This is a genomic window from Streptomyces sp. ACA25, from assembly GCF_028200735.1.
Classification (GTDB): Bacteria; Actinomycetota; Actinomycetes; order Streptomycetales; family Streptomycetaceae; genus Streptomyces.
On the sequence record NZ_JAQKPV010000010.1, the window covers coordinates 57672 to 169337 of the forward strand.

Genomic DNA, 111666 nt, shown 5'->3' on the forward strand with positions numbered 1-111666 from the left:
ACCCGGAAGGTGCTGGACGCCGCCCAGGACCTTCCGGGCCACATCTTCAACCTCGGCCACGGAGTGCTGCCGGACACTGATGCCGAAGCGCTCACCCGGCTCGTGGCCTACGTGCACGAACAGACGGCGCGCTGACGGGCTTCCCGCGCTGACGGGCCACGGGGAGTCCGGCGCCGGCCGGTACCGGAGAGCTTCCGGACACCGGCCGGCCTGCCTCAGGACCCGGTGGCGGATGCCCCGCCTGGCTGCGGTCCCGGTGCGGGCGGGCCCGGGGGAGCGGGCGGCGGGACCGGCCCGGCCGGAGGCTCGTCCGGGGCGGGACGGCGCCAGCGCGGCGGAAGCACCCGCGCGGGGAGCTGTCTGCGCAGCGCCGGGACGGCCACCACCACCAGCAGGAGGGTGAGGACGAACGGCAGCACCGCGCCGGTCACGGCCGCGACCCACAGCAGGCTCGCGAGGAATGCCTGCCACCCGCCGACGACCGCGCCACTCACGGACGGTCCCCCGGAGGACCCCTCTTCCTCTTCGTCTTCTTCCTCCTCCGGCCGGTGTTCCTCCACCAGCTCCAGTGTGACCGTCGCCATCCCGGTCCGCTCCCGCAGCGAGGCCTGCCGGGCCTTCAGGGACTCCAGCGCGGCCTGCCGCTTGCTGAGCTCCTCCTCCAGCGCGACGACGTCGTCCAGGGACCGGGCTTCCTCCATCAGCTCCCGCACCCGCGCGACGCTCTCCTCCTGTGTGGCGATCCGGCTCTCCACGTCGACCACCTGGTCGGTGACGTCCTCCGTGGAGATTTCCCGCCGGTGCAGCTCACCCAGTGCGGAGAGCTGTGCGAGCAGCCCCGCGTACTGCTGCGGAGGTACCCGGAGCGTCACCCGGGAGCGCTCGTAGCCTTCGCTGTGCTGCTCGGTGAGCTCCGCGCTGACGTACCCGCCGGCTTCTTCGGTCAGCGCCACCGCTTTCGCGTACTGCCCCGGCACGTCCGCGGTGACCACGGTGACCCGGGCGTTCCTGACCACGTGCTGCGGCCCGGCCTCCGCGGCCCGTTGGCCGGTGTCCGCGTCCTCCTCGGATTCCTGTTCCGGTGCCGCGTCCGGTGCCCGCTCCTGCTCCGGCGCGGCCTCCTGGTGCTCGGCAGGTCCCGCCGCGTCCGGGCGCGCACTCTCCCCCTCACCTGCGCTGCAGGCGGTCAGGGCCAGCAGCAGGGCCAGCAGCAGGGCCAGCGGCATCACCGCCGGTCCGTTCCTCGGGCCGGGCCGGGCGGGCTTCGCGTTCCGCATTCCGTGTCCCCCTCAACTCTGTCGTACACGTTGTCCGTTGGACGCACGAGCCGGTGCCGCGGATCGCCGGTCCGGGTTCCGATGCGGTTACGGCCCGGACGCGAAGCGGTGTCCGGGCGGCTCCCGCATCTGGGAGAGTGGGGACATGCATGCGATCGTCATCGGCGGCGGTATCTCCGGACTGGCCGCCGCGCACCGGCTGCTCGCCTCCGGGTTGCGCGTGACCGTTCTGGAAGCCTCGGACCGCTTCGGGGGAAAACTGCTCTCCGGGCAGATCGCGGGGGCACGCGTCGACCTGGGGGCCGAGACCATACTGGCCCGCCGGCCGGAAGGCGTCGGGCTGGCCAGGGAGGTCGGTCTGGAGGAGGCGCTGCGCCCCCCGGTCATGGCGAGCGCCGCGATCTGGACCCGTGAAGCCCTGCGGCCGATGCCGCGGGACCACGTCATGGGCGTACCCGCTTCGCCCGCCGCGCTGACCGGAGTGCTCTCCGACGCGGGCCTCGCCAGGATCGCCCGGGATGCCGAGCTGCCCCGCACGGAGCTGGGTGAGGACGCCGCCATCGGCCGGTACGTCGCCGAGCGGATGGGACCCGAGGTGGTCGACCGGCTGGTGGAGCCGCTGCTCGGCGGCGTCTACGCGGGGGACGCCTACCGGATCTCCATGCGGGCCGCGGTTCCCCAGCTCTGGGAAGCGGCACGCACCGAGCGGTCGCTGCTGGCCGCGGTGCGCGGCGTGCAGGACCGCGCGGCCCCCCGGGACCCGGGGGAGCCGGTGTTCCTGGGCCTCGACGGCGGGATCGGAGTCCTGCCGGAGGCAGTCGCCGACGCCTGCCGGAAGGCCGGTGCCACGCTGGAGACCTCGGTCGCGGTGACCGGGCTGCGCCGGGCCCCCGACGGCTGGCAGGTGACCACGGACGACGGCCGGACCCTGACCGCCCCGGCCCTGGTGCTGGCTCTGCCCGCCGGCCCCGCCGCCCGTCTGCTGACGGAGGAGGCCCCCGGGGCGGCCCGCGAGCTGGCGGCGGTCGAGTACGCCTCGATGGCCCTGATCACGCTGGCGTTCCGGCGGGCGGACCTGGGGGTGCTGCCCCGCGGCAGCGGCTTTCTGGTGCCGTCGGTGGACGGCCGGCAGATCAAGGCGGCCACCTTCATCAGCAACAAGTGGGACTGGGCCGCCGGGCAGGACCCGGAGCTGTTCCTGCTGCGCACCTCGATCGGCCGGCACGGCCGGCCGGAGCTCCTGGACCGGGAGGACAACGCGCTGGTGGAAGCGGCCCTGGGTGACCTGGGGGAGGCCATCGGGCTGTCGGCCCGGCCTGTCGACTCCGTGGTCACCCGCTGGCCGGACGGCCTTCCGCAGTACGCCGTGGGCCACTCCGCCCTGGTTGACCGGGCACGTGCGGAGGTCGCCGCGCTGCCGGGGCTGCGGTTGTGCGGTGCGGCCTACGAGGGGGTGGGGATTCCGGCCTGCGTGGCGAGCGCCGACCGGGCGGTCCGTGAACTGCTGGCCACCCTGCCGTCCGGCACCGGCGGCGGCGCGGGAGAATGACCCCATGAGTGCTGCACCCGAGAAGGCCCCGAACGCGGGGAAGAAGGCCAAGGACCTCAACGAGGTCATCCGTTACACCTTGTGGTCGGTGTTCCGGCTGCGTGACGTGCTGCCGGAGGACCGGACCGGCTACGCGGACGAGGTCGTGGAGCTGTTCGAGCAGCTCGCGGCCAAGGATGTGGTGGTCCGCGGCACGTACGACGTGTCCGGGCTGCGGGCGGACGCGGACGTCATGATCTGGTGGCACGCCGAGACCGCCGACGAACTGCAGGAGGCGTACAACCGCTTCCGCCGGACGCGGCTGGGCCGGGCGCTGGAGCCGGTCTGGTCCAACATGGCGCTGCACCGCCCGGCCGAGTTCAACAAGGCGCATGTCCCCGCCTTCCTGGCAGGGGAGACGCCGAAGGACTGGATCAGCGTCTACCCCTTCGTGCGGTCCTACGACTGGTACCTGCTGCCCGACGAGGACCGCCGCCGGATGCTCGCCGACCACGGGAAGATGGCCCGTGGTTATCCCGATGTGCGGGCCAACACCGTCGCCTCCTTCTCGCTCGGCGACTACGAGTGGATCCTCGCCTTCGAGGCCGACGAGCTGTGGCGGATCGTCGACCTCATGCGCCATCTGCGCGGTTCCGAGGCCCGGCTGCACGTCCGTGAGGAGGTGCCCTTCTACACCGGGCGCCGCAAGGAGGTCCCCGACCTGGTGGCCGGCCTGGCCTGACTGCGCTAGTGCGGCCGGTCCGCGGCGATGAGGTCGGAGACCCGCACGAACTCGTAGCCGCGGGCGCGCAGGCCGGGGATGATGCGGCGCATCGCCTCGGCCGTGGCGGGGGCCGCGCTGCGGGTGCAGTGCAGGACGACCACCGAGCCCGGCCGCACCTCGTCGAGCACGTGATCGGCGATGCCGCCGGGGTCGGTGGCGAACGCGTCCCCGCCGGACACGTCCCACTGCACGGCGGTGACCCCGGTCGGTGCCAGGGCGTGCAGGGCCGCGTCGTCGTAGCAGCCGCCGGGGAAGCGGAAGTAGGGCGCCATCTGCGGCACCCCGGCGGCGAGGATCTCCGTCGCCGCCCGTTCGGCGTCGCTGCGGAACTCCCCGGGAGTCAGCCGGGGGAGTCCGTAGCAGCCCGCGGTGTAGGCGTAGTGCGAGAAGGTGTGGTTCGCCACTTCGAAGAGCGGGTCGCGGCCGATTGTCGCCGCCTGGTCCGGGTAGGTCCGGGCCCACATGCCCGTCATGAAGATTGTCGAGGCGACCTTTTCCTGCCGGAGCAGCTCGATGAGCTCCGGGTTGTCGAAGCGCTCACCGGCGGCGGCCCGGGGTCCCTGGTCGCGCGTCATGTCCGCGTCGAAGGTCAGGGCGACCCGCTTCACGTCGTCCCCCGGGTCCCGTGACCCGTGGGAGAAGACCGGGATCCGGCCCCGGGCGTCCAGCGGGAGGGCCGGGGGACCGGCGGCAGCGGTGGGAGGCGGCTCCGGGGAGGCCGGCCGGCCGGCGGTGGGCCGGTCGGCGGCGGGTTCGTTCCTCGTCCCCGCGCAGCCGCTCAGCACCGCGAGGACCAGCAGGAAGGGCAACGCGGCACAGCGCGCAAAGATGATCATTTCAGCAGACTAATGAGGGCCGGGTGGGCCCGCCGCCGGGAGTGCTCCGCCCGGCCCACCGCGACCCCGCAGGCCGTCCCCGGCCCTCCCTCTCAGGCCGCGTGCACCTTCGCGTCGCGGGCCAGCGCGGTCAGCCGGGAGATGGCGCGGAAGTACTTCTTCCGGTAGCCGCCGGCCAGCATCTCCTCGCCGAAGAGCCGGTCGAACGGCACTCCGGAGGCGAGCACCGGCACCTCCCGGTCGTACAGCCGGTCGGCCAGCACCACGAGCCGCAGCGCGGTCGACTGGTCAGGGACCGGGCTCACCCCGGTCAGGCAGACCGTCTCGATCCCCTCGCACATCGAGCCGTAGCGGCTCGGATGAATCCTCGACAGATGCTCCAGCAGGTCACCGAACCCGTCGAGCGAGGCGCCCGGGGTGGCGTGGGCGCTCCGGACCACCTCCGCGTCAGTGCGCGGCTCCGGGGCCGCGGGGAGCCCTCGGTGCCGGTAGTCCTCCCCGTCGATGCGCAGCGGCCGGAAGTGCGCCGACAGCCCCTGGATCTCCCGGAGGAAGTCGGCCGAGGCGAAACGCCCCTCACCGAGCCTGCCCGGCAGCGTGTTGGACGTGGCGGCCAGCGCCACCCCCTCGTCCACCAGCCTGCCGAGCAGGGTGGACACCAGCACCGTGTCGCCCGGATCGTCCAGTTCGAACTCGTCGATGCACAGCAGGCGATGGCCGGACAGCGTGCGCACCGTCTGCTGGAAACCGAGCGCGCCCACCAGATGGGTCAGCTCCACGAACGTGCCGAAGGCCTTCAGCTCCGGAGCGGCCGGAGCCGCGTGCCACACGGAGGCCAGCAGGTGCGTCTTGCCCACCCCGTAGCCGCCGTCCAGGTAGACCCCGCGCGGAGCGTCCACGGCACCCTTCCCGGCCTTCCGCGCCCGGCGCCCGAAGAAACCCCGCTTCTCCTCCGGGGCATGGCCCAGCCCGGCGGCGAACTCGCTCAGGACCGACACGGCCTCCTGCTGGCTGGGCTGCCGCGGGTCGGGCACGTAGGTGTCGAACCGCACGGCGTCGAAGCGCGGAGGCGGAACCAGCGCGGCCACCAGGTGCTCGGCCGGAACCCGCGGCGCGCGGTCGCACAGGGTCAGGGGCGTCCCGCCACCGGTGGAGGCCCCGGCGGGCCGGGCGGTCTGGGGTATCGGGCTGCGGGGCCCGGAAGCGGCGGAGGACACGGAGTACCACTTTACGGGGCCCGCCGAGCCGACGGCACCCTGTGCCACACTGCGCCCCATGCGACGCGTGTTCCCCGCCTCCGCGGATCCGGCCGAGACCACCGACCGTCCGTGGGAGCTCCTGGAGCTCGCGGACGCCTACGCGTACCCCGAGCAGCCCGGGAAGGGCTGGCTGCGGGCCAACATGGTCAGCTCTCTGGACGGTGCCGCCCTGCACGAGGGCCGTTCCCAGCCGTTGTCCGGCCCGGCCGACATGCGGATCTTCGGGGTGCTGCGCGCCCTTTGTGACGTGATCGTGGTCGGAGCCGGGACCGCCCGGGAGGAGGGCTACCGGCCGGCCAGGGCCCGGGCCGAGTTCGCCGCCCGGCGGGCCGCCGCGGGCCGGCTCCCGGCCCCTGCCATCGCGGTGGTCAGCGCGAGCCTGGACCTGGATTTCTCCCTGCCGCTGTTCACCGCGGCCTCGACCCCCACCCTGGTCGTCACCGGTGCCTCCGCTCCGGGCGACCGGCTGGCGGCCGCCCGTGAGGCGGGCGCCGAGGTCGTGCTCGCCGGGGACGGCACCGGCGCCGATCCGGCCCGGATCAAGCCCGAGTTGTCCCGGCGCGGGTACACCCGGCAGCTCACCGAGGGCGGTCCGCGGCTGCTCGGACAGCTCACGGCCGCCGGGGCGCTGGACGAGCTGTGTCTGTCGCTCTCTCCCCGGCTCACGGCCGGTACGGCCGCCCGGGTCACGGAGGGTCCGGAGCTCACGGTGCCGCAGGAGCTGGAACTCGTGTCCGTCCTGGAGGAAGCGGGGTTCCTGTTCACCCGCTACCGCAGAGCCGCCCCGGGCACTCCGCTCCACGGAGACTCCGCCTAATCAGACGTTCCGTCCTATTCTGGGACGGGCAGGCTGAGAGGGGCCGCCGTTCCGCACGGCCGTGGGGAGGGCGGGTCGCTGCCGGGCCCGTCCGGGCCCGGCCCGGTGGAAGGTGCGTGCTGTGATCACGACGGTCCTCATGATCGAGAAGCCCCTGGTGCCCACGGATGTCGACATGGTCACTTCTCTGCACGAGGACGAGCCACTGTCCTACGTGGTGCTCATGCAGCCACGCGGTGAGCAGGACCGGCTGCTGCGGGCGCTGGACGACATGGCCCTGGGGGAGTTCGGCGACGCCGTCCGGGAGGCCGACGAACCCGAGGGCCAGGACGTCCTCGGGCCCGCCGAACGCGGACTGGAGCACTCCCTGCGGGCGCTCCGGGACGCCGGGGCGGAAGCCGTCGGCCAGCTCGTGGAGGAGCGTCCGCTGGACCTGCTGTCCTCCGTGGTCGAGCAGACGCATGCCGACGAGGTGATCGTGCTGACCGCCCCGCACTACCTCGAAGAGCTCTTCCACCGCGACTGGGCCTCCCGCGCGCGGCACACAGTAGGCGTCCCGGTACTCAAGCTGTTCGCTCACGCGGAGTAGCAGGCGGCGCAGCAGCAGGAGCGGCCCCGCGGTGGCGGCACGCACGGGCCGGGCCGTGGCCGCCGGACCCGGCTCGGGTGCGACAATCGACGGGCACGCCTCGACCTGGGAGAGACACGTATGGCAACGCCCCCGCCCGCGATGGAACGGCCGCACTTCATCGGCATCGGCGGTGCGGGAATGTCGGGTATCGCCAAGATCCTTGCCCGCCGGGGCGCCCGGGTGACAGGAAGTGACGCCCGCGAATCCGGCACCACCGCCGCCCTCCGCGCACTCGGAGTGACGGTGCACCTCGGGCACGCCGGCGATCAGCTGGCCGCGGACAGCGACTGCGTCGTGGTCTCCAGCGCCATCCGGGAGGACAACCCGGAGCTGGCCGCGGCCCGCACGCGCGGTGTCCCGGTGCTGCACCGCTCCGAAGCGCTCGCCGCGCTCATGCACGGGCTGCGCACCCTCGCGGTTGCCGGCACCCACGGCAAGACCACCACCACCTCGATGCTGACCGTCGGCCTGCGCGCGCTCGGCCTCGACCCCAGCTACTCCATCGGCGGAGACCTGGACATCCCCGGTTCCAATGCCGGGCACGGCACCGGAGAGCTGTTCGTCGCCGAGGCGGACGAGAGCGACCGCAGCTTCCACCGCTACGCGCCCGAGGTCGCAATCATCCTCAACGTGGAACTGGACCATCACGCCAACTACGCGTCGATCGAGGAGATCCACGAGTCCTTCGCGACCTTCGTCGGCCGGGTCCGGCCCGGCGGCACCCTGATCATCAACGCCGACCAAGGCGGTGCGCGTGAGCTGACCGCCCGTCTCGCTCCGCGCGCGGACCTGCGCGTGCTCACCTACGGCGACGCCCCCGACGCCGACGTCCGGGTGCTCAAGGTCATCCCCGCCGGGCTCACCAGCGAGGTCACCGTGCTGCTGGAGGGCCGTGAGCTCAGCTTCACGGTGGCGGTGCCCGGGCGGCACTACGCCCACAACGCGGTGGCCGCCCTGGCTGCCGGAGCGGCCGCCGGCGTACCCGCCGGGGAGCTGGCGCAGGCGCTCGGGACGTACACCGGGGTGGCACGGCGGCTGCAGGTGAAAGGGGAGGTGAATGGCGTGACAGTGATCGACTCCTACGCCCACCACCCCACCGAGATGACCGCCGACCTGGAGGCGGTCCGGGAGAGCACCGGAGCCGGCCGGATCCATGTGGTCTTCCAGCCGCATCTGTTCAGCCGCACGAAGGAGCTGAGTGCCGAGATGGGCGCGGCGCTGACGCTGGCGGACACCTCGCTCGTCCTGGACATCTATCCGGCCAGGGAGGACCCGCTGCCCGGAGTGACCAGCGCGCTGATCGTCGAGGCGGCCCGCGCACACGGAGCGGACGTGCGTCCCGGGCACGGTCCGGCCGCCGTCCCGGAGGCGGTCGCACGACTGGTGCGGCCGGGCGACCGGGTACTCACCATGGGCGCGGGCGACGTCACCGAGCTCGGCCCGAAGATTCTCGCCCACCTGTCGAACTGAGGAGCAGCATTCCATGGGGTACGAAGTGGAGAAGTCCGACGCGCAGTGGCGCGAAGAGCTCACGGACGAGGAGTACCGGGTGCTCCGGCAGGCCGGCACCGAGCAGGCCTTCACCGGCGAGTACACGGACACCAGGACCGTCGGCGTCTACACCTGCCGGGGCTGCGGCACCGAACTCTTCCGCTCCGGGACCAAGTTCGACAGCCACTGCGGCTGGCCGTCCTTCTACGACCCGGCGGACAGCGAGGCCGTCGAACTGCTCCCGGACCACTCGATTCCGGGCCGTCCGCGCACCGAGGTCCGGTGCTCCTCGTGCGGATCCCACCTGGGCCACGTCTTCTCGGGGGAGGGCTACGGCACCCCCACCGACCAGCGCTACTGCATCAACTCCATAGCGGTGCGGCTGGAGCCGGAGAAGGGGTGACCCCGGCAGTCGCGGGCGGAGACCGGCAGGAACACGTCACCAGTGGAGGACGCCGTGGGTGCGCGGATCCTGGTCGTACAGAACACCCCGGAAGGCGGTCCACAGCGCTTCGGGGAGTGGCTCACCGATGCGGGTGCCGCTCTCGAGGTGGTGCACGGCTACGCCGGGGCCGCCGTCCCCTCCCGCCCCCGGCATGACGCGGTGGTCGTCCTGGGTGGGGGGTTCATGCCCGACGACGAGGTCCGGGCACCCTGGCTGAAGCCCACCCGGGCCCTGGTCGGAGAGGCGGTCGGCCGCGGGATCCCGGTGTTCGGCATCTGCCTCGGCGGGCAACTGCTCGCCCAGGTCGCCGGGGGAACGGTGACGGCCGATGCCGGTGCCCCGGAGCTCGGCAGCGTTCCGCTGACCCTGCGTGCCGAGGCCGGCAACGACCCGCTGTTCCACGGGCTGCCGCGGAGTGTGCCCGCCGTCCAGCGGCACGTCGACGCGGTCACCGCCCTGCCGCCGGGGGCTCACTGGCTGGCCCGGAGCGCCCGCTGCCCGTATCAGGCATTCCGGGTCGGATCCCGGGCGTGGGGCGTCCAGTTCCACCCGGAGGTGCCCGCCGACCGGCTGCGGCACTGGGACGCCGAGTCGGTCCGCCGGCACGGCTTCGACCCTGAGGAGCTGCACCGCGGTGCGATGGCCGCGGAGCCGGCCGCCGTCCGGGCCTGGCGGACGGTCGCCCGCCGGTTCGCCCGCCTGGCGGACGGCGGCTGAGCACCGCACCGGCCCCCGTCCGGGCGGGCACAGCGGATCAGGACGCTGCCTCGGGCTTCTCGGGCTTCTCGGGCGTGTCCCGCGGGGCCTCCGGTGCTGTGCCCTTCTCCGGCGCCGTCGTTTCCGGCGCGGTGGCCTCCGGGGGCGGCTCCGGCTTCCGCATGTCCTCGGGCAGCACCGGCCGGCTGAGCTGCGGGTAGTCCTGGCGCAGGGCCCGCAGCAGGGAGTACAGCATCAGGTAGGCGATCACGAAGAACGGCAGCCCGAAGACGATGATCACCTGGCTCAGGGCGTTGAGACCGCCCACTCCGGTCGCGGCGAGGAGCGTTCCTGCCACGACGCCCTCCGTGATGGCCCAGAAGACCCGCTGCCGGGTGGGGGCCTCCCTCTCCTGCTGCCCGGAGCAGAGCATGTCGACGACCAGGGAAGCGGAGTCCGAGGAGGTGGTGAAGAAGATGACCACGATCAGTACCGCGACCGCGGAGACCAGCAGCGTCAGCGGAAAGTTCTCCAGCAGGGTGAACAGCGCGCCCGGGACGTCGTCCTCGACCACCACCGCCTCGACGAGCCCGCCGTCGCCCTCCCGTTCGATGCCGATGGCGGAGAGACCGAAAATGCTGAACCAGACGAGGGTGAAGGCGGTGGGAAGCGCCAGCACCCCGAGCACGAACTCCCGGATGGTGCGGCCCCGGGAGATGCGCGCGATAAAAATTCCCACGAACGGGGACCAGGTGATGGTCCAGGCCCAGTAGAAGACCGTCCAGTCGCCCTGCCAGCCGGTGCTGGCGAAGGTGTCGTTCCAGAACGCCAGCGGGATCAGGGACGACAGATACGTGCCGGTGCTCTCGACGATGCCGCGGGCGAGGAACACCGTAGATCCGGCGAAGAACACGAAGAGCATCAGGCCGACCGCCATCGAGATGTTGAGGCTCGACAGCCGCTTGATCCCCCGGTCCAGTCCCAGCACCACGGAGGTGGTGGCGATGACGGTGACCACGGCGATGATGGTGAGCTGCGCCGGGTTGCCCTCCGGGATACCGAAGAGCCGCGCGAGCCCGCTGTTGATCTGCAGAGTGCCCAGCCCGATCGACACGGCCACCCCGAACAGGGTGCCCATCACCGCGGTGATGTCGACGATCCGGCCCAGCCGGCCGTGGATGCGCTCACCCAGCAGCGGGTGCAGGACGGAGCTCACCCGGAACGGCAGTCCCCGCTGGTAGACGAAATACGCGAACGCCAGGGCCGGGAGACAGAAGATGGTCCAGGTGTGCAGCCCGAAGTGGTACATCGAGTAGGCCATGGCCATCTCGGCCGCCTCGACCGACTCCGGCTCCACTCCGGTCTGGGGCGGCGTCGCGTAATGGCTGATCGGCTCCGCCACCCCCCAGAACATCAGGATGGTGCCGATCCCCGCCGCGAACAGCATGGCGAACCAGGTCCGGTTGCTGTGGTCCGGCCGGGCGTTCTGCCCGCCCAGCCGGATGTGCCCGTACCGGCTGAGCGCGATCCCGATCAGAAAGACCAGGAACGTGGTGACGCCCAGGATGTAGAACCACCCGAGGTTGCGCAGAATCCAGCCGGAGGCCGCGCCGAACCCCCGGTCCACCTGGTCAGTGAAGCTGATCGCCGCGACGACGAAGACCACGGTGAGGGCCGCGGACACGAAGAAGATGACCGGGTCCGTCCGGAGCCCCAGCTTGTCGTGCAGCTTGTTCAGCATCAGCCACCTCGCGGTAGTGCGGTCATCAGGGTGATGCGGAGTACCCCCTCCGGGCACGCACACGCGTGCCCGTGGCCCGCAGGGTCCGCGGTCACCGGCGCTCCTCCTCGTCGTTGCCCGGGGCCCCGCCGTTCCCGGTCCCGTCGGCCGCCCGCAGCAGGACCGCGGCAGACTCCGGCGCGAGGTGCAGCAGGCCGCTGCCGTCCGGAGGCGGACACCGGCTCCTGGCGGCCAGCAGCTCGAACCCACCCCGGCCCAGCGTTACTTCCGCACCGGATTCGGGGGACAGGTTCACCGCGACGGTGAGCGGGCCACTGTGCACGACCAGCCGGCGGGCCTCCTCGTCGCTGTCCACCGTCACGTCCGCGAACCGCAGTCCGCGGGGGAGGTGTTCCCGCCGGATCGCGAGGAGTTCGCGGTACCAGGTGAGCAGCCGGTGCTGCTCCGGCTGCTCGGGCCACCGCAGCACGGACCGGTCCCTGGTGGCCGGATCCTGGGGGTCGGGAAGCTCTGCCGCGTCCCAGCCGTGCGCGGTGAACTCCTCGAGCCGGCCGGCCCGCACGGCCTCGGCCAGTGCGGGGTCCTGGTGATCGGTGAAGTACTGCCACGGTGTGGTGGCACCCCATTCCTCACCCATGAAGAGCATCGGGGTGAAGGGCCCGCACAGCACGAGTGCGGCGGCGCAGGCCAGGGCCCCCTCGGTCAGCGGTACTGCCGGCCGGTCGCCCAGCGCGCGGTTGCCCACCTGGTCGTGGCTCTGCGCGTACCCCACGAACCGGTGCGCCAGGGTGGTGTCGCGGTCCACGGGACTGCCGTGGCCGCGTCCCCGGAACGAGGAGTAGCTGCCGTCGTGGAAGAACGCAGCGGTCAGGGTCTTCCCGAGCGCGGCCAGCGGAGCCTTGGCGAAGTCCGCGTAGTACCCATGGGATTCACCGGTGAGCGCGGTGTGCAGGGCGTGGTGGAAGTCATCGTTCCACTGGGCGTGCACCCCCAGCCCGTTGGCCTCCCGGCCGACGGTGGTGCGCGGGTCGTTGCGGTCGGACTCGGCGATGAGGAACAGCGGCCGGCGCAGTTCCTGTGCCAGCCGGTCCACCGCCTCCGACAGCTCGGTGAGGAAGTGCTGGGCCCGGGTGTCGGCGAGGGCGTGCACGGCGTCCAGCCGCAGCCCGTCCAGCCGGTAGTCCCGCAGGAAGGCGAGCGCGCTGCCGAGGAAGTACGCCCGTACCTCGTCGGAGCCGGGACCGTCGAGATTGACGGCGCTTCCCCAGGGGGTGTGATGCCGGTCGGTGAAGTACGGGCCGAACGCGGGGAGGGAGTTGCCCCAGGGCCCGAGGTGGTTGTGCACGACGTCGAGCACCACCCCCAGCCCCCGGGCGTGAGCCGCGTCGACGAACCGCTTCAGCCCGGCGGGTCCGCCGTACGGCTCGTGCACCGCCCAGGGTGCGATCCCGTCGTATCCCCAGCCGTGCGTGCCGGGGAACGGGCACACCGGCATCAACTGGACGTGACCGACCCCGAGCGCGGCGAGATGGCCGAGCCGGCCGGCCGCCGCGTCGAAGGTGCCCTCCCGGGTGAACGTGCCGATGTGCAGCTCGTACAGCACCGTGCCGGGGAGTCCCCGTCCCGGCCAGGGGTGCTGCCAGACGAACGCCGCGTGGTCCAGGACCGCGCTCGGCCCGCCCGGCCCGTCGGGGAGCCGCCGGCCGCGCGGATCGGGCAGGACCGGCCCGTCGTCCGCCGCGAAACCGTACCGGGTCCCGTCCTCCGCCTCCGCCTCGGCCCACCACCAGCCGTCGCCCGTGACGTCCGGGCGCATCGGCAGCCGTCGCCCTGCCAGCTGCAGCGTGACGGCCCCGGCTCGCGGCGCCCACACCTCGAAGAGCATGAGCACCATGCTCGGGCCGTGGCGCGCGCCGCGCCAGCAGGCGGAGTCCCGGCGCGCCGGAGCCAGGAAGGCGGCCCCCCGGACGGCGGCACCGGGCCGGCCCGGTGGACATGGCCACCGGTGTTCCCCGTCCCCTTCGGGCGCGCCTGGACAGCCCTGGGCGGGGACGGAAGAATGACCGGTCATGACGTCTTGCGAACCCAGCTTCCCGCCGCACAGGGTGTCCGACGCGGACCGGGAGCGCGCCCTGGACGTGCTGCGCGAGAGCGTTGCCCAGGGGAGGGTTTCCCAGGACACCTTCCTGCGCCGGATGGAGCTCGTCCTCGGTGCGCGGCGGCCCGAGGAACTGCGGGCGGTGCTGCACGACCTGCCGGGCCGGGAGCCGCGCCGGGGAGGCCTGGTCCGCGCGGCCGGGAGGGTGTCCGAGTACCGGCGCCGGCTGCGGGGCGCCTGGCAGGCGGGGCGGCTGCCGCAGCTGCTGCTGCCGGCGCCCGGGCCGTATCCGATGACCATAGGGCGGGCCCCGGGCTCGATTCTGCGGCTCAACGATGCCAGTGTCTCCCGGTGCCACGCACAGTTGCGCGGCACCGGGGACGGGTGGCGGCTCCGTGACCTCGGCTCGGCCAACGGGACCTGGGTCAACGGGCGGAGGGTGACCGGCTCGGTCCCTGTCCGGCCGGGTGACCAGGTGCGGTTCGGCGGTGTGGGGTTCCTGCTCACCGCGCCCGCGTCGTGACTGCCGCCAGGCCGGGCTCTGCTCGGCCTGGCCGGGAACGGGTCCGGCCTGCCGCCCTGCGGGGGCAGGAAAGTGGCGGCAGGCCGGAGTCCGGGATGACTGCTGATCAGCCGGCGACCGGTGTCGCCACCAGGCTGCGGGCGTTGTCCATCATCCGGGTGAGGAGGGGCTGGTCGGCGCACTCCTCGTGGACGGGGACATGGTGGTCGTGCCCGCTGGACGCGTGCACGGCCTGTCCCACCGGGGCGGCGGAGGCGCCCGCCACCGTTCCGTCACAGCTGACTGATCCGGAGCCGGTCGGTGCGTCGCCGCTGGCGATGTAGCCGAAGGTGGTGGAGCTGCCGGCCGCGAGCGAGCCGTTCCAGTCGGTGTTACGGACCGAGACGCGGTCGCCCGAGGACGTGTCCACCCCGTTCCACACCTGCTGCAGTGAGCCGCCGGCGGAAGTCGCCCAGGAGGCGCTCCAGCCGCGCAGCGCGCTGTCGCCGGTGTTGGTGACGGTGACCTCACCCTGGTAGCCGCCGGCCCAGGTGTTCACGACCGAGGTGGTCGCGGAGCACTCGCCGTTGCCCGGGTCGGTCGGGTCGGTCGGGTCCGTGGGGTCGGTCGGGTCGGGCGGGGGCTGGTTGGTGCCGCCCGGCACGGTGACCTCACCGTTGCCGCCGTCGAACACGACGTCGGAGCAGCTGTAGAAGGTCTCAGGGCTGTCGGAGCGGTCCCACACCATGTAGATGATGTGCTTGCCGCTCTTGTTGGAGGGCAGCGTGGCGGTCCAGAAGTACTCCGCCTCCACCGTGCCGACGCTGCCGGTCCACGGCGGGTCGACGACGCTGTGGAAGGGCTGGTCCTCGAGGTCGGACCAGCGCAGCGGCCGCGTCGGGTCGTAGCTGTCCTTGGTGACGTACAGGCGGAACTCACCCGGGTGGTGGGCCCACACGTTGTAGGTGAACCGCATCTGCGCGCCGGCCGTCAGGTGGGTGTAGGGCCAGTCGTCGCGCGCCTGGTCGAACCCGGAGAAGTCGTAGGCCCCGGAGCCGCCGCTGCACAGCTGCCCGTCAGGAATGAAGCCGGCCGTCCGGCCGGAGCCGTTGGACTGCAGCACCGCGAACCAGTTGTAGAAGCCGTTCGCTCCGCTCTGGTTGAGGGCCGCCCGGCACGCCGGGTTCGTCGGGTCCATCTGACCGCTCTGGGTCTGACTGTGCTTCCAGCACAGGAAGGTACGGCTGCCGGGGTCCATGGGGGCGCCGTGCGCCGCCGCGTTCCCTCCGGTCAGCATCACCATGCAGAGTGCGGGCAGAACCGCCAGCAGAGTCAGCAGAGCGGGCTTCTTCAAGCGCTTTCGAGGTATTGCACGATGTCTCATAGGACTCATCGCGTGGCGTCCCTTCGACGTGATGAGGTGGGGGGGGTGCATCAGTCACGTAGCAATGGGAGCGCTCCCATTGCCGCAACATAGCGCCGTCCGCCGAAGCTGTAAAGATGTGCGGCACCGTCAGATCTGGTTCTGACGGACCAGCAGGGCGACCGGGCCGTCCTCGAACACGCTTGCCAGCAGGGCGGCTCCGCACTGGGTACGGCCGGTCAGGAGATCCCGCCAGGTTCCTGCGGGAAGCCGCAGCCGGGCCCCCTCCCAGCCGCCACCGGCGGTCAGCCGTCCCGACAGGCGGGTGACCGCTGTGATCACCTCGTCCCCGCCGGTGCTGTCCCTTCCCGCCCTCTCCCCGCGCAGGAAGGCCAGGCAGTGTCCGGAGGTCCTGCCCTCCGCCCGCAGGGGCCGGTAGCCGCCGGCCGCGCCGAACGTCCGCGGCCGGGCGCGTCGCAGGCGCAGCGCGACCGCGGTGAGCCGCAGCTTCTCGGTGTGCAGGTCGTGCGGCGCCGCTCCGTCGTCCAGGGCGGTCAGGTCCGCTGTGCAGGGTGGTACCGGCAGCCGGTTGTCGGGATCCACCAGAGCTCGGTAACACCCCTCACTGCCCCGGTAGATGTCCGGCACCCCCGGCATGGTGAGGTGCAGCAGTGCCGCCGCGAGCACCTGCGCCCGCACCTGGGGTCGCAGTTCCTCGGCGAAACCGCTCAACAGTTCGGCCGGCGCCCCGCACGGCCCGCTCCGGACGAAGTTCTCGACGGCCGCTTCGTATGCGGTGTCCGGTTCGGTCCAGGAGGTGCGCAGTCCCGCCTCCCGGGCGGCCTTCCGGGCCGCGCCGAACAGCCGGTCCGGGTCGGGGACGCCCAGACCGAGAGCCGACTGCCAGACGTTCCATGCCAGATGGGGGTCCGGGGCAGGACTGCCGTACCGGGCGGTCTCCCGGGTCAGCCGGGGCAGCAGCCGGGTCCAGCCGGGCGCGTGCTCGGTCAGGGCGCGGAGTGTCGCCCGGACGTCCGCACTGCGCTTGGTGTCGTGGGTCGAGAGCACCGTTCCGGTGGCCGGCCAGTCCCGCTGGAGCCGGGCGCAGAAGGTGTGGAAGTCGTCGGGCCCGCACCCGGGCCGGCCGGGGTCGCTGCCCACCTCGCAGGCCGACAGCAGCGGCGTGTAGCGGTAGAAGGCGGCGTCCTCGACGGCCTTGGCCCGCAGGGCGGAGGCGACCTGGGCGAAGCGGACCCGGAAGGCGTCGTGGTCCGTGCCGGTGCCGAGCCTGCCCAGGGCCAGATCGCGCACGGTCCGCACGGCGGTCTCCCCCTCGGGGCCCGCGAGCGTGCGCCGGGCCTCCTCGGCGGCGCCGGTGAGCATCGCCTCGTCGGCGGGGGAGGGCGGAAGGCCCCCGGACGGGACGTACGGACGGTAGACCGGCATGCGCACCAGCAACTCCACAGCCGCGGCGCGCAGCGCCCAGGGTGCGTGGTCACGCAGCCGCAGGTCCGGGGCGGCGCGGCAGACCCGCTCCGCGGTGCGGGTGAGCCGGCCGAGTTCCGCGGCGAGTTCGTGGCCGAGGATCCGCCGGGCGGCCCGGTCGACGGTGGCCGCCCATTCCCCGCCCCGGTCCGGTTCGGCTCCGGTGAACGCCCGGTAGGCCTCGGTGAGCGCGGCGCAGCCCTCGGGGTCGGTCAGCACCGCGTCGATGTGCCGGAGCGCGTCGTAGCCGGTGGTGCCGGCCACCCGCCAGTCGGCGGGCAGCCGCTCGCCGGTGCCGAGGATCTTCTCCACCACGGTCCAGCTCGCCGGGACGCGGTCGTGCAGGCGCAGCAGGTAGCCGGCCGGGTCGGCGAGACCGTCCGGGTGGTCGATGCGCAGCCCTTGCACGGTGCCGTCCGCCACCAGTCGCAGCACGGTCCGGTGAGTTTCCTCGAACACCTCCGGGTCCTCGGCCCGCAGTCCGATCAGTTCGGAGATCGTGAAGAAGCGCCGGTAGTTGAGCTCGGTGCGGGCGAGCCGCCACCAGGCGAGCCGGTAGTGCTGGGCGTCGAGGAGCTCGGGCAGCGGCAGGTGTGCCGTCCCTTCGCGAACGGGAAAGCGATGGTTGCGGCAGCGCACCGTGCCGTCGTGCACGGTGATGCCGGAGAGCTCTTCCCCCAGCGGGCCGGCCAGCACCGGCAGCAGGATCCTGCCGTGGCCGGCCTGCCAGTCGATGTCGAACCACCGGGCGAAGCGCGACCGGGGTCCCCGGCGCAGCACATCCCACAGCGGCCCGTTGAGCTCGGCCGGTGTCGGCACCGCCATGTGGTTGGGCACGATGTCGAGCACCAGTCCCAGGCCGTGGCGGCGTGCGGTGTCCGCCAGCGCGCGCAGGCCGGCCGCACCGCCGAACTCCGCCCTAATCCGTGTGTGGCCGGTCACGTCGTAGCCGTGCTCCGAACCCGGCGCGGCGTCGAGTACCGGGGAGAGATGCAGATGCGAGATACCGAGTGAGGCCAGATACGGTACGAGCTTCTCGGCGGCTGCGAACCCGGAGCCGGGCGTGAGCTGCAGCCGGTAGGTGGCCGTGGGCACCGTGGCCGGCGCGGCGGGTGGCGGGAGAGGTGCGGACGTCATCTGACTCCTCGGTCCGGAGTTGCTTGCGGAGAAGCTCAGTTGAGTTCCCCGGTGAGCTGCGTCGGCCGCCCGGACCGCAGTAGGCTTCCTTGATCCATCAGCGGGGCGGAAGGCGGTGCAGGCGGTGAGCTCTTCGGGGCTGGAGCTCCCCTCGGGCAATGGGGGCGAGGCCGTCGAGGCGCCGCCCGGCACGGTGTCGGTGCCGCGCCCGGTGGAGATCGGCGCTGACCTGGCGTGGAGCACCCAGGACTGGGCCGAGGTCCGTACCCGGGTGGAGCGGGCGGGCCGGGCGTATGCCTGGCTGAACCTGGTCGAACAGCGGCTGCGGGCGGTGGTGGCCGCCGTGCTGCGGCCGGTGTACGAGCCGGTCCGGGGTGAGGACTGGGAGATAGCGGCGGCGGGGCCCACCGGTCAGGAGTGGGTGCAGCGTGCCGCGGCGCTGCGTGAGGTGAGCCGTCGCAAGGGGCACGTGCTCGATCCGGCGGACGACACGGTGCTCGCGTTTCTCACTCTCCCGCAGTTGCGGGAGCTGATGGTGCAGCACTGGCCGTGCTTCGCGCCCTACCTGGAGAACCGGCGGGAGCTGGAGCTCACGCTGGACGAGCTGGAGGTGGCGCGCAGCGCCGTCGGCCGGAACCGCGGGCTGAGCCGGGCGGTGCTGGACCAGGCGGAGCGCGGCTGCGCGCGGCTGCTGGGGCTGCTGGACTCCGGGGAGGGGGAGGCCGCGGACCGCCGGCTTCCCGCGGACGCCATCGAACGCCTGGTGGGTGACCGGTACACGGATGTGGCGGGGGTGCATCCGGACCGGGTCCGGCTGCAGCGGCAGCTGCCCGCGGAGGACCTCTTCGAAGGCGCCCGGCGGCTGGACGCGATGGGGACGGCTCTCGGGCTCATGGTGCAGAACTTCCCCGGCCGCCGGCTGGTGCGGCTGGCCGACGAGGGGTGCCGCCTGCGGCTGCTCTTCCTGAACCCGGCCTGCGGGGCGATGCGCCGGAGGGAACGCGAGCTGGGCCTCAAGCGCAGCGAACTCAGCCGTTCCGTGGAGACGAGCATTCTCCACGTGCGCCGGGTGCGCGGCCGGGTAAAGGACCCGGAGGCGTTCAATATCCACGTATTCGATGATATTCCACGATTCAGTGCTTATTTCGTGGATGCGGACAGTTCGGACGGGGTGGCGGTCGTGCAGTCCTACTTGAGCCGGAGCCGCGGCGCGGAGACTCCCGCTCTGGTTCTGCGCGCGGCGGGGCGTGAGGTGGTGCGCGGCGCGGAGTCCGGATACCGGGGCGAGGTGAGCCTTTTCCAGACCTACCGGGAGGAGTTCGAATGGGCCTGGGAGGGTTCACGGCCGGTGTCGTGACGGCGTCTCCCGGTATGACTGTTGGTTCGCTGTCAAGGTTCTGTGCGCGTGGGCTTGCGTTTTCACATGGACCCCTCATAGCGTCAACCCGGTCCAACCGCCGCTGGGAAGCAGACCATGCCTCAAGACATCCCCCCGCTGAGAGAAGTGCGCCAGATCACGCAGAAGAAGCGTGACGCGTGGTGGACCGTGCTGCTGGTGGACCCGGTGGCCACGCCGCTGGTCCGCTGGACCGCGCGGTGGACGCGGTTCACACCGAACCAGATCACCTGGCTCGCCCTGCTCTTCGGCCTCGGTGCCGCCGCGTGCTTCGCCTTCGGCAGCTGGCAGTGGCTCGTCGCCGGGGCGCTGCTCTACCACGTGAGCTTCATCCTGGACTGCATGGACGGGAAGCTGGCCCGGCTGACCGGAACCGGCTCGGTATTCGGTGCCTGGCTCGATTATGTCTTCGACCGAATCCGCGTGCTCTTCTGTGCCATAGCTCTTATGGGTGGCCAGTACACCCGAACGGGCGAGGTTGTTTATCTGTGGCTGGCACTTGCCGTGGTATTTCTGGACATGCTCCGCTATATCGATGCCCTGCAGATCTTCAAAGTCCGCCATGAGATGCGGAAACAGATCAAGGCTCGGGCGGAGTCGGCGCGGGCGGCGGACAACGACATAGAGCTCGCCTTCATGGAGGACCTGCTCCGGGAGAACCCGGAGGCCGACACCGAGAGTGACGAGGCGGAGCGCGCCCGGCTCACGGCTCTGACGCTGGCCCGGGCGGCGGGACGGACCGAGGGCGCTGCGGGGGAAGAGCCGGGCGGGAGGAACGTCCCGGCCCAGCGTGCCGCCAAGACCGGAACGGGGCCGCCGGCCGGCGTGGTCGACCTGCACCGGGAGTTCCGCAGCCGGTTCCCCTGGTACCTCCGGTTCCGCTCCCTGCTGCTGCGTCACCGGATGCGTACCCATCTGGTGAGCGGCATCGAGTTCCAGATGGCGGTGTTCATCATCGCTCCCGCCCTGGACGCGGTGGTGCCGGTCACGGTCGTCGCGGGAGCGCTGCTGCTCGCGTTCGAGCTCGCCATCATCTACAAGCTTCAGCTCTCGACCCGGGATTTCGCCCGGACCATGGAGTCGTTCGACGCACAGGAGCGCGAGCGGCGGAAGCACAGCCCGGTACAGGTCCCGGACCAGGGCACGGCAGGGCAGGTCCGGAGTCCTGAGCTGCAGCCCCTCGGCTCGGAGGAGCGGCCCCGGCCGCAGGCCGAGGCCGTCTGAGGCGCCCCCCGGGCCGCCCTCCGGCGCCGTGCCGCTACCGGCCGTTCCGCGCCGGGCGGATTCCGCGCCGGGCGGAAAGAGGCCCGCGCCGGCCCGGCTGGGGCAAACACTGGCGGGATGAGACTTCTGGTTCTGGGCGGCACGGAGTTCGTCGGACGGAGCATCGCCGAGGAGGCGCTGCGGCGGGGCTGGGCGGTCACGGTGTTCAACCGGGGCCGGCGCGAGCCGCCTCCCGGGGCCACCGTCCTCACCGGGGACCGGACCGCGCCCGACGGGCTCGCGGCCCTCGGTGCCGGGGAATGGGACCTGGTCGTGGACACCTGGGCAGAAGCCCCGCGCGCGGTACACGACGCGATGCGCCTGCTGGCCCGGCGAGCCCGGCACTGCACGTACATGTCCAGTCGCTCGGTGTACTCCTTCCCGGTCCCGGCGGGTGCGGATGAGGACAGCCCGGTGGTCGAGGGGGCGCCGGACGCAGGCGCGCGGGAATACCCGCAGAACAAGCGGGGTGGCGAACTGGCCGCCCTGGCGGCCTTCGGGGAACGGGCACTGCTGGTGCGGGCCGGGGCCATCCTCGGTCCGCACGAGAACTCCGGACGGCTGCCCTGGTGGCTGTCCCGGATCGCCCGGGGTGGCCGGGTCCTGGCGCCCGGCCCCCGGGAGCTGGGCCTGCAGTACATCGACGTCCGTGACCTGGCGGTCTGGACCCTGGACGCGGCGGCCGCCGGGCTCGGTGGGCCGTACGACCTGGTGAGCCCTTCCGGTCACACCACGATGGCGGAGCTGCTCGAGGCCTGTGCCGAAGTGACCGGCAGTGGCGCCGACCTGCGGTGGGCCGGCCCCGACGCCGTCCTGGCCGCCGGGATCGAGCCGTGGACGGGCCTGCCGCTGTGGACCCCGCCGGGAGCCCTGCACGACTCGCTGCACCGCTCCGACGTCGCCAGGGCGCTCGGTGCCGGGCTGCGCTGCCGGCCCGTCACCGAAACCGTGGCCGACACCTGGGCCTGGCTGCGGGAGGAAGGGGACCGGCACCCCATGACTCCGGACGGCCCGGTGTCAAGGGCCACGCCCGAGCAGGAGAACCGCGCGCTCGGCGGCTGACCGGGGGAGGAAGCCACGCCGACGGGCAGCGCCCGCACCGGTGACGCGCCGACTCGGGCCGCTCCGGGCCGCACGGGGCGGTGCTCAGGGGTCGGAGGCGAGGCGGGCGTGCAGCTCCACGTCGTGCCGCTCGTTCCCGTACCGCAGCTTGGCGCGCTGCAGCCCTTCGACGCTGAAGCCGGCCCTGGCAGCCACCCCGCAGGAGGCCGGATTGTCCGTCCGGTGTCCCAGCTCCAGGCGGAAGAGCCCCAGGTCTCCGAGGGCCCAGTCCGCGACGGTCCGGGCCGCGGTGCCCGCCACTCCGCGCCCCTGTGCCGCCGCCACGGTCCAGTAGGACACCCAGCCGGTTTCGTGCCGGCGGCTGATGCTGGAGACCCGGACACAGCCGAGCACTGCGCAGCCGTCGGTCACGGCCCAGGAGAAGCCGGTCCCCTCCGCCCATTCCCGGGCCCGTTCGGCGAGCCAGCGTTCGGCGGCGGCGGGGTCGCCCACCGGCTCGGCGGTCTGGCGGGACATGAGCGGTGCGGAGAACGCGGCGTGCACCGCCGCCGCGTCGGTGGCGGTCCATGGGCGCAGCACGAGGCCACCTGCGGTGATCAGTCGATCCGTCACCGGTGAACGGTAACCGGACAGTGATCGTTGGGCAACCGGCAGTTCCGAGGCAGGTGCGCAGCTCGGGGAAAGGTCAGCGGGCGCCGGTGCTGTCACCGTTGAGTACGCAGGCGGTGCGGCTGCCGAACCGCCAGTGCGAGGGGGCCGACTGCAGTTCCTCCGCCACCTCGAGCTCGGTCAGCTCGGCCGGGGCCGGACCACGTGTGGTCTGCTCGCCCCCCAGTACCCAGAGGATGTCCGAGGCCCGCCAGGGGTCCTCGAACTCCCAGCGGTCGCCCTGCTGTACGAGGAGATCCTCGCCGACCCGGGTCTGCTGGCCCCGCCGGTACTCCAGCGCGGCCCAGCCCCCCTGGAAGTCGCAGCGGGCGATCTCCGACCGCGAGCCGGGGATCAACTGCCAGCCGGCGGCCGACTCCGCGAGCGGCTCGCTGGGGCCGCTGCCTCCCATCGGTGATCCGAAGAGCAGCCAGGCGCCCATGCTGATCAGCAGGGAGAGGGCGACTCCCCTTGGCGGCCATGCTCCCCTGCGCTGCTCCGGCGGTTCATCCGACATAAGGGCAGGCTAACGTCCCGGACGGAGGAACGGCGGGGGTACCCGGAAGCCCGGCGCCGGACCGGTGGCGCCTGGCCGCCGCGGCGTTCGGCGGGGTCAGGGTTCCTCCGCAGGGTGCGGGGTGGCGCGGGCGGGCCAGCTGCCCCCCGGGATGCTGCGGGCTGCTGCCCGCAGCCGGGCGGACAGGGGAGCGGCCGCCACATAGACCCACGCGCGGACCGGCTCCCCGGACTCGGTCCGGACCACCGCGGCCCTCCGCTCGTAGTGGTTGCCGTCAGCACCGGGGACGTAGCCCTCCAGCCGGTCGAGATCGGCCAGTACCGACCGGTACCGGCTCGGCAGGGGGCGGATCAGATGGCCGTGGATCTCCGCGGCGGCGTTCTCCGGTTCGGTGACCGCGTACGGGAAGCCCGGCCCCTCGTACAGCACCGCGCCGGGCATCCGTGCCGGTACCTCAGCCGTGGTCCGGCCCCGCAGGGCCCAGCTGTGGTTGCGGCCGCCGGGCCGCAGCGTGCCGTACACGAAGAAGGGCAGAAGCCGGCTGCCCGCCGGAGGGACCGGCTCGTCGTCGCGGGGGGAGGTCACGGGTCACGCCCTTTCGGGAGGGGGGGACGGCCGGAGGGCTCATCCCGTGAGGATCCCGTGCGGGGACCGGAAAGTCACGCCGGAACACGACTCCTGCCTTGACAGGTATAGACCAAGCACGCTTGGCTGTTCGGCACCCCCCCCACGAAGGAAGTGCATTCCGTGCCAAAACAACGCATCAAGGCGCTGCTCACCGCGCTGGTGACCGCTGCCGTGCTGGCGGTCCTGCTGCCGCTGGCCTCCTCGGCATCGGCCGGCGTCACCATGGCGAGCTGTGCCGGCGCCTGGAACTCCTCGACCGTCTACCACGGCGGTACGACCGTCTCCTACCAGGGCCGCAACTGGACGGCGCTGTGGTGGACGCAGAACGAGACACCCGGCGGATCCTCCGGCGTCTGGTCCGACGACGGCCCCTGTGGAGGATCAGGCGGTGACCCGGGCAACCCCGGCAACCCGGACCCCTCGGGTTTCGTGGTGAGCGAGGCGCAGTTCCACCAGATGTTCCCGAACCGGAACTCCTTCTACACCTACAGTGGGCTCACCGCCGCGCTGAGCGCCTACCCGGGCTTCGCCAACACCGGCAGCGACACGGTCAAGCGCCGGGAGGCAGCCGCCTTCCTCGCCAACGTCAGCCATGAGACGGGCGGTCTGGTCCACATCGTGGAGCAGAACCAGGCCAACTACTCCCACTACTGCGACGCCGGCCAGCCGTACGGCTGCCCGGCCGGGCAGTCGGCGTACTACGGCCGCGGCCCGATCCAGCTCAGCTGGAACTTCAACTACAAGGCGGCAGGCGACGCCCTTGGCATCGACCTGCTGAACAACCCGAACCAGGTGCAGACGGACGCCGGCATCGCCTGGCGGACCGCCCTGTGGTACTGGAACACGCAGAGCGGCCCGGGCACGATGACCGGCCATCAGGCGATCGTGAACGGACACGGGTTCGGCGAGACCATCCGCGCGATCAACGGCTCGCTGGAGTGCAACGGGGGCAACCCCGGACAGGTCCAGAGCCGCATCGACACCTACCAGCGGTTCGTCCAGATCCTGGGCACCAGCGCGGGCTCCCACCTGAGCTGCTGACCCGAACAGCGGAAACCGGTGCGGCCCCTCCGGGGGCCGCACTTCCCGTTGCGCGGGCGCGGTCGGTGGGCCGCTCCCGGTGGCCGGGGCCGGTGGTCACCGCTCCTCGCTGCGGCCGGGGAGCGCCGTGCGTCCGCAGGGCGGTCCGTGGGCGTCAGGCGCTCAGCAGGGCGAGGTGGCCGGTGCGGGCGGCGTCGAAGCGGCGCAGGGCCAGAGCGGCGAGCTCGGGTGCGTCGCCCAGGACCGGGGCCAGCAGGTCGGCGCCGGCTTCCCGGGCCCCGGCCGTGATGCGGTCCGGCAGGAAGCCGGGGGCGATCACATAGGGGGCGACCACCACCCGGCGGACGCCGTCGGCGCGCAGGGCGCGGATGGCGTCCGCCGTGCGGGGCAGGGAAGCGGAGGCGAACGCGGGCCGCACGGCGCACCATCCAGCGGTACGCCGCCACTCCCGCGCGATTTCTGCGATCACCGCGATCGCCTCCGGGTCTGAGGTGCCCGCCGAGGCCAGGACGACGCCGGTGGACGCGTGCGCGGCGGGGGACTGGCCCGCCTCGTGCAGCCGCCGGGTCAGCGCCTCGGTGAGGAGGGGGTCCGGGCCCAGCACGCCGGCCTGCCGCACGGTCAGTGCGGGCCACCGGGCGGACTCCTCGTCCAGGACGGCGGGGATGTCGGACTTGGCGTGGAATGCCCGGCTCAGCAGCAGCGGCAGGGCGATGACTCGGCGGACGCCCTCCCGGTGCCATCGGTGCAGCAGCTGCGGCACCGTGGGCAGATCGAAGTCCAGGTAAGCGGTCTCCACCCGCAGTCCGGGCCGCAGCGACCGCACCCGCTCGGTGAGCGCGGTGACGGTCGCGGCGTGCCGCGGGTCGCGGCTGCCGTGCGCGATGATCAGCAGGGCTTGCGTGGGGAGGTGCATGGGATCAGTCCTTCGCGGTCCGTCAGCTTCCGCCGGCCAGGCCGCGGCCGCGCAGCACGCGGCGCTCCAGCGGCCGGAACAGGGCGGACTCGACCAGCACACCCACCGCGAGGATCAGCAGTACGGAGGCCAGCACGAGGCTCATGGATTGCGTGGCGTTGCCCTCGGCGAGCATCTCGCCGATGCCGGGCAGCGGGGTGGCGGTGATCAGCTCGGCGGTCATCAGCGCCCGCCAGCCGAAGGTCCAGCCCTGCCGCAGGGCGGAGATGAAGCCCGGCAGGGCGGCCGGGACCATGACCAGTGCGGCGCCGCGCAGCCCGGTGGCGCCCATCGAGTGCCCCGCCCGCAGCAGCAGGGGCGGCAACTGGTCCACGGCCGCGGCCACCGTCACCGCGATCGAGGGCACCGCGCCGAGCAGTACCACGGCGTAGACGGCGCCCTCGGAGTTGCCCAGGGCGATGACCGCCACCGGGACGAGGGCGGCGGCCGGCAGCGACTGAATGGCCGTCAGGATGGGGCCCAGTACGGTGCGCAGCAGGGTCAGCCGGGTGAGCAGAAGTCCCAGCGGGATGCCGAGGGCAGCCGCCGCACCGAACCCGATCAGACAGCGCAGCAGGCTGTGACCCACCGCGGGGAGCAGTGTGCCGTCCGACCAGGCGCCGGTCAGCTCGCCCGCCACGGCCGCGGGACCGGGCAGCTTGTCGGACCAGTTCAGGGTGTGGGCGAGCTGCCACAGCACGAGCACCAGGCCGAGGGCGAGGGCCGGCGGTCCGGCCTTGTCCAGCAACCGCCGCCCGGCGGGCCGGGCGGCGGGTGCGTGGGTCTCCAGAGCGTCCAGCCCGGAGGCCATCTCGCGCGAGTCGTCCTCCCGTGGAGGTGCCTCCGGTGCCCGGCCGGACTCAGGAGCGGGCATGTCGGACGATCTCCTCATGCAGATGACCGGTGATCTCGGTGGCCAGGGCCGCGACCCCGCTGTCCTCGATGCGGCGCGGGAACGGCAGGTCCACCACCCACTCGCGGGAGACCCGGCCGGGCCGGGAGGACAGCAGCACGACCCGCTGACCGAGCCGGACCGCCTCGCGGACGTTGTGCGTCACGAACAGCACCGTGAGTTTGCGCTCCTGCCAGACCCGGCTCAGCTCCTCGTGCAGCAGGTCCCGGGTGATGGCGTCGAGGGCGGCGAACGGCTCGTCCATCAGCAGCACATCGCTGCCCTGCGCGAGGGACCGGGCCAGGGCCACGCGCTGCCGCATCCCGCCGGACAGCTGATGCACCCGCTTGCCGTAGGCGTCGGGCAACCGGACCAGGCGCAGCAGCTCCTCGGCCCGGTCCCGGCGCTCCGCCCGGGCCACCCCGGCCAGCCGAAGCGCCAGCTCGACGTTGCGTCCGGCGCTCAGCCACGGAAACAGTGCGTGGTCCTGGAACATCAGCGCCGGGCGGCTGAACGGCACCTCCACGGAGCCCGAGGTGGGGCGGTCGAGCCCGGCCACCAGGTTCAGCAGGGTGGACTTGCCGCATCCGGAGGCTCCCAGCAGGCAGACGAACTCCCCGGGAGCCGCCTCCAGCCGGATGTCGTCCAGCACGAGCTGGCGGCCGGCAGCCGAGTCGAAGGCCTTGGAGACACGGTCCAGGCGGACGGCGTGGCCGAGTTCCTGCGCGGAGGCAGCCGGCCGGCCGGCGCGGGCGGTCAGGGGTGCGGCGAGTCCGGTGGTCATCTCAGAAATCCCATCCTTCGTCATCCGGTGCGGTGGGACGGGCGGCCTGCGCCCGCTCGGCGAACGCGTCGCCCGCCATACCTGCGGTGAGGGTGGTGCCGTCGGCCGGGTCGATCAGCAGGAAGGAGCCGGTGCGCCGGGAGTCGGCGTAGGCGTCCAGTGCCAGTGGCTCGGCGGTGCGCAGCACCACCCGGCCGATGTCGTTGGCGGCCAGCCGCCCCGGGTCGCTGTCCTGGGTCAGGTCGGCGAGGGAGAGCCGGGAGGGAATCTCCTTGACGATCGCCTTGACGGTCCGGGTGGTGTGCTTGAGCAGCACCCGGGCACCCGGCTCCAGGGGCCGGTCGTGCAGGTGGCAGACGGTGGCGGTGACGTCCCGGGTGGTGCCGAGCGCCGCGTCGCCGGGGGCGATCAGGTCGCCGCGGGAGACATCGAGGTCGTCCGTCAGCCGCACGGTCACCGACTGCGGCGCCCAGGCCTCCTCCACTGGCACCCCGAGCAGGTCGATGCCCGCGATGGTGCTGCTGCGTCCGGAGGGCTGGACGGTGACGTCCTGCCCCACCCGCAGCACACCGGAGGCGATCTGCCCGGCGTAGCCGCGGTAGTCGCGGTGCTCCGGGGTCTGCGGGCGGATCACGTACTGGACCGGGAACCGGGCGGGATCGCCGGTCGGGTCGTGGGTGACCTCCACGGTCTCCAGGTGCTCCAGCACCGTCGGGCCGCCGTACCAGTCCATGGTCGCCGAGGGCGTCACGACGTTGTCCCCGGCGAGCGCCGAGATCGGGATCGCGGTGATGTCCGGGACTCCGAGGGAGGCCGCGTACTCGGTGAACTCGGCGGCGATGGCGGCGAAGACCGGCTCGGCGTAGTCGACGAGGTCCATCTTGTTGACGGCCAGCATCACGTGCGGCACCCGCAGCAGCGCGGCGACCGCGGCGTGCCGCCGGGTCTGCTCGACGACGCCGTTGCGGGCGTCGACCAGCACCACGGCCAGCTCCGCGGTGGAGGCGCCGGTGACCATGTTGCGGGTGTACTGCACGTGGCCCGGCGTGTCGGCCAGGATGAAGCGGCGCCGGGGAGTGGCGAAGTAGCGGTAGGCGACATCGATGGTGATGCCCTGCTCGCGTTCGGCGCGCAGACCGTCGGTGAGCAGTGCCAGGTCGGGGGCCTCCTGGCCGCGGTTGCGGGAGGCCAGCTCGACAGCTTCCAGCTGGTCCGCCAGCACCGACTTGGAGTCGTGCAGCAGCCGTCCCACCAGGGTGGACTTGCCGTCGTCCACCGAGCCGGCGGTGGCGAAGCGGAGCAGCGAAGCGGTTCCCGGGCCGGCGGGGCCCGCCGGCCCGGCGGAGGTGCCTCCGGGAGCGGTCTCGGACGTGGTCATCAGAAGTACCCTTCGCGCTTGCGGTCTTCCATGGCGGCCTCGGACAGCTTGTCGTCGGCCCGGGTGGCGCCGCGTTCGGTCAGCCGGGAGGCGGCGATCTCGGTGATGACCTTCTCGATGGTGTCGGCGTCGGAGTCGACGGCGCCGGTGCAGGACATGTCTCCGACGGTGCGGTAGCGGACCTGGCGGCGCTCCACCGTCTCGCCGTCCTTCGGGCCTCCCCACTCGCCGGGGGCCAGCCACATGCCGCTGCGGTGGAAGACCTCGCGCTCGTGCGCGTAGTAGATCGCCGGGAGCTCGATCTCCTCCCGGGCGATGTACTGCCAGACGTCCAGCTCGGTCCAGTTGGACAGCGGGAACACCCGCACGTGCTCGCCGGGGGCGTGCCGGCCGTTGTAGAGCTGCCACAGTTCGGGGCGCTGACGGCGCGGGTTCCAGCCGCCGAACTCGTCGCGCAGCGAGAACACCCGCTCCTTGGCGCGGGCCTTCTCCTCGTCGCGCCGGCCACCGCCGAAAACGGCGTCGAAACGGTTGCTGACGATGGCGTCCAGCAGCGGAACGGTCTGCAGCGGGTTCCGGGTGCCGTCGGGGCGCTCACGCAGCTGCCCGCTGTCGATGAAGTCCTGCACCGAGGCCACGTGCAGCCGGAGCCCGTGCCGCTGCGCCGTGCGGTCCCGGTAGTCCAGCACCTCGGGGAAGTTGTGCCCGGTGTCCACGTGCAGGAGGGCGAACGGCACCGGTGCGGGGGCGAATGCCTTCAGCGCCAGGTGGAGCATGACGATGGAGTCCTTGCCCCCGGAGAACAGGATCACCGGGCGCTCGAACTCTCCGGCGACCTCCCGGAAGATGTGCACCGCCTCGGACTCCAGTGCGTCCAGGTGCGACAAGGCGAACCGGGCGTCCGGACCGCCGGGATGACCGGTGCCGGAGTCCTCGATGACCGTTGTCATGCTGCGTCCCCTTCGTGTCCTGTGGTCGCTGCCTTCGGTGCCTGCCGGTGCTGCCCCGGCGGCGGGCGCGTCGGTCACAGCAGCCCCCGCCCGGCCAGCAGCGCGTGCAGTGCCGCCACGGATTCCTCGATGCTCTGTTCGTGCGCGGGAATCCGCAGGTCCGGGTTCAGGGGGGCCTCGTACGGGTCGTCGACCCCGGTCAGCCCGGTCAGTTCACCGGCGGCCTGCTTGGCGTACAGGCCCTTCACGTCCCGCTCCGAGCAGATGTCGACGGGGGTGGCTACGTGTACTTCCAGGTAGCCGGTGCCTGCCGTCCGGTGGCGTTCGCGGACGGCCTCGCGGCTGTCCGCGAAGGGGGCGATGACCGGGACCAGCGCCTTCACCCCGTGCGAGGCGAGGAGTTCGGCGACGAAGCCGATGCGCTGCACGTTGGTGTGCCGGTCCGCGCGGGAGAAGCCGAGGCCCGCGGAGAGGAACTCCCTGATCTCGTCCCCGTCCAGCACCTCCGCCCGGTGGCCCTCCTGCCGCAGGCGCTCCGCCAGCGCGAGCGCCAGGGTCGTCTTGCCCGCGCTGGGCAGCCCGGTCAGCCAGATGGTGGCTCCCCCGCCGCTCGATTTCATCTCGCGCTCCCCGGATGTCTCGTCGGCCGTGTTCGTGTCCGTCACCGTGCCGGTCATCAGTGCAGCCCGCATTCGGTCTTGCTCAGGCCCGCCCAGCGGCCGGCCCGGGAGTCCTCGCCGGGCTGCACCCGGCGGGTGCAGGGTGCGCAGCCCACCGAGGTGTAACCGTCCTGCAGCAGGGGGTTCGTGAGCACGCCGTGCTCGGTGATGTAGGCGTCCACGTCCGCCTGTGTCCAGCGAGCGATGGGGGAGACCTTCACCTTCTCCCGCCGGGGATCCCAGCCGACGACGGGGGTGCCCGCCCGGGTCGGGGACTCCTCGCGGCGCAGGCCGGTGGCCCACGCCTCGTAGCCCCGCAGCCCTTCCTCCAGCGGCTGCACCTTGCGCAGCGCGCAGCACCGGTCCGGGTCGCGGTCGTGCAGCCTCGGGCCGTGCTCGGCGTCCTGCTCCGCGACCGTCTGCCGGGGGGTCAGGGTGATGACGCGGACGTCCAGTACGGCGGCGACCGCGTCCCTGGTGCCGAGGGTCTCCGGAAAGTGATAGCCGGTGTCGAGGAACACCACGTCCACCCCGGGGAACACCTGGGAGGCGAGATGCGCGACCACGGCGTCCTCCATGGACGAGGTCACGCAGAACCGGGCACCGAAGGTCTCCGCGGCCCAGCCCAGGATCTCCGGGGCCGACGCGTCCTCCAGGTCGCGGCCGGCGCGCTCGGCGAGCTGTTGCAGCTCCCCGGCGTCGCGCGCTGTGGTGGCACCGTTCATGCGGCTCCGCCTCCTTCACCGTCGTGGTCACCGTCGTGGTCGCCCTCGCCACCGCCGTGCGGGGGCCGGGCCAGGCCCCGGCTCAGCAGGCCGAGGAACTTCAGCCGGAAGGCGCGGTTGCAGGCGGCGCACTCCCAGACGCCCGGCCCTTCCTCGGAGGGGCGCAGGTCCTCGTCCCCGCAGTACGGGCAGTAGAACGGGGCGGCTCGCTCGCTCATGACAGGGCGCTCTCCTCGGCGCGAGCGGCCCACTGCGCGAACCGCTCGCCCTCGGCGCGCTGTTCCGTGAAGTTGCGCAGCACCCGCTCGACGTAGTCGGGGAGCTCGTCGGCCGTCACCTTCAGCCCGCGGACCTTCCGGCCGAAACCGGGCTCCAGCCCGAGCGAGCCCCCGAGGTGCACCTGGTACCCCTCGACCTGCCGGCCCTCGGCGTCGGTGACGAGCTGCCCCTTCAGGCCGATGTCCGCGACCTGGATCCGGGCACAGGAGTTGGGGCACCCGTTGATGTTGATGGTGACCGGCTCGGCGAAGCCGGGCAGCCGGCGCTCCAGCTCGTCGATGAGGGTGGAGCCGCGCCCCTTGGTCTCGACGATGGCGAGTTTGCAGAACTCGATGCCGGTGCAGGCCATCGTGCCGCGCCGGAAGGGCGACGGGCGGGTGGTCAGGTCGAGCGCCTCCAGGCCCTCGACAAGCGAGTCCACCTGCTCCTCGGGGACATCGAGCACGATCATCTTCTGCTCGACGGTGGTGCGCACGCGTCCGGAGCCGTGCGCCTCGGCCAGGTCGGCGATCCGGGTCAGGGTGGTGCCGTCCACCCGGCCCACGCGCGGCGCGAAGCCGACGTAGAAGCGGCCGTCCCGCTGCCGGTGCACCCCGACGTGGTCCCGCCATTCCTGCACGGGCTGCTCGGGGGCCGGGCCGTCCAGGAGCTTGCGCTGCAGGTACTCGTCCTCCAGGACCTGACGGAAGCGCTCAGGCCCCCAGTCGGCGACCAGGAACTTGATCCGGGCGCGGGTCCGCAGCCGCCGGAAGCCGTAGTCCCGGAAGATCGACACGACGCCCTCGTAGACGTCGGCGACCTCGTCGACCGGCACCCATGCTCCGAGCCGCACGCCGATCTTCGGGTTGGTGGACAGCCCGCCGCCGACCCAGACGTCGAAACCGGGGCCGTGGTCGGGGTGGTCCACCCCGACGAAGGAGACGTCCTGGATCTCGTGCGCCACGTCCTGGACGGGGGAGCCGGAGACGGCGGACTTGAACTTGCGCGGCAGGTTGGAGTAGGCCGGGTTGCCCACCACCCGGCGCTGGATCTCCTCAATGGCCGGGGTGCCGTCCACGATCTCGTCGGAGGCGATGCCGGCCACCGGTGACCCGAGGATCACGCGGGGAGTGTCGCCGCAGGCCTCGGTGGTCGACAGGCCCACCGCCTCCAGCCGTCGCCAGATCTCCGGCATGTCCTCGATGCGGATCCAGTGGTACTGGACGTTCTGCCGGTCGGTGATGTCCGCGGTGCCGCGGGCGAATTCCTGGGAGATCTCCCCGACGACCCGCAGCTGCTCGGTGGTGAGCCGGCCCCCGTCGATTCGGACGCGGAGCATGAAGTACTCGTCGTCCAGCTCCTCCGGCTCCAGGATCGCGGTCCTGCCGCCGTCGATACCGGGCTTGCGCTGGGTGTAGAGGCCCCACCAGCGCATCCGGCCGCGCAGGTCCGCGCCGTCGATGGAGTCGAAGCCACGATGGGCGTAGATCGTCTCAATGCGTGTCCGCACATTGAGACCGTCGTCGTCCTTCTTCGTCTGCTCGTTGGCGTTGAGCGGAGTGAAGTGTCCCGCGGCCCACTGGCCCTCGCCGCGGTGGCGGCCCGGCTTGCGGCGCTTCGGGACAGCAGGTTTCTTCACGGAGTCGGACATCGGCTCTTCTGGTCCTTCGGCATCGAAAGCCCCCGGAACGGAGCCGGGGGACGCGGCAGGGCGGCATTGACCAGCGGGTATGCGCAGCGCTGCGCATCACCCGCACAAGGGGGAGACAGGGGGTGCACGCCGGAGAAGGATCAGGCGGCGGGAAGTGCGGCGGTGGTGCTGGGACTGTCAGCCCGCCGGACACATGGCGCTGGACATACGGCCGAGGTCGACGTGCCGCCGACTCACCAAGGCAATACCAGCTCGAGACATGACGGAAGACTCGCACGGCCCTTCCGTGCGAGTCCACTGCTATCCGTCATTCGGACGAAGCTGTCCCGAATGCTGGTATTGGTGGCGGAGGTCACGCCTCCGGGCGGGCTGCCGCTGTTCCGGTCGTGGCAGGCCAGGCCTCCGCCGCCGGGGCTTCCGGCTCCTGGGTGACTCTCCTGTCGAAGACCCGGAAGCCCCGGCGACGGTAGTTGTCGAGGGCGTGCGGGCTGTCCCTGCTGCAGGTGTGCAGCCACACCCGGCGGGTCGGCTCCCGGTCCGGAGTGCGCTCCGCGAGGTCCCACGCCCGGGCGGTACCGAGGGACAGGAGATGACCGCCGATCCGGCGGCCCCGGAAAGCGGGCAGCAGGCCGAAGGAGCTGATCTCCACCACGCCCCCGTCCTGGGCGACGAGTTCGAGGAAGCCGGCCGGGGTCCCGCGCTCGTACGCCACCCAGGTCTCCGCCCCGGGCCGGTCCAGGAAGGCCCGCCACTTCTCGCGGTCCCAGACCAGCCGGTCGTACCAGGAGACGTCGGAACCGACCGCGGCGTAGAGGAAGCGGCTGAACTCGGGGCTCGGCACCTCCGCAGGCACGACCCGGATGCCGGAGGCGCTCTCCGGCTCACGGGCGGGCAGCAGGTCGGCGGCGGACGTCTGCTCGAGGTACCACGTGGTGACGGTCGTCAGGGAGGCCGGCGCGCTCATATCCCCATACCATCACATCACCGGTCCCTGGTCTGCCCGGTGCGGCCAACGAGGGCCGGTCGGCCCTCCCGGGCGGGACCCTTATCCGCCCCCGGCCCGGCGGCGCCCGAAGTGTAATGGAACCACCGCTACCGCAGAGGTGATTCGCATGGCATCCGCCGCCGCTCGATCAGCCGCCCCGCCGGAGGCCGCCCTGGCCGTCGACACGCTGGTGACCCACGCCCTGAAGTCGCTGCGCGACTTCGCTTCCTTCACTCAGGAGCAGGTCGACCACATCGTCACCCAGGCATCGCTGGCCGCCCTGAGCCGGCACGACGACCTGGCCCGGATGGCGGTGGAGGAGACGGGCCGCGGCCTCTTCGAGGACAAGGCCGCCAAGAACCTCTTCGCCTGTGAGAACGTCACCCACTCGATGGCCGGGCTGAAGACGGTCGGAGTCGTCCACCGCGACGAGCTGAACGGCATCACCGAGATCGCCGAGCCGGTCGGCGTCATCTGCGCCATGACACCGGTCACCAACCCGACCTCCACCACGCTGTTCAAGGCGCTCATCGCGCTGAAGACCCGCAACCCGGTGATCTTCGCCTTCCACCCCTCGGCACAGGCGTGCAGCGCAGAGGCCGCGCGCATCGTCCGGGACGCCGCGGTGGCCGCCGGCGCCCCCGCACACGCGGTGCAGTGGATCGAGCAGCCGTCCATGCAGGCCACCGATCTGCTGATGCGCCACGACGGGGTGTCCACCATCCTCGCCACCGGCGGCAACGCCATGGTCAAGGCGGCCTACTCCTGCGGGAAGCCGGCCCTCGGGGTGGGCGCGGGCAACGTCCCCGCCTACATCCACAAGAGCGCCGTGCTGCGGCGCGCCGTCCACGACATCGTGCTCTCCAAGACCTTCGACAACGGCATGATCTGCGCCTCCGAGCAGGCCGCGATCCTCGACGCGGAGGTGTACGAGGAGGGCATCCGCGAGTTCCGTACCCTGCACGCCCACGTGGTCAGCGACAAGGAGAAGGCGAAGCTCGAACAGTTCATGTTCGGGACCGCCGCGGGCGGAAAGAACTGCGCCGGAGCCAAGCTCAACGCGGCCGTCGTGGGCATGTCCGCCCACTGGATCGCCGAACAGGCCGGTTTCACCGTCCCCGAGGGCACCTCCGTGCTCCTGGCCGAGTGCGCCGAGGTCGGCCCGTCCGAGCCGCTGACCCGCGAGAAGCTGTCGCCGGTGCTGGCGGTCCTGCGAGCCCGGGACACCGGGCACGGCCTGCGCCTGGCCGAGCAGATGGTCGAATTCGACGGCCTCGGCCACAGCGCGGTGATCCACGCCGAGGACGAGGAGCTCACCGAGGAGTTCGGCCGCCGGGTCAAGGCGGTGCGCATCATCGCCAACGCGCCCAGCTCCCTGGGAGGCGTCGGCGACGTCTACAACGCCTTCCTGCCCTCCATGACGCTGGGCTGCGGCTCCTACGGGCGCAACTCCGTCTCCAACAACGTCACGGCGGTGAACCTGCTCAACATCAAGAGGATCGGACGGCGGAACACCAATATGCAGTGGTTCAAGGTGCCGCCGAAGATCTACTTCGAGCGCAACTCGCTGCGCTACCTCGGTGAGATGCCCGGCCTGCGGAAGGTCACCGTCGTCACCGACGAGACCATGGACCGGCTGGGCTTCCTCACCCGGGTCAAGGACATTCTGCGTACCCGGCCGGAGCCGGTGCACCTGCAGATCATCGACGACATCGAGCCCAACCCGGAGCTGTCCACCGTCGAACGCGGTGCCGCCCGGATGCGGGAATTCGAGCCGGACACCATCGTCGCGCTGGGCGGCGGCTCCCCGATCGACGCCGCCAAGGTCATGTGGCTGATGTACGAGCACCCCGAGGTGGCCTTCGCCGACGCCCGTGGCAAGTTCCTGGACGTCCGCAAGCGCGCCTTCCGCTTCCCGCCGCTGGGCAGCAAGGCAAGGCTGGTGGCCGTGCCCACCACGTCCGGCACCGGGGCCGAGGTCACCCCGTTCGCGGTCATCTCCGACCCGGCGGCGGCCCGCAAGTACCCGATCGCCGACTACGCGCTGACCCCGGACGTCGCCATCGTCGACCCCGTGCTCGCGATGACCCAGCCCCCCGCGGTCACCGCCGATTCCGGCTTCGACGCCCTGACCCACGCCACCGAGGCATACGTCTCGGTCTACGCCAACGACTACACCGACGGCCTCTGCCTCCAGGCCATCAAGCTGATCTTCGACAACCTGGAGCGCTGCGTCACGCACGGCGCCGAGGACCGGCGGGCCCGGGAGAAGATGCACAACGCCTCCACCGTGGCCGGCATGGCCTTCGCCAACGCCTTCCTCGGCCTGGTGCACGCCATGGCCCACACCCTCGGCAACACCTTCCACCTCGCCCACGGCCGCACCAACGCGGTCCTGCTGCCGCACGTCATCAGGCACAACGGGCGCATCCCCGCCAAGCTGACCCCGTGGCCCAAGTACGAGACCTACCGGGCCCACGAGCGCTTCCAGGAGATCGCCGCGATGCTGGGGCTGCCGGCCGCCACCCCCGAGCAGGGAGTGGAGTCCTACGCCCGGGCGGTGGAGGACCTGCGGGCCCGGTGCGGCATCCCGGCCTCGTTCCAGGAGGCGGGCGTCGACGAGCTCACCTACCTGGAGGCCCTTCCGCAGCAGGCGCGGAACGCCTACGCGGACCAGTGCGCACCCGCCAACCCGCGGATGCCCATGCTCCACGACATGCAGAACCTGATGCGGGCGGCCTACTACGGCACCGCTGACGAGAACGGAGGGACGGCGGCATGACCACACAGCCGAGCCGCACCGGAGCCGACCACGGAGCCTGGGAGGGCTTCAAGGGAGGGCTCTGGAGGGACAGCATCGACGTCCGGGACTTCATCCAGCAGAACTACGTCCCCTACACCGGCGACGCCGCCTTCCTCGCCGGTCCCACCGAGCGCACCACCCGCGTCTGGGAGAAGCTGCTGGACATGTTCCCCGCGGAGCGGGAGCGCGGCATCCACGACGTGGACACCCGCACCCCCTCCAGCATCACCGCCTTCGAGCCGGGCTGGATCGACCAGGAACTCGACCTCATCGTCGGGCTGCAGACCGACGCGCCGCTGCGGCGCGCGATGATCCCGGCCGCCGGCTGGCGGATGGTCGAGAACGCCCTGACCGCCTACGGCTACGAGGCAGACGAGCGGGTGAAGGAGATCTTCACCCGCTACCGCAAGACCCACAACGAGGGCGTTTTCGACGCCTACACACCGGAGATCCGGGCCTGCCGTTCGGCCGGCATCATCACCGGCCTGCCCGACTCCTACGGCCGCGGCCGCATCATCGGTGACTACCGCAGGGTCGCCCTGTACGGCGTCGACCGGCTGATCGCCGAGAAGCAGACCGACCGCGAGACCCTGAACGCGGCCTGGCCCACCGAGGACATCATCCGGGCGCGCGAGGAGTCCGCCGAACAGATCCGGGCCCTGGGCGAGCTCAAGGCGATGGCAGCCGGCTACGGCTACGACATCTCCCGTCCGGCGACCACCGGCCGGGAAGCGGTCCAGTGGCTGTACTTCGGCTACCTGGCGGCGGTGAAGGAGCAGAACGGTGCGGCGATGTCGCTCGGCCGGGTGGACGCCTTCCTCGACATCTACCTGCAGCGTGACCTGGAGCGGGGGACCCTCACCGAGAGCGAGGCCCAGGAGTTCATCGACGACTTCGTCATCAAGCTCCGCATCGTCCGCTTCCTGCGCACCCCGGAGTACGACGAGCTGTACTCCGGTGACCCCACCTGGGTCACCTGGTCGCTGGCCGGCATGGGCGAGGACGGCCGCCCGCTGGTGACCAGAACCTCCTTCCGCGCCCTGCACACCCTGTACAACCTGGGCCCGGCCCCCGAGCCCAACCTCACGGTCTTCTGGGACCGGGGCCTGCCGGAGGGCTTCAAGCGGTACGCCGCCAAGGTCGCGATCGACACCAGCGCCCTGCAGTTCGAGTCCGACGAGCTGATGCGCCCGAAGTACGGGGACGACACCGCGATCGCCTGCTGCGTCTCCGCGATGGCGATGGGCAAGCAGATGCAGTTCTTCGGCGCCCGCGTCAACGTCGCCAAGGCCCTGCTGTACGCCATCAACGGCGGCCGGGACGAGGTGACCGGTGAGCTCGTCGTCGAGGGCTTCGAACCCCTCACCGGCGACTACCTCGACCACACCGCCGTGGCCGCCGCCTACGACGCCATGCTGGAGTGGCTGGCCAGGACCTACGTTCACGCACTGAACGTCATCCACTACATGCACGACAAGTACGCCTACGAGCGCATCGAGATGGCGCTGCACGACCGGGAAGTGCTGCGCACCATGGCCTGCGGTATCGCCGGGCTCTCCGTCGCGGCGGACTCGCTCTCCGCGATCAAGCACGCCCGGGTGAAGGTCATCCGCGACGAGACCGGCCTCGCCGTCGACTACGAGATCGAGGGGGAGTACCCGGCCTTCGGCAACAACGACGACCGGGCCGACGAGATCGCGCAGGGCATCGTGCACGAATTCATGCGGAAGGTACGCAAGCACCCCACCTACCGCGACGCCGTGCACACCCAGTCCGTGCTCACGATCACCTCGAACGTCGTCTACGGCAAGAAGACCGGCAACACCCCGGACGGCCGGCGCGCGGGAGCCCCGTTCGCCCCCGGTGCCAACCCGATGAACGGACGGGACCGGCACGGCTACATCGCCTCGTCGCTGTCCGTCGCCAAGCTCTCCTACGACGACGCGGAGGACGGTATCTCGCTGACCAACACCATCACCCCGAACGCGCTCGGCCGGACCGCCGAGGAGCGGATCGACAACCTCACCGGCGTCCTGGACGGATTCGTCGCGAGCGACGGCTTCCACATGAACGTCAACGTCCTGAACGAGGAGACCCTCAGGGACGCCATGGAGCACCCGGAGAACCACCCCCAGCTGACCATCCGGGTGAGCGGCTACGCGGTGAACTTCGTCCGGCTCACCCGCGAGCAGCAGCTCGACGTCATCCAGCGCACCTTCCACGGGTCGCTCTGATGACCGGCCTCCGGCCGTCCACCGGCCCGGCGCCGGCCGCCACCCCCGCCGGGGTGGCCGGCCGGCGGCCGGTCACCGGCTCCGTGCACTCCTGGGACGTGGCGACCGGAGTGGACGGTCCCGGCACCCGCTTCGTCACCTTCCTGGCCGGATGCCCGCTCGCCTGCCTCTACTGCCACAACCCCGACACCATGAACATGCGCAGCGGGCGGCGGACCGGCACCGAAGAGGTGGTGAGCGAGGCGCGGAAGTACGGGGCGTTCATCCGGGCCTCCGGAGGCGGAGTCACCGTCAGCGGCGGGGAGCCCCTGCTCCAGCCGCTGTTCACCGCCGAACTGCTGCACCGCTTCAAGCACGAACTCGGCATGCACACCGCGCTCGACACCTCCGGTTACCTCGGGGCCCGGGCCACCGACGCACTGCTGGCCGACACCGACCTGGTGCTGCTCGACATCAAGTCCTGGGACCGGGCCCTCTACCGGCGGCTGACCGGGTGCGAGCTGGAGCCCACCCTGGACTTCGCGCGCCGTCTCGCCGCCCTGGACAAGGAGGTGTGGCTGCGTTTCGTGCTTGTTCCGGGACTGACCGACGACCCCGGGAACGTGGAGGGCGTGGCGGCCTTCGCCGCCTCGCTCGGCAACGTCAGCCGGGTGGACGTGCTGCCTTTCCACACCATGGGCGCCGCCAAGTGGGAGGCCCTGGGCAGGGCGTTCCCGCTCGAGGGCACGCCGCCGCCCACGCCGGAGCAGGTCGGCCGGGCCAGGGAGATCTTCACCCGGCATGGTCTGCGCGCGGTCTGACCCGGTCCACGATCGCCTCCAGGCCGAGGGTGCCGGGGAGCGTGCCGAAGGCACCGCCCCGGTCACCTCCCAGCCGGGAGGCGCAGAACGCGTCGGCGACCTCCGCCGGGGCGTGCTGCACGAGCAGGGCGCCCTGCAGCACCAGTGCGAGGCGCTCCACCACCCGGCGGGCCCGCCCCTCGATGCCGTCCAGGTCGGACAACTCGGTCAGCAGGTCCTTGATCGCGGCGTCCAGCCGGTGGTCCGCGCCGCTCGCCGCGCCGACCTCCGTCAGGAAGGCGTTGAGGGCCTGCGGCTCCCGCTGCAGCGCCCGCAGCGCGTCCAGCGCCTGCACATTGCCCGAGCCCTCCCAGAGGGAGTTCAGCGGGGACTCCCGGAGCAGCCGGGGCATACCCGAGTCCTCGACGTAGCCATTGCCGCCCAGACACTCCAGCGCCTCCGCGGTCACCGGGGTGCAGCGTTTGGTCACCCAGTACTTCGCCGCCGGAAGTGCCAGCCGCAGCAGGTACCGGTCGTGCGCTCGCCCCGCCGACGCACCGTCGTACGCCGCCGCGAGCCGCAGCGCCAGGGCTGTCGCCGCCTCGGACTCGACGGCCAGGTCGGCCAGCACGTTCCGCATCAGCGGTTTGTCGACGAGCGGCCCGCCGAATGCCTCGCGGTGCGCGGCATGGTGGCTCGCCTGGGCGACGGCCTGCCGCATGATCGCCGCCGATCCCGTCACGCAGTCCAGCCGGGTCGCCGCGACCATCTCGATGATGGTCCGCACTCCCCGCCCTTCCTCGCCGACCCGCCACGCCAGCGTGGTGCCGTCGAACTCGACCTCCGAGGAGGCGTTGGAGCGGTTCCCGAGCTTGTCCTTGAGGCGCTGGATGCGGAAGGAGTTCCGGCTGCCGTCCGGCAGCACCCGCGGCAGCAGGAAACAGGTGAGGCCGCCCGGGGCCTGGGCGAGCACCAGGAAGACGTCCGACATCGGGGCCGAACAGAACCACTTGTGGCCGGTCAGCGCGTACATGCCGCTCTCCCCGGTCGGCTCGGCCCGGGAGGTGTTGGTCCGCACGTCGGAGCCGCCCTGCTTCTCCGTCATCCCCATCCCGGCCAGCACACCGGTTTTCTCCGCGGCCGGCCGCAGGCCGGGATCGTAGGTCCCCGAGGTGAGCAGCGGTTCCCACAGCGCCGCCAGTTCCGGCTCGGCGCGCAGCGCGGGAACGGCCGCGTGCGTCATCGACAGCGGGCAGCCGTGCCCGGCCTCGGCCTGCGTCCAGATATGGAACGCGGCGGTCCGCCGCAGCTGCCCGCCCGGCCGGCTCCAGGCATCGGCGAGACCGGCGGAGACCCCGCGGTCCAGCAGCCGGTGCCAGTCGGGGTGGAAATCGACCTCGTCGATGCGGTTGCCGTACCGGTCATGGGTGCGCAGCACGGGCGGGTACTCGTTGGCCCGGACGCCCCACTCGCGGACCTCGGCGGAGCCGGCGTCCCGCCCCAGCTCGCGCAGCTCACCGAAGATCGAGTCGTCCGGGTCGGGCCCTTCGTAAAGGGCATATCCCTCTGTAAGGGCCGCATCCGTCGTGAACACGTTGTACTGGACGAGCGGGGGAGCCTGATTGGCCACGGAGTGAGTGCGGGAGGTCATATCGCTACGTTAGGCGGGTGAAAGCCGATGAGTCACCCCAGGGGACCGAGAGACCGGGTGCCCCCCGACGGGTCATGTACCGCAACATCCCGAAGGGCAAACTGCTCTGGAACCTGGGAAAGGACACGGTCAAGTCCTGTTCGGAGCACCGTGTCATCGGCATGGCGGCCGAGTCGGCGTTCTTCATGCTGCTGTCACTGCCCCCGCTGCTGCTGGGTCTCGTCGGACTGCTGAGCAGCCTGGACGCGGTGAGCGGGACGAGCACCCTGGAGACCGTCCATCGCCAGATCCTGGACGCGTCCTCCGTGCTGCTCTCGGAGCGGGGCGTCGAGGACTTCGTGCGGCCTCTCATCGACGACCTGGTGCAGGGGGCCCGGCCCGACGTGATGTCCTTCGGGTTCCTCGTCGCGCTGTGGTCCGGCTCCCGGGCGGTGAACGTCTTCGTGGGGACGATCACCGTCATGTACGGCCTGGTGGGCCACCGGAACCCGGCCGCCACCCGGCTGCTGGCCTTCACCATGTATGTGATCAGCCTGCTGGTCGGGGCCGTGGTGGTGCCGGCCATGCTGATCGGTCCGGAGCTGGCGATGAGCTGGTTCCCCCAGCTGTCGGGCCTGCTGCGGGTCTTCTACTGGCCGCTGGTGCTGTTGCTGTGTGTGGGCTTCCTCACCACGCTCTACCACGTGTCGGTGCCGGTCCGCTCCCCGTGGCGGGAGGACATTCCCGGCGCCCTGCTGGCCCTGGCCATCTGGGCGATGTGCGCCTACGCGCTGCGGATGTACCTGCGCAGCGCGGTGGAGGGGCAGAGCGTCTACGGCTCGCTGGCCGCTCCGGTCGCGATTCTGCTGTGGCTGGGAATGTCGGCCTTCGCGGTGCTGGTCGGTGCGGCACTGAACGCGGCCGTGGACCGGGTGTGGCCCACCGCGACCACTGCGGCCGCCCGGGCGGAGACCGAGCGGGCGCGGGAGGAGGCCGCCGAGGCGATGGCCGCGGCGGTGGAGTCGCGCCGGTCCCGCGCGGAGATCCACGGTGTCCCGGAGCCGGACAACTCCGCGCTCACCCGGCGGCTCACCGCTCTGCTGAGCCCGGCCGAGATGCGCAGACAGCTGAAGAGCATGCGGGGGCGGAAGCGCCGGGAAGGGCAGGAGAGTCACCCGCGAGGGCGGGAGCACCGGCGGAAATCCGGCGGCGAAGGGCCTTAGTCCCGGCGTGACCGCACCCCGCCCGGAGACCGGGGAGGACCTGGCGTGCGGGGCGCCGCACGGCTCTGGATGTCCTCCGGCCCGCACGCTATCCTGACCCGGGTGCCGCCCTTGCCACTGTCAACTGCCACGAGAGCCGAAGGCCACGGAGAGACGGGCGAGTGCGGGCAGGTGCGCTGCGCAGGCCGTCGCAGGGGTTCGTCAGCGGTCTTCCAGGAGTTCTGCCCGTGACCCACGCGTCCGTGCCCGCCGGGCCGCCGCCCAAGATCAACCGCACCGTTCCGCACTCGTCCCGGGTGTGGCACTACCTGCTGGGCGGCAAGGACGCCTACGAGGTCGACCGGGCGGCGGGCGACCGGTACCGGGAGACGTTCCCCGCGGTCACCGATGTCGCCCGCGCCGCCCGCGACTTCCAGGCCAGGGCACTGCGGTGCCTGACCGTGGAGGAGGGCATCCGCCAGTTCCTGGACGTCGGCATCGGGCTGCCGGTGGCGGAGCACACCCACCAGACGGTGCAGCGCCTCGCACCGGCCGCACGCATCGTCTACGCGGACAACGACCCGCTGGTGCTGGCACACGCCCGGGCGCTGTTCGCCGGCACCCCCGGGGGGGCCGTGGAGTGCGTCGAGGCCGATCTGCACGCCCCGGGGGACCTGCTGCGGAGGGCGGCCCGGACGCTGGATCTCCGCCGGCCGGTGGCGCTGATCCTGGGCGGGGTCCTCGGACATGTCGAGGACACCGCCGAGGCCCGGTCGCTGGTCAGGGCGCTCGTCAGCGGCTTGCCCGCGGGTAGTTGCGCGGTCATCAGCGACGGCACCGCCCTCGCGGCGGAGGCGGTGCGGGCGCAGCGCGAGTACAACGACAGCGGTGCCGTCCCCTATCACCTCCGCACCCCCGAGGAGATCAGCGGGTACTTCGACGGACTGGAGCTCATGGAGCCGGGCGTGGTCTCATGTCCGTTGTGGCGCCCCGCATCGCCACCCCGGGGGAGCGCCCGGCCGGTGGACGCGGCCGGTGGGGTGGGCGGGGTCGGACGCAAGCCATGGCGGGCCGCGGACAGCGGGCCGCCCCCGGGCGAAGGGCACTGAACATGTTGGGCACCAGCGGAGCCATCGGCCTGCAGCGGGATTCCCGCATGCTGGGGGACGAGCAGTCCGGGGCGACGGTGCCGCGGATGATTCTGGGAGCCCGGCTCCGCCGGCTCCGGGAGGCGCGGAACATCGCTCGCAGCGAGGCGGGCGAGACGATCCGTGGTTCGCGCTCCAAGATCAGCCGGCTGGAGGCCGGCCGCACCGGCTTCAAGCTGCGCGACGTCGAGGACCTTCTCACTCTTTACGGCGTCACCGAGGAGGGGGACAGGGCCACCCTGCTGGCTCTGGCCCGGCGCACAAACTCGCTGGGCTGGTGGCAGTCCTATCACGACGTGGTGCCGAGCTGGCTGCACGTGTACCTGGGTCTCGAGCAGGCGGCCGAGGTCATCCGCTGCTACGAGCTCCAGTACATTCCGGGCCTGCTGCAGACCGAGGAATACGCCCGCGCCGTGCTCCGGCAGGGCAGTGAGGCCGGCTCCCGTGACCAGACGGAGCGCAGGGTGGAGCTGCGGATGCGGCGCTGCCGGGTCCTGCAGCGGGCCACTCCGCCCCGGCTGTGGGCGGTCATCGACGAGGCCGCACTGCACCGGGCGGTGGCCGGCGCCACCGCGATGCGGGCCCAGCTCACGCACCTGCTGGAGATGTCGGAACTCCCGCACGTCACCCTGCAGGTGATGCCGTTCGCCGTCGGCGAGCACGCTGCGCTCGGCGGGCCCGTGACTCTGCTGCGCCCGCCCGGTGACGAGCTCCCGGATGTGGTCTTCCTGGAGCACCCCACCGGCGCGCTCTTTCCTGACAAGCCCGCTGAGGTCGAGCGTTACCGGCACATCATGAACAGCGTGGTGGTCGACGCCGCCTCGGCCCACGCGTCCCGGGAGATGCTGCACCGCATCCGGGCACAACTGTGACTCCGGCGCGGCCCGGGGCCGCGCCGGAGGGCCGGGCACCCGTCACAGGCGGACCGATGCCCGGGAGTGCGTGACCGCCTCGATGTCCTTGGCCGCCTTGTCGAGGAGCTGCTGCGCCAGGCCGTTCAGCAGGCGTGCGGCGGCGATCTCCTCGCCGACCTGCGGCAGCTCCGGGTCGTCGGGATGCTTGTCGGCGTGTCCGTCGGCTCGCAATTCTGTTCCGTCGGGCAGTCTCACCAGTGCCAGGGCCCGGGTCTCCGCACCGCTCTCCCGGAACTTCAGCTCGATGTGCCATCCGCTCGCTCTTGTCATGGCGATCCCCTCCAGGGCTCCCCTCCAGCGTGCCTCTCCGGGGCCCGCGGAGGAAGACCGCGGGACCACCGGACCGTGGGGAATCCGACGGCCGCTCCCCGCGGCGCCCGCCGGGCCCAGGACCGCGCGTCCGGCGGGCGCCGCGCGTACGGCCGGGCAGGCGCGTCGCTCTTGGCCGGGCTCCTGTCCTTCCTGTGAGGATGGGGGCATGAGCGACGCGTCCACGTTCGGTCCACGAGAGTTCCAGCTGGTGCTGCTGCGGCGGATGGCCGACTTCCAGCCGGAGCTCGTCGAGGAGGCGCTGCACGCCCTGGGCGCGGGCCGCACCGACCTCCGGGAGGCCAACCGCCGTTGGCAGGCCATGGTCCGCTCACCGCGCGGGCGAAGCGCCCTGGGCCGCTACCGTTCGGTGCTCGGGCCGCCCGTGGCGACCGACCGCAGACGGGTCGGGGACCTGGACGTGGTGGCGCGCAGCTGGCCGGTCCCGCTCTGGCCCGATCTGCACTTCGAGGTGCTCAGCACTCCCGAGGGCGCGGTCTGGAACGCCTGGCTGGTGCGCGTCCCGGGAGCACCGGCTCCGGCCCTGCGCACCGTCGATGACCTGGAGCCCTGGTCGTGCACCGTGGACGAGGCCGCCCGGGCCTTCGCGCCAGCCCGCCCGGCCGAGGGCTCGGCCCCCACTCGGTGGCGGCTGACCTTCACCGCCCCGGACACCGCGGGCCGGCCGCACGAGGTGACCGCCGAGTTCACCTGGGGTCTGCTGCAGCGCCTGCTCAGCCGCTCCAGCGACCTGACCGCCGGCCCGCCCTTCCCGGAGGCCGCCCCCTGAGCGGGGTGACGGCGCGGTGCAGTCTGTCCGTCAGTCATGTCCGATTTCCGCCAGTGCCGGATGTCCCGGCGGCCCACACTGGACACATGACGGAAGACGACAGCAGGTACGCGGCGGTGCGCAGCAGGGACGGTCGTTTCGACGGGGTGTTCTTCACCTGTGTGGTCACCACCGGCATCTTCTGCCGTCCCAGCTGCCCGGCCGTCACGCCCCGGCGGGAGAACGTCCGCTTCCACCCCTCGGCGGCAGCCGCCCAGGCGGCCGGTTTCCGGGCCTGCCGGCGCTGCCGCCCCGATGCCGTGCCCGGCTCCGCCGAGTGGAATGTGCGGGCCGACGTCGTCGGCCGGGCCATGCGGATGATCGCGGACGGTGTGGTGGACCGGGAGGGTGTTGCCGGGCTTGCCGGCCGTCTCGGCTACAGCGCCCGGCAGGTGCAGCGGCAGCTCACCGCGGAGCTGGGGGCGGGGCCGGTCGCGCTCGCCCGGGCTCAGCGGGCGCACACCGCCCGGGTGCTTCTGCAGACCACCGGCCTGCCGGTCACCGGAGTGGCGTTCGCGGCTGGTTTCGCCAGTGTCCGGCAGTTCAACGAGACGATGCGCCGGATCTACGACTGCACCCCGCGGGCACTGCGGGCCCGGTCCGGCCGGCCGCTCACCGACGGCAGCGCGGGGGTGGCTCTCCGGCTCGCTCACCGCACCCCGTACGCCGCCCGGGAGATCTTCGGCTTTCTCCAGCGGCGCGCCGTTCCCGGGATCGAGGAGATGACCGGGGAGCCGGGTTCCCGGGTCTACCGGCGCACCCTCCCACTGCCGCACGGGCACGGGATCGCGGAGGTCGGTGAGGCGGGCGGGAAGGGCTGGCTGCCGTGCCGGCTGTGGCCGACGGACCTGCGCGACCTCACTGCCGCCGTGCAGCGGGTCCGGCGGCTGTTCGACCTGGACGCCGATCCGTACGCCGTCACCGAACGGCTCGGCGCCGATCCGGTCCTCGGGCCGCTGGCCGCCGCCCGGCCAGGACTGCGGTCGCCCGGTGCGGCCGATCCCGACGAGATGGCCGTCCGCGCGGTGCTCGGACAGCAGATCGGGGTCGGTGCGGCCCGTGCCCTCGCGGGCACCCTGGTCGCCGCCCGCGGCACTCCGTTGCCCGCTCCGGACGGGGGACTGACCCATCTCTTCCCCCGGTGCGAGGTGCTCGCGGGAGCGGGGCTCACCGAGCTGGGGATGCCCGAGGCGCGCCGCCGGGCCCTGCGAGCGGTCTGCACGGCGCTCGCGGAGGGCGCCGTCGCACTCGATCCCGGCGCCGACCGGGACGCCACGGAGCGCGCACTGCTGGCGCTCCCCGGCATCGGCCCGTGGACCGCCGGGTATCTCCGGATGCGCGCCCTCGGAGACCCCGACGTCTTCCTGCCCGGGGACGCGGGGGTGCGGCAGGGCCTGAGCCGAGTCGGTGCCACCGTATCCGCCGCCGACCGCTGGCGGCCCTGGCGCAGCTACGCCCAGCACCACCTCTGGAACGCCACCACGCCGGCCGGGCCCGTCCGCCCGGCGGCCAGCCACCTCACGGAGACACCATGACCCTCTACACCGTCCACCCCAGCCCGCTGGGCGAGCTGCTGATCGCGGGCCCCGAGCCCGGCGTGCTCTCCTCGGTTCACGTGCCCGGCCAGCGGTATGCCACCGGCATCGGTGCCGACTGGCGGCGGGACGACGGAGCCTTCACGGCGGCGACCCGGCAGTTCGACGCCTACTTCGGCGGTGAGCTCAAGGAATTCGACCTGCGCTGCGCGGTCAGCGCCTCGGGCTTCCGCACCCGCGTCTGGGAAGCACTGGACCGGATCCCGTTCGGCACCACCGTCACCTACGGCGGGCTGGCCGTGCTGGCCGGAGTTCCCGCGGCCGCGGTGCGGGCCGTCGGCGGGGCGGTGGGCCGTAACCCGCTGACAGTGGTGCGCCCCTGCCACCGGGTGATCGGTGCGAACGGGTCACTGACCGGCTACGCCGGCGGCATGGAGCGCAAGCGGCTGTTGCTCACTCTGGAGGGGGTGCTCGGCTGAGCTCAGCCGAGCAGCAGCACCAGCAGCCACCCGCCCACCACGATCAGGCAGGCGGTCAGCTCGATCAGCATGTTCCGGCCGACCGCCCGCATGATGGCACGCGTGGAGGAGACCGCTGCTCCGTGCGTGCCCAGCCGGGCGCGTTCCCACCCGTAGAGCCCCGTGAGGAATCCGGGGACGACACCCACAAGGGGCAGCAGGAAGAACCCTGCGGTTCCGGTGCCGCCGGCCACCAGCAGCTGGCGCCGCCGGACCCCCGCCGCCCGCCGGCTGCGGACCGGGAGCAGCCACTGCACCGCCTGGTTGACCAGGAGCACGGCGGTGGCGCCCACGAGCACCCACCAGGCGGATGAGGTGCTCTCGGCGGATGCCCACCAGAACACGCCCGCCCACACCACCAGCGGGCCCGGTATGCCGGGAAGGACCGCACCGGACAGCCCGAACAGCAGTACCAGGCCGACGAGCAGCAGTTGCCATGTGGCCATGCCCTCAAGGCTGCCCGATGGCACCCGCTTCTGTGCACCCTGCCAGCGGGTGCGGCGACCGGCACCGGACCCGCCGGCAGGTCAGCGGACCTGCTGTTCGATCCGGGAAAGCTTCGCCTCCAGGGTGTCCAGCAGCCGTGGACCCGACGGTCCGGCGCCGGGATCCGGTTCCGGGCGGGCAGCCGGGACGGACAGCCCGGCCCGGGCGGTGCGGGCGGGCACCGGCTCCAGGGCGGCGGGCTCGGGGAGCGGCTGGTCACCCTGGCCGGCCGTGGTCTCCGCGGGGCGCCGGACGCGGCCCCACCGCCGGTGCTGCCTGCTGAGCACCCGGAGGCGGTGCCGCTCCAGCCGGCGCTGCTCGCGCTGCCGGGCCCGGGCGGCCTCCTTCTCGCGGCGGTCCTCTCGCGCCTCCTCCACCGCCTCGTCCAGGGTGCGGACGCCTTCCAGGAGCATCAGCGACCAGGCGGCGAAGGTCTCCCGGGGTGCCCGCAGCCAGCGCACACACCGGATCTGCGGCATCGGACGCGGTACCAGTCCCTGTTCGCGGAGCGCGGCCTTGCGAGTCTGCTTCAGGGCCCGGTCGAAGAGGACGGCCGCGGAAATCGACATCCCGGCGAAGAAGTGCGGGGCTCCGGCATGCCCCGCACCGCGCGGGGCATGCACCCAGTTGAACCAGGCGGCTGCTCCGGCGAAGAGCCACACCAGCATCCGGGAGGCGACGGAGGCGTCGCCGTGGCTGGCCTCCCGGACCGCGATCACCGCGGAGAACATCGCGGCCCCGTCCAGGCCGAACGGCACCAGATACTCCCAGCCGCCGGAGAGCCCGAGATTCTGGCGTCCGAAGCCGACCAGGCCGTGGAAGGAAAGGGCCGCGGCGACGCCGGCACAGCAGAACAGCAGGGAGTAGGAAGCGGTTGCGTAGAGGCGTTCCTTGCGCCGCCGCTGCTCACCGGCGCGCTCCCATGAGTCCTCCGCTCCGCTCGAAGCGGCGGCCCGTCGGCCCCGCGCCATCAGCGTCACTGCCAGGAGGAAGCCGCCCAGCAGCACGGCGCCCGCCAGCACCCAGGTGAAGTCCGTGTGCGTCACTGTCATTGGGGTTTCCCTCGCCCGGCCTGTGCCGATTTCGCAGCGGCTGTCCTGTCGCGCAGCATCCTTGCGGCGCACCATCGGGCGAAACGGGGATTCGCGTGATTATCACGCCAACGAGTGGTGAGGCGGGGTAGGGAGAGAGAAATGTATCGAATTCACGACCGGCAATCGCGCAGACGTGCGAGTCGGCTGGTGTCGGAGGTGCGGGGGCAGGTCACGCAGGTGTCCTCGGGGCGCAGGGTGTAGAAGAGGCAGCAGCTGACCCGGTCGCGGGTGAGCAGCCGCTCGCCGCAGGGGTCCGCCAGCTCCCGGAAACCCGCACCGCCCGCGTACGGGGCGGTGCTGCCGGGCAGCAGCCGTTCCGCCTCCCGGCTTGCCCTCTCCTCCTCCCCGAGCAGCCGGCCGACGTACCACAGGCCCTCGGCGAGCTCATCGGTGGCTGTCCCCCACAGGGCGCGACGGCCGCGCCGCATCCGTGGACCGAACGCCGCCAGCACGGGCCCCAGGTGCTCGGCCGCGGCGGAACGGACCGCGGTACGCAGCGCCTCCTCCTCCGGGACGACCTCGGCACCCGGCAGGGCGGCGGCCGGATCGTCCGGCAGGCAGCTGAACCGGCCGGTCCGCACGGTGAGCCGGCCGAGTTCCGGGTGGAAGGACACGTCCGCCGGCCCGATCCGCGGCACCCGCCGCAGCAGGAAGTGCGGAAGAGTGAACAGCAGGCAGACCGGCCAGGCGTAGCGGTGGAGGCCGAACCCGGCCACCACGTGCGGCAGGTCCCGTGCGCCGTACTCGCGCAGCACCCGTTCCTCGTCGAGGGCCAGGTACGTGTCCAGTGCGGCGCCGCCCCGGGCCAGCTCCGAGCCCTGCACCCATCCGCCGCCGCTGTGCGGTCCCTCCTCACTGATCCGCAGCGCGGGGAGCGCCTCGGTGATCCGGGCGTACGCCGTGGTGAGCGGGGACGCGGCAGGCGCCGGAGGGGCGGAAAGGAACGCGGAGACAGTCAAGGGAGCCACCGTGGAACGAGATCGTTGACAGGTAAGCCTTACCTTACTCAATGGTGGAGGGGGTTTGCTCTCGCCGCGCCACCCCCTAAGGTGCTCGGGATCGTGTTGATTGGGGGGAGGAGGGGACGGAGCGGACAGATGGAGCACACCCGAATGGATACCCCCATACGGACGGCACTGCGGCGGGTGCCGGCCGGCGGTCAGGCACTGTTCCCGGCCGAGCCCGCTCCCCGGAGCGTCCCGCAGCGCCACTCGGTGCGCGGTCAGGTGCTCCGGGCGCTGCGCGGTGCCCTCGCGTCCGGAGAGCTGGCGCCCGGCGAGGTGTACTCGGCTCCGGCGCTGGCCGAGCGGTACGGCGTCTCGGCCACCCCGGTCCGGGAGGCGATGCAGCAGCTCGCGAGCGAGGGGGCGGTCGAGACCGTTCCCAACCGCGGTTTCCGGGTTGCCGGGAGGAGTCCGCGCGATCTCGCCGAGCTGGCCGAGGTGCGGGCCGCCCTGGAGATCCCGGCGCTGCTGCGGCTCGGCCGCACGCTGGGCGCGGAGGACTGGGCCGGGCTCCGGCCGTTGGCGGAGGTGAGTGTGTCCGCCGCCGCGCTGGGCGACCGTGCGGGGTACGCCGAGGCCGACCGGGCCTTCCACCGGGCGCTGCTGGAGCTGACCGGTAACCGGCAGCTCGTCGAGGTGGCCGCGGACCTGCACCGTCGCGCCCAGTGCCCGGCTCTGGGCAGCGGTGGGCCCGGCCGGGCGGAGCTGCTGGCGGCGGCACGGGAGCACGGCGCCCTGCTGGACGCGCTGGAACACCAGGACCTGGAGACCGCGGAGCGGCTGGCGCACGCACACCTGCTCGGACGCTGACAGTCGCCGTGAGCAGACGCGAAGTTCTGGCCGGGGCCTGACCACCGCCCCGGCGCCGTCGCGGAGCAGCCTCAGGCCAGCTGCACGGCCATCCAGCGGGGAACCTCACCGAGCAGCCGGAAAAGCCGGCCCGCCTCGGTGCGCAGCCGGCCGGCCTCTTCCTCCGGCTGCACCTCGGCAAGCGCCATCAGCGCCGGCGCGATGCCCACGAGGAAACCCGTCTCCTCACGGAGCCGCAACGACTCGGAGAACGCCTCCCGGGCCGCCGCCGCGTCCCCCGCCAGCAGCGCCAGCGTGCCCAGCTGCTGCCAGGTCGCCGAGCAGAGCAGCAGGTCACCGCCGGCCGCCGCCTCGGCATGGGCCCGCCGGTACGCGGCCTCCGCCGCCTGTGGCGTGCCGCTCAGGTGCTGGGCCATCAGCCCGCGGCGGAAGTCCAGCCGGGCCCTGCCGGGTTCGCCCGGGCCCAGCAGAGCCGCGGCCCTGCCGAGCGCGGCCCGCGCCTCGTCGGTACGGTCCCGGACCTCCAGCCGGGTCGAGGCGTAGGCGAGGTAGCCCCGGGCGCAGGCTGCGGCGCCGCGCTCCACGTCGCTCAGCGACAGGGACTCGGCCGACCGCAGAGCCTCCTCGGCCCGGTTCCACCCCGCCGAAGTGAACAGGCAGTGCTCGATGAGCAGCTCGGCACGCTGCAGGGCGGCCCCGGCATCCTGCTCGGCGGACGGGGCGAGCAGGGCCGCGGCGTCCTCCCAGCATGCCCGGGACCGCAGCCGCCATACGGCTCGAGCGAGCGGATCCTCTCCGGCCGGTCGAACAGTACGTGGTATGGCGGTTCCCGCCACATTGCCTCCCCGGAGCGCGTCATCGGGCCGATGGACCTGTGCAGCTGACGGTGCATCTCAACACGAACCCGGGAGTCCGGCAAAGAGGCGCAGGTGAACAGCTTCACAAGCGAGGGGAAATGTGCCCCTCCGGGTGAATGCCCTGGCCGGGAGCGCTAGCCGGTCAACCTGAGGGCCAGGAACAGGTCCAGCCGGTCCTCCAGCCGGGACAGATCCCGGCCGGTCAGTTCCTCGATCCGGCCGATGCGGTAGCGCAGCGTGTTCACATGCAGGTGCAGGGCGGCCGCGCACCGGGACCAGGAGCAGTCCGCCGCCAGGAAGGCTCGCAGGGTGGGCAGAAGAGCGGAACGGTGCCGCTGGTCGTAGGCGCGCAGCGGGTCGAGCAGCCGGGCGGAGTAGGCCTGCCGCACGTCCTGCGGAACGAACGGCAGCAGTGTCACGTGCGAGGCGAGTTCCTCGTGCCCGGTGCCCGCCACCCGGTCCGCTCCGGCAGTGGCCACACGCAGGGCGTGCAACGCCTCCTCCAGCGCCCCGTGGAGCGACTCGGCCGAGGAGACCCCGGCGCTCGAGCCCAGCGCGATCCGGCCGGCGTCCCCCAGCGCGGCGGTGAGCACCGGCCGGGCCGCCCCGAGCAGCCGCTCCGGATGCAGCGGTCCGGCACCGTCCGGCACCGGAACCAGGGCCACCGCCTCGCCCCCGCGGGCGACCGCCACGCCCGGAAGCGGTGCCGGCAGCGCCGCAAGCAGCTCCTCCAGCAGGGCCCGGCTCCCGGTGTCCGCCGGGCTGTCCGGTCCCGCCCCGGCGCCCGGCGGCTCCGTGGCGCGGCGGTCGAGGCGGGCGGCCACCCATTGCCTGTGCGGTTCCGGGCGGCCCGGGGCCGGCGGGGGAGCGGCGGCCCTCAGCCGCGCCGCGACCTCGGCCGCAGGGGCACCCTCCTGCACCAGGTCCAGCACCTCCTGCGCCGCGCGTCGCCGCGCGGTGAGCACCGCGTGCTCCAGCCGCCGTCCGGCTGCGATCAGCCGGGCCACCGCCTCCAGCAGGTCCAGTCGCTGGACCGGCCATGACCGGGTGTCGGCCGCCACGGCCAGCAGTTGGTCCGGCAGCAGCGTGGCCGGAGGCCCGGTGGCCGGCTCGCGCACCGGGAACAGCGCGTATCCGGTGTCCCCGACACAGGTACGGTACGGGCCCCGGCCCGAACCGGCCGCCGCGAACCGGGCGGCCAGCTCCCGTCCCGTCACCTCCGGGAGCAACGCGGGAGCCGAGCCCGCGAGCGGCCGGCCGGCGGGGGACAGCAGCCAGACGGGCAGATCCAGGCCGGATCCCAGCAGGTCGAGCACGGCCTGCGGCCCGCCGCCCGCCGGTCCGGCCGTCATCAGCAGGCGGTGCCGGTCCACCAGCGCGGCCAGGTCCCCCGCCCGCTCCCCGGACACCCGGCGCGCCACGTACTCGGTGACGGCCGCGAAACTGACCTCTTCGGGGACGGCGAGGACCGGGAGCCGGTGCCGGGCACAGGCCGCGATCAGGTCCCCGGGCACCGAGCCCACTTCGGCCTCGCCCGCCGCGAGCCCGGCCACTCCCGCCTCGGCCAGCATGCGTACGAACACCTCGGAGTCCCCGGCGGTGTGCCGCCAGAGCAGCCCGGTCAGCACCAGTTCGCCACCGCTGAGATAGCGGCGCGGATCCCGCAGATCGGTGGTCATCGCCCCCGTCACCAACCGGTCCAGGCCGCCCTCCGGTGCGCCCAGCAGCCGCAGGCGGAATGCGGGGCTGTCGAGCAGAGCGCGCAGTCGCATGGTTCTTCCCCGATCGGCGGGTCGGCGGAGGGAGCGGGCCGGCGGCAGGTGATAACCGTATGCGGAGACCCCGTTTGTAGGAACCTCCAACCCGGACGGCCGGCAACCGGCCTGGCTTCAGGGCATCCGTGACTGTGCGCAGCCGCCGGTCCCCCGCTGTAATGGACCTCCGGCGGGTGCCGTCCCGAGCGGCCCACGGCACCGGCGCCCCCGGACCGGACCGTTCCCGGCCGGACCCTGCCGAGTGAACCGAGGAGAGCACCCATGGACTTTCTTCGTCCCGCGGGCTGGGAGGAGGCACTGGAAGCCAAGGCCGCCCACCCCGGCGCGGTGCCCCTGGCGGGGGGCACCGACGTGATGGTCGAGATCAACTTCGACCGCCGCCGCCCGGAACACCTGCTGGACCTCGAGCGGGTCAGCGAGCTCCACGAGTGGGAGACCGGAGCCGAGTACGTGCGGCTCGGCGCGGCCGTCCCCTACACCCGGATCATCGAAAACCTGCGGCACGAGCTGCCGGGCCTGGCCATGGCGGCCCGGACCGTCGGATCCCCGCAGATCCGGAACCGCGGGAGTGTGGGCGGGAACCTCGGCGCCGCCTCTCCGGCCGGCGACGCCCACCCCGCGCTGCTCTCCGCCGGATCCCGGATCGAAGCCGCATCGGTGCGAGGCAGCCGCCTCATCCCGGTGGAGGACTTCTTCACCGGGGTCAAGCGCAATGCCCTCGCCGCGGACGAACTCATCAGAGCCGTGCACATCAAGAGGGCCACCGGCCCGCAGCAGTTCTCCAAGGTCGGTACCCGCAACGCCATGGTCATCGCCGTCTGCGCCTTCGGTATCGCCCTCCATCCCGACACCCGGACGGTGCGGACCGGGATCGGCTCGGCCGCTCCGACACCCGTACGGGCCCGGGTCGCGGAGGACTTCCTGAACGCCGAGCTGGGCGACGGCGGGTTCTGGGAGAGCGGCAGGCCCCTGCCGCCGGCCGCCGCCCGGCAGTTCGGGGAGCTGGCGGCAGGAGCCTGCAACCCGATCGACGACGCGCGGGGCACCGCCGCGTACCGCCGGCACGCGGTGTCCGTCATGGCCCGGCGCACGCTGGGCTGGGCCTGGGAGTCCTACCGCGGGCACCGGCCCGCTCAGAGAGGAGACCGCCCGTGCGGGTGACATTCACGGTCAACGGCCGCAGACAGCAGGCCGATGATGTCCGGGCGGGCGAGAGTCTGCTCCATGTGCTGCGTGAGCGGATGGGCCTTCCCGGTTCCAAGAACGCCTGCGAGCAGGGCGAATGCGGCTCCTGCACGGTACGTCTGGACGGGGTGCCGGTCTGCGCCTGCCTGGTGGCCGCCGGCCAGGCCGAGGGCCGGGAGGTCCTCACCGTCGAAGGGCTGGCCGACCACGCCCGGCAGCGTGCCGGGGAGGGCGGCGGCCACGCCCCCGAGGTGGTTTCCGCCGGAGCCCACGCTGCGCTCTCGCCGGTCCAGCAGGCTTTCGTGGAGACCGGTGCCATCCAGTGCGGATTCTGCACCCCGGGCCTGCTGGTCACCGCGGACGAGCTGATCGAGCGGCAGCCGCAGCCCTCGGACGCCGACATCCGGGAAGCGCTGGCGGGCAATCTGTGCCGCTGCACCGGGTACGAGAAGATCATGGACGCCGTACGGCTGGCCGCTGCCCGCACCGCCGCCACCGGCAGCGGCCGCGCCGCAGGGGGAGGACTGACATGAAGACCCGCCCCGGCCCCGCTCCGGTCACCCCCGGGTCCCGTGCTTCCGCCTCCGGTGCCCCGGCCGGCCTGACCCAGGACAGCGACCACGCCCGGGGCGGCATCGGTGAATCCACCCTGCGGCCCGACGGCATCCTGAAGGCCACCGGCGAATTCGCCTACGCCTCGGACCTGTGGCACGAGAACATGCTCTGGGGCTGCACGCTCCGCAGCCCGCACGCCCACGCCGAGATTCGCTCCGTCGACATCTCCCGGGCCCTGGCGCAGACCGGCGTCCACGCCGTGCTGACCCACGACGACCTGCCTACTGGCGTGCGCACCTACGGGCTGGAGATCCAGGACACCCCCGTGCTCGCCCATGGCCGGGTCAGGCACCAGGGAGAGCCGGTCGCCGTGGTGGCCGCCGACCACCCGGAGACCGCCCGCCGCGCCGCAGCCCTGATCGCGGTGGACTACGCACCGCTGCCCGTGGTGCACGACGAGGCCTCCGCCCTGGCCGACGACGCCCCGCTGCTCCATCCCGCCCGGACCGACCACCACGCCCCGCACGTGGCGCATCCCAACATCGTGCACCGGCAGCCCATCGTGCGCGGCGACGTCGCGGCCGGCCGGGCCCGGGCCGACGTCATCGTCACCGGTGAGTACCGGGTCGGCATGCAGGACCAGGCGTTCCTGGGCCCGGAGAGCGGGCTCGCGGTGCCCGCCGAGGACGGCGGCGTCGAGCTCTTCCTCGCCACCCAGTGGCTGCACTCGGACCTGCGGCAGATCGCGCCGGTGCTGGGGCTTCCTGAGGACAAGGTGCGGATGACGCTGTCCGGGGTCGGCGGGGCGTTCGGCGGCCGGGAGGACCTGTCGATGCAGATCCACGCCTGTCTGCTCGCCCTGCGCACCGGCAGGCCGGTGAAGATGGTCTACAACCGGCACGAGTCGTTCTTCGGCCACGTCCACCGGCATCCCGCCACTCTCCGGTACGAACACGGTGCCACTCGGGACGGCCGGCTCACCCACATGACCTGCCGGATCGTGCTGGACGGCGGGGCCTATGCCTCCACCTCGGCCGCCGTCGTCGGCAACGCCTCCTCACTCTCGGCCGGCCCGTATGCCGTCGACCACGTCGACATCGAAGCCCTGGCCCTCTACACGAACAACCCCCCCTGCGGCGCGATGCGGGGCTTCGGCGCGGTGCAGGCCTGCTTCGCCTACGAGGCCCAGATGGACCGGCTCGCCGCCCGGCTGGACCTGGATCCGGTCGCCTTTCGCCGGCTCAACGCCATGTCCCGCGGCACCCTCCTGCCCACCGGCCAGCAGGTCGACTCGCCGGCCCCCGTCGCCGAGCTGCTCCGCCGGGTGCAGGCCATGCCGCTGCCGCCCGCCGGGCAGTGGGAGACCGGAGACGGCGCCGCGGCAGCCGGCACCGATCTGCGCGAGCTGCCGGGCGGGGTGTCCAACACCACCCACGGCGAGGACGTGGTCCGCGGCGTGGGCTACGCGGTGGGCATCAAGAACGTGGGCTTCTCCGAGGGGTTCGACGACTACTCCACCGCGCGGGTCCGGCTGGAAGCGGTGGCGGGGGAGCCGGTCGCGACGGTGCACACGGCGATGGCCGAGGTCGGCCAGGGCGGAGTGACGGTGCACGCCCAGATCGCCCGGACCGAGCTGGGGGTCACCAGGGTGACCGTGCTCCCCGCCGACACCCGGATCGGTTCGGCCGGTTCCACCTCGGCCTCCCGGCAGACCTACGTGACCGGCGGCGCGATCAAGGCGGCCTGCGAAGCCGTCCGGCAGCGGGTGCTGGAACGGGGCCGGCAGCGGCTCGGTCACCGGCACCGGGCCTGGGCAGGTGCCGATCAGCTGCTCGAGGACGGCAAGGTCGTCACCGCGGACGGGGAGGTGCTCGCCGGGCTGGCGGAGGTCCTCGAGGACGGGCCGGTCGAACGCGAGGTGGAGTGGCGGCACCGTCCCACCGAGGCTTTCGACCGGCACACCGGGCAGGGCCGGGGCCACGTCCAGTACTCCTTCGCGGCCCACCGGGCGGTCGTCGAGGTGGACACCGCACTCGGGCTGGTGAAGGTGGTGGAGCTGGCCTGTGCGCAGGACGTCGGGAAGGCGCTCAATCCGGCATCCGTGGTGGGTCAGATCCAGGGCGGGAGCGTCCAGGGCCTGGGCCTGGCCGTCATGGAGGAGATCGTGGTCGGCGAGGACGGCAAGGTGCGCAATCCGTCGTTCACCGATTACCTCATCCCGACCGTCCTTGACACCCCGAGCATGCCCGTCGAGGTGCTCGAGCTGGCCGACGAGCACGCGCCCTACGGGCTGCGCGGTGTCGGTGAGGCCCCCACGCTGTCCGCCACCCCCGCGGTGGTGGCCGCCATCCGGCAGGCCACCGGACTGGCCCTGCCGCGCGTCCCGGTCCGGCCGGAGCACCTCACCGGGACATAGAGCCGCCCGGGGCCGCTGAGCGCGGGGGCCGGGGGTCCGCGGTGGTCAGCCGCTCCAGAGCGACGCCCAGCCGCTCTGCGCCATGGTCTGGAAGGCCCAGTCCCCTTCCCGCTTGACCAGGATGTCCGCGTACCGCATTTCCTGGACGTGCTCACCCATGGTCATGGTGGCGTCGGTCACCACGACCACCAGGTCCTCGGACAGGAAGTGCGGGGAACGCCGGGAATCGAATCGGAGCTCCACGCCCTCCGGGGCGCCGTCCATCACCTTGGCCATGGTGCGCAGGTACCGCTCCCGGTCCCACTGGGCGGTGAAGCCATTGCCCGCGCCGTCGTCAGTGATCACATTCAGGGGGAACACTGCGAGGTCGGCCATGCGCGCGAAGTCTCCCTTGCCGCTGTACTCGTCGAACCGGGCGAACCAGTCATCGAGCAGTTCGCGGGCCTGCGGAGTGGGCGTGAAGGACATGCGTCTCCCTATTGGACAAATTTGACTACTCGCCCTGCAGGTTACCCGGCTTCTCCCATTGGTCAAACTCGACTAGTGGGCACTCGGTGCCGTCGGTACGGTGCCCGTCCGCGGGCTCAGGTGCGGTCGGGGTAGAGCGCGTCGGCGGGGTCGTTGACCGGTTGCGGGGTGCCGGCCAGGTCGAACACGAACAGCGGCACCATCAGCTCATCGGCCCGGGCCCGGGCCTGCCGGTCGAAACCCGCCAGGGAAAAGGCGACGGGCAGTACCCCTTCGCTCAGCGCGTGCAGCCACAGGGTCTCCACCTCACGCTGCCCGGTGGGGGCGGTCGTCGGATCGACCAGCCCGGCCACCGAGGGGCCGCGCAGGTCCACTCCGCCGGAGGCGCGGGGGGCGACGGTACGGACCTGCTGGTGGCCGAGCCAGCGCAGGAACTGGGCGGCACAGACCACGGCGTCGTGCGCGGTGCGGATCGTCACCGGACGGAAGACACCGCGTCCCGTCCCGTCCGGCGGCTCCTCGAAGTCCAGGATGCCGCCCGGGGTGAGCCGGGCACGGGTCCCGCAGGGACAGTCGAACTCGGGCTGCGGCCACTGTCCGGTCCGGCCGCAGGCGGTGCACGGGACATCCGTCCAGGCGCCCGCCCAGGTCCGGAATGGCACCGGGACCGCAGCGCTGTCCGGCAGCACGGTCACCGTCACCGGGGCCCCGCAGGAACACGGGTACGCGGGCGGCAGGAAGGAGTGCTCTCGTCGGCACGCCGGGCAGCGAACGGGCACGCTCTGGGGCATCGGCCACTCCGGGGACGTCGCGGTGGGCCACAAGTCTCGCCCACGCGGGCCGGTCCCCGCAGCACTGCCGGAAACCTGCCGGACGGGCGGAACGTAAAGCGACGTTCACCGTAATGTGACGCGGAGTTTCGCCCTCCGTATGGCGCTCTGCGCGGACAGTGATATTTACTGTCCCTGTGCGGCTGCCGGGTGGATGCTGAGCGAGACCGTACGCCCGGTGGGTTCGAGTGCGTCGAGGACGAGCGCAGGGAGGGCACCGAATGGCCGCTGGCAAGGCTGATACTGCACACTCCGGGACCGTCGAACGGACCGCTGACCCGCGGCTGCTGGCTCTGCAGGCCGCGGTGGAACGATTGCGTGTCGACCTGGACGCCCACCGGACGCCCTTCGCGGACCGTGAAGTGGCGGAGCGTGAGCTGGCCGTGCTCGATGCCGCGCTGGCGACCGGGATGCCCGAGGGGGCAGCCCTGCGGCACGGTCTGCTGCTGATCGCCGCCGCGGTGGGGTCGGTGAGCGCGCTGGTTCCGGCCCTGCGTCAACTCCGCGCGGCTGTCGACCTCTTCGGCCCGGGGCCGCAGTGGTTGCCGGCCGGCCGGTGGGCGCGAGGCCGCTGAGCGGACGCACCTGCTCCCCGACCGGTGCCCCGGACGCGGCGGCCCGGGAGGGCGTCCCGGGCCGCCGCGGCGCGGGCGCGGCGCGGCGCTAAATTGGGTGCGTGCGACTGAGACTGGAATTCACGACCGAGCCGTTCGATCTGGACGAGCCGCCGGAGCATGCAGTGGTGGCCCGCGGGGTGGTGCAGCAGGCAGCGCTGGAGAATGTCGAGGTCGGCCCCTTCGGCACCACCGCCGAAGGCGCCGCGGAGGACGTGCTGGCCGCCGTGCAACTGGTGCTGCACCGGTCCCTGGAAGTGGGCGCCACCCGGATCTCGCTGCAGCTCAACGCGCTCGGGGACGGTCCGGAGCGCGGCGCATGAGCGGCGCCGGCGACGACCGTGCCCCTGGCCCCGACGCCTTCGTGCGGGCGGTCAAGCCGCTGGTGGACGCCATCGGGGGCGAGCTCCTTCCGCCCGGCCGGGCCGGGAGCGAGGACGTGGTGCTCCGCTGGGAAGGGCGGGAGGCGGTGGCCGTACGGCTGCCGCGTCTGGCGGACTCGCTGGAGCACCTCCTGAACGAGCTGCGGCGCCGGCACGGGATGCCGCTGTCCGAGCTGGACCGGCGGGCCAAGCAGGCCGCGGTGCGCAGCCTGGAGGCCCGCGGTGCGTTCGCGATGCGGCACGGGGTGGAGACGGTCGCGGAGGCGCTGGGAGTCAGCCGCTTCACCGTCTACAACTACCTGAACCGGGAGACCTGAGCGCTGCCCGGCCCGCACGGGTCCTGCTCAGCCGGGCGCTCCCGGCCACGGCCGGCGTCGGTTCAACAAAATGTTGACGACAAGGGGTCCGGCAGGCTTAGCTGAGGGCCGGGCCGAAGCCGCCGCTCCCCGGGGAGGACCCTTGACGTCATGCTCGGTACCCGAGCTGGCCTGGATCAACGACGCCGCCGAGGACACCGTCCGCCGCACGCTGCACGAGGTGTGCGCCGCCCCGGCCTGGGGCCGCGCCCTCCTGGCCGGCCGCCCGTACGCCGGGCTGCAGGCGCTGCTCGCCGCCGGTGACGCCGCCACCGCCGCCCTGACCCCGGCCGGCCTCGACGAGGCACTGGCCGGCCACCCCCCGATCGGCAGACCCCGCCCGGGGGACCGGTCCGCGCAGGAACAGCGTGGCATGAGCGGGGCCCCCGAAGCCCTCGCGGAGGAGATGCAGACGCTCAACCTCGCTTACCAGGAGCGGTTCGGCCACGTCTTTCTGATCTGCGCCACCGGGCTGTCCGCCGGGCAGCTGCTGGAAGCCGCCCGTACCCGGCTCGGCAACCCGCCGGAGACCGAGCGCGAGATCGTGCGCACCGAACTCGGCAGCATCCACCGCATCCGCCTCGCCCGGCTCAGCCGGCCCGCCGGGGAGAAGGAGCGGTGCGCATGAACAGCCCCGCGACCGCCTCGGTCTCCACTCACGTCCTCGACACGGCCGCAGGACGGCCCGCGGCCGCCGTCGCGGTCGAGCTTGCCGTGCGCACCGGCCCCACGGACGGCTGGAGCCACCACGACACCTCACGCACCGACCCGGACGGCCGCTGCCGGGACCTGGCCGCGCTGCCGCCCGGGGCCACCCACGCCAGGCTGCGCTTCGCTGTCGAGCCGTACCTCAGCCGGACGGCAGGCGACCGCCCGCCCGCCGGTGGGAGCTTCTTCCCCGAGGTGGCCGTGGTCTTCGCGGTGGCTCCGGGTGAGCACTACCACGTGCCTCTGCTGCTCAGCCCGTTCGGCTATTCCGTCTACCGAGGGAGCTGACCCGCCGATGAGCACCTCCGCTCCTCAGCCCGGCCCCGCCCCGCGGCCACCGGGTGAACGCCCGGCGCTGCTGGGCCCGAACCGGTACGGCAAGGCCGAGTGCCGCGTCGTGCGCGTCACGCGTGCGGGTGCCACCCACCACATCAAGGACCTGAACGTCTCGGTGGCCCTGTCGGGCGACCTGGAAGAGGCGCACCGCTCCGGCTCCAACGCCCACGTGCTGCCCACGGACACCGCCAAGAACACCGTGTACGCCTTCGCGCGGGAGCACGGCATCGCCTCACCCGAACAGTTCGGCATCCTTCTGGCCCGGCACTTCGTGACGAGCCAGGAACCGCTGCACCGGGCCCGGATACGCGTCGAGGAGTACGCCTGGGAGCGCATCGGGACCGCCGGCGCCGGCCCGCCCCGGCACTCCTTCGTCCGCAAGGGACAGGAGGTGCGCACCGCGCAGGTCACCTTCGACGGGGCACGCTGGGAGGTCCTCTCCGGGCTCAAGGACCTCATGGTGCTCAACTCCACCAACTCGGAGTTCCGCGGCTACGCCAGGGACCGGTACACCACGCTCCAGGAGACCGGGGACCGGATCCTCGCCACCCGGGTCACCGCGCTCTGGCGCCACCACTGGGCCGGCGAAGCCCGGGCCGTCCCGTCCTGGGACCCGTCCTGGACCGAGGCGAGGAGCCACCTGCTGGCCGCCTTCGCCGACACCTACTCGCTGTCCCTGCAGCAGACCCTCTTCGAGATGGGGACCCGGGTGATCGACAAGCTCCCCGGCATTGACGAGATCCGCTTCGCCCTGCCCAACCGGCACCACTTCCCGGCCGACCTCGAGCCCTTCGGGCTGACCAACGACAACGAGGTCTACTACGTGAGTGACCGGCCCTACGGTCTCATCGAGGCGACGGTCCTGCGGCCCGGCGCCGAGGCCGTCATCCCCGCCGATCTGACCGGCCCGCTGTAGGACGTACCGAACAGCGCACGCGGAATCGAGGAACCTTCATGGCGGAGCAGCGCCTCGTCATCGAGAACTGCGCCCTGGCCACGGTGGACGCCCACGACACCGAGTACCCGGCCGGGCACGTGGTGGTCGCCGGGAGCCGTATCGAGACGGTGGGTCCCGGGCCGGCTCCCGCCGGGCTCACGGGTGTGACCCGTCGCATCGACGGCACGGGCCACCTCGCCACGCCGGGACTCATCAACACCCACCACCACTTCTACCAGTGGCTCACCCGGGGACTGGCGCAGGACGCCCACCTGTTCGACTGGCTGGTGGCGCTCTATCCCACCTGGTCCCGGATCGACGAGCCGATGGTGCACGCGGCCGCCCAGGGGTCGCTCGCGATGATGGCCCGGGGCGGGGTCACCACCGCGGCCGACCATCACTACATCTTCCCGCGCGGCGCAGGGGACCTGGTCGGTGCGGAGGTCCGGGCCGCCGCTGAGCTGGGCGTCCGCCTCACTCTCGCCCGCGGTTCCATGGACCGTGGTACCTCGGAGGGCGGGTTGCCGCCCGACTTCGCGGTCGAGACCACGGAAGGGGCCCTGCTCGCCACCGAGCAGGCCATCGACCGGCACCACGACGCGTCCCCCGACTCGATGCTGCAGATCGCCGTCGCACCCTGCTCGCCTTTCTCCGTCTCCACCGAGCTGCTGCGTGAATCCGCCGCGCTGGCCCGCCGCAGGGGGGTTCGCCTGCACACCCACGGTTCGGAGACGGTGGAGGAGGAGCAGTTCTGCCGTGAGCTGTTCGGGACGGGGCCCACCGACTATCTCGCGTCGGCCGGCTGGCTCGGCCCGGACGTGTGGATGGCGCACTGCGTGCACATGAGTGACGAGGACATCAACGCCTTCGCCCGTACCGGCACCGGAGTCGCGCACTGCCCTTCGTCCAACGCCCGCCTGGCCGCCGGGATCGCCCGGATCCCGGACCTGCTCGCGGCCGGTGTGCCGGTCGGTCTCGGTGTCGACGGCACGGCTTCCAACGAAGCCGGTGAGCTGCACACCGAGTTGCGCAACGCGCTGCTCATCAACCGGCTCGGAGCCCACCGTGAGCGTGCGCTGAATGCCCGGCAGGCCCTGCGGCTGGGCACCTACGGCGGAGCCCGGGTGCTGGGACGGGAGCAGGAGACGGGCTCGCTGGAGCCGGGAAAGCTTGCCGACCTCGTGCTGTGGAAGCTGGACGGTATCGGCCATTCGACCATCGCTGACCCGGTCGCGGCGCTCGTGCTGGGAGCGGCGGCACCGGTGACTCTCTCCCTGGTCGGCGGCCGGCCGGTCGTGGAGCACGGCAGGCTGCTCACCGTCGAGGAGGACGTGGTCGCCCGCGCCGCGCGGGAGCAGGCACGCCGCCTCGCCGGGCTCCTGACCTGATCGTTCCGCGGCGGGTCGGAGGCCTGCGGTCGCCCACCATCCCCCGCACCGGCTGTACCGTGGAGAGTGCGGTGGGGCAGCGCCGGGCACTCCGGGACCGGGGCGCGTCCGCACCGGCGTTACACGTGCAGATGTCTTCGGGCAGCCGATTCCTGAGCCGAGGTGCTGTGATGGTCATCCCCGACTCGCTGGGCGAGCGGATACCGTGCCGCTGCCGTAGCCGTACGTCTCCCCTGAACGTTTCCCGTCTCCCGTGAAGCGGAGCGAACGGCAGGAGACGTGGGGCACCGGCGGGCCCTGGGCGGGACCGGAGGTCCCGGTGGGCCGCCCGGCGCCGGGCGCGGTGTCCGCGTCCGGTGTCCCGTCCGCGGTGCTGGACCTGATCGACGAGGCGGTGATCGCCTGTGACGGCCAGGGGCTGGTGCACGGACTCAACCGGCGTGCCGCGGAGCTCTTTCCCCGCCTGCGGACCGGTGGGGCGCTGAGCACTCCGGCGGCCGGGCCCCTCGCTCAGGCTTCGCAGGCCGGAGCGGGGTCGTTCGATTCCGAGCACGAAGGCCGGTCACTCGTCGGGACCAGAGCCGAGCTCGACGGGCTCAGCGTGTGGCTCGTGCGGGACGAGACCGCCCGGCGGAGCCGGGAACGGGCGGTGCAGACGGAGTGGAGCAACTCACTGTTCCTGGCCGAGGCCGACCGGAGGCTGACCGGATCGCTGCACCACGGCCGTACCGTGCGCACTCTGGTGCGCACCGCCGTCCCGGTGCTCGCGGACGGGGCCGTGCTCCTCCTGCCGCAGCGGCATCAGCGCTCGACCTGGTACCGGGTGTGGCCGGGGGCCTCCGGTGCGGGCGAGACCGGGCTGGTGCCGGCCGAGTCGCTGGACCGGATGCCCCGGGTGGCGGACGCGTACACCGGCCGGGAGGCGCGGGTGATGGCCTGCCCGCGGCAGGACCTGGACGAGCTGCGGGTGCTGGGCGCCGTGCTCGCACCGGAGATGGCCGCGGGCGAAGGGCACGCGCTGGTCGTCGGGCTGCCCGGCAGCGGGTACCCGGCCGGTGCGCTGGTCCTGGTGCGGGGCCCGGAACGGGACGGCTTCGGCCCCGCGGACACCGAGCTGGTGCGGCAGTTCGCCTCCCGGGCGGGGATCGCGCTGGCCGCCGCCGATTTCTACAGTCAGCAGGCGCACACCACCGCGGTGCTCCGGGCCGGGCTGGATCCCGACCCGCTGCCGGCCGTGGACGCGGTGCGGCTGGGAGCGGCGTACCGGCCGGCCCGGGAGGCGCTGCAGATCGGAGGCGACTACTACCAGGCCCGTGCGTGCCATGACGGCGGTGTGGAGTTCTTCCTGGGCGACGTGCGCGGGAAGGGGGTGGAGGCGGCGGTCCTCACCGGACGGGTCCGCCAGACGCTCCATGCCCTCACGCTGGTCGAGCCCCGGCCGGTACGGGTGCTGGAGCTGCTCAACCAGGTGCTGCTGGACGCCGGCGAAACCCGGTTCACCACCCTGGTGACCGGGAGAGCGCTGCCCGCTCCGGGCGGAGGGCTGGATGTCACCGTGGCCGGCGGCGGCCACCCGTCCCCGCTGGTTCTCCGCCAGGACGGACGGGTGGAACCGGTGGATATCGGGGGCATGCTCGTCGGTGCGCTGCCCGATCCGGATTTCGACCAGGAGCGGCTCCATCTGGGTCCCGGGGAACTGCTGCTGCTGTACAGCGACGGGGTGACCGAGGCGCGCGGCGGACCCTCGGGCAACGAGATGTACGGGGACGACCGGCTCGCCCGGGATCTCGCCACCTGCGCCGGGATGCCGGCCGGTGCGGTGGCCGAACGGGTGGAGCTGCTGACGACCCAGTGGCTGGCCGGGGGCGCCTACGACGACATCGCCGTACTGGCCGTCCAGGCCGCGGCCATGCCTGCCCCGCCCTCGCCTCCGCGTTCCACCCCGCCGGCCGTCCCGGAGCGCCCGGGCGGCACCTCCGGCGCCGGCCCTGCCGGGGAGGTGCTCCCGTGACGGAGGCTCCGTCGGCGGTGACGGCGGAGGTCCGGGCCGCCTTCGACCGTCACCTCGCCTGCGCGGACCAGGACGCGGCGGTCGCCCTCACGCTGGACCTGGTCGAGCGGGGCGTCCCGGCGGAGGCCGTGCTGCTGGACCTGATCGCCGCCGCCCAGCACACGGTGGGCCTGCGCTGGGCGGAGAACAAGTGGAGCGTGGCCCAGGAGCACGCCGCCACCTATGTCAGCGAGCAGTGCGTCGCGGCGCTGTCCGCCGCGGTCCGGCGCCCCGGTGACGGAGCCCCGGAGCGCGAGGTCGTGGTGGCGTGCGTGGACCGGGAGTGGCATGCGCTGCCGGCCCGGATTCTCGCCGAAGTACTGCGGCTCCGGGGCTTCTCGGTGGCCTTCCTTGGTGCCCATGTCCCCGCGCCGCATCTGCTCACCTACCTGCACGAGAACGGCCCGGACCTGGTCGCGCTCTCGTGCATGCTGCCGGCCCGGCTGCCGCACGCCCACCGGCTGATCGAGGCGGCCCATCTGGCCGGAACGCCCGTGATGGTGGGCGGGCCGGGATTCGGCGCCGACGGTCTCTGGGCCCGTACCCTGGGCGCGGACCTCTGGGCGGGCAGCGCTGTGCAGGCGGCCCGGCTGCTGGCGGACCGGTGGCCGCCCGCACTGACCGGTGAGTCGGCTCTGGTGCACCTGGCCGACGAGGAGTACGGCCTGCTCGTCCGGGACCGGGCGGCACTGCTCCAGCACCTGGTCGACGACCTGCGGGAGCGGTTCCCGCCGATGCGCGCCTACACGGAGCAGTCGTACGACGCCACCGTCGAGGATCTCGGCCATCTACTGGACTTCCTGGCCGCCGGGGTCTTCGTCGACGACGAGACGTTGCTGGCCGACTTCCTTGCCTACACCGCCGCCATCCTCGCCAGCAGGGGAGTGCCGGCCGCCGGCCTGTGGGAGGCCCTGCGCTCCCTGCGCGGGCCGCTGCACCGCTGCCCCCGCGCCCTGGCGCAGCTCAGCGCGGGGGAGCGGCGGCTCGTGGAGGAGGGAATCGAGCCGCCGCCCTGACCGTGCGGGTCCGCGGGACCAGTGCGGTCCGAGGGGCGCACGCCGCGCAGAAGTCCCGGGGCCGGACGGCCGGGTCGGCCGGCCCGTCCGTTCATGGCCGGGCGGGTGTCTCGAGCAGTTCGTAGGCGGGGAGGGTGAGGAAGTCGACGTACTCCTCGCTGAGGGCCAGTCGCAGGAGCAGGTCGTGGGCCCGCTGCCAGCCGCCGGACTCGAATGCCTGCGCTCCGGTCTCCTCCCGGATGGCGGCGAGTTCGCGCTCCGCGGTCTCCCGCACCAGGGCGTGTGTCACCCGGCGGCCGTCGTCGAGCACCACGCCGGCGTTGATCCACTGCCAGATCTGGGAGCGCGAGATCTCTGCGGTGGCGACGTCCTCCATGAGGTGGAAGACCGCGACGGCTCCGCGTCCGGCGAGCCACGCCTGGAGGTAGCGGGTGCCGACCTGGAGGGCGTTGCGCAGCCCTTCGTAGGTGGGGACGGCCTCCAGGGAGTCGATGGCCAGCAGTTCCCCGGCGGTGACCCGCACGTCTTCGCGCAGCCGGTCCTTCTGGTGCGGCCGGTCGCCGAGTACGGCGTCGAAGGACTCCCGGGCCACCGGGACCAGGCCCGGGTGGGCGACCCAGGACCCGTCGAAGCCGTCCGCGGCTTCCCGGTCCTTGTCCGCCTTGACCTTGGCGAAGGCCAGCGCGTTGGCCTCGGCGTCCCTGGACGGGATGAACGCCGCCATGCCGCCGATGGCGTGCGCACCGCGCTTGTGACAGGTGCGGACCAGCAGCTCGGTGTAGGCCCGCATGAACGGTGCCGTCATGGTCACCGCGTTGCGGTCCGGCAGCACGAACTTCTCGCCGGCGTCGCGGAAGTTCTTGATGAGGGAGAACAGGTAGTCCCAGCGGCCCGCGTTGAGGCCGGACGCGTGCTCGCGCAGTTCGTGAAGAATCTCCTCCATCTCGAACGCCGCGGTGATCGTCTCGATGAGCACGGTGGCGCGCACGGTGCCCCGCGGGATGTCCAGGTGCTCCTGCGCGAAGACGAACACATCGTTCCAGAGGCGGGCTTCGCGGTGGGATTCGAGCTTGGCCAGATAGAAGTACGGGCCCTTGCCGAGCTCGATGAGCCGCTGGGCGTTGTGGAAGAAGTAGAGCCCGAAGTCAGCGAGCGCCCCGGGGACGGGGACGCCCTCGACCGTGAGGTGCCGCTCGTCGAGGTGCCAGCCGCGGGGGCGCATCACCACGGTGGCCAGCTCCTCGTCGGGCCGCAGTGCGTAGTTCTTGCCGCGCTCGTCGGTGAAGTCGATGCGGCGGCGGTAGGCGTCGGCCAGGTTCAGCTGGCCGCCGATGACGTTCTCCCAGGTGGGGGAGGAGGCATCCTCGAAGTCCGCGAGCCATACGCGGGCGCCGGAGTTGAGGGCGTTGACGGTCATCCGTCGGTCCGTCGGACCGGTGATCTCCACCCGGCGGTCCTGCAGGGCGTCCGGGGCAGGGGCCACCTGCCAGTCGCCGTCGCGGATGTGAGCGGTGTCCGGCAGGAAGTCCAGGCCACCGGACCGGGCGATCCGGGCCCGCCGTTCGGCGCGCAGAGCCAGGAGTTCGTTGCGGCGCGGGGTGAACCGCCGGTGCAGCTCGGCCACGAAGCCGAGCGCTTCCTCGGTGAGTACCTCGCCCTGGCGCGGCAGGGACGGGGCCGGGACGTCGGCCGGCGGGAGGGGCGCGGCTGCGGACATGAAGGAGTCACTCCTAGCGAGGCGAGGGCCGGGGCGGCAGCCGGGTGGGGGCGCGGGCCGCAGCCCGTACCCCCCCCCGGCCATCCAGTGGAGAATAGTTTCCTCATCGTGGAACATCAACGACCTGTTGAACGTCCGTACGATCCGGCTCCTTCGCCCGGTGTGCCCTCAGGCCGCGGGCCCGACCGGCTGCTGCGTCAGGTCCAGGCGGCGCAGCAGCTGCGCGTTGAGCGAGACCACGACCGTGGAGAGGGACATCAGCACGGCTCCGACCGCCATCGGCAGCACGAAGCCGACCGGAGCGAGCACTCCCGCGGCCAGCGGGACAGCGGCAACGTTGTATCCGGCGGCCCACCACAGGTTCTGCTTCATCTTCCGGTAGCCCTGCTGGGAGAGCTCGATGACGGAGAGCACGGACCGGGGATCGTCACTGGCCAGCACCACTCCGGCGGAGGCGATGGCGACGTCGGTGCCGGCCCCGATCGCGATGCCCACGTCGGCCTGCACCAGGGCGGGGGCATCGTTGACGCCGTCGCCCACCATCGCGACCTTCCGTCCCTCCCGCTGGAGCTCCTGCACCTTCTTGTCCTTGTCCTCCGGGCGGACGCCCGCGAAGACCTGGTCGATGCCCAGCTCCCCGGCGACCGAGCGGGCGACCTGCTCGGCGTCACCGGTGATCATGACGACCCGCTTGCCGAGTCCGTGCAGCTCGTCGACCGCGATCCGGGACTCCGGCCGGACCTCGTCGGCCAGTCCGAGGGCGCCCACCACCGCGCCGTCGGCCAGCACATGCAGGATGATCGCGCCCTCCTCCTTCCACGCCCCGGAAGCCGGCAGCGGGTCGAGCCCCTGGTCCCGCAGCATGCCGGGGCCGCCCACTCCGACGGTCCTGCCGTCGACCGTGCCGGTGACGCCGACGCCGGTGGAAGCGCGGAAATCGGTGGCCGGTGGAACGCGGATCCCGCGTTGCCGCGCGGCGGCGGTGATCGCCGCGGCGAGCGGGTGTTCGCTGTCGGCCTCCACCGCGGCGGCCAGCGCCAGGACGGTCTCCTCCTCGTGGCCACCCGCCGCTGCGGTCCGGGTGACCGTCGGCTCGCCCTTGGTCAGGGTGCCGGTCTTGTCGAACAGCACGGTGTCCACCGTGCGCATCTGCTCCAGCGCCATCCGGTCGGTGATCAGCACGCCACCACGGGCGGCGCGCTCGGTGGCGATCGAGACGACCAGCGGGATCGCGAGTCCCAGGGCGTGCGGGCAGGCGATCACCAGGACGGTGATGGTGCGGACCAGCGCGCTGTCCGGGAAGCCCAGCAGCAGCCAGACGGTCATCGTGACGGCCGCGGCGGCGAGAGCGAACCAGAAGAGCCAGCCCGCTGCACGGTCGGCCAGCCGCTGGGCCTTGGAGGTGGAGCTCTGTGCCTCGGCGACGAGGCGCTGGATACCGGCCAGCGCGGTGTCCTCCCCGATGGCGGTGACCTCGACCCGGAGAGAGGTGTCAGTGGCCACGGTGCCGGCCACCACCTGGTCACCGGGCCCGCGTGCCACCGGCCGGGACTCGCCGGTGATCATCGATTCGTCGACATCGGCGGTGCCCTCGGCCACTCGGCCGTCCGCGGGGACCCTGCCGCCCGGACGCACGATCACCAGGTCGCCCAGCGCGAGGTCGGACGGCGCGACCGTCACGGTCTCCCCGTCCACGACCTTCTCGGCCTCGTCGGGCAGCAGGGCGGCCAGCGACTCCAGGGCTGAGGAGGACTGCGCCAGGGAGCGCATCTCCAGCCAGTGGCCCAGCAGCATGATGACGATCAGCAGGGTCAGTTCCCACCAGAAGTCGAGCTCGTGCTCCAGCAGGCCGAGGCTGGCGCCCCAGGACGCGAAGAAGGCCACCGTGATGGCCAGGGAGATCAGCAGCATCATGCCCGGGCTGCGCTCCCCGATCTCACTCCGGGCCCCGGTCAGGAACGGCCTGCCGCCCCAGAGGTAGATCACCGTGCCGAGCACCGGCGGCACCCAGGCGGCACCCGGGAAGCCGGGAACCGAGTAGCCGACGAGGTCCGCGAACATCTCGCTCAGCAGGACCACCGGGATGCCGAGGAGCAGCATCCACCAGAACAGCCGACGGAACTGCGCCACGTGGTCACCGTGCCCGGCATGGCCGCCGTGGCCCGGCGGGCCCTTCCGGTCGGTGTGCCCGGTGTCGTCCTGGGGGGCGCGGGGTGCGGGTCCGTGCTCGTGCGGGGCGGTTGCCGAGTGCGGGTCGTGGCGTGGCATCACAGACTCCAGACGAACGGGAGCGGCATTCCTTTATACCCCCTTGGGGTATATCACGACGGTACCCCTCCGGGGTAGACGGGGCAAGGGCTGTCTGCCTCGTGTTCCGGAGGTGCCTACCGCTCCGGACGCGGCCCCGGCCGGAGCCTGGTCCGCAGGTCCTCCGTGGTGTCGATGTCGTACGGCTCGGCCAGGTCACCGCACTCCACCAGGGTGAGGCCGGCGCCCTGTGCCCGGAGGAAGCCACGCGCACCCTGGTCTCCCCGGGCCAGCCGGGAGACCTCCGCGAAATGCCGGGATCCCAGGAGCACGGGATGCCCGCGGCGTCCGCCGTACCCGGCTGCCGCCAGCGCCGCGGGGGAGTGGCAGGCGGCCCGGACACGTGCCATCGCGGCAGCCCCGATCCCCGGCTGGTCGACGAGCGCGACCAGTGCGGCCGTACAGCTCTCGCCCTCGAGGGAGGCCAGCCCGGCGCGCAGGGACGAGCCCATTCCGGATCCCCAGTCGGGGTTCTCGACCAGCACACAGCCCGGCAGTGCCGCCCGCTCCCGTACCCGGGCGGCTTCCGCCCCGATCACGACATGCACCGGATCGCACCCCGCCGCACGCAGGGCCGCCGCCCCCGCCTCGACGAGGAGCCGCCCGTCGTGTTCCAGCAGCGCCTTGGGTCGTCCGCCCAGTCGCCGCCCGCCGCCCGCTGCGAGCAGGAGTCCGGCCACCCGCTGTGCCGTCACCGGTCGCGCTCCGGGACGGCGAGGGCAAGGGCGTCCGAGAGTTCCCGGGCGACCTCCCGGAGCAGGGGGACCATCCGGTCTGCCGCCGACTCGGTGAGCCGGCCGGCCGGGCCCGAGACGGACAGGGCCGCGGCCATGGGGGTATCGGGGACCGGCACGGCGAGGCAGCGCACGCCGATCTCCTGCTCGTTGTCGTCCATCGCGTAGCCCGAGGTCCGGGCCTCGGCCAGGGCCTCGAGGAAGGCGTCCGGGGTGGTGATCGTCCGCTCCGTCGCGGCAGGCATGCCCGTACGGGCCAGCAGGGCGCGCACCTCCGCGTCCGGCCGGTGGGCGAGGAGCGCCTTGCCGACGCCCGTGGCATGCGGCAGAACCCGCCGGCCGACCTCGGTGAACATCCGCATGGCATGCCGGGAGGGAACCTGGGCCACGTACACGACCTCGTCACCGTCGAGCAGAGCCATGTTCGCGGTCTCGCCGGTCTCCTCCACCAGGCGGGCCAGATACGGGCGGGCCCAGGTGGCCAGTGGCCGGGTGGCGCTCTCGCCGAGCCTGATGAGGCGCGGCCCCAGCGCGTACCGGCGGTCGGGCTGCTGACGGACATAGCCGGTGGCGACCAGGGTGCGGATCAGCCGGTGGATGGTGGGCAGCGGCAGACCGCTGCGGCCGGCGAGCTCACTCAGCCCGACCTCGCCGCCCGCGTCGGCCATGTGCTCCAGCAGGCGGAACGCCCGCTCCAGAGACTGGACACCCCCGGTGGCGGCTGAGGTCCTGGGCGCGTCGGACGGGGGCACGTCACAGTCCTTTCCGGAGGATCACGGCGCAGCCTACCGGGCACGGGCGGAAGAAGGTTTCCGGACACCGGAACCGGGGCGGGCGGCCCCCGGCGGGGAGGGGCGGGTTGACGATCGGTGCGAGCTGCCGGAAGACTCCTTCAACAGAACGTTGAACTCAGCGCGGTCCGCCGCGCCGGTTCCGGTGTCCGCCGCTCGCCGTGGGTGCCGGACCGGGGCAGGAGTGCGGGAACCGACCGGAACAGGAGAGGCCGTGCACCCCACCGAACTCGTGCTCCGCTCGACCCGGGTCCTCACCCCGGACGGGATCCGGCCCGCTTCCGTGAGCGTCGCGGACGGCCGCATCACGGGCGTACTGCCGCACGGCGGGAGCTTCCCGGACCGGGCCCGGCTGGAGGACTACGGTGACGCGGTCCTGATGCCCGGCCTCGTCGACACCCATGTGCACGTCAACGATCCGGGCCGCACCGAGTGGGAGGGCTTCGCCTCCGCCACGCGGGCGGCCGCCGCCGGCGGTGTCACCACCCTGCTCGACATGCCGCTCAACAGCATCCCCCCGACCACCACCGTCCCGCACCTCGCGGTCAAACAGCAGGCCGCCCGCGCCCGGGCCCATGTCGACGTCGGATTCTGGGGCGGCGCCGTCCCCGGCAACACCGCCGAGTTGCCCCGCCTCCACCGTGCCGGGGTCTTCGGCTTCAAGTGTTTCCTCTCCCCGTCCGGTGTGGAGGAGTTCCCCGCCCTCGGCCCGGACGACCTGGCGGAGGCGCTGGCCGGGATCAGCCGCTTCGACGGTCTGCTGATCGTGCACGCCGAGGACCCGGAACGTCTCGCCGCCGCCCCGGCAGCCGACGGCAGCGAGCGCTACGCCGATTTCCTGGCCTCCCGTCCGGGAGCAGCCGAACACGAAGCTGTGACCCGGCTCCTCGGTCTCGCCCGGAAGCTCGATGCCAGGGTGCATGTGCTGCACCTGTCCTCCTCCGGAACGCTCCCGCTGATCGCCGCCGCACGACGGGCCGGGGTCCGCGTCACGGCGGAGACCTGCCCGCACTTCCTCACCCTCACGGCCGAGGAAGTGCCCGATGGCGCAACCGAGTTCAAGTGCTGCCCGCCGATCAGGGAGGCCGCGAACCAGGACGCGCTGTGGGCCGCGCTGGCGGACGGCACCCTCGACTGTGTCGTCTCCGACCACTCACCCTGCACACCCGACCTGAAGGTCGCCGATTTCGGGGCCGCCTGGGGCGGCATCTCCTCCCTCCAACTGGGCCTGCCCGCCGTGTGGACGGCTGCTCGCGCGCGCGGACACAGCCTGGAGGACGTGGCCCGCTGGATGTCCGCCGGGCCCGCCCGGCTGGCCGGACTGCACAGCAAGGGAGCCCTGGAGCCGGGCAGGGACGCCGATGTCGCGGTGCTCGACCCCGAGGCCACCTTCACGGTCGACCCGGCCGCCCTGCACCACCGCAACCCGGTGACCGCCTACGCCGGCCGCACGCTGCACGGTGTGGTCCGCGCCACCTGGCTGCGCGGCCGGCTCGTCGCCGACCGCGGACGGATCACCGGACCGTACGGACGGCTCATCGAGAGGACCCCCGCATGACCGAGATGACCGCCCGCTTCACCGGGGACGCCGACCCGTACCGGGGAGGCGACCCGTACGCCGACTACCGCGCCGATCCCGGGACCGCCGCTCACCTGGCCGGGTTTCCTGACCTGGCCGACCGCCGGCTGGGGGCGGGAGTCATCGCCGCCAACGACGAGTTCTTCGCTTCCCGGGAGAACCTGCTCAGCCCTGAGCCGGCCCGCTTCGACCCCGCCACGTTCGGACCCAAGGGCAAGATCATGGACGGCTGGGAGACCCGCCGCCGGCGTGGCGGCTCCGCCCTGGCCCCGCACCCGGGCCCCGAGGATCACGACTGGGCACTCATCCGGCTGGGCGTTCCCGGAGTGATCCGCGGCATCATCGTGGACACCGCGCACTTCCGGGGGAACTACCCGCAGGCCATCGGTATCGAGGGCACCGCGGCCCCCGGCGCGCCCGCGCCGGAGGACCTGCTCGACCCCGGCACCGCCTGGACCGAACTCGTCCCGCGCACGGCGATCGGTGGCCACGCCGCCCACGTCTTCGATGTCGGGGTGGAACGGCGCCTCACCCACCTGCGCCTCCGCCAGTACCCCGACGGCGGGGTCGCCCGGCTGCGGGTGCACGGCGAGGCGGTGCCGGACCCGCGGTGGCTCGCCGCGCTGGGCACCTTCGACGTGGCCGCGCTGGAGAACGGCGGCGCCGTCCAGGACGCCTCCGACCGCTTCTACTCCCCGCCCGTGCACACCATCGCACCGGGCAGGTCCCGGCGGATGGAGGACGGCTGGGAGACCCGCAGGCGCCGCGACCGGGGCCACGACTGGGTCCGCTACGCCCTCGCGGGCCAGGCCGGCATCCGGGCCGTGGAGATCGACACCGGCTGCTACAAGGGCAACTCCCCGGGCTGGGCCGCGGTGTCCGTGCTGGACGCCACCGACGGCACCGACCCCGCTGACCACGACGCACCGGGCTGGACCGAGCTCGTGCCCCGTACCCGGCTGCAGCCCGACACGGTGCACCGCTTCCTTCCCGAGCCCGGAGCCGCGGGCACCCGAGCGGCCACGCACGCCCGGATCGACATCCATCCGGACGGCGGGATCGCCCGGCTGCGCCTGCACGGCACCCTGACCGCGGAAGGCGCCCGCCGGCTTGCCGACCGGCATCGCGCCCTCGGCGGCTGAGCCGCGCACCCGCCCCTTCCGGTACGCCCGGGGTCGCGGCCGGCGGGCCGGCCCTTGCGCCGCCGCCGTCGTCCGGCATAAGTTACCGCAGGGTAGTCACGGTGTCCGGGGCTTCCCCGCGGCGCGGCCGACCCTCCCGTTGGTCCCCCGAAGGGCGATCCGCCGAGCCCGCGCAGAAGCGAGCGCCGCGGCCGGTGGTCCCCCGAGCATCCGTCACTCCGGTCCGACCCGTTCAAGGAGCGCCCATGCCCACGCTCGACCGTCAGGACAACGTCTTCGTTCTCGACCTCGGGGACGGCGAGAACCGCTTCCACCCCGACTGGATCGCCTCCGTCAACGGCGCCCTGGACGAAGTGGAGAAGGCGGAGGGGCCACGCGCCCTGGTGACGGCCGCGAGAGGCAAGTTCTACTCCAACGGCCTGGACCTGGACTGGCTCGGCGCCCACGCCGCTCGGCACCAGGAATACGTCGTCTCGGTGCACGAACTCCTGGCGCGCGTGCTGTCCCTGCCGGTGATCACCGTGGCCGCGCTGCAGGGCCACACCTTCGCGGCCGGCGCGATGTTCTCCCTGGCCCACGACTTCCGAATCATGCGCGCCGACCGCGGCTACTGGTGCCTGCCCGAAGCCGACATCCACATCCCCTTCACGCCGGGCATGTCCGCTCTCATCCAGAGCCGCCTCACCCCGCAGAGCGCACACGAGGCCATGACCACCGCCCGCCGCTACGGCGGCAGCGACGCCCTGGCCGCCGGCCTCGTCGACCGCGCGGTGGACGAGGACGCGGTCCGGCCGACCGCCGTCGCGCTCGCCCGGGAACTGGTCGGCAAGGCCGGCGGCACCCTCGGCACCATCAAGGCCCGGATGTACGCCCCCGCCCTGGCCGCGCTGCGCGAGCAGAAGGAACCCCTCGGCTGACGCGAGGAGTTGGTGCGCGCTGCCACTACGCTGGGGTTCTGCCGCCGGCGACGGCCGGCAGCCGCGGCCAGGAGGCCAGGACGAGGACGGTGTGGTGATGATCGACATCATGGAGCTCGGGGGCGGGTACGTGAGGGATCCGTACCCCTACTACGCCGAGATGGGGGGACGCGCCCCCGTCGTCAAGGTGCGGCTCCCGGACGGCAGCGAGACCTGGTACGTACTCGGCCACGCAGCGGCCAGAGCGGCGCTCAACGACGCCCGGCTCGTCAAGGACTGGCGCAAAGCCCCCCTGGACCCGGCCCCGGCCCACGGGTCCCTGCTCGGCCCGAACCTGCTGGAGGTGGACCCCCCCGAGCACACCCGGCTGCGGAAGCTGGTGGCCAGGGCGTTCACCCAGCGGAGAGTCGCCGCTCTGGAACCGCGGGTCCAGCAGATCACCGATGAACTGCTGGACGACATGCTCGGTGAGCCCGGCCGGCGCGCCGATCTCGTCGACGCGCTGGCCTTCCCGCTGCCCATCACCGTCATCTGCGAGCTGCTCGGCGTGCCGTTCCTGGACCGGGAGGCATTCCGGGCCTGGTCCAACGACATCCTCGACGCGCAGGGCCCGGAAGCGGAGGAGCTCGCCGCCGCGGAGCTGCGCGCCTACCTCCTCGGCCTGATCGCCACCAAGCGCGAACAGCCCGGCGACGACCTGCTGAGTGAGCTCATCCGCACGCACGACGAGGACGGCGCCCGGCTCTCCCCGGACGAGCTGGTGGGCATGGCCTTCCTGCTCCTGGTCGCCGGCCACGAGACCACGGTCAACCTCCTCTCCAACGCCACGCTCGCCCTGCTGCAGCACCCCGACGAGCTGGCGGCGCTGCGGGCGGACCCCGCCCTGCTGGACGGCGCCGTCGAGGAGACCCTGCGGTACGACAGCCCGGTGGAACGCGCCACCGTGCGGTACGCCCGGGAACCGGTCGCATTCGGCGGGGCCGTCATCCCGGCGGGAGACTCGGTGATCGTCGTTCTCGGATCCGCCGGCCGGGACCCGGAACGCTGGCCGGACCCCGACCGGTTCGACATCCGCCGCCCGGTCCGCTCCCACCTGTCCTTCGGTCACGGACCGCACTTCTGCATCGGGGCTCCCTTGGCCCGACTGGAGGCCCGGGTCGCGCTGGGCGCGCTGCTGCGCCGCTGCCCGGGCCTGGCGCTCGACGTGCCGCCGCAGCAGCTGCGCTGGCGGCTCAGCCACGTCGTTCGCGGTCCGGAAAGCCTGCCGGTGCGCTGGTGACCGGTCCCGGCGAGGCACCCGCGGCCGGAGGAGCACGGGTCCCCTGCCGGAACACCCCGGCCGCCGGGGGCGCGGAACACCCGCGGTGTGCCGTGCGGCTCCCCCGGCCACGGATCGGTGCCGAGTAAGGCAGAATCGTGCGCGATGAGTACGTACCGCGAGCGAGTGCACCAGGGGTCCGCGCGGGCGACCGTGCTGCGCACGATCGCCACGCGTGAGCGCCGCTCGCACCTGTCCGCTCCCCGGGTCCCCACCGTCGGTATCGACATCGGCGGAACCAAGGTGATGGCGGGAGTCGTCGACGCCGACGGCGTCATCGTGGAGCGCCTGCGGGTGGAGACGCCCGACAAGTCCAAGAGCCCGCAGGTCGTCGAGGATGTCATCGCCGAGCTGGTGCTGGACCTGTCCGACCGGCACGATGTGCACGCCGTTGGAGTGGGCGCCGCCGGCTGGGTCGACGCGGACCGCTCGCGGGTCCTGTTCGCCCCCCATCTCGCCTGGCGCAACGAGCCCCTGCGCGATGCGCTCGCGGCCCGGCTCGCCGTGCCGATCATGGTGGACAACGACGCCAACACCGCGGCCTGGGGCGAGTGGCGGTTCGGTGCGGGCCGCGGCGAGGACACCCTCGTCATGATCACCCTGGGCACCGGTATCGGCGGCGCCATACTGGAGGACGGCCGCATCAAGCGCGGCAAGTACGGGGTGGCGGGCGAGTTCGGCCACATGCAGGCGGTCCCCGGTGGGCATCGCTGCCCGTGCGGCAACCGCGGTTGCTGGGAGCAGTACAGCTCCGGCAACGCCCTGGTCCGCGAGGCCCGGGAGCTGGCCGCCGCGGAGTCACCCGTCGCGCACGGCATCCTCGCCCGGGTCGACGGCCGGATTGCCGACATCACCGGCCCGCTGGTCACCGAGCTGGCCCGTGAGGGCGATCCGATGTGTGTGGAGCTCCTGGCAGACATGGGCCAGTGGCTCGGGATCGGCATCGCCAACCTCGCCGCCGCGCTGGACCCGGGCTGCTTCGTGGTCGGCGGAGGAGTGAGTGAGGCCGACGATCTGCTGCTCGGCCCTGCCCGGGACGCCTTCCGCCGTCAGCTCACCGGCCGTGGCTACCGGCCGGAGGCCCGCATCGAGCGGGCTCAGCTCGGCACGGACGCAGGCATGGTCGGCGCCGCCGATCTGGCTCGCCTGATCGCGCGCCGGTTCCGCCGGGCGAACCGGCGGCGGGCAGAACGCATCCACCGGGCCGGGCTGGAAGTCCCGCTGCCTTCCCGTCGCCGGCCGGCGGGCCCGTGAGCGGCCGCGTCCCCGTCTACGTTCCGGTGCGGCCCCCGCACCGGCCGCGGCGGCGCTGGCTGGTCGCCCTCATCGTGGTGCTGCTGATCGCCGTGCCGGCGGGCTATGTGGCCCTCTCCGGCTGGCAGAGCCGGGACAGCGGCCAGGACAAGGAGCATGCGGCTGCCGTGCGCAGCCTGGTCTACGAGTGGCCGAGCCAGGTGCAGCGCCGGATCTACGACGTCCCGATACCGGATGGTTCGACGTACGTGGCGCACTTCGAGGAGAACACCTGGGACCGCAGCACCATGTACGTGCAGTTCCGCACCTCCCCGGAGCAACTGCGCCGCTTCCTGGAGGACATCGGTTCCCAGCGGTCCGAGCTGAGCGACGGCACGGTCACGGTTCCGCAGGAGGTGGCCGACATCGTCGGCTGGTCGTTCGACGGCCCGGACCGCGTCTACGCGGGGACGACCGTCCAGCAGTCCCCGGCGGAGCCCGAGGTGGCCATCACCGTCGATGTCACCAAACCGGAGCGGCCCCGGGTCTACGTGGTGTCCACCTCCGAGCCGTGACGCCCGGCGAGGCGCCGGACCGAGGCCGGTGCCTCGCCGGGCGAACGGCACCGGCCGGTGCCGCGTTCGCGGCCGCTCAGTCGAGACAGAACTCGTTGCCCTCGACGTCCTGCATCACAAGACACGACTCGTTGTTCTCATCGGCAAGCAGCAGTTGCACGCGCACCGCGCCGAGCGCCACCAGCCGGGCGCATTCGCTCTCAAGTGCGGCCAGGCGCTCTTCACCCACGAGCCCGGTGCCGACCCGCACGTCAAGATGCAGCCGATTCTTGACGACCTTTCCTTCGGGGACGCGCTGGAAGTACAGCCGAGGGCCCACACCCGACGGATCCATGCAGGCGAATGCGGAACCCTGCTGCTCGGGCGGCAGTTCACGAGCGAAAGCGTCCCAGGTGGCAAACCCCTCCGGTGGCGGAGGTACGACGTACCCCAGCACCTCGCACCAGAAGCGACCGACGCGCTCAGGTTCCGCGCAGTCGAAGGTGACTTGGATCTGCTTGATCGACGCCATCGGCCCACCTTAGAGGGAGTCCTCCGTTCGTCTCCACTGGTTTGGTTCCGGCCCAGGTCGTGGAGCGTGCGGCCGACTCTCGGCGCAGCGCGGGGGAACGTGAGCCGTGGGACAACGCTTCCCGGCGGGCAGTGGTCCCCTACAGGTGTTTCCCGGCCAGCCGCTGAGCCGCCTGCTCCAGCAGCGGGCCGGCCCGGGAGATGCAGGCCTCCGGGTCCGGTTCGATGTCCGTGAGGGCGTACGCGGCAGAGATACCCGCCTGGTGCAGGGCCTTCTTGTCCAGTGACAGCCGGCCGCAGACCGCCACGACCTCCTTGCCCGCCCTGCGCGACGCGGCGGCCACCCCGGCGGGCGCCTTGCCGTGCAGGGTCTGCCGGTCCAGGGACCCCTCACCGGTGATCACCAGATCCGCGCGGTCCAGCGCGGCCGTGAACCCGAGGACGTCGAGCAGTACCTCGATGCCGGGACGGAACACCGCGTCCAGGCCGATCAGTGCGGCGTAACCGATGCCCCCGGCGGCGCCCGCGCCCGGGGCAGCCGCGAACTCCCCGGCGCGTCCGCCGGCTGCCCGGCCCATGATCCCGGCGTAGTGCCGCAGCGAGGCATCCAGCTGCCCGACGGCTTCCTCGTCGGCACCCTTCTGCGGCCCGTAGACAGCCGGGGCACCGGTGGGGCCGGTCAGCGGGTTGTCCACGTCGCCGGCCAGGATGATCCGGGTGTCCTTCAGCCGGGCGTCGAGGCCGGACAGGTCCGCGGTGACGAGCTCGCGCAGCGGGCCGCCGCCGTGCGGCACGGGGTCGTCGTCCTCGTCGAGCAGCCGGGCCCCCAGCGCGGTGAGCATGCCGGCGCCGCCGTCCGTGGTCGCCGATCCGCCCACGCCCAGGATGAGGGTGCGGGCTCCCGCGTCCAGGGCGGCGGTCACCAGCTCCCCGGTGCCGTAGGTGGTGGCGGTGAGCGGAGCGAAGGTGTCCGCGGGAAGCAGCCGGAGACCGGAGGCCTCGGCCATCTCCACGATCGCCGTTCCGTCGCGGAGCGCGAACCGGGCGGTGACCGGGAGACCCAGCGGACCGGTCACCTCGGCCGTCCGTTCCTCGAAGCCTCCCGCGACGGCGGCGGCGACCGTGCCGTCGCCGCCGTCCGCTACCGGCAGTGCCTCCACGATCACCCCGGGGCGGGCCCGGCGCAGGCCGGCCGTGACATGGTCGGCGACCTGCACGGCCGTCAGTGAGCCCTTGAACTTGTCCGCGGCGATCAGTACGCGCTTGGTCTGCGTCATGTGCTGCACCTTGACTATCTCGTTGCGCTCGAACAGGCAGTCGCGCCGTCCGTGACCCTATCCGTCCTCGCGCCGGCCGACCATGGCCGGCCCGTGACGGGCGCCGGGTGCCGTGGTCAGGTGCGCAGCCGTCGCCAGACGGCCCTGGCGGCGTTGTGGCCGCACATGCCGTGCACCCCGGGCCCCGGCCAGGAGGCGGAGGAGCACAGGAACACCGCCGGGTGCGCGGTGGCGTACGGAACGCGGGCGGGCCGGGGCCGGAACAGTGTCTGCAGCCCGGAGTACGCCCCGCAGGAGATGTCACCGCCGACGTAGTTGGCGTTGCGCCGGGCCAGGTCGGCCGGTCCGGCCACGGCGCGGGCCAGTACCCGGTCCCGGAACCCGGGGGCGAACCGTTCCAGCTGCCGCTCGACGGCGTCGGTGAGGTCCCCCTCCCAGCCGTGCGGCACGTGACCGTACGCCCAGAAGACGTGCTTGCCCGCCGGGGCCCGGCCGGGATCGACCAGGGTGGGCTGGGCGGTGATCAGGAACGGGGTGTCCGGCGCCCGGCCGCCGGTGACGGCGCGCAGCGCGGTGTCGATCTCGCCGTGGGTCGGCCCGAGGTGCACCGTGCCGGCACGGCGGGCCTCTTCGGCTGTCCACGGCACCGGGCCGTCCAGCGCGTAGTCGATCTTGAAGGCGGCGGCGCCGTAACGGTACCCGCGGAATGCGCGCCCCAGCCCGGCGATCCGGGCCAGCGCGGTCGGCGACGTGTCGAAGACGTAGGCCCGGGCGGGCGGCAGCTCGTCCAGCCGCTTCACTTCCACCCCGGTGTGCACGACCCCGCCCAGATCGCGCAGATAGCCCGCGAGGGCGTCGGAGACGGACTGGGAGCCGCCGCGTGCCATCGGCCAGCCGCCCGCGTGCGCGGCCAGGGCGAAAACCAGCGCGATCGCGGCCGTCGCGGGGGTGGACACAGGGGAGATGACGTGGCCCGCCAGGCCCGCGACCAGTGCTTTGGCCTTGTCCTCACGGAACCTGCGGATCAGCCAGGAGGCCGGCTGCAGGCCGGTCAGCCCGAAGCGGCCCAGGGTGAGCGGGCCCCGGGGCGGACCGTCCCACGGCACGGTGAGGAAGTCCTCGGCCAGGGTGTCCCACCGGCCGGTGTAGGGGGCGACGAGCCGCCGGTACGTGCCGGCGTCCCGGGGGCCCAGCGACATGGCCGTCTCGCCGACGGAGTGGGCGAGTACGGCCGCTGTTCCATCGGGAAACGGATGTGCCAGCGGCAGGTCGGCGTGCAGCCATTCCAGGCCGTACCGCTCCAGCGGCATGGCCCGGAAGGCGGGGGAGCCCGCGCCCATCGGATGCACGGCAGAGCAGGGGTCGTGCCGGAAGCCGGGCAGGGTCAATTCCTCGGTACGGGCCCCGCCGCCGATCGCGGACTGTGCCTCGAAGACCTCCACGGTCAGGCCGCGCCGGGCCAGCTCGACCGCTGCGGTCAGCCCGTTCGGCCCCGCCCCGACCACGATCACGTCACGCATCGACGGCACTTCGGGCGCTCCCCTCACCGATGAGGTTCAGACGGATTCCGCCTGTCCGGCGGTCAGCAACCCGAGGATACGCTGCGCCGTGCGGCCGTCACGTGCGGCGGTGAAGGGCAGCGCGTTGCCGCCCGCGATGCGGAACGGCACGCCGTCCAGAGTGGCGTGGGTGCCGCCGGCCTCCTCCACCAGCAGCAGCCCCGCGGCGTGGTCCCAGGAGTGTTCCCAGGAGAACGCCGTGGCGTCCAGCCGGCCACGGGCGACGGCCAGGTACTCCAGGCCCGCGGAGCCGCAGGGGCGCGGTGCGATCCCGGGGCTCCACAGCCGGGACAGTGCCTGTTTCTGCTCGGCGGTGGTGAAGTCGGGGTGGGAGCACGCCACCGTCAGGTCGGCTCCCGGCGCGGGTGCCCCTGCGGTCAGCTGCCGGCCGTTGAGCCGGGCCCCGGCTCCGCGCACGGCCACGGCCAGCAGCCCCGAGGCCGGGGCGAACGTCCACGAGGCCAGCACCTCACCCCGGTGGGCCAGGGCGACCAGGGTGCAGAAGCCCGGCTCGCCCCGCACGAACTGACGGGTGCCGTCGATGGGGTCGACGATCCACACCGGCGCGTCGCCGCGCAGGGCGGCGAGCCGGTCCGGGTCCTCGTGCACCCCCTCCTCACCCACCAGCTCCGACCCCGGCAGCAGGGCGGTGAGAGACGCGGACAAATGATGTTCGGCCTGCCGGTCGGCGACCGTCACCAGGTCGTGCGGCCCGGTCTTGCGCGACACCTCGTGCGCGGCGAGCTGCTGCCACCGCGGCATGATTTCCTCTGCTGCCGCCTTGCGCACGGCTTCCTCGACTCCTGCGGACAGCTTTTCCTCGACCATCCGCCCATCGAAGCACGTCCGCGGGAGCGCGGCGTGGCCGGTGCCGTCAGGGCGCCACCCCGGCCCGCCGCAGCTCACTGGCGAGCGCCCGGTGATGCCGTGGCGACACGCTGAGGGCGGCGTCCAGCAGCAGCGGCGCGACGACCGCGGGGGCTTCCAGGGCGGCGTGGACGGCCTCCTCGGCGGACCGGGCCCGCACCATGGCCGCCAGGAGAGTCACCGCCTCGCCGGACCGGCCCACCGAGGTGAGCTCGGCCGCGGCGGCACCCGCCTCCGCGGCCGGCCGGGCGGCTCCCTGCCGGAGCAGCTGGACACACTCCCGTTCCCGGCCGGCGACGGACAGCGCCTCCGCCGCCGCGGCCAGCCGCCCGGGCGGCAGGGACGCCGCCTCCCACAGCAGGGTGGTGACCTCCGAGGTCTGTCCCGTCCGCTCGAGAGCGGTCAGCAGCAGCGGCAGCCGCTGCGCCGGCCCGCTGACCGCTTCGCACATCACCGAGTACACCTGCCCGCTGCCGCCCTCGGCCCGCATCCGGGCCATCCGGCCCGCGGCGGCGTCGGCGGCACGGTGGTCCTCCTCGGTCGGCCGATGGCACAGACTGCGGTGCGCTTCACCGGTGGCTCCGGCGAAGCGCGAGCCGCCGGGGGCCGCCGGGACGGCCGGTGCCGTGGCTGAGGTGTCCGGTCCGGCGACCACCGGAGGAGTGTCCGCCGCGTTCCCGGCGTCCTCACCGGCTGCCGTGTCGATCCCGGCGAAGCGTGCGCCGCGGGGCCGGGTGACCCGGGCGGGCCGCGCCGGACGAGCGGGCCGCGGTACGGGGGGAGTGGCGCGGGGCTGTTCCGGGACGGCGGCCGCCGGCGCGGGGAGGGCAACCAGCCGGGCCTCGGTCTCGGCGCGGCGCGCGCGGGCACGGTCCTCGTCGTCCTGCGCCCAGAGCCGGAGCACCCCGAGGTTGTCCGCCTCCTGCGCCCGGCCGCCGTGCTGCGCGGCGCGGGCCGCGGCGGACAGCTGCTGCCCGTGCAGCCGGGCGTCGTGCTCCGCCTGGGCGAGGACGTCCAGCCGGCGCGCCAGCGCGGACCGGGCTCCGGGCGCGGCGTCCTGGGCCCGGAGAGCGGCCCGGTAGGCGGCCCGGAGCCGCTGCTCGCCCTGTTCCGCGGCCGCCGTCCCGTGCCGGTCGGCCAGGTCCAGCAGCAGGTCGGCGAGGATGTCCCAGGGGGGCAGCCGCCGGCCGTCCAGCCAGGCGGCCAGCTCCGCGGGGCTGCGCCGGGCGAAGGCGGCGAACCAGCCGGTCTCCCGGTCGAGAGCGGAAGTGATCCCCCGCAGCTCAGCTGCGAGGGTCGTGAGCTCCGGATCAGCGGTGGGCACATCTGCCATGCCGTCACATAACACAACTCATGTTTCCCCCTGTGTTACATCCCGGCTACATTCAGTTTTCGCCGTGCCCTTCTGAAGCATTCATCCTGGCGTGCGCCCCAGGGCGCACGCTGGTCGAGGGCGGGCTCAGCGTCCGACGGCGTAGCCCTGCATGCCGCGGGGGTTGGCCGCGGCGGACAGCACCCCGGTCTCCGGGTCCCGGGCGACCGCGCACAGCCGGCCCTCGGTCCAGGGGCCGCCGACGGTCACCTTGTGGCCACGACGGCGGAGTCCGTTGAGGGTGGGCTCCCCGAACCGGGCCTCGGCCGTGACACTGCCCGGCCGCATACCGCGCGGGTAGAAGGAGCTGGGGAAGCTGTCCTGGTGCCAGCCGGGCTCGTCCATGGCGCCCTGCAGGTCGAGGCCGCCGCGTACCGGGGAACGCCCCACGGCAGCCAGGAAGAACTGCAGCTGCCACTGGTCCTGCTGGTCGCCCCCCGGGGTACCGAAGGCCAGCACCGGTTCGCCGTCCCGCAGCGCCAGCGTGGGGCTCAACGTGGTGCGGGGCCGTCGGCCGGGAGTCAGGGAGGACGGCAGACCGGGTTCGAGCCAGGTCATCTGCAGCCGGGTGCCCAGCGGGAAGCCGAGGCCGGGGACGACCGGGCTGGACTGGAGCCAGCCCCCGCTCGGGGTGGCGCTGATCATGTTGCCCCAGCGGTCGACGATGTCCACATGGCAGGTGTCGCCGCGGGTCTCACCGGAGCGGTCCACCGTCGGCTCGCCGACGCCCGCGGCCGCCACGTCGAGCGGCCCGGAACCCCGCTCGCCCCGGGCGACCGCGCAGGCGTGCCTGCTCAGCCGGGGGGTGCGGCCCAGCGGCGACCCGGGCCGCAGCTCGTGCGAGGCAGTACCGCTGATCAGCTGCCGCCGGTCCGCGTTGTACGCGGGCGACAGCAAAGTCTCCAGCGGGACGTCACCGGTGTCGCCGTACCAGGCCTCCCGGTCGGCCATCGCGAGCTTGCCGGCCTCGATCAGCGTGTGCAGGTACTCCGGGGTGCCGGACCCGGCAGCGTCGATGCCGTGGCCGCTGCCGTCCACCACCCCGTCCTCGCCGATCAGCGCGAGCTGCTGCAGCAGCACCGGGCCCTGCGACCACGGGCCGGGCTTGCACACCGTCCAGCCCCTCCAGGTGTGCGAGACCGGCTCCTCGTACCCCGCGGACCAGCCGGCGAGGTCGTCGCCGGTGAGGGTGCTTGCGTGGCGGCGGCCGGAGGAGTCCATGGCGGGCCGGGCGGCGTGGGCGCTGATCGCCTCCCCGATGAACCCCTCGCGCCAAGTGCGCCGTGCCGCCTCGATCTGTGCCTCCCGGCCCGGCCCGGCCGCGGCGGCCTCGGCCAGCAGCCGGCGCCAGGTCGCGGCCAGCGGGGCGTTGGTCAGCAGGGCGCCGCCTGCCGGGGCCCGGCCCCCGGGGAGGTACAGCTCGGCCGAGTCGGTCCACTCCTGCTCGAAGAGCTCCCGCACCCGCTCCACAGCCATCCCGATCCGTTCCACGGCCGGGTGCCCGCGCTCGGCATAGCCGATCGCGAAGCCGAGCACGTCCACCAGATGCTTGGTGCCGTGGTCGCGCAGCAGCACCATCCACGCGTCGAAGGCCCCGGGCACGACAGCGGCCAGTGGTCCGGTGCCGGGCACGAGCTCCAGTCCCAGTGAGGTGTAGTGCTCGATGGTGGCGCCGGCCGGTGCCGGGCCCTGACCGCACAGCACCTGCACCCGGCCACCCGCCGGGGCCAGGATGAGGGGCACGTCCCCGGCCGGACCGTTCAGGTGCGGTTCCACCACCTGCAGGACGAACCCGGCGGCGACCGCGGCGTCGTAGGCGTTTCCACCGTCCTCCAGCACGGCCATGGCGGACTGGGAGGCGAGCCAATGGGTGCTCGAGACCATGCCGAAGGTGCCCTGCAGTGTGGGTCGTGTGGTGAACATGTGCGGGAGCGTACGCTGCGAGGATGAACAGTGGCGAGAGTCCCCCTGCGCCCACCGTGGTGGTCCTCAGCGGGGCCGGCCTCTCCACGGAGTCGGGCATTCCCGACTATCGGGGGCCGAACGGGCTGTGGCGGCGCGATCCGGATGCCGAGAAGCTGGTCACGTACTCCTTCTACATGCACGACCCGGAGATCCGCCGCCGGTCCTGGCGCATGCGCCGCGACAACCCGGCGTTCCGGGCCCGTCCCAACAGCGGCCACGAGGCGCTGGCGCGGCTGGAACGCTCCGGGGCGGCACGGGTCCGGGTCATCACCCAGAACGTCGACGGGCTGCACCAGCTGTCGGGGCTGCCGGACGACGCGGTGCTGGAACTGCACGGCAGCATTCGCTCCGTGGAGTGCACCGGCTGCGGTGCGCGCAGCGCCATGGCCGAGGCGCTGGCCCGGGTCGACGCCGGCGAGGACGACCCGGACTGCCGTGGCTGCGGGAGCATCCTCAAGTCCGCCACCGTGATGTTCGGCCAGTCCCTCGACCCGGACGTGCTCGGCGAGGCGGTGCGCCTCACCCAGGAGTGCGAGGTGTTCCTCGCCGTGGGCACCAGCCTGCAGGTGCAGCCCGCCGCGTCCCTGGCCGGTCTCGCGGCCCGGCACGGGGCCCGCCTGATCGTCGTCAACGCCGAACCGACCCCGTACGACGGGCTGGCCGACCAGGTCGTCCGCGGTTCGATCGGGCAGGTCCTTCCTCCGTTGCTGGACGCCCTGCGGCGATAGGCGGCCGCTGCCCGGAAGCCGGGATTCCGGCGCGGGGGTCGTACCCGGTGCGGGGCGCCGGTAGGGTCCCGCCCATGAATGAGGACGTCACCACTCTTGTGATCGCCGCAGGCGCGGCAGCGGTCGCCGCGGCCGTGCTCGGCTGGTTCCTGCGCACCTATCTGTACGAGCGGGCCCTGCGCCGCAAACAGGAGTTCTTCGGGCTGCCCGACAACTCCGAGTGCCTGCTGGTGGTGAGCCGGGACACCGGCGGGGACGGGGCGGTGGCGCGCAACGATGTGTTCGCCCTGCTCGAACTGGCCGCGGTGATCAAGAACTGCCGTGCCAAGGCCCAGGTGATATCCGGGGAGACAGCCCAGCAGGGGTTCGGGGAGCGCACCGAGCTGTGCATCGGAGGGCCCATGGCCAACCGCCGGATGGCGGCCCATCTGCACAGTCTGCTGCCCGGGGTCTCGGTCAACACCGACAGCGAACCCGGCCCGGACCGGGGAGCGTTCGTCATCGGCAGCGAGCGGTACCGGCTGGAGAACGGCTCGGTCGAGCACGTCCTGCTGGCGCGGCTCACCGCCGGCGAGGAGGGCCGGCCGGTGTTCCTCGCCTGCGGCCAGCGGTCGATCACCAACCAGGCCGCCGCCCGCTACCTGGCCAAGCATCACGTGAAGCTGTCCCGCAGACATGGCGCCGGCGGCAACTTCGTGCTCCTGCTGAAGGTCGTGAACTCGCAGGCCTACGGACCGGATGTGGTGGAGCTCGTGCAGGACGTCACCAAGGCCGCCACCACTCCTCAGCCCAAGCTCACCACGAGTAAGGACACCTGACGGCCTGTGACGTAGCCTGGTCGCGACGAGGCGCCGAGCTCTTCGCGGGAGAGGGGACCAGGATGGGCGACACCCGGCCGGTGTACCAGCGGATCGCCGATGATCTGCGGGAGCAGATCGATGAGGGGACCTATGCCGTCGGGGCACGCATCCCCTCGCGCGCGGAGCTGAAGCGCACGTACACGGCGAGCGATCAGACGGTGGACCGGGCGGTGCGGGTCCTCAAGGCGGCCGGTTACGCGACCGGCCGGTTCGGCCGCGGGGTGTTCGTGAGCGACCGGGTGCCGCTCGGCGTGCTGGTGCGGTCCACGGACTCCGTCGACAGCCCGCTGGCCGCCCGGATCAGCGTCGATGGCGCCAACGTGCCCGAGGAGGGCCGGGAGCCGCATCTGGTGTGGGAGGCCACCTCGACCACGACAGTGGCGCCGCCCGGTATCGCCGACCGGCTGCGGATCCGCCCGGGCGACCCGGTGATGTGCACCCAGTACGAGTACCTCGCCGACCGCCAGCCGTTGCAGCTGGCCACCAGCTGGGAGCCGCTGGCCCTCACCGAGGGCACCGATGTCGTCCATCCCGAACGAGGTCCGTACGGCCGTCGGGGGGTGCGAGGCCGGTTCGCGGCCATCGGGATCCGGGTGGTGGTGGCCAAGGAAGTGGTGGCCTCCCGGCCTGCCACCAGCCCGGAGGCGGAGGCGCTCGGCTGCTGCCCGGGGCAGTGCGTCACCTCGGTGGAGCGCACGCACTACGACGAGCGCGACCGGCCGGTGGAGACCTCCGACACCGTCATCCGCGGGGACCGCTGGCGCCTGGAGTACGCGATCAGTTTCGGCTGCTGAGACCGGCCGGGCACCCGTCGGCCGGCCCGTCGACCCCTGCCGGCAGGCCGCTCCCGTCCGGCCGGCCGCCGCGGTTCAGGTCTCGGCCACCTCGGCGTAGATCCGGGACAGCTCCGGGTTGCCCTGGTCGGCCCACTCGTGTCCGGCCGTCACGACGTCGATCTGCCGGCCGGACCCCAGCACGATCACCGGGCCGCCGTCGGGCCCGGGGCTCCAGTGCGCCCCCTTCAGGTTCCGCACGATGACGGTGCCGAGGTAGAGGCCGGCGTCGTTGCCGAGCCAGTCCAGCTCCTCCGGGTCGTCCCGCCGGCCCGGCAGCAGCTGGTCCAGCGCCTCCAGCGACCCCGGGGTGTCGTCGAGCGCGAACCCGGCCGACGTGGCGCGGACCCGGAGCAGTTCGCACTCGGACAGCAGCTGCGCCACCCCCTCGGGATCACTCCAGCCCGTAGCAGCCCCGGCCGGCCGTTTACGCCAGTTGTCCAGGAAAGGGAGGTTCATGCCTCCAGGGTCCCACCCCAGGGCCCCGCAGCACCACAGGCACGCGGTCACAGATCAAGGTCGACCACCACCGGAGCGTGATCGGAGGCGCCCTTCCCCTTCCGTTCCTCCCGGTCCACGTAGGCGTCCTGCACCGCCTTGCCGAAGGAGGAGTTGCCGTACACCAGGTCGATCCGCATGCCTCGGTTCTTCGGGAACCCGAGCTGCCGGTAATCCCAGTAGGTGAACGGCCGGTCGTACTTCAGCGGGCGCGGCACGATGTCGGACAGCCCTGTCCCGCGCAGCTCCGCCAGCTCCGCGCGCTCCTCATCGGTGACGTGCGTGGCGCCGTCGAAGAGGCTGATGTCCCACACGTCGCTGTCCTCCGGTGCCACGTTGAAGTCACCGAGCACCGCGAACGGACGGGTGCCCGCCGCGTCCCCGGCCACCGCCTCGCGGAGCGCCCGCAGCCACTGCAGCTTGTAGGTGAAGTGCGGGTGGCCCACCTCCCGCCCGTTCGGCACGTACACCGAGCAGACCCGCACCCCGCCGCAGGTGGCGGTGACCGCACGCGGCTCCTGGCTGCCCTCGAAATCCGGACCGCCGGGCAGCCCGGTCACCACCTCCTCCAGACCCACCCGGGACAGCACCGCCACCCCGTTCCACCGGCCGGTGCCGTACACCGCCGCCTCGTAGCCACTCTCCCGGAGCGCCGCCGCCGGGAATGCCTCGGCGCCGCACTTCAGCTCCTGCAGGCACAGCACGTCGGTGCCGCTGCTCCCCAGCCATGCCAACAGGCGCGGCAGCCGGACGCTGATCGAGTTGATGTTCCAGGTCGCGATGCGCATGACAGCTCTCTCGAGGACGGGGACGGGGACGGCGGTGGGGCGGGGGGTTGCTGGTGAGGAGGTGGTCCCGTGGTGCGGTGAGGGGCAAGGGACGGAGGGTCACACGGTGGTGGTCTCGCCCGGCACCAGCCGTGCGTAGCCGGCACCTCCGAGCCCGGGGCCCTGCGGACCGAGGTTCCGGCCGTACACCACGTGCCCGAATTCCCCCAGCAGGCCGTCGTGCACGGCCAGCGCCCGCTCCGGCCGTACCTCGCGGACGTAGTCGACCACCTCGGAGAACTTGCTCCACGGCGCGTGCACGGGCAGCAGGAGGGTGGACACCGCCCGGCCGGGCACGGTCAGCGCGTCCCCCGGGTGGAACACCGCGCCGTCCACGACGAAGCCGATGTTGGTGACGCGCGGCAGGTCGGCATGGATCACGGCGTGCAGCTCGCCGTGCACCTCCAGGTCGAACCCCGCGGCACGGAACGTGTCCCCGTGCCCGACCGTGTGCACCCGGCCGGGGAAGGCGGCGGTCAGCTGCTCCGCCACGCTGCGCAGGGTCCAGACCTCCAGGGCCGGGTCCGCGTCCAGCGCCACCCGCAGCCGGCCCTCGTCGAAGTGGTCCGGATGCTCGTGCGTGATCAGTACCGCGTCGGCACCGAGCGCCGCGTCCTCCTCGCTGAAGGCACCGGGATCGATGACCAGGGTGCGCCCGTCCTTGGCGATCCGGACACAGGCGTGACCCTTCTTCGTGAGCTCCATGGGGCCATTGTGCTATGCGGCGACGACAAGCCGGGGCGTCCCCGCTCCGGCCCGGCCTCCCGGTCTCCCGTCGGGCCGTGCCCCGCTCCGCCCGGCCAGCGGGAAGGTTCACTGCTCGGATGACAGCCGGTACGCGTCCAGCGCCAGCGTGACCTCCGTCAGATCCCGGGGCCTGGACAGCGAGCGGCAGGTCAGCTGTTCGATCCGGCGCAGCCGGTTGAAGACGGTGTTGCGGTGGCAGTAGAGCCGGCTCGCGGCCTGCCCCGCCGAGCCCCCGCACTCCAGCCACACCTCCAGCGTGTCCAGCAGCACGGCCCGGTCCGGTGCGTCCTGCTCCAGCAGCGGCCCCAGCACGTCGGCCACGAGCCGGCCCGCCAGCTCCGGCTGGCTGACCACCAGGGCGCTGGGCAGCCGCTCGTCCAGCCGCACGACCCGGTCGTCGTCCGGCCCGCAGGTGCGCAGCGCGATCTCGGCCAGCTGCCGTGCCCGGGCGAGCTCCGTCAGTGTGCCGACCACCGGGGACAGTCCGCCCGGGGACAGCCCTCGGGCCTCCAGCTCGGCGGCCAGCGCCCGCGGCTCCTCACCGGCCAGCCAGATCACCCCGATCTCGCAGTCGGCCCGCATCCGCCACACCAGACGCATGCCACCGGCCTCCGGAACCCGGTGCAGGCGCGGCTTCCTGCCACGCGGCTCCGCCCGCAGGACGACCACCGCGTAGCGGCCCTGCAGCGGCAGATCCAGCGCGGCCGCCGCCCGCTGTGCGAGCCCGGGCGTCTCGTTGCCCTCCAGCAGAGCGTCGAGGAGCGCCTGCACCCGCTCGTCGGTGCGCCGCAGCAGATCCTGCGCGGTGGCGCGGTAGGCGTCCGCCGCCGCCGCGGCCTGCCGGTCGACGGCGGCCCACATCTCGGTGGCGGAGTGCATGACCACATGCAGGGTTTCCGGCCCCTCCTGGGCCGCGATCTCCAGCAGCGCTTCCCAGGTGAGATATCCGGCCTGCCGGTAGGCGTGCAGCAGGTCGTCGAGCGGCAGGCCCTGCTCGGCCCGCAGCCGGCCGGTGGACTCCGCGTGCTCGAGGTCCCGCCGCCGGCCGCTCTGCGGGTCCGCCATGACCTCGATGCCCAACCGCAGCGCGCTGCTCACGGACTCCCAGAACTCGTTGGGCGGGAGCACCTCGCGGTAGGGGCCGGAGGCCGTCTCGATCTCCGCGAGGACCTCATCGGTCAGCTGCGGAATGCGCTGCAGCAGAAGACGTGCGGCATGTTCCAGAAGATCGCGTTCAGCAGGCGTACGCGTGCGGCGGACGGGCATGAGTACCTTCCCGGGCCGCCGTGGTGGTCAAGCCGGAATACCGGTGGATCCGCGCCGGTCAAGCGGCCTGTGCAGCGGCACAACCCCAAAGGCTACTCGTTGGTCACCAGCAGCGATTCCGCCGGTCCCCATGGACGCATGAGCAGGCATGATGTTGGGCTGTGCGGCACACACGCTGGTGAAGGGGGGTGGCCGATGGAGGCCACCGTTTTGCGGGTGCGCGACCTCAGCGCCGGTTATGGACCGGTGCGCGCGCTGTCCCGAGTGTCCGTTGAGGTACCCGAGGGTGCCGTCACCGCCGTCCTGGGCGGCAATGGCGCCGGTAAGTCGTCGCTGCTGCGCGCCATCTCCGGCACCCTGCGGTTCCACGGCGGGGCGATCACCGAGGGCAGTGTGACCTTCGGCGGGACGGCGCTGCACGACTGCAGCCCGGCGCAGATCGTCGCTTCCGGCGTGGTGCAGGTGCCGGAGGGACGGCAGGTGTTCGCCCGGATGACGGTCGCGGACAACCTGCGGGCCGGGGCACTCGGTGGCCGCGGCAAGGACGACAAGGCGTCGCGCGACCGGGTGAACGAACTGTTCCCGGTGCTGGCCGACCGGGCCCATCAGCGGGCGGGTCTGCTTTCCGGAGGTGAGCAGCAGATGCTCGCCATGGGCCGGGCACTGATGGCCCGCCCGAAGCTACTCCTGCTGGACGAGCCGTCGCTCGGCCTCGCACCCATGATGGCCGCGCGGATCGCCGAGACCGTGCGGGAGATCAACGCCCAGGGCACGTCCGTGCTTCTGGTGGAACAGAACGCGGCGCTCGCCCTGAGCCTGGCCTCCGACGCCTTCGTGCTGGAGACCGGGGAGGTCGCGGTCTCCGGTACCGCGGCGGAGCTGTCCGCCAGCGATGAGGTCCGCCGCCGCTATCTGGGTGTCGGGGACGCGACGGCGGCCGACGACGCCAAGGCGGGCATCGCCGAGGAAGGGAAGCGACCATTGCTGCGCAGGTGGTCCGCGTGACCGAAGCACCCTCCACGGAATCGCTCGCGGTTCCGCCGCCGCTGGAGGTCCGTGACCTCACCGTGCGGTTCGCCGGGCTGACCGCGCTGGACGCCGTGTCGTTCACCGTGCAGCCGGGGAGCATCCACGCCGTCATCGGACCCAACGGTGCGGGGAAGTCCACCTGTTTCAATGTGCTGTCCGGAGTCTACAAGGCGACCGAGGGCAGCGTCCGCTTCGGCGAGCACCTCATCACGGGCAGCACGCCCGAGCAGATCGCCGAGCTCGGGGTGGCCCGCACCTTCCAGAACCTGGCTCTTTCGGAGCACGCGAGCGTGGCCGACACACTGCTGCTCGGCCGGCACCGGCTCACCAAGGCCGGCTTCCTCGCCACCGGACTGCGGCTGCCGTCGGCCGTCAGGGAGGAGACCAAGCACCGGGAGCGGATGCAGGAGATCGCCGCGTTCCTCGGCCTGGAGCCCTACCTGAAGCATCCCGCGGGGGTGCTGCCGTACGGCCTGCAGAAGATGGTCGAACTCGGCCGGGCCCTGTGCATGGAGCCGGACATCCTGCTTCTCGACGAACCCATCGCCGGCATGACACCGACCGAGCGCCAGCATGCCGCCGGCATCATCTCCTCGGTCCGGGAGAGCCTGGGCGTCTCCGTGCTGCTGGTGGAGCACGACATGGGGGTGGTCATGAAGCTGGCCGACAGCGTGACCGTCCTGGACTTCGGGCGCAAGATCGCCGAGGGCAGCCCCGCGGAGGTGCAGAACGACCCTGAGGTCCTGCGCGCCTACCTCGGTACGAACGGAGAGGCGGGGGAGACCGCATGACGACCTTCACCGAACTGATGATCATCGGCATTTCCCTGGGGTCGGTCTACTCGCTGATCGCCCTGGGATTCGTGATCATCTTCAAGTCCACCGAGGTGGTGAACTTCGCTCACGCCTCGCTGCTGCTGGCCGGCGGCTACTTCGCGGTGATCAGCCAGGACTACGTGGGCTTCTGGCCCTCGCTGCTCGTCGGGATCGTGGGCGCGGCGCTGCTGGGCATGCTCCTGGAGTTCCTGGTCATCCGGCGCTACCGGGGCCGGGACCACAGCGTGCTCGCCATCGTGACCATCGGCATCGACATCGTCCTGATCACCGAGCTGGCGCGCCGGATCGGCCCGCGCATCTACAGCTACGGCGACCCCTGGGGCAACGCCATGGTGAACCTGGGCGGGATCAATGTGCCGCAGACCCGGGTGGCGGCGTTCCTCACCGCCGCCGCGCTCATCGCGGTGTTCCTGCTGGCCTTCCGCTTCACCTCCTGGGGCGTTGCGATGCGGGCCGCCGCGGAGAACCGGGAGACGGCCGCCCTGATGGGCGTGCGGCTGGGCTGGGTCTCGGCCTCCGCATGGGCGATGGCGGGCGCACTGGCCGCGGTCGCCGCGCTGTTCCTGTCCATCTTTCCCACCACGGGTCTGGACCGGGACACCGGACTGGTGGCCCTCAAGGCCTTCCCGGCCGCCATAATCGGCGGCCTCGACTCCACCACCGGCGCCCTCGCGGGCGGACTGATCGTCGGCGTCACCCAGGCGCTGGCCACCGGGTACCAGAGCGAACTGTCCTTCCTGGGGAACGGTATCGGCGAGCTGGCCCCGTACGTGGTGATGATCCTGGTGCTGCTGGTCCGTCCGTCGGGCCTGTTCGGAACGAGGGAGCTGTCCCGTGTCTGATCTTCTGACGAGACCGCTCCAGAGAGCCGGTGACGGCCCCGGGGGAGCGGTGAAAGCCCTCCTGCGGCCGGGACCGCTGGCGTGGCTCATCGGCGGCGTGGTTCTGCTGGCGCTGCCGTTCTACCTGGAGTCCTTCTGGCTGCGGGCCGGTCTGTTCGCGATGGCCGCCGCGATCGGCGCGATCGGGCTCAACCTGCTCACCGGCTCGACCGGCCAGCTCTCCCTCGGTCACGCCTTCTTCCTGGCGGTCGGCGCCTACGGGTACTGCATCTTCGCCGGCGACCCGGACCATCAGCTGGTGGGCTTCGGTATGCCACCGTTCCTGGCGATGGTGCTGGCCGTGGTGCTCACCGGTGTCGCGGGCGGGCTCTTCAGCCCGATCGCGGGCAGGTTGCGCGGTGCATATCTCGGTATCGCAACACTGGCGTTGATTTTCATCGGTCAGCATGTAATGTCCAACGCACATGGACTTACCGGTGGGTACAACGGTCGGGCGGTGCCGGAACTGAGCATTTTCGGCTTCGCGTTCGACAACCAGCGAGTGCTTGTCGGCGGCGTTCCCTTCCAGGCCGTCGAGAAGCTCTGGTACGTCGGTCTGGTCCTGCTCGTGCTCAGTGCGCTCTTCGCGCACGGGGTGCTCAAGGGCAGGCCCGGACGGGCGATGAACGCCATCCGCGATCACCGCATCGCGGCCGGTGTGATGGGAGTTCCGGTGGCCCGGTACCGGGGAGCGGTGTTCGTCCTCTCCTCGATGTACGCGGGGCTGGCCGGAGTGCTGCTCGCCCTGGTGTTCCGGCAGACCGTTCCGGAGCACTTCGGCATCATTCTCGCGCTGGAGTACCTGGCCATCATCGTCATCGGTGGCCTCGGCTCGGTGGGCGGGGCGGTGCTCGGCGCGGTCTTCGTGACGATGATCCCGCAGATCCTCACCCGCTACAGCGAGGCACTGCCGCTGGTCTCCGCACCGGGGACCGGCGGGATCGCTCCCGGGGAGATCTCCCGGTACCTCTACGGTGCTGCCGTGGTGGTGGCGGTGCTCTTCTTCCCGGGTGGCCTGGCGCGTTTGCCGGCCATGTTCCGAGCACGACAACAGATCCGGAGACGACGCCGGAACGAAGCCCGGAGCAAAGGCCAGAACGTAAGTGAATAAGGAACATGGAGGTTCCGACGTGAGCAGAAGACGAAGCGTTCCGGCGGCGGCGGTGGCCACGGCCACCGTTCTGGCCCTGGCACTGACAGCGTGCAGCAGCAAGGCCGAGGAGGAGTCGGGCAACGGCGGGGGCGGTGGCGGTGACGAAGGCGGCATCGCGACCGGCCAGGGTGTCACCGACGACACCATCGCGCTGGGCTCCCTCACCGACATGACCGGCCCCTACGCGACGCTGGGCACCAGCGTCACGCAGGGCCAGCAGCTGTACGTCAAGGAGGTCAACGAAGCCGGCGGCGTGTGTGAGCGCGACCTTGAGCTGGTCATCCGCGACCACGGCTATGACGCGCAGCAGGCGATCTCCGCTTACAACGAACTGGAGCCCGATGTCCTGGGCTTCAGCCAGTTCATCGGCTCGCCCTTCGTCGCCGCGGTCAAGGACCAGGTCGACTCCAACGACCACGCGGTGATCCTGCCGCAGGCATGGTCGGCGTCCCTGCTGGGCAGCGACTACATCCACATGATCGGTACCACCTACGACATCGAGACGATCAACGCGATCGACTACCTGATGGACGAGCAGGGCCTGTCCGAGGGTGACTCGATCGGTCACATCTTCTTCGAGGGCGACTACGGCGAGAACGCCGTGGAGGGCTCGCGGTACATTGCCGAGGAGCGTGGCCTCACCGTCGTCGAGCAGCAGATCAAGCCGACTGACGAGGACATGACCGCCCAGGTCAGCGCCCTCGGCCGGGAAGGCGTCTCCGCCATCATGATCAGCGCGGGTCCGCGTCAGGCCGCCTCGGCGGCCGGAGTCGCCGCGGCTGGTGGTCTGAACGTGCCGATCATCGGCAACAACTCCACCTATGCCCCGCAGCTGCTCGCGACCGACGCGGCCCCCGCCCTGCTGGCCAACTTCTACTACGCTTCCCCGGCCTGGCCGATCGGCGCGGAGGAGGAGGCCCCGCAGTCCCTCGTGGAGGCGTACTCGGCCGAGTACCCGGACGCCCTGCTCGACAGCGGCGTGACCGCCGGCTACAACGCGGCGCAGGTGTTCGTCGAGGCGCTGAACGGTGCCTGCGAGGCGGAGGACCTCACCCGTGAGGGGATCGCCGCCGCCATGGCGGAGCTGAACGCCTACGACAACGGCTTCGGCATCGAGCACGACTTCTCGGACCCGTCGCAGCCCTCCTCGCTGGAGAGCGTCATCCTGAAGCCGGACGCGGACGCGGTCGGTGGCTCCGTCGTCGAGCGTGAGCCGGCGGCCTCCGAGCTGGCCGAGGGCTTCCCCCGCGGCTGACGCACCACCGGCACCGCCCCCGGCGGTACCGTGAACGGACCGAGGGGCCCGGGCAACTGTGCACAGTTGCCCGGGCCCCTTCGGCGTGCGCTGCCACTGCCGGGATGGGCATGGCGGCACAGGATTCCGCGCAGGCGGCGAACGGGGTCCCGCGGCACCTCGCCCGGCCTCGGGGAACAACGGAACAGCCGTTGGCGCCAAGCGGTGAACTGTTTCCCGATCTGGGTAGGTCTGGGCTGTGCATGAGGATCAGGAGATCCGTGCCCGAGCCGTGGACCTGGCCGCCCGCACGCTGGCGGCGCTGTATCCGAACGACGACTTGGCCAACCATCCGGCTGCCATCACGGACGACGTACTGTCGCTGGCCCCGTACGTGGCCGGCTACATGCGCTGGGCCTGGGTGGGGGGATCTGCCGGACGGCGTCGTCAGGGCCGGTTCGGGTCGGGGTGCACCACCAGGAAGAGCGACCAGGCGGGCGCGGCGGGGTCGTCCGGGCGGGCGGCGAACTCGTCCAGCAGATCCTTGAGCCGGGTGCGGAACTCCTCCATCTGCGGCGGTGGCAGGCGCAGCGCCATCCTGATGCCCTCGGCCTCGGCCTCGACCGCGGGGACGAGGGCGAGTTCCTCCAGGAACGCGTCGAGCATCGACCGGTCCAGCGCGGGCGCTTCGATGTGCCAGCTCTTGCGCGTCGCCAGATACGGGATCTCTCGTGCGCCGCGCGCGCCGCGCCGTTCTTCCTGCGCCTCCAGGAACCCGGTGCGGACCAGCGTTCTGGTGTGGTGCAGCACGCTGGCCGGGTCTCGGCCGAGGATCGCCGCGATCTCCTTGTTCGTGCGCGGCTCCCCCACGCAGATGCGCAGGATGCGCAGGCGGAGGGCGGAGGCGAGTGCCTTCGCCTCGGCGTCGGTCGCCAGCCGGCGTTCGGTCATGACCGGCAGCCTACCGAAGAGCGGACAGCCTGTTGAAGGGCCGGAGCATGAGTGATTGACAAAACACAATCACTCGACCAGAGTGCCGCTGTGCCCTTCACCGCCCGGGGACCCGCAGATCTCCCGCCACGCCCACCGTGGCCCGAACAAACGAGGTCAACCATGCCGAACCGTCCCGGAACGACCGGCGGGACCGCCGCTCCCGAGAGCCCCGCCGAACAGGCGGACGCACCGGCGAACAGGCGGATGGTGTCCTGGGTCAGTCCCGTCGAGGCCCCCCCGGGGCCCGGGGAGAGGGCGAACGACTACGACAGCTTCGCCGAGGCGTACACGGCCGAGAACGAGACCAGCCTCCTCAACGCCTACTATGCGTGCCCCGCGATCGTGGACCTGGCCGGTGACGTGGCGGGCCGCCGGATCCTCGACGCCGGCTGCGGCGCCGGCCCCGTGGCCGAGGCCCTGCGCGAGCGGGGCGCCGTCGTCGCCGGCTTCGACTCCAGCGCCGGGATGCTGGCGCTGGCCCGGCGGCGGCTCGGCGACGGTGTGGTGCTGGAACACGCCGAACTGGGCGGCCCGCTGCCCTTCGCCGACGCGGGGTTCGACGACGTCGTCGCCTCCCTGGTCCTGCACTACCTGGAGGACTGGACGACTGCCCTGGCCGAACTGCGGCGCGTGCTGAAGCCCGGCGGTCGCCTCATCGGGTCCGTCCACCACCCCTTCGTCAGCCATATGGCGGCACCGCCCGGAACCGACTACTTCGCGACCCGCTCCACCTCCCAGTGGTGGGAACTCGGCGGCACCAGGAACCTGATGACCTTCTGGGACCGGCCGCTGCACGCGATCATCGATGCGTTCACCGCGGCCGGCTTCCGGATCGACGTCATCAGCGAACCGGCCCCGGGACCCGGCGCCCGCGAACGGTTCCCCGAGATCTTCGCGCAGAACGAGTCGGGCAGGTTCCTGTGCTTCCTGTTCTTCGTCCTCACGAAGGCATGACCTCCGCCCGTAGGTGCGGGCCGTCGGCTCAGGAGCCGGCCACACGCACGCCTCGTACGGCGTCGCAGATGTCGAGGACCATGACGCCGTCGATCTTCTCGATGCTGCCCTTTCCGAAGCGGACCCACAGCGGGTAGGCCCCGGCGTCGCGGGCAAAGGTGAGCTTCTGCGCGGAGGCCGGGTTCGGGGGGAGTCGATCTCCACCACGATGCGGAGCACGCGGCAGAGCGGGCGCGTCCGCGGTTACAGCTGGGCGGCTGTGGCGCGGGCCTCGCGGCGATGGTCACGGAAGGCGTGCACCCGGCGTGCGGTCGCGAACAGCGGGATCACCGCGCCGAGCACGACCTGCATGGAGCAGCCCGTCTGGAGCATCAGCTCGCCGCCGGGGGCGTCGAACGCCCAGGCGGTGAGCATTCCCATGCCGAGCACGATCCAGCCGAGCATGGCGGCCGCGAGGATGCCCCGCGGCTTGGGGTACTCCACCCGGCTCACCATCAGCCAGGCGACGCCCAGGATGGCCAGCAGGGTGGGCACGAACGGCAGCTCGAGCAGCACGATGGAGACCACGGTGAGTGCCCCGAAAGGGCTCGGCATGCCCTGGAAGATGCCGTCGGGCACCGTCACGCACGAGAACCGGGCAAGCCGCAGCACCACCGCCAGCAGAACCACGATGGCGGCCAGCGCGGAGAGCGGTTCGTGCACGTCGCCGACGACCATCCCCCAGACGAGGACGAAGTACGCGGGTGCCAGCCCGAAGCTGATCAGGTCCGAGAGGTTGTCCAGCTCCGCTCCCATGGGCGAGCTGCGGAGCTTGCGCGCCACCAGCCCGTCGCACAGGTCGAAGACCGAGGCGAGGAGCATGAGCAGGACGGCGGTGGCGGCGTTGTTCCGGACCACCCCGACGTCCCCGCTGCCCGTCAGATGCGGGATGAGGACCCCGGTGGTGGTGAAGTACACCGCGAGGAATCCGCAGGTGGCGTTGCCCAGGGTGAGGGCGTCAGCTATCGAGAGCCGCAGGGACAGCGGCATCTCGTCCTCGTCCTCCTCGACCTCCCGGACCCAGGGGGTCCGGGTGTCGCGGTCAATCACGGTCAAGGCGGGTCACCCCCGCGGTGGTGACCTGACCGACCCGGACATCCGGTTCGATGCCCTGGGGAAGGTACAGGTCCACGCGGGAGCCGAAACGGATCAGGCCGATCCGCTCACCCTGCTCGACCTTGCAGCCCTGCGGCACGTAAGGGACGATCCGCCGGGCCACCGCGCCGGCGATCTGGATCATCTCGAAGTCGCCGAGCTCGCTGTCGAAACGCCACACCACCCGCTCGTTGTGCTCGCTCTCCTTGTTGAACGCCGGCACGTAGCCGCCGGGGATGTGCTCGACCGAGGCCACCGTGCCCGCGACCGGTGCGCGGTTGACGTGCACGTTGAGCGGACTCATGAAGATGGCCACCCGGGTGCGCCCGTCCTCCCACGGCATGATGCTCTGCACCACGCCGTCCGCCGGGGAGATCACCCGGCCCTGGCCGAGCTCCCGCTCCGGATCACGGAAGAACCACAGCATGCCCGCGGCGAGAGCGGTCGTGGGCACGGCGGCGGCGGCCCACCGTGGGGAACGGCGGGCCTTCGCGAGGCTGACGGCGGCGGCGGTCACGGTCGGAAGCAGCCATGGCGACGCTCCGCGCGCGAGACGGACTCGGCCGCGGGGTACGGGAGAGGAGCGGTGGGGCATGGAAGACCTTCGTAGCAGAGGAAGCCGCGCCTTGCGAAGCGGTGCGGCCTACCGGGAATGCTATCGGTTGCGGGCGGTAACTCGGCAAGCCAGCAGGCCGTTCCCGGACACAACTCCGGTCCAGCCGTGACCTGCCTGTCATCGAACACCCCCCGGACGGCGGTGTCAGCCCTGGTTGCGGTACTCCTCGAGCAGCCGGCGACCGATGATCATCTTCTGGATCTCCGCCGTGCCCTCCCCGATCAGCAGCATCGGGGCCTCCCGGTAGAGCCGCTCGATCTCGTACTCCTTCGAGAAACCGTATCCTCCGTGGATCCGGAAGGAGTCCTCGACGACCTCCTTGCAGTACTCCGAAGCCAGGTATTTCGCCATCCCGGCCTCCAGGTCGTTGCGCTGGCCGGAGTCCTTCTTGCGGGCGGCTCCCACCATCAGGGCGTGCGCGGCCTCGACCTTGGTGGCCATGTCCGCCAGCTTGAACTGGATCGCCTGGTGCTGCGCGATCGGCTTGCCGAAGGTCTCCCGCTGCTGGGCGTAGTCGATGCCGAGCTCGAACGCCCGCTGGGCGACCCCGCAGCCCCGGGCGGCGACGTTGACCCGGCCCACCTCGACGCCGTCCATCATCTGGTAGAAGCCGCGGCCGGTCTTCCCGCCGAGCACCCGGTCGGCCGGAAGCCGCAGGCCGTCCATGATCATTTCAGTGGTGTCGACGCCCTTGTAGCCCATCTTCTCGATCTTGCCCGGGATGGTGAGTCCCGGCCTGACCTCGCCGAAGCCCGGCTCCTTCTCGATCAGGAAGGTCGTCATCGACTTGTGCGGCGCGGTGCCCTCCGGCTGCCCCTCGTCCGTCCGGCAGAGGACGGCGACCAGCGTGGACGAGCCGCCGTTGGTCAGCCACATCTTCTGGCCGGTGAGCAGGTAGTCACCGGTGGCGGGGTCGAGCACGCCCTTGGAGGAGATGGCCGAGACGTCCGAGCCGAGCGCCGGCTCCGACATGGAGAAGGCGCCGCGCACCTCGCCGGTGGCCATCTTGGGGAGGAAGTGGTCCCGCTGCTCCTGGGTGCCGTGCTGCTGGAGCAGGTACGCCACGATGAAGTGGGTGTTGATGATGCCCGAGACGCTCATCCAGCCGCGCGCGATCTCCTCCACACACAGGGCGTAGGTGAGCAGCGACTCCCCGAGGCCGCCGTACTCCTCCGGGATCATCAGCCCGAAAACGCCGAGATCCTTGAGCCCGGCGACGATCTCGCTGGGGTACTCGTCCCGGTGCTCCAGCTCGGTCGCGACCGGGATGATCTCTTTGTCGACGAAACTCCGTACGGTGCTGAGGATCTCCTGCTGGACATCCGTCAGTCCCTCGGTCTGTGCGAGACGGCCCATCTCAACTCTCCTTCTGGCGGAGTTCCGGGCGGCCGGGCTGCTCACCGCCACGCTCTGCGATGTAGGTGGCGTTCGGCACCATCACCTTGCGCCGGAAGACGCACACCAGGGTGCCGTCCTGCTTGTAGCCCTTGGTCTCGACGTGGACGATGCCGCGGTCGTTCTTCGACCGGGACGGTGTCTTGTCCAGGACGGTCGTCTCGCCGTAGACCGTGTCACCGTGGAAGGTCGGTGCCACGTGCCGCAGCGACTCGACCTCCAGGTTCGCGATGGCCTTGCCGGAGACGTCCGGCACGGACATGCCCAGCAGGAGGGAGTAGATGTAGTTGCCGACCACCACGTTCCTGCCGAAGTCCGTGGTCTGCTCCGCGTAGTGCGCGTCCATGTGCAGCGGGTGGTGGTTCATGGTGAGAAGGCAGAAGAGATGGTCGTCGTACTCGGTGACCGTCTTGCCGGGCCAGTGCCGGTAGACATCTCCGACGGTGAACTCTTCAAAAGTGCGGCCGAATTGCACGATGCGGCTCCGGGATGAGGGCGGATGGGGGGAGAGCGGCGCGAGCGGCGGCCGGTGACGGCCGCCGCGCCCGGTCAGCTGGTGGGTGGCTCGAACTTCGAGGTCCGGCGCAGCCCGGCGGCCCGGCCCTTGCCCGCCATGACCAGAGCCATCTTGCGGCTGGCCTCGTCGATCATCTCGTCGCCGATCATCGCGGAGCCCTTCGCACCGCCCTCGGCAGAGGTGAACCAGTCGTAGGCGTCCAGGATGAGCTCGGCGTGGTCGTAGTCCTCCTGGGTGGGGGAGAAGATCTCGTTCGAGGCGTCCACCTGGCCGGGGTGCAGCACCCACTTGCCGTCGAAACCCAGTGCGGCGGCCCGCCGTGCCACCTCGCGGTAGCCGTCCACGTCGCGGATCTGCAGGTAGGGGCCGTCGATGGCCTGCAGGTCGTTGGCCCGGGCCGCCATCAGGATCCGCATCAGGATGTAGTGGTAGGCGTCCGCGGGGTAGCCCGGCGGCTGCTCGCCGACCACCAGCGACTTCATGTTGATGGAGGCCATGAAGTCGGCCGGCCCGAAGATGATGGTCTCCAGCCGCGGCGAGGCCGCCGCGATGTCGTCGACGTTGACCAGGCCCTTGGCGTTCTCGATCTGCGCCTCGATGCCGATCCGGCCCACCTCGAAGCCCATGGTCTTCTCGATCTGGGTGAGCAGCAGGTCCAGCGCGACGACCTGCTGGGCATCCTGCACCTTCGGCAGCATGAGGCAGTCGAGGTTGGGGCCGGCGCCCTCCACCACGGTGACCACGTCGCGGTAGGTCCAGTGGGTGGTCCAGTCGTTCACCCGCACGACCCGGGTCTTGCCGGTCCAGTCGCCCTTGTTCAGCGCGTCGACGATGGTGTGCCGTGCGCCCTCCTTGGCCAGCGGGGCGCAGGCGTCCTCCAGATCGAGGAACACCTGGTCCGCGGGCAGTCCCTGGGCCTTCTCCAGGAAGCGGGGGTTGCTGCCGGGCACCGCGAGACAGGAACGGCGCGGACGCAGCCGGTCGGTACCGGCGGGGGCCCCGGTGGGAAGGGCGGTCATGGGGAAACCTCCAGAGGGTCGAGCTTGTTCGCGAGACGGATCTCGTCGACGATACGGCTGATGATCCCGGTGATTCCGAAGTCCTTGGGCGTGAACACGGCCGCCACACCCGCGGCGCGCAACGCCTCGGCGTCGGCGGCGGGGATGATGCCGCCGACGATGACGGTCATGTCGCCCGCCCCGGCCGCGCGCAGCCGGTCCAGGACGTCGGGGACCAGTGCTGCGTGCGAACCGGAGAGGATGGACAGCCCCACGCAATGCACGTCCTCGGCGACGGCCGCCGCGACGATCTGCTCCGGGGTGAGCCGGATGCCCTGGTAGATCACCTCGAAGCCGGCGTCCCGGGCCCGGACGGCGATCTGCTCGGCGCCGTTGCTGTGCCCGTCCAGTCCCGGCTTGCCGACGAGCAGTCGGAGCTTCCCGCAGCCGAGCTCCTCGGCGGTGGCGGCGACCTTGCGGTGGACCACGGCGAGTGGGGACCCCTCCTCGGCGCTGACGGCGACCGGCGCGCTGCTCACCCCGGTGGGGGCACGGAACTCGCCGAACACCTCGCGGAGCGCCCAGGACCACTCGCCGGTGGTGACCCCGGCACGTGCGCACTCCAGGGTGGCCGGCATGAGGTTGCCGGTGCCCGCAGCGGTCCGCTTGAGTTCGCCCAGCGCCCGGTGCACGCGGGCGTCGTCCCGTTCGTCCCGCCACTGGCCCAGGGCCTGCACGACCCGGGCCTCGTTCTCGGGATCCACCGTCATGATGGCGGTGTCGAGGTCGGCGGTGAGCGGGCTGGGTTCGGTGGTCTCGTAGCAGTTGACCCCGACGATCTTCTCCCGGCCGGACTCGATCGCGGCCCGTCGCTCTGCGTGCGCGGCGACCAGTTGCGACTTCAGGTAGCCGGACTCGACGGCGGCCATGGCGCCGCCCATCTCCTCGATCCGTGCCATCTCGGTCAGGGACTCCTCGACGAGGGAGGCGACCTTGGTATCGATGACATGGCTGCCGGCGAAGATGTCCTCGTACTCCAGCAGGTCGCTCTCCAGCGCGAGGACTTGCTGGATGCGCAGGGACCACTGCTGGTCGAACGGCCGGGGCAGGCCCAGCGCCTCGTTCCAGGCGGGGAGCTGCACCGCGCGGGCCCGGGCGTCCTTGGAGAGGGTGACGGCCAGCATCTCCAGCACGATCCGCTGGATGTTGTTCTCCGGCTGCGCCTCGGTGAGACCGAGCGAGTTGACCTGCACGCCGTACCGGAAACGCCGCTGCTTGGGGTTCTCGATGCCGTAGCGCTCGCGGGTGACCTGGTCCCAGAGGCGGGTGAAGGCCCGCATCTTGCACATTTCCTCGACGAAGCGGACGCCGGCGTTGACGAAGAAGGAGATGCGGGCGACGACGTCGCCCATCCGCTCCTGGGGCACCTGACCGGAGTCCCGGACGGCGTCCAGCACGGCGACCGCGGTGGCCATCGCGTAGGCGATCTCCTGTACCGGGGTGGCCCCCGCCTCCTGCAGGTGGTAGCTGCAGATGTTGATCGGGTTCCACTTGGGCATGTGGTTCACCGTGTAGGCGATCATGTCCGTGGTGAGCCGGAGGGACGGGCCGGGCGGGAAGACGTGCGTTCCCCGGGACAGGTACTCCTTGACGATGTCGTTCTGCGTCGTGCCCTGGAGCCCGGCGGGGTCGGCGCCCTGTTCCTCGGCGACCACCTGGTACAGCGCGAGCAGCCACATGGCGGTGGCGTTGATGGTCATCGAGGTGTTCATCCGCTCCAGCGGAATGTCCCTCAGCAGCCGTTCCATGTCACCGAGATGCGCCACCGGAACCCCGACCCGCCCCACCTCCCCGCGGGCGAGGATGTGGTCGGGGTCGTAGCCCGTCTGGGTCGGCAGGTCGAACGCGACCGACAGGCCGGTCTGGCCCTTGGAGAGGTTGCGCCGGTAGAGCTCGTTGGACGCTTCGGCGCTGGAGTGCCCGGCGTAGGTCCGCATCAGCCACGGACGGTCCTTCTGGCGATGGGTCATGAGGGGCCTCAGACGTTCCGGAAGCGGTTGATGGCGTCCAAGTGCTGCTCGCGCATCCCGGGGTCGCGCACACCCATTCCCTCCTGCGGAGCAAGGGCGAGCACGCCCACCTTCCCCTGGTGCAGGTTGCGGTGCACGTCGAAGGCCGCCTGCCCGGTCTCCTCCAGGGAGTAGGTCTTCGACAGGGTCGGGTGGATCTTGCCCTTGGCGATCAGCCGGTTGGCCTCCCACGCCTCGCGGTAGTTCGCGAAGTGCGAGCCGACGATCTTCTTCAGGCTCATCCACAGGTACCGGTTGTCGTAGCTGTGCATGTAGCCGGAGGTCGACGCGCAGGTGACGATGGTGCCGCCCTTGCGGGTGACGTAGACGCTGGCGCCGAAGGTCTCCTGGCCGGGGTGCTCGAAGACGATGTCCACGTCCTCGCCGCCGGTCAGCTCCCGGATCTTCTTGCCGAACCGCTTCCACTCGCGGGGGTCCTGGGTGTGCTCGTCCTTCCAGAACCGGTACCCCTCCGCGTTGCGGTCGATGATCGCCTCCGCCCCCATGCGGCGACAGATCTCGGCCTTCTTGTCGCTGGAGACCACGCAGATCGGGTTGGCCCCGCCGGCGAGCGCGAACTGGGTGGCGTAGGAGCCGAGGCCGCCGCTGGCCCCCCAGATCAGCACGTTGTCGCCCTGCTTCATGCCGGCGCCGTTGCGCGAGACGAGCTGCCGGTAGGCGGTGGAGTTCACCAGGCCGGGCGCCGCGGCCTCCTCCCAGGACAGGTGCCGGGGCTTGGGCATGAGCTGGTTGGTCTTGACCAGGGCGATCTCGGCGAGGCCGCCGAAGTTGGTCTCGAAGCCCCAGATCCGCTGTTCCGGGTCGAGCATCGTGTCGTTGTGCCCGTCGGCAGACTCCAGCTCCACGGAAAGGCAGTGCGCGACGACCTCGTCGCCGGGCTGCCAGGCGTTGACGCCCTCCCCGGTGCGCAGCACCACGCCGGACAGGTCGGACCCGATGACGTGGTAGGGAAGGTCGTGCCGCTTGGTCAGCGGGGAGAGCCTGCCGTAGCGCTCGAGAAAACTGAAGGTGGACACGGGCTCGAAGATCGAGGTCCACACGGAGTTGTAGTTCACCGAGCTGGCCATGACGGCGACCAGTGCCTCACCGGGGCCGAGCCGGGGCACCGGGACCTCGTCCAGGTGCAGGGACTTGCGCGGGTCCTTGTCGCGGCTGGGAACCCCCGCGAACATCTCGGCCTCGTCCTTGTGCACGGTGATGGCGCGGTAGGACTCGGGCACGGGCAGGGCGGCGAAGTCCTCCGCCGTGGTGTCCGACGCGGTGATGGCGTCCAGGATGTCCTTCACGATGGTGCCTCCGGAAGAGCGCGTCCGTCGGGACGCATATGGGGACGACAGGTTGTTCCACTTGCTGCTGTGCCGTCGGTCCGGCGGCGGTTCCGGCTGGTGCGCGGTGGCGCGGGCCTGTGACGCAGGCATCCGAGGCACCCGGTGGTTCGGTGGGACAGTGCCCGGACACTCAACACGCTATGGCACGGCGTGCCAGGTGGCAAGACACTCAGTGCCAACAATTTCGCTCACCTGACATCAGGGGGCCACGCATGAGCGACACGGGGGTCCGGCGGCTGGGTGCGGCCGGGTATACGCGATCGGCCGCGGAGACCCCCTCGGGAGGTCTCCGCGGCCGTGGTCCGCGGCCGTGGCCGGGCGTCAGCGCCTGCCGAGCGCCTGTTCGATCGTGCGCATGACTTCGGGGAGCGGCGCGTCGGTGCGCGACACCGTCACCAGCACCTCGTTGCCGGCGGAGGCCACCGCAGCAGGCGCCTTCCCGCCGATCTGCGGGAGCGAGCCGAAGGTGCGCCGGACGATGGCGAAGGCGCGGTCCAGTTCGGCCTCCACATCACCCTGCCCGCCACGCCGCAGCCATCGCCGCAGCACGTGGTTGTGCGCGGTCACCACCGCCGACGCGGCCACCTCGGCGAGCAGCGGCTCGTCGATGTTCCCGTTGCTGTCCTCCGGGGCCGTCTCGTCGAAATGGCCCAGCAGGTAGCGGGTGAACAGCCGCTCGTAGCGCGCCACCGAGGCGATCTCCCGCTCCCGGAGCGCGGGGACCTCCCGGGTGAGCTGGTAGCGCTCCACGGACACGGCCGGGGAGGCCGCGTACATGCGCATGACCTCCTTGATGCCGTGGCACACCGTGTCGATCGGGTTCTCGTGCGGCGGCGCGGCGTCGAGCACGGCCTTGGCCCGCACCAGGGTGTCGTCGTGGTCCGGGAAGATCGCCTCCTCCTTCGAGCGGAAGTGCCGGAAGAAGGTGCGCCGGGCCACCCCCGCCGCGGCGGCGATCTCGTCCACCGTGGTCGCCGCGTACCCCTTGGTGGCGAACAGTTCCAGCGCGGCCGTCGCCAGCTCGCGGCGGACCTTCAGCCGCTGGGAGGAGGGCTGCGGACGGGCGGACTTCACGGGCTGGGCCATGAGGTGAACGTACTGTATTCACCCGCCCTCATGCGCGGTTGTACTCACGGAAGCCCCGCCCGGTCTTGCGGCCCAGGCAGCCTGCCTCGACCAGTTGCCGCAGCAGGGGCGCCGGAGCCAGCGAGGGGTCGCGGAACTCGCGGTGCAGCACGTCCTCGATGGCCAGCGAGACGTCCAGCCCCACGACGTCCAGGAGCTCGAACGGCCCCATCGGGTAGCCACCGCCGAGCTTCATCGCGGTGTCGATGTCGTCCGGCGTCGCGTAGTGCTCCTGCACCATCTTGACCGCATTGTTGAGGTAGGGGAACAGCAGCGCATTGACGATGAAACCCGCCCGGTCACCGCAGTCCACCGGATGCTTGCGGATGGCGGCGCAGACGGCGTGGACGGTGGCGTGCGCCTCCTCGCCGGTGAGGACGGTGCGCACGACCTCGACCAGCTTCATGGCCGGGGCCGGGTTGAAGAAGTGCATTCCGATGACGTCCTGCGGGCGGGAGGTGGCCTTGGCGCAGGCGATCACCGGCAGCGAGGAGGTCGTGGTCGCCAGCACCGCACCGGGCTTGCAGACCGAGTCCAGCTTGGCGAACAGCTCCTGCTTGACCGCCAGGTCCTCGGCCACCGCCTCGACCGCCAGGTCCACCTCGGCGAAGGAGTCGAGGGTGCCGGCCGGGACGATCCTGGCCAGCGTGGCGTCCCGGTCCTCCGCGGACATCCGGCCGCGGTCGACGGAGCGCTTCAGCGACTTGGCGACCCGGTCGCGGGCGGTCCGGGCTTTCTCCTCGCTCCGGGCGGCAAGGATCACGGAATGGCCGGCCTTCGCGAACACCTCGGCGATGCCGGAGGCCATGGTGCCGGAGCCCGCGACACCGACGGAGGAGACCGGGCGGGGCTCGGCCCGGCCCTCGCCGGCGGCCGGGGTGAGCTCGTCCGGAACGACGGTCGCGTCCTCCGCAGCGGTGGTGCCGGCGTAGGTGTAGAAGCCGCGGCCCGCCTTGCGGCCGGTCATGCCCGCCTCGCTGAGCTGCTTGAGGATCGGGGCCGGGGCGTGCAGGCGGTCCTGGGAGCGCTCGTACATGGCGTCCAGCACGGTCCGGGCAGTGTCGATGCCGATCAGGTCGAGCAGCGCCAGCGGGCCCATCGGCAGACCGCAGCCCAGCCGCATCGCGGCGTCGATGTCCTCCCTGGTGGCGTACCGCGCCTCGTACATGGCAGCGGCCTGGTTCAGGTAGCCGAACAGCAGCCCGTCGGCCACGAAACCCGGCCGGTCCCCGATGCTCAGCGGCTCCTTGCCGAGGTCCCGGGCCAGGCCGGTGACGGCGGTGACGACGTCCGGAGAGGTCAGCACCGAGGACACGACCTCGACCAGCCTCATCACCGGCACCGGGTGGAAGAAGTGCAGGCCCACCACCCGCTGGGGGTGGGCGGTCTCCGCGGCGAGCTTGGTCACCGGCAGCGCGTTGGTACCGGTGGCGACCACGGTGTCCGGCTTGACGATGCCGTCGAGCGCGGTCAGGACCTCGAGCTTGAGCGCGTAGTCCTCGGGCACCACCTCGATGACCAGGTCGGCCCCCGCGGCCGCCTGCAGTTCGGTGGCGGTGCGGAAACGGCTCAGTGCGTCCTGCCGCTGCTGCGCGGTCAGCTTCCGGCGGTCCACCGCACGGGAGGTGGCGGCCTCGAGGGCGGCGACGGCGCGCCGGGCCGCGGCCGCGTCGTTGTCGATGCCGATGACTTCGCGGCCGGAACGGAGAAGGACTTCGGCGATACCGGTGCCCATGGTGCCCAGGCCGATCACGGCGACTGTGGGCAGAGCGGGGAAGACGGGACGGTCCATCACGGGACTCCAAGAGGTGACGTGGGAGGAGAACCGCGCGCAGGCGCGGCGAAGGTGTTACGGGCCCGCCGCGGACCCTGTCCCGGGGGTCCCGCGCGGTACTGCGGCGAATGCCGGACCGAACTGTGTACTCCTGACGGCTGCGTCACCAAACCGCCTGAGCGTGGTATCGCTCTGATGAGCAGAGTACTCGGCGCCGGGTCCGCCGACCACCCCCGGCGCCCGCCCGGATCTGTGGCTCCCGCCACAGATCCGGGCGACCTGTGGCTCCCGCCACGTTCCCTGCCCCACAGCCCCGGCGGTGGGGCAGGGCGGTGCGGGCGGATACGGCAGCAGGGGCAGGTCATGACCCCCGCGGGACCCCGGCCGGACCCACGGCGAGGGCCTTGAAGAAGGTGTAGTGGAAAGTGCCGCCGTCCTCCATGGTCCGGCGCAGGTCGGCGACTCCCCGCGCCCAGTCGGCCGCCGTCGTCAGGCCGTCGGCCAGCGCCTTCTCCCGGACGGATTCCACCATGGCGACGAAGGTGTCGCGGGTGAAGCCCTCCCTCATGGCGGGCCGGGAGCCGTCGGCACAGATGGTCCGCGGCCGGACCACGACCTCCCGGAAGCCGGCGCCGGTCAGCAGCGGCTGCAGTTGCCGGCCGATCAGCGCGTTGCCGCCCGCGGCGGACTGCAACCGGACCAGGTGGTCGATCACCGCTCGTGCGGGAGCGCTTCCGGGGTGGAAGACCGCCGTCCCGTGGTCCCCTTCGATCACGGTGAGGGTACCGCCCGGCCGCAGCAGGCGGCGGAGGCAGGTCACCGCACGGAGCGGGTCCCGCAGGTGTTCCAGCACGAAGCAGACAAACACGTGGTCGAACGAGGCGTCGGGGAAGGGCAGATCGAAGAGGTCCGCGCGGCACCATTCGACCCGTGCCCC

At 72.2% G+C, this 111666-nt stretch carries 105 protein-coding genes (2 of these 105 running past the window's edge); 50 read left to right on the forward strand and 55 right to left on the reverse strand.

Translation table 11 applies throughout. The features are described from left to right. Positions 1–135, forward strand: partial view of a uroporphyrinogen decarboxylase gene (hemE, locus tag PJ985_RS16480; protein ID WP_271684542.1) — the final stretch only. 921 nt of this gene lie to the left of the window's left edge; the window shows 135 of its 1056 coding nt (coding positions 922–1056); its start codon lies off the left edge, out of view; the stop codon is at positions 133–135. 80 nt (positions 136–215) lie between these two features. On the opposite strand, the gene PJ985_RS16485 is transcribed toward hemE, so the two are convergent. Continuing rightward, on the reverse strand, positions 216–1277 hold the full coding sequence (locus PJ985_RS16485; protein WP_271684543.1) for a DUF4349 domain-containing protein: 1062 nt from the start codon (positions 1275–1277) through the stop codon (positions 216–218). A 145-nt stretch (positions 1278–1422) separates the two neighbouring features. Between PJ985_RS16485 and hemG the strand changes: the two genes are divergently transcribed. Together hemG and hemQ are read left to right on the forward strand one after the other, a co-directional pair. Then, positions 1423–2826 (forward strand): protoporphyrinogen oxidase, encoded by a 1404-nt coding sequence (hemG, locus tag PJ985_RS16490; RefSeq protein ID WP_271684544.1) that lies wholly within the window; start codon positions 1423–1425, stop codon positions 2824–2826. 4 nt (positions 2827–2830) lie between these two features. Continuing rightward, entirely contained in the window at positions 2831–3547 is a 717-nt protein-coding gene (gene hemQ / locus PJ985_RS16495; RefSeq protein WP_271684545.1) for a hydrogen peroxide-dependent heme synthase, read from the forward strand. 5 nt (positions 3548–3552) lie between these two features. On the opposite strand, the gene PJ985_RS16500 is transcribed toward hemQ, so the two are convergent. Both PJ985_RS16500 and zapE read right to left on the reverse strand, forming a co-directional pair. Then, a complete protein-coding gene (locus tag PJ985_RS16500) occupies positions 3553–4425 on the reverse strand; it encodes a polysaccharide deacetylase family protein (RefSeq protein ID WP_271684546.1) in 873 nt (290 codons plus the stop codon). A 92-nt stretch (positions 4426–4517) separates the two neighbouring features. Further along, positions 4518–5642, reverse strand: a complete 1125-nt coding sequence (gene zapE, locus PJ985_RS16505) for a cell division protein ZapE (RefSeq protein ID WP_271684547.1) — start codon at positions 5640–5642, stop codon at positions 4518–4520. A gap of 58 nt (positions 5643–5700) precedes the next feature. Here zapE and PJ985_RS16510 point away from each other — a divergent pair, with 58 nt between their 5' ends. The 5 genes from PJ985_RS16510 (at position 5701) to PJ985_RS16530 (ending at position 9785) form a co-directional block, all read left to right on the forward strand. Next, positions 5701–6501 carry a pyrimidine reductase family protein gene (locus PJ985_RS16510; protein WP_271684548.1) on the forward strand — a complete coding sequence of 267 codons (801 nt, stop codon included), beginning with the start codon at positions 5701–5703 and terminating at the stop codon, positions 6499–6501. A 121-nt stretch (positions 6502–6622) separates the two neighbouring features. Beyond that, positions 6623–7090, forward strand: coding sequence for an indole-3-glycerol phosphate synthase (locus PJ985_RS16515; RefSeq protein WP_271684549.1), 468 nt, complete (start codon positions 6623–6625; stop codon positions 7088–7090). 120 nt (positions 7091–7210) lie between these two features. Continuing rightward, the gene (gene murC / locus PJ985_RS16520; RefSeq protein ID WP_271684550.1) at positions 7211–8602 is read left to right on the forward strand and encodes a UDP-N-acetylmuramate--L-alanine ligase; all 1392 of its coding nucleotides are present in this window, start codon (positions 7211–7213) and stop codon (positions 8600–8602) included. Between the two features lie 13 nt (positions 8603–8615). Continuing rightward, complete coding sequence (msrB, locus tag PJ985_RS16525) at positions 8616–9026, forward strand: peptide-methionine (R)-S-oxide reductase MsrB (RefSeq protein WP_271684551.1); 411 nt, start codon at positions 8616–8618, stop codon at positions 9024–9026. 42 nt (positions 9027–9068) lie between these two features. Next, a complete protein-coding gene (locus tag PJ985_RS16530; protein WP_271684552.1) occupies positions 9069–9785 on the forward strand; it encodes a type 1 glutamine amidotransferase in 717 nt (238 codons plus the stop codon). Positions 9786–9822: 37 nt separating this feature from the next. Here the strand turns inward: PJ985_RS16530 and PJ985_RS16535 are convergent, their stop codons facing one another. Together PJ985_RS16535 and treZ are read right to left on the reverse strand one after the other, a co-directional pair. After that, entirely contained in the window at positions 9823–11505 is a 1683-nt protein-coding gene (locus tag PJ985_RS16535; RefSeq protein WP_271684553.1) for a BCCT family transporter, read from the reverse strand. Between the two features lie 91 nt (positions 11506–11596). Further along, a complete protein-coding gene (gene treZ / locus PJ985_RS16540; protein WP_271684554.1) occupies positions 11597–13390 on the reverse strand; it encodes a malto-oligosyltrehalose trehalohydrolase in 1794 nt (597 codons plus the stop codon). Positions 13391–13574: 184 nt separating this feature from the next. On the opposite strand from treZ, the gene PJ985_RS16545 reads away from it, so the two are divergent. Further along, positions 13575–14126: a DUF1707 and FHA domain-containing protein gene (locus PJ985_RS16545; protein WP_271684555.1), complete on the forward strand. Its 552-nt coding sequence runs from the start codon at positions 13575–13577 to the stop codon at positions 14124–14126. Between the two features lie 106 nt (positions 14127–14232). Here the strand turns inward: PJ985_RS16545 and PJ985_RS16550 are convergent, their stop codons facing one another. Then, on the reverse strand, positions 14233–15459 hold the full coding sequence (locus PJ985_RS16550) for a lytic polysaccharide monooxygenase (RefSeq protein ID WP_333909865.1): 1227 nt from the start codon (positions 15457–15459) through the stop codon (positions 14233–14235). A 159-nt stretch (positions 15460–15618) separates the two neighbouring features. Further along, positions 15619–18090: a malto-oligosyltrehalose synthase gene (treY, locus tag PJ985_RS16555; RefSeq protein ID WP_271684557.1), complete on the reverse strand. Its 2472-nt coding sequence runs from the start codon at positions 18088–18090 to the stop codon at positions 15619–15621. Between the two features lie 124 nt (positions 18091–18214). On the opposite strand from treY, the gene PJ985_RS16560 reads away from it, so the two are divergent. The 3 genes from PJ985_RS16560 (at position 18215) to PJ985_RS16570 (ending at position 21811) form a co-directional block, all read left to right on the forward strand. Next, on the forward strand, positions 18215–19447 hold the full coding sequence (locus tag PJ985_RS16560; protein WP_271684558.1) for an SAV2148 family HEPN domain-containing protein: 1233 nt from the start codon (positions 18215–18217) through the stop codon (positions 19445–19447). Between the two features lie 117 nt (positions 19448–19564). Next, entirely contained in the window at positions 19565–20710 is a 1146-nt protein-coding gene (locus PJ985_RS16565) for a CDP-alcohol phosphatidyltransferase family protein (protein WP_271684559.1), read from the forward strand. A 117-nt stretch (positions 20711–20827) separates the two neighbouring features. Then, complete coding sequence (locus PJ985_RS16570) at positions 20828–21811, forward strand: NAD-dependent epimerase/dehydratase family protein (RefSeq protein ID WP_271684560.1); 984 nt, start codon at positions 20828–20830, stop codon at positions 21809–21811. Positions 21812–21895: 84 nt separating this feature from the next. On the opposite strand, the gene PJ985_RS16575 is transcribed toward PJ985_RS16570, so the two are convergent. The 3 genes from PJ985_RS16575 to PJ985_RS16585 all read right to left on the reverse strand — a co-directional run bounded on the left by PJ985_RS16575 (position 21896) and on the right by PJ985_RS16585 (position 23561). Next, positions 21896–22423 (reverse strand): GNAT family N-acetyltransferase, encoded by a 528-nt coding sequence (locus PJ985_RS16575; protein WP_271684561.1) that lies wholly within the window; start codon positions 22421–22423, stop codon positions 21896–21898. A 73-nt stretch (positions 22424–22496) separates the two neighbouring features. Beyond that, the gene (locus tag PJ985_RS16580; protein WP_271684562.1) at positions 22497–22976 is read right to left on the reverse strand and encodes a hypothetical protein; all 480 of its coding nucleotides are present in this window, start codon (positions 22974–22976) and stop codon (positions 22497–22499) included. 96 nt (positions 22977–23072) lie between these two features. After that, positions 23073–23561 carry a gamma-glutamylcyclotransferase family protein gene (locus PJ985_RS16585; protein ID WP_271684563.1) on the reverse strand — a complete coding sequence of 163 codons (489 nt, stop codon included), beginning with the start codon at positions 23559–23561 and terminating at the stop codon, positions 23073–23075. A gap of 162 nt (positions 23562–23723) precedes the next feature. On the opposite strand from PJ985_RS16585, the gene PJ985_RS16590 reads away from it, so the two are divergent. Continuing rightward, a complete protein-coding gene (locus PJ985_RS16590) occupies positions 23724–24644 on the forward strand; it encodes a glycoside hydrolase family 19 protein (RefSeq protein ID WP_271684564.1) in 921 nt (306 codons plus the stop codon). Positions 24645–24798: 154 nt separating this feature from the next. Here the strand turns inward: PJ985_RS16590 and PJ985_RS16595 are convergent, their stop codons facing one another. From PJ985_RS16595 to PJ985_RS16640, 11 genes are all read right to left on the reverse strand, one after another. Beyond that, positions 24799–25560, reverse strand: coding sequence for a sirohydrochlorin chelatase (locus PJ985_RS16595; RefSeq protein WP_271684565.1), 762 nt, complete (start codon positions 25558–25560; stop codon positions 24799–24801). A 22-nt stretch (positions 25561–25582) separates the two neighbouring features. Next, positions 25583–26473 carry an ABC transporter permease gene (locus tag PJ985_RS16600; protein ID WP_271684566.1) on the reverse strand — a complete coding sequence of 297 codons (891 nt, stop codon included), beginning with the start codon at positions 26471–26473 and terminating at the stop codon, positions 25583–25585. Further along, positions 26460–27299, reverse strand: a complete 840-nt coding sequence (locus PJ985_RS16605) for an ABC transporter ATP-binding protein (protein ID WP_443033500.1) — start codon at positions 27297–27299, stop codon at positions 26460–26462. The genes PJ985_RS16600 and PJ985_RS16605 overlap by 14 nt, the downstream gene beginning before the upstream one ends. Beyond that, positions 27277–28653 (reverse strand): sulfate adenylyltransferase subunit 1, encoded by a 1377-nt coding sequence (locus tag PJ985_RS16610; protein WP_443033501.1) that lies wholly within the window; start codon positions 28651–28653, stop codon positions 27277–27279. Before PJ985_RS16610 ends, PJ985_RS16605 begins: the two co-directional genes overlap by 23 nt. Beyond that, entirely contained in the window at positions 28653–29603 is a 951-nt protein-coding gene (gene cysD / locus PJ985_RS16615) for a sulfate adenylyltransferase subunit CysD (RefSeq protein ID WP_271684568.1), read from the reverse strand. Before cysD ends, PJ985_RS16610 begins: the two co-directional genes overlap by 1 nt. A gap of 74 nt (positions 29604–29677) precedes the next feature. Continuing rightward, the gene (gene cysC / locus PJ985_RS16620) at positions 29678–30295 is read right to left on the reverse strand and encodes an adenylyl-sulfate kinase (protein ID WP_271684569.1); all 618 of its coding nucleotides are present in this window, start codon (positions 30293–30295) and stop codon (positions 29678–29680) included. Beyond that, positions 30280–30987: a phosphoadenylyl-sulfate reductase gene (locus PJ985_RS16625; RefSeq protein ID WP_271684570.1), complete on the reverse strand. Its 708-nt coding sequence runs from the start codon at positions 30985–30987 to the stop codon at positions 30280–30282. The genes cysC and PJ985_RS16625 overlap by 16 nt, the downstream gene beginning before the upstream one ends. Beyond that, the gene (locus PJ985_RS16630) at positions 30984–31205 is read right to left on the reverse strand and encodes a hypothetical protein (protein ID WP_271684571.1); all 222 of its coding nucleotides are present in this window, start codon (positions 31203–31205) and stop codon (positions 30984–30986) included. The genes PJ985_RS16625 and PJ985_RS16630 overlap by 4 nt, the downstream gene beginning before the upstream one ends. Continuing rightward, positions 31202–32896 carry a nitrite/sulfite reductase gene (locus PJ985_RS16635; RefSeq protein WP_271684572.1) on the reverse strand — a complete coding sequence of 565 codons (1695 nt, stop codon included), beginning with the start codon at positions 32894–32896 and terminating at the stop codon, positions 31202–31204. Before PJ985_RS16635 ends, PJ985_RS16630 begins: the two co-directional genes overlap by 4 nt. Before the next feature lie 177 nt (positions 32897–33073). Next, positions 33074–33157 carry a putative leader peptide gene (locus PJ985_RS23390; protein WP_323137367.1) on the reverse strand — a complete coding sequence of 28 codons (84 nt, stop codon included), beginning with the start codon at positions 33155–33157 and terminating at the stop codon, positions 33074–33076. A 91-nt stretch (positions 33158–33248) separates the two neighbouring features. Beyond that, on the reverse strand, positions 33249–33860 hold the full coding sequence (locus PJ985_RS16640; RefSeq protein WP_271684573.1) for a GNAT family N-acetyltransferase: 612 nt from the start codon (positions 33858–33860) through the stop codon (positions 33249–33251). 148 nt (positions 33861–34008) lie between these two features. Between PJ985_RS16640 and adhE the strand changes: the two genes are divergently transcribed. Genes adhE through pflA form a run of 3 tightly spaced genes read left to right on the forward strand, consistent with a single transcriptional unit; the run spans position 34009 to position 39718 of the window. Then, a complete protein-coding gene (gene adhE, locus PJ985_RS16645) occupies positions 34009–36663 on the forward strand; it encodes a bifunctional acetaldehyde-CoA/alcohol dehydrogenase (RefSeq protein WP_271684574.1) in 2655 nt (884 codons plus the stop codon). After that, on the forward strand, positions 36660–38918 hold the full coding sequence (pflB, locus tag PJ985_RS16650; protein WP_271684575.1) for a formate C-acetyltransferase: 2259 nt from the start codon (positions 36660–36662) through the stop codon (positions 38916–38918). Before adhE ends, pflB begins: the two co-directional genes overlap by 4 nt. Next, on the forward strand, positions 38918–39718 hold the full coding sequence (gene pflA, locus PJ985_RS16655; RefSeq protein WP_271684576.1) for a pyruvate formate-lyase-activating protein: 801 nt from the start codon (positions 38918–38920) through the stop codon (positions 39716–39718). The genes pflB and pflA overlap by 1 nt, the downstream gene beginning before the upstream one ends. Here the strand turns inward: pflA and PJ985_RS16660 are convergent. Next, positions 39690–41348 (reverse strand): acyl-CoA dehydrogenase family protein, encoded by a 1659-nt coding sequence (locus PJ985_RS16660; protein ID WP_271684577.1) that lies wholly within the window; start codon positions 41346–41348, stop codon positions 39690–39692. The two genes, pflA and PJ985_RS16660, sit on opposite strands and share 29 nt — an antisense overlap. Positions 41349–41422: 74 nt before the next feature. Here PJ985_RS16660 and PJ985_RS16665 point away from each other — a divergent pair, with 74 nt between their 5' ends. The 3 genes from PJ985_RS16665 to PJ985_RS16675 all read left to right on the forward strand — a co-directional run bounded on the left by PJ985_RS16665 (position 41423) and on the right by PJ985_RS16675 (position 44549). Beyond that, positions 41423–42550 carry a YihY/virulence factor BrkB family protein gene (locus PJ985_RS16665; protein ID WP_271684578.1) on the forward strand — a complete coding sequence of 376 codons (1128 nt, stop codon included), beginning with the start codon at positions 41423–41425 and terminating at the stop codon, positions 42548–42550. 227 nt (positions 42551–42777) lie between these two features. Beyond that, on the forward strand, positions 42778–43638 hold the full coding sequence (locus tag PJ985_RS16670) for an SAM-dependent methyltransferase (RefSeq protein ID WP_271684579.1): 861 nt from the start codon (positions 42778–42780) through the stop codon (positions 43636–43638). A 2-nt stretch (positions 43639–43640) separates the two neighbouring features. Continuing rightward, positions 43641–44549, forward strand: coding sequence for a DUF5753 domain-containing protein (locus tag PJ985_RS16675; protein ID WP_443033502.1), 909 nt, complete (start codon positions 43641–43643; stop codon positions 44547–44549). A gap of 42 nt (positions 44550–44591) precedes the next feature. On the opposite strand, the gene PJ985_RS16680 is transcribed toward PJ985_RS16675, so the two are convergent. Beyond that, positions 44592–44861 carry a DUF1876 domain-containing protein gene (locus PJ985_RS16680; RefSeq protein ID WP_271684580.1) on the reverse strand — a complete coding sequence of 90 codons (270 nt, stop codon included), beginning with the start codon at positions 44859–44861 and terminating at the stop codon, positions 44592–44594. 208 nt (positions 44862–45069) lie between these two features. Here PJ985_RS16680 and PJ985_RS16685 point away from each other — a divergent pair, with 208 nt between their 5' ends. The 3 genes from PJ985_RS16685 to PJ985_RS16695 all read left to right on the forward strand — a co-directional run bounded on the left by PJ985_RS16685 (position 45070) and on the right by PJ985_RS16695 (position 47743). Further along, positions 45070–45690: a hypothetical protein gene (locus PJ985_RS16685; protein ID WP_271684581.1), complete on the forward strand. Its 621-nt coding sequence runs from the start codon at positions 45070–45072 to the stop codon at positions 45688–45690. A gap of 86 nt (positions 45691–45776) precedes the next feature. Continuing rightward, entirely contained in the window at positions 45777–47264 is a 1488-nt protein-coding gene (locus PJ985_RS16690) for an AlkA N-terminal domain-containing protein (protein ID WP_271684582.1), read from the forward strand. After that, positions 47261–47743: a methylated-DNA--[protein]-cysteine S-methyltransferase gene (locus PJ985_RS16695; protein ID WP_271684583.1), complete on the forward strand. Its 483-nt coding sequence runs from the start codon at positions 47261–47263 to the stop codon at positions 47741–47743. The genes PJ985_RS16690 and PJ985_RS16695 overlap by 4 nt, the downstream gene beginning before the upstream one ends. Before the next feature lie 2 nt (positions 47744–47745). On the opposite strand, the gene PJ985_RS16700 is transcribed toward PJ985_RS16695, so the two are convergent. The 3 genes from PJ985_RS16700 to PJ985_RS16710 all read right to left on the reverse strand — a co-directional run bounded on the left by PJ985_RS16700 (position 47746) and on the right by PJ985_RS16710 (position 50321). Beyond that, positions 47746–48228, reverse strand: a complete 483-nt coding sequence (locus PJ985_RS16700) for a DUF456 domain-containing protein (RefSeq protein WP_271684584.1) — start codon at positions 48226–48228, stop codon at positions 47746–47748. A gap of 81 nt (positions 48229–48309) precedes the next feature. Further along, complete coding sequence (locus PJ985_RS16705) at positions 48310–49320, reverse strand: DUF2637 domain-containing protein (RefSeq protein WP_271684585.1); 1011 nt, start codon at positions 49318–49320, stop codon at positions 48310–48312. A 152-nt stretch (positions 49321–49472) separates the two neighbouring features. Further along, positions 49473–50321 carry a (2Fe-2S)-binding protein gene (locus PJ985_RS16710; protein ID WP_271684586.1) on the reverse strand — a complete coding sequence of 283 codons (849 nt, stop codon included), beginning with the start codon at positions 50319–50321 and terminating at the stop codon, positions 49473–49475. A gap of 153 nt (positions 50322–50474) precedes the next feature. Between PJ985_RS16710 and PJ985_RS16715 the strand changes: the two genes are divergently transcribed. Then, positions 50475–51176, forward strand: a complete 702-nt coding sequence (locus tag PJ985_RS16715; protein ID WP_271684587.1) for a GntR family transcriptional regulator — start codon at positions 50475–50477, stop codon at positions 51174–51176. Positions 51177–51247: 71 nt separating this feature from the next. Here PJ985_RS16715 and PJ985_RS16720 read toward each other — a convergent pair whose 3' ends face one another. Continuing rightward, positions 51248–52012, reverse strand: coding sequence for a hypothetical protein (locus tag PJ985_RS16720; RefSeq protein ID WP_271684588.1), 765 nt, complete (start codon positions 52010–52012; stop codon positions 51248–51250). 155 nt (positions 52013–52167) lie between these two features. Further along, a complete protein-coding gene (locus tag PJ985_RS16725) occupies positions 52168–53805 on the reverse strand; it encodes a PucR family transcriptional regulator (protein ID WP_271684589.1) in 1638 nt (545 codons plus the stop codon). 264 nt (positions 53806–54069) lie between these two features. Here PJ985_RS16725 and PJ985_RS16730 point away from each other — a divergent pair, with 264 nt between their 5' ends. Genes PJ985_RS16730 through pucD form a run of 3 tightly spaced genes read left to right on the forward strand, consistent with a single transcriptional unit; the run spans position 54070 to position 57964 of the window. Continuing rightward, positions 54070–54969 carry an FAD binding domain-containing protein gene (locus PJ985_RS16730; protein WP_271684590.1) on the forward strand — a complete coding sequence of 300 codons (900 nt, stop codon included), beginning with the start codon at positions 54070–54072 and terminating at the stop codon, positions 54967–54969. Continuing rightward, positions 54960–55526: a (2Fe-2S)-binding protein gene (locus PJ985_RS16735; RefSeq protein ID WP_271684591.1), complete on the forward strand. Its 567-nt coding sequence runs from the start codon at positions 54960–54962 to the stop codon at positions 55524–55526. Before PJ985_RS16730 ends, PJ985_RS16735 begins: the two co-directional genes overlap by 10 nt. Beyond that, positions 55523–57964 (forward strand): xanthine dehydrogenase subunit D, encoded by a 2442-nt coding sequence (gene pucD / locus PJ985_RS16740; protein ID WP_271684592.1) that lies wholly within the window; start codon positions 55523–55525, stop codon positions 57962–57964. The genes PJ985_RS16735 and pucD overlap by 4 nt, the downstream gene beginning before the upstream one ends. A gap of 45 nt (positions 57965–58009) precedes the next feature. On the opposite strand, the gene PJ985_RS16745 is transcribed toward pucD, so the two are convergent. Together PJ985_RS16745 and PJ985_RS16750 are read right to left on the reverse strand one after the other, a co-directional pair. After that, positions 58010–58432: a nuclear transport factor 2 family protein gene (locus PJ985_RS16745; RefSeq protein ID WP_271684593.1), complete on the reverse strand. Its 423-nt coding sequence runs from the start codon at positions 58430–58432 to the stop codon at positions 58010–58012. Positions 58433–58548: 116 nt separating this feature from the next. Beyond that, on the reverse strand, positions 58549–59133 hold the full coding sequence (locus PJ985_RS16750; RefSeq protein WP_333909866.1) for a hypothetical protein: 585 nt from the start codon (positions 59131–59133) through the stop codon (positions 58549–58551). Between the two features lie 350 nt (positions 59134–59483). Here PJ985_RS16750 and PJ985_RS16755 point away from each other — a divergent pair, with 350 nt between their 5' ends. The 9 genes from PJ985_RS16755 to PJ985_RS16795 all read left to right on the forward strand — a co-directional run bounded on the left by PJ985_RS16755 (position 59484) and on the right by PJ985_RS16795 (position 67050). Next, positions 59484–59837 carry a DUF5955 family protein gene (locus tag PJ985_RS16755; protein WP_271684595.1) on the forward strand — a complete coding sequence of 118 codons (354 nt, stop codon included), beginning with the start codon at positions 59484–59486 and terminating at the stop codon, positions 59835–59837. Between the two features lie 101 nt (positions 59838–59938). Continuing rightward, the gene (locus PJ985_RS16760; RefSeq protein WP_271684596.1) at positions 59939–60199 is read left to right on the forward strand and encodes a thiamine-binding protein; all 261 of its coding nucleotides are present in this window, start codon (positions 59939–59941) and stop codon (positions 60197–60199) included. Then, the gene (locus tag PJ985_RS16765; RefSeq protein ID WP_271684597.1) at positions 60196–60576 is read left to right on the forward strand and encodes a helix-turn-helix domain-containing protein; all 381 of its coding nucleotides are present in this window, start codon (positions 60196–60198) and stop codon (positions 60574–60576) included. Before PJ985_RS16760 ends, PJ985_RS16765 begins: the two co-directional genes overlap by 4 nt. 142 nt (positions 60577–60718) lie before the next feature. Further along, positions 60719–61243: a 2-oxo-4-hydroxy-4-carboxy-5-ureidoimidazoline decarboxylase gene (gene uraD, locus PJ985_RS16770; protein ID WP_443033503.1), complete on the forward strand. Its 525-nt coding sequence runs from the start codon at positions 60719–60721 to the stop codon at positions 61241–61243. Further along, positions 61240–61611, forward strand: coding sequence for a hydroxyisourate hydrolase (gene uraH / locus PJ985_RS16775; RefSeq protein WP_271684598.1), 372 nt, complete (start codon positions 61240–61242; stop codon positions 61609–61611). The genes uraD and uraH overlap by 4 nt, the downstream gene beginning before the upstream one ends. A gap of 7 nt (positions 61612–61618) precedes the next feature. After that, a complete protein-coding gene (gene pucL, locus PJ985_RS16780; RefSeq protein ID WP_271684599.1) occupies positions 61619–62575 on the forward strand; it encodes a factor-independent urate hydroxylase in 957 nt (318 codons plus the stop codon). Positions 62576–62613: 38 nt separating this feature from the next. Further along, on the forward strand, positions 62614–63984 hold the full coding sequence (locus tag PJ985_RS16785; RefSeq protein ID WP_271684600.1) for an 8-oxoguanine deaminase: 1371 nt from the start codon (positions 62614–62616) through the stop codon (positions 63982–63984). 253 nt (positions 63985–64237) lie between these two features. After that, positions 64238–65995: a PP2C family protein-serine/threonine phosphatase gene (locus PJ985_RS16790; RefSeq protein WP_271684601.1), complete on the forward strand. Its 1758-nt coding sequence runs from the start codon at positions 64238–64240 to the stop codon at positions 65993–65995. Beyond that, a complete protein-coding gene (locus tag PJ985_RS16795; RefSeq protein WP_271684602.1) occupies positions 65992–67050 on the forward strand; it encodes a cobalamin B12-binding domain-containing protein in 1059 nt (352 codons plus the stop codon). The genes PJ985_RS16790 and PJ985_RS16795 overlap by 4 nt, the downstream gene beginning before the upstream one ends. Positions 67051–67141: 91 nt before the next feature. Here PJ985_RS16795 and aceB read toward each other — a convergent pair whose 3' ends face one another. From aceB to PJ985_RS16815, 4 genes are all read right to left on the reverse strand, one after another. Then, positions 67142–68767 carry a malate synthase A gene (gene aceB / locus PJ985_RS16800; protein WP_271684603.1) on the reverse strand — a complete coding sequence of 542 codons (1626 nt, stop codon included), beginning with the start codon at positions 68765–68767 and terminating at the stop codon, positions 67142–67144. 168 nt (positions 68768–68935) lie between these two features. Then, positions 68936–71035, reverse strand: coding sequence for a heavy metal translocating P-type ATPase (locus PJ985_RS16805; protein WP_271684604.1), 2100 nt, complete (start codon positions 71033–71035; stop codon positions 68936–68938). Between the two features lie 116 nt (positions 71036–71151). Further along, positions 71152–71769 carry a nucleotidyltransferase family protein gene (locus tag PJ985_RS16810; RefSeq protein ID WP_271684605.1) on the reverse strand — a complete coding sequence of 206 codons (618 nt, stop codon included), beginning with the start codon at positions 71767–71769 and terminating at the stop codon, positions 71152–71154. Next, on the reverse strand, positions 71766–72560 hold the full coding sequence (locus PJ985_RS16815; RefSeq protein ID WP_271684606.1) for an IclR family transcriptional regulator: 795 nt from the start codon (positions 72558–72560) through the stop codon (positions 71766–71768). The genes PJ985_RS16810 and PJ985_RS16815 overlap by 4 nt, the downstream gene beginning before the upstream one ends. A gap of 253 nt (positions 72561–72813) precedes the next feature. Here PJ985_RS16815 and allB point away from each other — a divergent pair, with 253 nt between their 5' ends. The 6 genes from allB (at position 72814) to PJ985_RS16845 (ending at position 79363) form a co-directional block, all read left to right on the forward strand. Continuing rightward, positions 72814–74157, forward strand: coding sequence for an allantoinase AllB (allB, locus tag PJ985_RS16820; RefSeq protein ID WP_271684607.1), 1344 nt, complete (start codon positions 72814–72816; stop codon positions 74155–74157). Further along, positions 74154–75320, forward strand: a complete 1167-nt coding sequence (alc, locus tag PJ985_RS16825) for an allantoicase (RefSeq protein ID WP_271684608.1) — start codon at positions 74154–74156, stop codon at positions 75318–75320. Before allB ends, alc begins: the two co-directional genes overlap by 4 nt. Positions 75321–75565: 245 nt before the next feature. Beyond that, positions 75566–76237 (forward strand): enoyl-CoA hydratase-related protein, encoded by a 672-nt coding sequence (locus PJ985_RS16830; RefSeq protein ID WP_271684609.1) that lies wholly within the window; start codon positions 75566–75568, stop codon positions 76235–76237. 97 nt (positions 76238–76334) lie between these two features. Next, positions 76335–77516 (forward strand): cytochrome P450 family protein, encoded by a 1182-nt coding sequence (locus PJ985_RS16835; RefSeq protein ID WP_271684666.1) that lies wholly within the window; start codon positions 76335–76337, stop codon positions 77514–77516. A gap of 144 nt (positions 77517–77660) precedes the next feature. Next, complete coding sequence (locus tag PJ985_RS16840; RefSeq protein WP_271684610.1) at positions 77661–78809, forward strand: ROK family glucokinase; 1149 nt, start codon at positions 77661–77663, stop codon at positions 78807–78809. Further along, positions 78806–79363 (forward strand): hypothetical protein, encoded by a 558-nt coding sequence (locus PJ985_RS16845; RefSeq protein ID WP_271684611.1) that lies wholly within the window; start codon positions 78806–78808, stop codon positions 79361–79363. Before PJ985_RS16840 ends, PJ985_RS16845 begins: the two co-directional genes overlap by 4 nt. Positions 79364–79439: 76 nt before the next feature. Here PJ985_RS16845 and PJ985_RS16850 read toward each other — a convergent pair whose 3' ends face one another. The 6 genes from PJ985_RS16850 to PJ985_RS16875 form a co-directional block, all read right to left on the reverse strand. Next, positions 79440–79874 carry a VOC family protein gene (locus PJ985_RS16850; RefSeq protein ID WP_271684612.1) on the reverse strand — a complete coding sequence of 145 codons (435 nt, stop codon included), beginning with the start codon at positions 79872–79874 and terminating at the stop codon, positions 79440–79442. Positions 79875–80013: 139 nt separating this feature from the next. Then, a complete protein-coding gene (locus PJ985_RS16855) occupies positions 80014–81150 on the reverse strand; it encodes a glycerate kinase (protein ID WP_271684613.1) in 1137 nt (378 codons plus the stop codon). 116 nt (positions 81151–81266) lie between these two features. After that, positions 81267–82679 carry a phytoene desaturase family protein gene (locus tag PJ985_RS16860; protein WP_271684614.1) on the reverse strand — a complete coding sequence of 471 codons (1413 nt, stop codon included), beginning with the start codon at positions 82677–82679 and terminating at the stop codon, positions 81267–81269. A gap of 27 nt (positions 82680–82706) precedes the next feature. Further along, complete coding sequence (locus PJ985_RS16865) at positions 82707–83537, reverse strand: inositol monophosphatase family protein (protein ID WP_271684615.1); 831 nt, start codon at positions 83535–83537, stop codon at positions 82707–82709. Between the two features lie 46 nt (positions 83538–83583). Then, a complete protein-coding gene (locus tag PJ985_RS16870) occupies positions 83584–84909 on the reverse strand; it encodes a hypothetical protein (RefSeq protein ID WP_271684616.1) in 1326 nt (441 codons plus the stop codon). A 126-nt stretch (positions 84910–85035) separates the two neighbouring features. Next, positions 85036–86871 (reverse strand): gamma-glutamyltransferase family protein, encoded by a 1836-nt coding sequence (locus tag PJ985_RS16875; RefSeq protein WP_271684617.1) that lies wholly within the window; start codon positions 86869–86871, stop codon positions 85036–85038. A 23-nt stretch (positions 86872–86894) separates the two neighbouring features. Here PJ985_RS16875 and PJ985_RS16880 point away from each other — a divergent pair, with 23 nt between their 5' ends. The 3 genes from PJ985_RS16880 to PJ985_RS16890 all read left to right on the forward strand — a co-directional run bounded on the left by PJ985_RS16880 (position 86895) and on the right by PJ985_RS16890 (position 89295). Next, positions 86895–87641 (forward strand): SIR2 family NAD-dependent protein deacylase, encoded by a 747-nt coding sequence (locus PJ985_RS16880; RefSeq protein WP_271684618.1) that lies wholly within the window; start codon positions 86895–86897, stop codon positions 87639–87641. Between the two features lie 74 nt (positions 87642–87715). Next, complete coding sequence (locus tag PJ985_RS16885; protein ID WP_271684619.1) at positions 87716–88459, forward strand: hypothetical protein; 744 nt, start codon at positions 87716–87718, stop codon at positions 88457–88459. Between the two features lie 62 nt (positions 88460–88521). Then, positions 88522–89295, forward strand: coding sequence for a GntR family transcriptional regulator (locus PJ985_RS16890; protein WP_271684620.1), 774 nt, complete (start codon positions 88522–88524; stop codon positions 89293–89295). A gap of 75 nt (positions 89296–89370) precedes the next feature. Here the strand turns inward: PJ985_RS16890 and PJ985_RS16895 are convergent, their stop codons facing one another. The 4 genes from PJ985_RS16895 to PJ985_RS16910 form a co-directional block, all read right to left on the reverse strand. Continuing rightward, on the reverse strand, positions 89371–89793 hold the full coding sequence (locus PJ985_RS16895) for a DUF6278 family protein (protein WP_271684621.1): 423 nt from the start codon (positions 89791–89793) through the stop codon (positions 89371–89373). A gap of 47 nt (positions 89794–89840) precedes the next feature. Next, positions 89841–90620, reverse strand: coding sequence for an exodeoxyribonuclease III (locus PJ985_RS16900; protein ID WP_271684622.1), 780 nt, complete (start codon positions 90618–90620; stop codon positions 89841–89843). A 99-nt stretch (positions 90621–90719) separates the two neighbouring features. Then, complete coding sequence (locus PJ985_RS16905; protein ID WP_271684623.1) at positions 90720–91364, reverse strand: MBL fold metallo-hydrolase; 645 nt, start codon at positions 91362–91364, stop codon at positions 90720–90722. 108 nt (positions 91365–91472) lie between these two features. Then, a complete protein-coding gene (locus PJ985_RS16910) occupies positions 91473–92672 on the reverse strand; it encodes a PucR family transcriptional regulator (protein ID WP_271684624.1) in 1200 nt (399 codons plus the stop codon). A 195-nt stretch (positions 92673–92867) separates the two neighbouring features. Between PJ985_RS16910 and PJ985_RS16915 the strand changes: the two genes are divergently transcribed. Genes PJ985_RS16915 through PJ985_RS16935 form a run of 5 tightly spaced genes read left to right on the forward strand, consistent with a single transcriptional unit; the run spans position 92868 to position 97826 of the window. Beyond that, complete coding sequence (locus tag PJ985_RS16915; protein WP_271684625.1) at positions 92868–93677, forward strand: ABC transporter ATP-binding protein; 810 nt, start codon at positions 92868–92870, stop codon at positions 93675–93677. Then, entirely contained in the window at positions 93665–94492 is an 828-nt protein-coding gene (locus PJ985_RS16920; RefSeq protein WP_443033504.1) for an ABC transporter ATP-binding protein, read from the forward strand. Before PJ985_RS16915 ends, PJ985_RS16920 begins: the two co-directional genes overlap by 13 nt. After that, entirely contained in the window at positions 94489–95379 is an 891-nt protein-coding gene (locus PJ985_RS16925; protein ID WP_271684627.1) for a branched-chain amino acid ABC transporter permease, read from the forward strand. Before PJ985_RS16920 ends, PJ985_RS16925 begins: the two co-directional genes overlap by 4 nt. Then, positions 95372–96529 (forward strand): branched-chain amino acid ABC transporter permease, encoded by a 1158-nt coding sequence (locus tag PJ985_RS16930; protein ID WP_443033505.1) that lies wholly within the window; start codon positions 95372–95374, stop codon positions 96527–96529. Before PJ985_RS16925 ends, PJ985_RS16930 begins: the two co-directional genes overlap by 8 nt. A 19-nt stretch (positions 96530–96548) precedes the next feature. Further along, positions 96549–97826 carry an ABC transporter substrate-binding protein gene (locus PJ985_RS16935; RefSeq protein WP_271684628.1) on the forward strand — a complete coding sequence of 426 codons (1278 nt, stop codon included), beginning with the start codon at positions 96549–96551 and terminating at the stop codon, positions 97824–97826. A gap of 426 nt (positions 97827–98252) precedes the next feature. On the opposite strand, the gene PJ985_RS16940 is transcribed toward PJ985_RS16935, so the two are convergent. Next, on the reverse strand, positions 98253–98756 hold the full coding sequence (locus PJ985_RS16940) for an ArsR/SmtB family transcription factor (RefSeq protein WP_271684629.1): 504 nt from the start codon (positions 98754–98756) through the stop codon (positions 98253–98255). 246 nt (positions 98757–99002) lie between these two features. Between PJ985_RS16940 and PJ985_RS16945 the strand changes: the two genes are divergently transcribed. Then, entirely contained in the window at positions 99003–99752 is a 750-nt protein-coding gene (locus tag PJ985_RS16945) for a class I SAM-dependent methyltransferase (RefSeq protein ID WP_271684668.1), read from the forward strand. A gap of 243 nt (positions 99753–99995) precedes the next feature. On the opposite strand, the gene PJ985_RS16950 is transcribed toward PJ985_RS16945, so the two are convergent. From PJ985_RS16950 to PJ985_RS16995, 10 genes are all read right to left on the reverse strand, one after another. After that, positions 99996–100847, reverse strand: coding sequence for a CDP-alcohol phosphatidyltransferase family protein (locus tag PJ985_RS16950; protein WP_271684630.1), 852 nt, complete (start codon positions 100845–100847; stop codon positions 99996–99998). Further along, positions 100834–101481 carry a phosphatidylserine decarboxylase gene (locus PJ985_RS16955; RefSeq protein ID WP_271684631.1) on the reverse strand — a complete coding sequence of 216 codons (648 nt, stop codon included), beginning with the start codon at positions 101479–101481 and terminating at the stop codon, positions 100834–100836. Before PJ985_RS16955 ends, PJ985_RS16950 begins: the two co-directional genes overlap by 14 nt. 165 nt (positions 101482–101646) lie before the next feature. Further along, entirely contained in the window at positions 101647–102858 is a 1212-nt protein-coding gene (locus PJ985_RS16960) for an acyl-CoA dehydrogenase family protein (protein ID WP_271684632.1), read from the reverse strand. A 1-nt stretch (position 102859) separates the two neighbouring features. Further along, positions 102860–103372: a MaoC family dehydratase gene (locus PJ985_RS16965; protein WP_271684633.1), complete on the reverse strand. Its 513-nt coding sequence runs from the start codon at positions 103370–103372 to the stop codon at positions 102860–102862. 74 nt (positions 103373–103446) lie between these two features. Then, positions 103447–104433 carry an HpcH/HpaI aldolase/citrate lyase family protein gene (locus PJ985_RS16970; protein WP_271684634.1) on the reverse strand — a complete coding sequence of 329 codons (987 nt, stop codon included), beginning with the start codon at positions 104431–104433 and terminating at the stop codon, positions 103447–103449. Continuing rightward, on the reverse strand, positions 104430–106442 hold the full coding sequence (locus tag PJ985_RS16975; RefSeq protein WP_271684635.1) for a protein meaA: 2013 nt from the start codon (positions 106440–106442) through the stop codon (positions 104430–104432). Before PJ985_RS16975 ends, PJ985_RS16970 begins: the two co-directional genes overlap by 4 nt. Positions 106443–106450: 8 nt before the next feature. Beyond that, complete coding sequence (gene ccrA / locus PJ985_RS16980; protein ID WP_271684636.1) at positions 106451–107788, reverse strand: crotonyl-CoA carboxylase/reductase; 1338 nt, start codon at positions 107786–107788, stop codon at positions 106451–106453. A 363-nt stretch (positions 107789–108151) separates the two neighbouring features. Then, positions 108152–108916, reverse strand: a complete 765-nt coding sequence (locus PJ985_RS16985; protein WP_271684637.1) for a TetR family transcriptional regulator — start codon at positions 108914–108916, stop codon at positions 108152–108154. Between the two features lie 28 nt (positions 108917–108944). After that, positions 108945–110747, reverse strand: a complete 1803-nt coding sequence (locus PJ985_RS16990; RefSeq protein ID WP_271684638.1) for a 3-hydroxyacyl-CoA dehydrogenase family protein — start codon at positions 110745–110747, stop codon at positions 108945–108947. 343 nt (positions 110748–111090) lie between these two features. Next, positions 111091–111666, reverse strand: the 3' portion of a protein-coding gene (locus PJ985_RS16995; RefSeq protein ID WP_271684639.1) for a methyltransferase domain-containing protein. It continues 258 nt past the right edge of the window; the window shows 576 of its 834 coding nt (coding positions 259–834); the start codon falls outside the window, past its right edge; it ends in the stop codon at positions 111091–111093.

Bases quoted from the DNA above. Each gene is read 5' to 3' on its own strand.
- PJ985_RS16680 (WP_271684580.1), bottom strand. From the start codon at position 44,861: ATGACAAGAGCGAGCGGATGGCACATCGAGCTGAAGTTCCGGGAGAGC.
- PJ985_RS16910 (WP_271684624.1), bottom strand. From the start codon at position 92,672: ATGCCCGTCCGCCGCACGCGTACGCCTGCTGAACGCGATCTTCTGGAA.
- pucD (WP_271684592.1), top strand. From the start codon at position 55,523: ATGAAGACCCGCCCCGGCCCCGCTCCGGTCACCCCCGGGTCCCGTGCT.
- PJ985_RS16895 (WP_271684621.1), bottom strand. From the start codon at position 89,793: ATGAACCTCCCTTTCCTGGACAACTGGCGTAAACGGCCGGCCGGGGCT.
- PJ985_RS16805 (WP_271684604.1), bottom strand. From the start codon at position 71,035: ATGCCACGCCACGACCCGCACTCGGCAACCGCCCCGCACGAGCACGGA.
- PJ985_RS16695 (WP_271684583.1), top strand. From the start codon at position 47,261: ATGACCCTCTACACCGTCCACCCCAGCCCGCTGGGCGAGCTGCTGATC.
- cysC (WP_271684569.1), bottom strand. From the start codon at position 30,295: ATGCGGGCTGCACTGATGACCGGCACGGTGACGGACACGAACACGGCC.
- hemG (WP_271684544.1), top strand. From the start codon at position 1,423: ATGCATGCGATCGTCATCGGCGGCGGTATCTCCGGACTGGCCGCCGCG.
- PJ985_RS16915 (WP_271684625.1), top strand. From the start codon at position 92,868: ATGGAGGCCACCGTTTTGCGGGTGCGCGACCTCAGCGCCGGTTATGGA.
- PJ985_RS16785 (WP_271684600.1), top strand. From the start codon at position 62,614: ATGGCGGAGCAGCGCCTCGTCATCGAGAACTGCGCCCTGGCCACGGTG.
- PJ985_RS16880 (WP_271684618.1), top strand. From the start codon at position 86,895: ATGAACAGTGGCGAGAGTCCCCCTGCGCCCACCGTGGTGGTCCTCAGC.
- pflB (WP_271684575.1), top strand. From the start codon at position 36,660: ATGACCACACAGCCGAGCCGCACCGGAGCCGACCACGGAGCCTGGGAG.
- PJ985_RS16890 (WP_271684620.1), top strand. From the start codon at position 88,522: ATGGGCGACACCCGGCCGGTGTACCAGCGGATCGCCGATGATCTGCGG.
- alc (WP_271684608.1), top strand. From the start codon at position 74,154: ATGACCGAGATGACCGCCCGCTTCACCGGGGACGCCGACCCGTACCGG.
- PJ985_RS16865 (WP_271684615.1), bottom strand. From the start codon at position 83,537: ATGGTCGAGGAAAAGCTGTCCGCAGGAGTCGAGGAAGCCGTGCGCAAG.
- PJ985_RS16700 (WP_271684584.1), bottom strand. From the start codon at position 48,228: ATGGCCACATGGCAACTGCTGCTCGTCGGCCTGGTACTGCTGTTCGGG.
- PJ985_RS23390 (WP_323137367.1), bottom strand. From the start codon at position 33,157: ATGTCTCGAGCTGGTATTGCCTTGGTGAGTCGGCGGCACGTCGACCTC.
- PJ985_RS16665 (WP_271684578.1), top strand. From the start codon at position 41,423: ATGTACCGCAACATCCCGAAGGGCAAACTGCTCTGGAACCTGGGAAAG.
- PJ985_RS16705 (WP_271684585.1), bottom strand. From the start codon at position 49,320: ATGACAGTGACGCACACGGACTTCACCTGGGTGCTGGCGGGCGCCGTG.
- PJ985_RS16715 (WP_271684587.1), top strand. From the start codon at position 50,475: ATGGATACCCCCATACGGACGGCACTGCGGCGGGTGCCGGCCGGCGGT.
- PJ985_RS16610 (WP_443033501.1), bottom strand. From the start codon at position 28,653: ATGACCACGTCCGAGACCGCTCCCGGAGGCACCTCCGCCGGGCCGGCG.
- PJ985_RS16640 (WP_271684573.1), bottom strand. From the start codon at position 33,860: ATGAGCGCGCCGGCCTCCCTGACGACCGTCACCACGTGGTACCTCGAG.
- treY (WP_271684557.1), bottom strand. From the start codon at position 18,090: ATGACGTCCGCACCTCTCCCGCCACCCGCCGCGCCGGCCACGGTGCCC.
- PJ985_RS16985 (WP_271684637.1), bottom strand. From the start codon at position 108,916: ATGGCCCAGCCCGTGAAGTCCGCCCGTCCGCAGCCCTCCTCCCAGCGG.
- PJ985_RS16945 (WP_271684668.1), top strand. From the start codon at position 99,003: ATGGTGTCCTGGGTCAGTCCCGTCGAGGCCCCCCCGGGGCCCGGGGAG.
- adhE (WP_271684574.1), top strand. From the start codon at position 34,009: ATGGCATCCGCCGCCGCTCGATCAGCCGCCCCGCCGGAGGCCGCCCTG.
- PJ985_RS16510 (WP_271684548.1), top strand. From the start codon at position 5,701: ATGCGACGCGTGTTCCCCGCCTCCGCGGATCCGGCCGAGACCACCGAC.
- PJ985_RS16830 (WP_271684609.1), top strand. From the start codon at position 75,566: ATGCCCACGCTCGACCGTCAGGACAACGTCTTCGTTCTCGACCTCGGG.
- PJ985_RS16600 (WP_271684566.1), bottom strand. From the start codon at position 26,473: ATGCCCGCTCCTGAGTCCGGCCGGGCACCGGAGGCACCTCCACGGGAG.
- PJ985_RS16535 (WP_271684553.1), bottom strand. From the start codon at position 11,505: ATGCTGAACAAGCTGCACGACAAGCTGGGGCTCCGGACGGACCCGGTC.
- PJ985_RS16660 (WP_271684577.1), bottom strand. From the start codon at position 41,348: ATGACCTCCCGCACTCACTCCGTGGCCAATCAGGCTCCCCCGCTCGTC.
- PJ985_RS16730 (WP_271684590.1), top strand. From the start codon at position 54,070: ATGGACTTTCTTCGTCCCGCGGGCTGGGAGGAGGCACTGGAAGCCAAG.
- PJ985_RS16955 (WP_271684631.1), bottom strand. From the start codon at position 101,481: ATGCCCCACCGCTCCTCTCCCGTACCCCGCGGCCGAGTCCGTCTCGCG.
- pucL (WP_271684599.1), top strand. From the start codon at position 61,619: ATGAGCACCTCCGCTCCTCAGCCCGGCCCCGCCCCGCGGCCACCGGGT.
- murC (WP_271684550.1), top strand. From the start codon at position 7,211: ATGGCAACGCCCCCGCCCGCGATGGAACGGCCGCACTTCATCGGCATC.
- PJ985_RS16900 (WP_271684622.1), bottom strand. From the start codon at position 90,620: ATGCGCATCGCGACCTGGAACATCAACTCGATCAGCGTCCGGCTGCCG.
- PJ985_RS16545 (WP_271684555.1), top strand. From the start codon at position 13,575: ATGACGTCTTGCGAACCCAGCTTCCCGCCGCACAGGGTGTCCGACGCG.
- cysD (WP_271684568.1), bottom strand. From the start codon at position 29,603: ATGACAACGGTCATCGAGGACTCCGGCACCGGTCATCCCGGCGGTCCG.
- PJ985_RS16745 (WP_271684593.1), bottom strand. From the start codon at position 58,432: ATGTCCTTCACGCCCACTCCGCAGGCCCGCGAACTGCTCGATGACTGG.
- PJ985_RS16990 (WP_271684638.1), bottom strand. From the start codon at position 110,747: ATGGACCGTCCCGTCTTCCCCGCTCTGCCCACAGTCGCCGTGATCGGC.
- PJ985_RS16840 (WP_271684610.1), top strand. From the start codon at position 77,661: ATGAGTACGTACCGCGAGCGAGTGCACCAGGGGTCCGCGCGGGCGACC.
- PJ985_RS16500 (WP_271684546.1), bottom strand. From the start codon at position 4,425: ATGATCATCTTTGCGCGCTGTGCCGCGTTGCCCTTCCTGCTGGTCCTC.
- hemQ (WP_271684545.1), top strand. From the start codon at position 2,831: ATGAGTGCTGCACCCGAGAAGGCCCCGAACGCGGGGAAGAAGGCCAAG.
- PJ985_RS16975 (WP_271684635.1), bottom strand. From the start codon at position 106,442: ATGACCCATCGCCAGAAGGACCGTCCGTGGCTGATGCGGACCTACGCC.
- PJ985_RS16625 (WP_271684570.1), bottom strand. From the start codon at position 30,987: ATGAACGGTGCCACCACAGCGCGCGACGCCGGGGAGCTGCAACAGCTC.
- PJ985_RS16960 (WP_271684632.1), bottom strand. From the start codon at position 102,858: ATGGGCCGTCTCGCACAGACCGAGGGACTGACGGATGTCCAGCAGGAG.
- PJ985_RS16855 (WP_271684613.1), bottom strand. From the start codon at position 81,150: ATGACGCAGACCAAGCGCGTACTGATCGCCGCGGACAAGTTCAAGGGC.
- PJ985_RS16635 (WP_271684572.1), bottom strand. From the start codon at position 32,896: ATGTCCGACTCCGTGAAGAAACCTGCTGTCCCGAAGCGCCGCAAGCCG.
- msrB (WP_271684551.1), top strand. From the start codon at position 8,616: ATGGGGTACGAAGTGGAGAAGTCCGACGCGCAGTGGCGCGAAGAGCTC.
- PJ985_RS16835 (WP_271684666.1), top strand. From the start codon at position 76,335: ATGATCGACATCATGGAGCTCGGGGGCGGGTACGTGAGGGATCCGTAC.
- PJ985_RS16685 (WP_271684581.1), top strand. From the start codon at position 45,070: ATGAGCGACGCGTCCACGTTCGGTCCACGAGAGTTCCAGCTGGTGCTG.
- PJ985_RS16595 (WP_271684565.1), bottom strand. From the start codon at position 25,560: ATGCACCTCCCCACGCAAGCCCTGCTGATCATCGCGCACGGCAGCCGC.
- PJ985_RS16570 (WP_271684560.1), top strand. From the start codon at position 20,828: ATGAGACTTCTGGTTCTGGGCGGCACGGAGTTCGTCGGACGGAGCATC.
- PJ985_RS16630 (WP_271684571.1), bottom strand. From the start codon at position 31,205: ATGAGCGAGCGAGCCGCCCCGTTCTACTGCCCGTACTGCGGGGACGAG.
- PJ985_RS16925 (WP_271684627.1), top strand. From the start codon at position 94,489: ATGACGACCTTCACCGAACTGATGATCATCGGCATTTCCCTGGGGTCG.
- PJ985_RS16940 (WP_271684629.1), bottom strand. From the start codon at position 98,756: ATGACCGAACGCCGGCTGGCGACCGACGCCGAGGCGAAGGCACTCGCC.
- PJ985_RS16675 (WP_443033502.1), top strand. From the start codon at position 43,641: ATGTTGGGCACCAGCGGAGCCATCGGCCTGCAGCGGGATTCCCGCATG.
- PJ985_RS16725 (WP_271684589.1), bottom strand. From the start codon at position 53,805: ATGCGACTGCGCGCTCTGCTCGACAGCCCCGCATTCCGCCTGCGGCTG.
- pflA (WP_271684576.1), top strand. From the start codon at position 38,918: ATGACCGGCCTCCGGCCGTCCACCGGCCCGGCGCCGGCCGCCACCCCC.
- PJ985_RS16850 (WP_271684612.1), bottom strand. From the start codon at position 79,874: ATGGCGTCGATCAAGCAGATCCAAGTCACCTTCGACTGCGCGGAACCT.
- PJ985_RS16885 (WP_271684619.1), top strand. From the start codon at position 87,716: ATGAATGAGGACGTCACCACTCTTGTGATCGCCGCAGGCGCGGCAGCG.
- PJ985_RS16875 (WP_271684617.1), bottom strand. From the start codon at position 86,871: ATGTTCACCACACGACCCACACTGCAGGGCACCTTCGGCATGGTCTCG.
- PJ985_RS16755 (WP_271684595.1), top strand. From the start codon at position 59,484: ATGGCCGCTGGCAAGGCTGATACTGCACACTCCGGGACCGTCGAACGG.
- uraH (WP_271684598.1), top strand. From the start codon at position 61,240: ATGAACAGCCCCGCGACCGCCTCGGTCTCCACTCACGTCCTCGACACG.
- PJ985_RS16605 (WP_443033500.1), bottom strand. From the start codon at position 27,299: ATGACGAAGGATGGGATTTCTGAGATGACCACCGGACTCGCCGCACCC.
- aceB (WP_271684603.1), bottom strand. From the start codon at position 68,767: ATGTCCGCAGCCGCGCCCCTCCCGCCGGCCGACGTCCCGGCCCCGTCC.
- treZ (WP_271684554.1), bottom strand. From the start codon at position 13,390: ATGCTCTTCGAGGTGTGGGCGCCGCGAGCCGGGGCCGTCACGCTGCAG.
- PJ985_RS16565 (WP_271684559.1), top strand. From the start codon at position 19,565: ATGCCTCAAGACATCCCCCCGCTGAGAGAAGTGCGCCAGATCACGCAG.
- PJ985_RS16580 (WP_271684562.1), bottom strand. From the start codon at position 22,976: ATGTCGGATGAACCGCCGGAGCAGCGCAGGGGAGCATGGCCGCCAAGG.
- PJ985_RS16690 (WP_271684582.1), top strand. From the start codon at position 45,777: ATGACGGAAGACGACAGCAGGTACGCGGCGGTGCGCAGCAGGGACGGT.
- PJ985_RS16485 (WP_271684543.1), bottom strand. From the start codon at position 1,277: ATGCGGAACGCGAAGCCCGCCCGGCCCGGCCCGAGGAACGGACCGGCG.
- PJ985_RS16970 (WP_271684634.1), bottom strand. From the start codon at position 104,433: ATGACCGCCCTTCCCACCGGGGCCCCCGCCGGTACCGACCGGCTGCGT.
- PJ985_RS16765 (WP_271684597.1), top strand. From the start codon at position 60,196: ATGAGCGGCGCCGGCGACGACCGTGCCCCTGGCCCCGACGCCTTCGTG.
- PJ985_RS16870 (WP_271684616.1), bottom strand. From the start codon at position 84,909: ATGGCAGATGTGCCCACCGCTGATCCGGAGCTCACGACCCTCGCAGCT.
- PJ985_RS16905 (WP_271684623.1), bottom strand. From the start codon at position 91,364: ATGGAGCTCACGAAGAAGGGTCACGCCTGTGTCCGGATCGCCAAGGAC.